Here is a 112,068-nt window from a genome sequence, read left to right as displayed (position 1 = left end):
ACCCCGACGAAGCCGACTTCGGCGGACGCGGCGAAAAACCAGAGCGTGCTCGGTTCGCCGCTGGATTCGCGTTATACGTTCGATTCCTTCGTCGAGGGTCCGCCGAACCGCGTCGCCTTCGCCGCGGCCCGTACCGTGGCCGAGAGCCCGAGCGCGTCGCTGCGCTTCAACCCGCTCTTCGTCCACGCCTCCGTCGGGCTGGGCAAGACCCACCTCCTGCAGGCGATCGCCGCGGAGGCCTTGAAGCGCAATCCGCAGATGCGCGTGGTCTACCTGACCGCGGAATACTTCATGTGGCGCTTCGCAACCGCAATCCGCGACAACAACGCACTGACGCTGAAGGAGCAGTTGCGCGACATCGACCTGCTGATCATCGACGACATGCAGTTCCTGCAGGGCAAGTCGATCCAGCACGAGTTCTGCCATCTCATCAACATGCTGCTCGACAGCGCGCGCCAGGTTGTCGTCGCGGCCGACCGGCCAGCCGCCGAGCTTGAATCGCTGGAGCCCCGGGTGCGCTCGCGCCTGCATGGCGGCGTGTCGCTGGAAATGTCGTCGCCCGACATGGATATGCGGCTGCGCATGCTGCAGCAGCGGCTGGCATCGGCGCGCGTGGAAGACCAGTCGCTCGACATTCCGGCAAATGTCCTGGAGCATGTCGCGCGGGCGGTCACCGGCAGCGGGCGCGAACTCGAGGGCGCGTTCAACCAGCTGCTGTTCCGCCGTTCCTTCGAGCCGCAGCTGAGCATCGAGCGCATCGATGAACTGCTCGGCCACATGTTCCGGCCCGGCGACCCGAAGCGGGTGCGCATCGAGGACATCCAGAGGATCGTCGCACGGCACTACAACGTGTCGAAGACCGAGCTTCTGTCGAACCGGCGCACGCGCACGATCGTCAAGCCGCGCCAGGTGGCCATGTATCTGTCCAAGATCATGACGCCGCGCTCGCTGCCCGAAATCGGCCGCCGCTTCGGCGGTCGCGATCATACGACGGTGCTTCACGCGGTGCGCAAGATCGAGGAACTGTCGGGCGCCGACCAGACGCTGGCGCAGGAACTGGAACTGCTGCGCAGGCTGATCAGCGACCAGGCCTGATCTGCCCGCCGCGGCGCCGCCGCACGCGCCGCAGCTTATCCCCTGCCAATGCCCGCACGGCGCGCGCCAAAGCGCCGCGCGGGCTTGCCTTCGCGGGGCTTTTCCTGTCATTTTGGCTTGATTCCGGCCCGTCTCGGGCCGTTCTTTTCTCTGCTTCCCGGGCGAAGCTCTCCTCGGTACGAGACCATCGATGCGCGTTACACTTGAACGTTCGAATCTCCTGAAGTCGCTCAATCACGTGCACCGCGTCGTCGAGCGCCGCAACACGATTCCGATCCTGTCGAACGTCCTGCTCAAGGCCGACGGCGCCGTGCTCGAAATGAAGGCGACCGACCTCGACATCGAGGTGACCGAGGCGACGGCGGCGCAAGTGGAACAGGGTGGCGCAACGACGGTGCCGGCGCATCTGCTCTACGACATCGTGCGCAAATTGCCCGAGGGAGCGGAAGTGATGCTGAAGACCGACGAGGACGGACGGTCGATGTCGGTGATCGCCGGGCGCTCCAACTTCCGCCTGCAATGCCTGCCGCAATCGGACTTCCCCGAACTTTCGGCCGGCAGCTTCTCGCACATCTTCAGGATCGAATCGACGGCGCTCAAGGGGCTGATCGACAAGACGCAGTTTGCGATCTCGACCGAGGAGACGCGTTACTACCTCAACGGCATCTACCTGCACACGCTGGAAAGCGGCAGCGCGCTGGTGTTGCGCGCGGTCGCTACCGACGGCCACCGCCTGGCCCGGGCCGAGATCGAGGCGCCGGCCGGCTCCGAAGGCATGCCGGGCATCATCGTTCCGCGCAAGACCGTGAGCGAGTTGCAGAAGCTGGTCGACGCGCCGGACGTCAAGGTCGCCGTGGAACTGTCGGACACCAAGATCCGCTTCACCATCGGCAGCGTGATCCTGACCTCCAAGCTGATCGACGGCACGTTTCCGGATTACCAGCGCGTCATCCCGTCCGGCAACAACAAGAAGCTGGTCATCGACCGGCAGAGTTTCGCCCAGGCGGTGGACCGCGTCTCGACGATCTCCTCCGAGCGCGGCCGCGCGGTGAAGCTCGCCATCGCCGATGGTCAGGTTACGCTTACCGTGAACAATCCCGACTCCGGCAGCGCGGTCGAGGAGATACCGGCGGATTACGACGCCGACCCGATCGAGATCGGCTTCAACGCGCGCTACCTGCTCGACGTGGCCGGGCAGCTGACCGGCAGCGAGGCGAAATTCATGCTCGCCGACGCCGGCTCGCCCACGCTGATTCACGACATGGCCGACGAGCAGGCGCTTTACGTGCTGATGCCGATGCGTGTCTGATCCGGGCGGCGCGCCGCGACAGGACGCCACCGTGGCCCAGAAGCCGCCAAGGGTTTCGATAGGTAAGCTCAAGCTTACAGATTTCCGCAGCTACCGCGAGCTTTCGGTAAGCTTCGATGGCGGCGCGGTGGTGCTGACCGGCGAGAACGGGGCCGGCAAGACCAACCTCCTCGAAGCGATTTCGTTGCTGACGCCCGGGCGCGGGCTGCGGCGGGCCGCCTATGCCGACGCGGTGCGCGAAGGTGCGGGGGGTGGCTTTGCCGTCCATGCCTCCATCGACGGCCCCGACGGCGCGGTCGAGATCGGCACCGGAGCGGGCGGACCGCCAAATGGCGAAAGCGAGGGCGGCCGCAAGGTGCGTATCAACGGCGCGCCGGCGCGCTCGGCCGACGAGATGCTCGAATGGCTGCGGGTGATGTGGCTGACGCCGGCGATGGACGGGCTCTTCACCGGGCCGGCCTCGGACCGGCGGCGCTTCCTCGACCGGCTTGTCCTGACGATCGACCCGGCGCACGGCCAGCGCGCGCTCGACTACGAGAAGGCGATGCGGGGCCGCAACCGGCTGCTGGCCGACAACCAGCGCGACGAGACCTGGTTCGCGGCGATCGAGGCGCAGATGGCGGAGACGGGAGCGGCGATCGCCGCCGCGCGGGTCGAGATGGTGCGCCTGCTGGCGGCAATGGTTGAAAAGACCCCGGAGGACGGCGCCTTTCCGCGCGCCGACCTGGCGATCGAAGGTTATCTCGAAGGCATCCTCGCCGAGCGCCCTGCGGTGGAGGCCGAGGAGAGTTTCCGCGAAAGGCTGGAGCGCGAGCGCGAGCGCGACCGCAGCGCCGGCCGCACGCTCGACGGGCCGCACCGCTCCGACCTGATCGTGCGCCACAGGCCGAAGGCGATGCCGGCCGCACTCTCCTCGACTGGGGAGCAGAAGGCACTGCTGGTCGGCATCGTGCTTTCGCATGCACGGCTGACCGGGGAACTGGCCGGCATGGCGCCGATCCTGCTGCTCGACGAAATCGCCGCGCATTTCGACCATCTCAGGCGGGCCGCACTTTTCGACATTCTCGACGACCTCAACGGCCAGGTGTTCATGACCGGCACGGAGGCCGACCTGTTTGCCGCGATCGACAACCGCGCCCAGTTCCTGACCGTCGCCGATGGCGCCGTGCGCGCGACCGGCTGAAGCGGAAGCACAGCACGGGCAGGTGGGCCGCTGACAAGCGTCGCGGCCGTCCCTATGATCCCGCGGCATGGATCACCAAACGACGCCTCCGCTCTCCGACGCCGAACTCGAACGTTATGCGCGCCACATCGTGCTGCCGGAAATCGGCGGCGCGGGGCAGCAGAAGCTGAAGCGCGCGCGCGTGCTGGTCGTCGGCGCCGGCGGGCTGGGAGCGCCGGCGCTTTGCTACCTCGCCGCCGCCGGGATCGGCACGCTCGGCATCGTCGACGACGACACGGTGTCGCTGTCGAACCTGCAGCGGCAGGTGATCCACGACACGGCGTCCGTCGGCGAGGCGAAGGTCGACAGCGCCGCCGATACGATCGCCGGGATCAACCCGCATGTCGTCGTGGAAAGGCACCGGCTGCGGCTGACCGAGGCCAATGTGCGCGAACTGGTCGACGGCTATGACATCGTCGTCGACGGATCGGACAATTTCGGCACGCGCTACCTGGTTGCCGACAGCTGCGCGGCGGCGGGAAAGCCGCTCGTCACCGGGGCGGTCGGCCGTTTCGACGGGTCGCTGACCGTGCTGAAGCCGTTCGACACGGACGCCGACGGCAAACCGCTGCCCGGCTACCGCGACCTCTTCCCGGAAGCGCCGCCGCCGGGCCTCGTGCCCTCCTGTGCCGAGGCCGGCATCCTCGGCGCGCTGCCCGGCGTCATCGGCACTCTGCAGGCGATGGAGGTGATCAAGCTCGTCACCGGCGTCGGCGAGCCGCTGGTCGGGCGGCTGTTGCTCTATGACGGGCTGGGCGCGCGCTTCGACGTCATGCGCTATCGCAGGGCCGAAGGGTGACGCTGACACTGAGCGAGGACGAGCGGCGGATCGCGGCGGGCAGCGACGGCGCGGCGATGGCGATGCGCATCGTCGCCGAGAGCGGACGCCTGCTCGGCGCGGAGCGGCTGATCCCGATCGCGTCGGCGCATATCGACGGCGCGCTCTATCATGGCGATTCCGGCACGCTGTTCGCCGAACGGCTGGTCGAAGGAAGTGCCAAGGTCGCAGTGCGCGCCACGCTCAATGTGGGCGCGCTCGACCTGACCGGCTCCTGCCGGGTGCGGCTCGCCGAGCACGAGCGCGCCATGGCACGCCGCATGATGCGCGCCTACCGGGCGCTTGGCTGCGAGCCGACCTGGACCTGCGCGCCCTACCAGGCCGGCCACAGGCCGCGAGAGGGCGAGGATGTGGCGTGGGGGGAGTCGAACGCGGTCGCGTTCTGCAACTCGGTCTTGGGCGCGCGCACCAACCGTTATGGTGACTTCCTCGACATCGCCTGCGCGATTGCCGGCAGGGCGCCGGATTGCGGGCTGCACCGCACCGAGAACCGCCGCGCGCGCATCATCGTCGACGTCTCCGCCCTGCCAGCCTCGTTCCTGAACTCGGAAATCGCCTGGCCGGTGCTCGGCAGCCTTTACGGACGTCTTGCAGGCGATGCGGTCGGTGCCGTCACCGGCATCGAACGCCACCCGGGCGAAGACGCGCTCAAGGCCTTCGGCGCGGCCGCCGCCTCCTCCGGCGCGGTCGGGCTGTTCCATATCGTCGGCGTGACGCCGGAAGCGCCGGACATCGCGACGGCGACCGGCGGCATGGCGCCGGCCGAGACGATCGCGGCCACGGCGGAAATGGTCGCGGACAGCCTGCGGCGGCTGTCGACAGCCGAAGGCAGCGACAGGCTCGACGCGGTGGCGCTCGGCAGCCCGCATTTCTCGCTCGACGAATTCGCGGCGCTGGAAAGACATCTGGCCGGCCGCGGCCTGAAGGTTCCCCTCTATGCCTGCACCGGCCGCCATGTGCTCGATGTTCTGGAGAAAAGCGGCAAGCGGCAAGCGCTCGAAAATGCCGGCGTCACCATCGTTGCCGATACCTGCGTCGTGGTGACGCCGGTCATGGCCGAGCTTGCCGGCGGCGTGCTGATGACGAATTCCGGCAAGTTCGCCCATTACGCGCCCGGCAACACCGGCTACCGCGTGCTTTATGCCTCGCTCGCCGACTGCGTGGCGAGCGCTGTCGCCGGCCGGCCGATCATCCGGGACACGGTGTCGTGAGCGGCACGCTCGAGGGAGAGATCCTCGTCGGCGGCCGCGCCGGCGACGGGCCGGCACTGGTTCTCGACGCGCCGATCAGCTTCTGGGGCGGGGTCGACCCGAAAACGGGCCGCATCGTCGACGTCCGCCACCCGCAACACGGCGCCTCGGTGGCGGGAACCGTGCTGTTCCTGCCCGGCACGATCGGCTCGTCGTCGGCGTCTTCGGTACTGCTGGAACTCGTCCGGGGCGGCCACGCGCCATCGGCGATGGTGCTGCACGAGCCCGACGCGATCCTGCTACTCGGGCTGGTGGTGGCGAAGGAGATGGGATGGGCGACACCGGTGGCGGTGCGCCTCGTGCGGGACAACCACGAACATTTTCGCGGCCGCCAGATCACGGTCTCGCAGGACGGTACGGTCGCTATCGTTGCGTGAGGCGGAAGACGGCGCGCCCAGCGCCCGCGTCTTCAGGCCCGCGCCGGCAACACGCGGTCGGGCGGCCGATGGCCGTCGAACAGGGTGCGGATGTTGATGATCACCTTGTCGCCCATGTCGATGCGGCCTTCGATGGTGGCCGAACCCATATGCGGCAGCAACACCACCTTGCCCTTTTCGGCAAGCTTCACCAGCTTGGGATTCACCGCCGGCTCGTGTTCGAAAACGTCGAGCCCGGCGCCGGCGAGCCGGCCTTCGCGGATCATCTCGATCAGGGCGGCCTCGTCGATGATCTCGCCGCGAGCGGTGTTGACGATGTAGGAGGCGGGCTGCATCAGCGCCAGCCGGCGCGCCGAAAGCAGGTGGAAGGTCGCTGGCGTCGACGGGCAGTTGACCGAGATGATGTCCATGCGGGCCAGCATCTGGTCGAGACTTTCCCAATAGGTCGCCTCAAGCTCGTCCTCGATGGCGGGCGCCACGCGGTGGCGGTTGTGATAGTGGATCGACAGGCCGAAGGCCTTGGCGCGGCGCGCCACCGCGGTGCCGATGCGGCCCATGCCGACAATGCCGAGACGCTTGCCCCAGATGCGGTGGCCGAGCATCCAGGTCGGCGACCAGCCTTCCCATTTGCCGTCGCCCTTGAGCACGCCGGCCCCTTCGACCAGCCGCCGCGGCACGGTGAGGATCAGCCCCATGGTCATGTCGGCGGTGTCTTCGGTCAGGACATTCGGCGTGTTGGTGACCGTGACCTGGCGCCGCGCCGCCGCTTCGACATCGATGTGGTCGACGCCATTGCCGAAATTGGCGATCAGCTTGAGATTGTCGCCGGCCTGCGCAATCAGCGCCGCGTCGATGCGGTCTGTGATGGTGGGCACGAGCACGTCGGCCTCGCGGACGGCGGCCACCAGTTCGGGCTGCGTCATCGGCCGGTCCTCGACGTTCAGCCGCGCGTCGAAGAGTTCCCGCATGCGCGTCTCCACCGGGTCCGGCAGCTTGCGCGTGATCACCACGAGAGGTTTCTTCCTGCCCGCCATCGCTTCCTCGTTCCGGGTCCTGTTGAGACCTCTTTAACCAAGACGGGCGATACTCCAAAGCGCTATCGGCCGCTGGTTCTGTGTAACATCGGACCTGCCGAAGACAAAGAAAATCCAAGGAAGCCCGGCCGCCCGCCGGCGGTCGCTTTCAGTGCAAGTCAGGGATTTGTCCGTGTCGCGTTTGGTGTCGCTTCGCCTGGCCTTCAGTGCCGTCTTCCTCGCCAGCTCGCTCCTTGCCACCAACATCATGTACGCCGCGCCAGACGGCGGCGGCGCCCAGTCGGTGGCGCGCGGCCCGAGCGGCCTGCCGCTGCCACGTTTCGTCAGCCTCAAGGCGAGCCGCGTCAATTTGCGCATCGGCCCAGGACGCACCTACGCGGTCGACTGGCTCTATCTGCGCGACGGGCTGCCGATGGAGATCATCCAGGAATATGACAACTGGCGCCGGGTGCGCGATTCGGAAGGCGTGGAGGGCTGGATCAACGGCTCGCTCTTGTCGGGCCGCCGCACCGGGATCGCCGCCCCGTGGCAGCGTGGCAAGGCGGCTGAGATCGCGCTGCGTACCGAGCCCTACGAGGATGCGCGCGCCGTGGCGCTGATCGAGCCCGGCGCGCTGGGCGAGATCAACCTTTGCAATGGCGACTGGTGCCGGATGACGTTCAGCGGCCACCGCGGCTGGATCAGCCAGCAGCAGGTATGGGGCGTCTATCCCGGCGAAACGATCGAGGACTGAAACGGATCACCTCGCGACGGCGCTGACTAGGCCAAGCACGCCGGCCGAGCCTGCATCGGGATTGATTGCCTGGAGCCGTTCATCGTTCACTCGAACAGCTCCAACCGCTTGTTTCTCGGCAATTCCGGACGGACAACCGGTTTCGACTTTCCCTGGAATTGCTCTAGGACGTCGCGGCGAGATGCTCGTCGGTCGTCATGACCCGGCCATAACTCATAGCCAAAGGCGCCATGATGGCGGCGTGAACGAGCGGCGCCGACACGGTCTGCCCGGCAAAGCTTTGCTCCTTCGCGCCACAGGCGTCCTCGATAACCGTCACGGCAAAGCCGAAATCGGCGGCGGCGCGCGCCGTGGCGTCGATGCACATCTGGGTCATCGCTCCGCAAACCACGACGTCGGTGATGCCGGCGGCCTCGAGTTCCTCGCGCAGCCGGGTTCCCTGGAAGCTGTTCGGGCGACGCTTGGCGATCACCTTCTCGTCGGCGGCAGGCGCCACCGAGGCATGAATCTCGGCACCGAAGCTGCCGGGACGGAAGAACGGCGCGCTGTCGGACGGCATCTCGTGCCGGACATGGACGACCAGATCCCCGGCCTGCCGCGCATGCGCCAGGAGGCGGGCGGCATTGGCCGCGGCTTCTTCCATCCGGTCGACGGGCCAGCGGCCATCCGCGAAATAGTCGTTCTGAATGTCCACCAGAACCAGAGCCTTGGCTGCCATTTGCCTCTCCTTTTCGTTGCTTCCGTTCTGGCAGCGCGGCGTGGCAGGCCCGAGTGGCGCAAATGACATTCTTTGTGCCATAAACGCCAAACAATGACACAAGAGCGCGCCATCAGCATCGCCATCGTCGCCTATCCCGGCGCCCTGGAATCAGCCGTCCTGGGGCTGGGCGACCTGTTTTCCGTGGCCAGCAGCACGAGCACGGCACAGGGCGGGCGGCGGCTGGACGCGACCGCCTTGCGGGCGGTTCCGTCCGAGCGCGGTCCGGAAGAGGTCTTCGACGCCGTCGTCCTGCCGCCCAGCCTTTCGGGCTCGCGCGGAACCGAGAGCAGGCCACTTCTCGCCTGGCTAGCGGCGCAGCATGCCGCCGGGGCGACCATGTGTTCCGTCTGCGCAGGTGCGTTCTGGCTGGCGAACGCGGGGCTTCTCGACGGGCGGCCGGCGACCACGCACTGGGCGCTCGAAGCCGAGTTCCGGACGCAGTTTCCCGCCGTCAGGCTCGATGCCGGTGAAATGCTGATCGACGACAACGACGTCGTTACCGCCGGCGGCGTGATGGCCTGGCTCGACATGGGGCTGTTCGTGGTCGAGCGCTGGCTCGGCGCCGGCGTCATGTCGCTAACGGCACGGCATCTGCTGATCGACACCGCCGGCCGCGAGCAGCGGACCTACCGCAGCTTCCGCCCCCATATGCAGCATGGCGACCGGGCGATCGCTGCGCTCCAGCACTGGCTGGAGGCCAACGCGGAAAATGCGGTCTCGGTGGCGACGATGGCGGAGAAGGCGATGATATCTCCCAGAACGCTGTTGCGCCGCTTCCGGCAGGCGACCGGCCTCACGCCCAACGATTACGTGCAAAACCTGCGCGTGGAGAAGGCGCGCGGCCTGCTGGAAAGGACGCTGATGCCGGTCGGTGAAATCGGCTGGAGCGTCGGCTACCGGGACGCGTCGGCATTCGGCCGCGTCTTCCGCGAGGCAACAGGCGTTTCACCGGGAGAATACAGGAACCGCTTCGGTCTCGTTCGCCGTTTCGAACGAGCCTAGTCATCCCATTGGTCAGCGATGCAGCGGAGAGCGTCAGCGGCGCTTCGGGCGCAGCCTCACCACGATGTCGACATTGGCGATCTCCATGCCTTCCGGCGGTTCGGGAAGGTTATGGACGGTCACCGGTCCCGACGGAATGTCGACGACGGTGTTTTCACCCTCGATGAAATAGTGGTGATGATCCGACGTGTTGGTGTCGAAATAGGTCTTGGACCCCTCAACGGCGAGGATGCGGAGCATTCCCGCCTCGGTGAACTGATGCAGCGTGTTGTAGACGGTTGCGAGCGACACCGGCACGCCGGCGTCGACCGCCTCCTCGTGCAGTTCCTCGGCGGACAGGTGCCTGTCGCCCTTGGCGAACAGCAGGCCAGCCAAGGCCACGCGCTGTCGCGTCGGGCGCAGCCCCGCGGCGCGGACCTTGCGTGTCGCCTGTGAAGCAGTGTCCTGCATCAATCCTCATGAACGGGATGCGGCAATCGGAAAGTGCCTAGCCCGAGCTTGTTCCGCTGGCCCGTCGCGGGCCGATATCACCTTTCAGCATATAACTTTTCGCAATTTGGAGATCAATAGCGGCACATTGACCCGTGCCCCGCATCGCGATAAGCGCAGGCGTATCAAATCGCGGCAGGCCGGACGGGCCACGCCAGCGAGTGGTCGGCGCAGAAGCGTCACCTAGCAGCGGGAAGGTCATATGGCGGAGAGGAAGTCCAGCTACGGCTACGAGGATCTGCTGGCCTGCGCCAGGGGCGAACTGTTCGGCCCCGGCAATGCGCAGTTGCCGGCGCCGCCGATGCTGATGTTCGACCGGATCACGGAGATCAGCGAAGACGGCGGCGAGTTCGGCAAGGGTTATGTCCGCGCGGAACTGGACCTGCGGCCCGACCTCTGGTTTTTCCCGTGCCACTTCATCGGCAACCCGGTCATGCCCGGCTGTCTCGGCCTCGACGCCATGTGGCAGATGACCGGCTTCTTTCTCGGCTGGCTCGGCGAGCCCGGCAAGGGCATGGCACTCTCCACCGGCGAGGTGAAGTTCAAGGGCATGGTGCGCCCCGAAAACAAGAAGGTCGAGTACGGCGTCGATTTCAAGCGCGTGATGCGCGGGCGGCTGGTGCTCGGGATCGCCGATGGCTGGCTCAAGGCCGATGGCGAGCCTATCTACAAGGCGACCGACCTGAGGGTCGGGCTGGCCAAGCAGGACGCGTGACGCCGGGCGGCAAGGCCCGCAAGCGCCAACCCCCAGGGAGAGCCAAATGAGACGCGTAGTCGTTACCGGCCTCGGGATCGTTTCGTCGATCGGCAACAATGCCGGCGAGGTAGAAGCCTCCCTGCGCGAGGCGAAATCCGGGATCAGCTTTTCTGAGGAGTTCGCGGAGCACGGGTTCCGCTGCCAGGTGTGGGGCGCGCCGACGCTCGATCCGACCGATCTGGTCGACCGCCGCGCCATGCGCTTCCTGTCGAAGGGCGGGGCCTGGAACCATGTCGCGATGCAACAGGCGATCGCCGATTCCGGGCTGGAAGACGGCGACGTCACCAATGAGCGCACCGGCATCATCATGGGTTCGGGCGGGCCCTCGACACGCACGATCGTCGAGGCCGCGGCAATCACCGAAAAGAACGCGAGCCCGAAGCGCATCGGCCCGTTCGCCGTGCCGAAGGCGATGTCGTCGACCGCGTCGGCGACGCTTGCCACCTGGTTCAAGATCCACGGTGTGAACTACTCGATCTCGTCGGCCTGCTCGACCTCGGCGCATTGCATCGGCAACGCCTACGAACTGATCCAGCTCGGCAAGCAGGACATCATCTTCGCCGGCGGCCATGAGGACCTCGACTGGACGATGTCGAACCTTTTCGACGCCATGGGCGCCATGTCGACCAAGTTCAACGACAAGGCATCGTCGGCCTCGCGCGCCTACGACGTCGACCGAGACGGCTTCGTGATCGCCGGCGGCGCCGGCGTACTGGTGCTGGAAGAACTCGAACACGCCAAGGCGCGCGGCGCCAAGATCTATGCCGAGATCACCGGCTACGGCGCCACCTCGGACGGCTACGACATGGTCGCCCCGTCCGGCGAGGGCGCGGTGCGCTGCATGCGCCAGGCCCTCGCCACGGTTGACGGCAGCGTCGACTACATCAACACGCACGGCACCTCGACGCCGGTGGGCGATTCGCGCGAGATCGGCGCGATCCGCGAGGTGTTTGGCAACAAGATCCCACACATCGCGTCGACCAAGTCGCTGACCGGGCATTCGCTCGGCGCCGCCGGCGTCCAGGAATCGATCTACTCGATCCTGATGATGCAGGCCGGCTTCATCGGCGAAAGCGCCCATATCGGCACGCTCGATCCGGAATTCGAGGGTGCGCCGATCGTGCGCAAGCGCATCGACGACGCCAAGATCGACACCGTGCTTTCGAATTCCTTCGGCTTCGGCGGCACCAACTCCACACTCGTTTTCCAGCGTCACTCAGCATAGGGCCGGCCCGCAGATGGAAGGTTTGATGAAGGGCAAGCGCGGCCTCGTGATGGGCGTCGCCAACGATCATTCGATCGCCTGGGGCATCGCCAAGAAAGCCTACGAACACGGCGCCGAGATGGCCTTCACCTACCAGGGCGAGGCGTTCGGCCGGCGCGTCAAGCCGCTCGCCGAGCAGGCCGGGGTCAAGCTGGTGCTGCCGTGCGACGTCGAGGACGAAGCCTCCGTCGACGGTGTGTTCGAGAGCCTGAAGTCGGAATGGGGCAGCCTCGACTTCATCGTCCACGCCATCGGATTTTCGGACAAGAGCGAACTCAAGGGTCTTTACGCCGACACGACGCGGGCGAATTTCGTGCGGACCATGGTCATCTCCTGCTTTTCCTTCACCGAGATCGCGCGGCGCGCGGCGGCGATGATGGAAGGAGCCGGCTCGATGCTGACGCTGACCTATGCCGGCTCCACTCGGGTGATGCCGAACTACAACGTGATGGGCGTGGCCAAGGCCGGACTCGAGGCCAGCGTGCGCTATCTCGCCAACGATTTCGGCCCGCGCGGCATCCGCGTCAACGCACTTTCGGCCGGGCCGGTGCGCACGCTCGCCGGCGCCGGCATCTCCGACGCACGGCACATGTTCTCGTTCCAGCAGCGCAACGCACCGCTGCGGCGCACCGTCAACATCGACGAGATCGGCGGCTCGGCGCTCTATATGCTCTCGGACCTCTCTTCCGGCGTCACCGGCGAAGTCCACTATGTCGATTCCGGCTATCATGTGGTGTCGATGCCGACCCTGGACGAGCTCAAGAGAACCGATACGGCCGGCTGACGGCGCGAAACCGGCGATCGTTAAAATTCGAACGATGCGGCCCAGCAAACCTTAATGCGCATGTGCTTTGGTTGGCTCAGCGAGGGGCCTTGTCCATGCACGACGCATCCAACCCGAACAGGTCGCCAGTCTTCCGGCTGATCACGATTGCCAGCTCCGGGCTCGGCAGCTTCATTCTCGGCCTGTGGGCGCTGAAATACGGCATAGGCGAAAGCCTTGGCGGCCTGCCACCGTCGGTCGTCGGTGCGGTCGTCGCGGCGCTTTGCGCTCTCGCGGCCGCCGGCTCGGCATTGTCCTTCTTCGCAGGCGTCGACGAATCGGCGGGCTACGTCTTCCGCGAGACGCAGATCGACAAGCTGTCCGGCTTCCTGTCGCGCAACGCGCTGATCGGCAAGACCGCCGAGGCGGTGGCGGCCAGCACACGCACCGGCGAGCCGGTGTTCCTGGTCGACATCGACATCGACCGCTTCAAGCAGATCAACGACGCCATCGGCTACAGCCAGGGCGACCAGCTTATTCGCGCCATCGCGCAGCGGCTGAAGAAGGCGCTGCCGAAGGGCGCCGAGATCGGCCGCATCGGCGCCGGCGAGTTCGCCGTTTTGTTGCCCGACCGCCTGGTCGACGGCCGGATCGACCTTTACGTGGAAGGGCTGATCGACAAGCTGGTCGAGCCCTACCAGTTGCCCTCCCACCTCCAGACCGTGAGCCTGTCGGTCGGCATGGTTGCGGTACCCAAGGATGGCGACGATCCGATCGTGCTTCTGCGCCGTTCCAACCTGGCGCTGCAGCATGCCCGCGCCAGCGGGCTCGGCAGCTGGGCGGTGTTTCAGCCCAATATGGGCGAGGTCGCCGACTACCGGCAATGGATCGAGGCCGAGCTCAGCACCGCCTTCGAGCGCGGCGATTTCGACCTGCACTACCAGCCGCAGTTCGACCATCTGAAGAACCGCGTCGTCGGTTACGAGGCGCTGATCCGGTGGAAACACCCGGTGCGCGGCATGATCTCCCCGGCGGAATTCATCCCCATCGCCGAGGAAACCGGCATGATCGCGCCGATCGGCGAATGGGTGCTGCGCAAGGCCTGCACCGACGCCCACGCGCTGCCGGACGACTGCTTCGTGGCGGTCAACATCTCGCCGGTCCAGTTCATGACCAAGGATTTCGTCAATCTGGTCCGCAACGTGTTGTCCGACACCGACCTCAAGCCGGCGCGGCTCGAGCTGGAGGTCACGGAGACGGCGATGATGCAGGACCGTGCGCGCGCCGCCGAGATCCTGAGAGATCTGGCCGGGCTCGGACTGTCGGTGGCCGTGGACGATTTCGGCACCGGCTACTCCAACCTTTCCTACCTGATCGACTTCCCGTTCCAGAAGCTCAAGATCGACCGCTCCTTCGTGTCGCGTATCGACCGCGACAATGGCGGCGCGGTGGTGTCGACCATCGTCGGCCTGTCGCGGGCGCTGGGCGTCCACACGATCGCCGAGGGCGTCGAGACCGAGGACCAGGCGACGCTGTTGCGCGCCGCCGGCTGCGAGGTCTTCCAGGGCTATCTGTTCGGCAAGCCGGCGCCGCTGGTGGTGCGTGGCGGCGAAGCGGTCGAGGTCGAACTCAGCCACGCCGTGCATTGAGGCAGCAGGGCTGTCGGGTCAGCGTCGCGCCCACAGCACCTTGAAGCGGGCGTCGCGGCACGTCTCGCCGGAAGCAGCAAAACCCGCCTCCAGCACCTTATCATAGGGCAGGCCACGATTGGCGACGAGGTAGAGCCGGCCCCCGGGCTTCAGCGCCTGCGACGCCGCACGCACGAAATCGGCGCCGATCGCCGGCTCGGCCGCCCTGCCTTCGTGGAATGGCGGGTTCATGACGACGGCATCGTGGCGCCGGGGCACCGGCTCCGAGCGCAAATCCCGCCAGTGGAAGGCGAGCGGAACCCCGCCCGCCCATGCGGAAAGGTTCTGCTTCGCCGCCTCGAGCGAAGGGAAATCGGCCTCGTAGAGATCAAGCGCGGCCAACTCGTCGCCGCGCCGCAAGAGCTCCGCCGACAGATACCCCCAGCCGGCGCCGAAATCGGCGACATGGCCCTTCAGTTTCGGCAGGTTATCGACCAGCAGCCGTGAGCCCGCGTCGATGCGGTCATGGGAGAACATGCCGGGAGCGGTCGCAAAACGCCCGTCCACCAGCGACGGCGCCGGCGGGTCTGCAAGGCCGCTGACGGCGAGCCCGGTGTCATCCGGCCGTTGGAGCCAGAAGGCGACACCATGATATTTCGACAGGCTGCCGGCGAGCGGAAGCGCCTTGGCGACCTTGCGGCGGAAACTGTCGACGCCGTCGGCCTTGCCGCCCGCCACGAGCACAAGACCGCCCGCGCGGGTTGCACGAAGGGCACCAGCGAGACGGCGAAAGTTCTCGCCCTTGTGGCGGCCGAGAAGCACCAAGGAGAGATCGTAGCCGCTGTCCTCGATGGTCGGCGTGGCGGGGATGCCGCGCCGCTGCAGGCCGAGAAAATGCGGACGGTAACCCTGGACCGCTGCCAGTTCGGCCGCAAAACCTTCCGGCAGACGGAAATCAGGAACCGCCCCTAGGAAGAGCGCACGCGCGCCGCTTGCCGGCGGCGCGATGTCGCCGGTCTCGAAGGGGTGGAACAATGTACGGTGGGCGCTGTCGTTCATCACCGGGGATTACCGCACTTGGCGGTCCAAACCTAAGAAAACGGGCGCGCTTCCCCCGAAGCGCGCCCGCCCGTCCCGTCGAAAGGCTCCGCCGTCAGGCGTCGGTGCCTTCCGCCTCTTCCTTCTTCCTTTCCCTGGCGATTTCCTTGCCGGTCTCCTGATCGACGACCTTCATGGAAAGCCGGACCTTGCCGCGCTCGTCGAAGCCCATCAGCTTGACGTAGACCTTGTCGCCTTCCTTGACCACGTCGGTGGTCTTGGCGACGCGCTCCGCCGCCAGCTGCGAGATGTGGACGAGGCCGTCCTTGGGACCGAAGAAATTGACGAAGGCCCCGAAATCGGCGGTCTTGACGACCGTGCCCTCGTAGATCTCGCCAACCTCGGGCTCGGCCACGATGGTGTGGATCCACTTCTTGGCCGCCTCGATTTCCTTGGCGTTGGAAGAGGCGATCTTGACGGTACCGTCGTCCTCGATGTTGATCTTGGCGCCGGTCTTCTCGACGATCTCGCGAATGACCTTGCCGCCGGAGCCGATAACGTCGCGGATCTTGTCGGTCGGGATGGTCATGACCTCGATGCGCGGGGCGAACTCGCCGAGTTCCGAACGGCCCTCGGAAATCGCCTTGGCCATCTCGCCGAGAATGTGCTCGCGGCCGCCCTTGGCCTGCTCGAGCGCGACCTTCATGATCTCCTCGGTGATGCCGGCGATCTTGATGTCCATCTGCAGCGAGGTGATGCCGGCGCTGGTGCCGGCGACCTTGAAGTCCATGTCGCCGAGATGATCCTCGTCACCGAGGATATCGGACAGCACCGCGTAGCGATCACCCTCGAGGATGAGACCCATGGCGATGCCGGCGACCGGCGCGGCCAGCGGCACACCGGCATCCATCAACGCCAGCGAGGTGCCGCAGACGGTCGCCATCGAGGACGAGCCGTTGGACTCGGTGATCTCGGAGACCACGCGCAGCGTGTAGGGGAACTGCTCGGCGCCCGGCAGCATCGGGTGGATGGCGCGCCAGGCGAGCTTGCCGTGGCCGATTTCGCGCCGTCCCGGCGAACCCATGCGGCCCGTCTCGCCCACCGAATAGGGCGGGAAGTTGTAGTGCAGCATGAAGGTTTCCTTGTAGGTGCCGGTGAGGGCATCCACGAACTGCTCATCCTCGCCGGTGCCGAGCGTGGCGACCACGACGGCCTGGGTCTCGCCACGGGTGAAGACGGCCGAGCCGTGGGTGCGCGGCAGGACGCCGACTTCCGACACGATCGGGCGAACCGTCTTCAGGTCGCGGCCGTCAATGCGCAGGCCGGTGTCGAGGATGTTCCAGCGGACGATCTTGGCCTGCAGTTCCTTGAACACCGCGTTGACCTGCTCGGACGACCACACGGTCTCTTCAGCGCCCTCGGGCAGAAGCGTCGCCTTGACCTTGGCCTTGGCGGCGTCGACGGCGGCGTAACGGTCCTGCTTGTCGGTGATCTTGTAGGCGGCGCGCAACTCGTCCTCGACGAGGCCGAGCATGGTCGATTCGAGCTCGGACAGGTCAGCGGTCTGGTGATCGCGCGGTTCGCTGGCGGCCACTTCGGCCAGCTTGATGATCGCGTCGATCACCGGCTGGAAGCCCTTGTGGCCGAACATGACGGCGCCGAGCATGACCTCCTCGGAAAGCTCATGCGCTTCCGATTCGACCATCATAACGGCATCGCCGGTACCGGCGACGACGAGGTCGAGCTTGGATTCCGGCATCTCGTCGACATGCGGGTTGAGCACGTATTCGCCGTTGATGTAGCCGACACGAGCGGCGCCGATCGGGCCCATGAAGGGCACGCCGGACAGCGTCAGCGCGGCGGAAGCGCCGACCATGGCGACGATGTCGGGATCGTTTTCGAGGTCATGCTGCAGCACGGTCAGCACGACCTGGGTGTCGTTCTTGTAGCCTTCGGCGAAGAGCGGACGGATCGGCCGGTCGATGAGACGCGAGGTTAGCGTCTCCTTTTCGCTCGGACGGCCTTCACGCTTGAAGAAGCCGCCGGGGATCTTGCCGGCCGCGAAGGTCTTTTCCTGGTAGTTGACGGTCAGCGGGAAGAAGTCGAAGCCCGGCTTGGGCTGTTTTTCCGAAACGACAGTGGCGAGCACGACGGTCTCGCCATAGGTGGCGATGACGGCGCCGTCGGCCTGGCGCGCGACCTTGCCGGTTTCGAGGATGAGCGGACGACCGCCCCATTCGATTTCCACTTTGTGGTGATTGAACATGTCTTGTCTCTCATATGCGGAGGCACCAAGCCCGGCGCGTTGCGCGCGGGCCGCCTCCGACTGGCTTCGTTGCGGACGAGCCATGGGCAAGACAGCGGGAGGTCCGGAATGTCGGCGTCTGGCGCGCCGTCCGGGCGTCCTGCAATCCTGCCCCATGACCTGTCCATGGGCGGCTTCCGTCTCGTTCCTTTCCAGCGGAAGCCGGGCGGGCCGGAAAGTCCCGGCCCAATATCCGAACGGCGGATCCCTTTCGGGATCCGCCGGCCGAACATCAGCGACGCAGACCGAGTTTCTCGATCAAGGTCTGGTAGCGGCTCTCGTCCTTCCTCTTCAGGTAGTCGAGGAGCGAGCGGCGCTGCGAGACCAGCTTGAGCAGGCCGCGCCGGGAATGATTGTCCTTGGCGTGGCTCTTGAAATGCTCGGTCAGGTTCTTGATACGCTCGGTGAGGATCGCGACCTGGACTTCCGGAGAACCGGTGTCGCCCTTCTCGGTTGCGAATTCGGCGAGCAATTCCTGCTTGCGCACGGCGGTAACCGACATCGATCATCCCTTTCTGTTCTTGTGAAGGAAAAGTCGCCCACGGCCGGGATGTCGTCCAGCGGGGGCCATTTGCACGCGCCCAGCGCAATGCTGCGGCGCATATAGGGGAAAACCGCGCGAATTGCCAGCGCTAATTCGCGTCGCACCGCTTCATGCAGGGCTGCCTTGCGGAAAAGTTCAGGTCAGCAGGCGTCCTTGACATAGGCGTCCGGCACGGCCTCGGTCCAGGCGATACTGCCGGCCTCTCCGCTCGACCCGTAGGGGCCGTCGGCAACGCAGAAATAGCCGTCGCGGAAGTTTGGATAATCGTCGGTGTGGACCACGTTCAGCCCGGCGCCGCCGCCGGCATAGGGACCGCCGAGTTCGTCACGCAGGGCGACAGCGTCGGCATGTCTGGTCGAGCAGCCGAGGATGACGTACCAGCCGCAGCCCTGAACGGAGATCACGGGCAGGCCTGGCGCCTGCGCCGCCCTGTCCGGCAGGCGGCCGGCGGCCGCGGGCGCGCTGATCGTCGCGAGCGCCATGGCAGCGGCCAGCGCGACAGTCACGTTGTTGCGTTTCATCTCAAGAACCTCCCGACAAGCGGCACCGCCGCCACGGTCCGCGCCTCCCCGAGGCGGAAAGGTCGGCCTGCACCGTGCAAGAGTCAAGCAATGCCGATGACGAGACCTCAGTGGGCCTCGTCCTCCTCGCATTTCAGGTAGGGATCGTAGACCCAGCCGATGGCGTTGTCCTCGGCCAGACGTTCCACCGCGTACCAGAGCTTGCCGTTGTGCGTCCTTTCCTCGTAGGGGCGCACGCGCACGCCATTGTCCCAGGTGCCGAGGATCGGACCGTTGGGCTCCCCGCGGACGTTGAGCGGCGTGCCCGTCGGGTCGGCCACGGTACAGATGCGGCCCATGGCATCTTCGCCGGAGCAGACAAGATAGGCGCCGAAAACCCAGCCCCAAGCCTCGGCATAGCTGCCGACCAGCGCCCAGCGGCTGCCTTCATGTTCGCGGTGTTCGACGATCTCGACCAAAGCGCCGCGCTTGAGGCTGGTCAGGATCGGCCCGTTCGGTCCCTCGCGCACATTGAGCGGTGTGCCGGTGGGATCGACGACAGTGCAGACAGGCGGCCCGCCGCAAGCAAGCGCGGCGGCGGGGGACATCAACAAGGGGACGAGAAGGCAGGCGAATTTCGTGCGCATGCGGTTCCTCCAGAACGTCGGGGCGGCACCCTCGCCGACGGCAAGACATGTCAGAGCCAGCGCTTGCGGCGGAACAGGTAGAGCAGCCCGACCGCGATCAGCACCATGAAGGTCAGCGCCACCGGATAGCCATAGCGCCATCTGAGCTCGGGCATGTTCCACGACGAATCCGGCGCGAAGTTCATTCCCCAGATGCCGGCCAGGAAGGACAGCGGGATGAATATGGTCGAGATGATGGTCAGCACCTTCATCACCTCGTTCATCCTGGTCGAGACGCTGGAGAGGTAGAGGTCGAGCAGGCCGGTGGCGAGTTCGCGATATGTCTCGACGATGTCGATCAGCTGGATCGCGTGGTCATAGGTGTCGCGCAGGAAATAGCCGACATCGCGCGGGATCAGGCCGAGTTCCTCGCGGCTCATCGCCGACAGCATCTCGCGCGACGGCCACAGCGCGCGCTTGATCACAAGCAGTTCGCGTTTCAGTTCGTGCAGGCGGCCGACATCCTCGGGATGCGGGTCCTTGGTGATCTTGTCCTCCAGCTCCTCGAGCTCGTCACCGATGACTTCCAGCATCGGGAAATAGGCATCGAGGATGGTGTCGAGGATTGCATAGACGAGGTAGGGCGCGCCGCGCTTGCGGATGCGCCCTTGCGGCTGCTGCAGGCGCTTGCGGACCGGGTCGAGGCAGTCGCCCGGCCGCTCCTGGAAAGTGACCACGTGCTGGCCGTCGAACAGGATCGAGAACTGCTCTTTCGATTCCACACCCTTGCCGTCGAACATGTGAACGACGATCAGCGCGTGGGTCTCGTAGGTATCGACCTTGGGGCGCTGGTTGGTGTTGGCGATGTCCTCCAGCGCCAGTTCCTGGATCGAGAACAGCGACCCGACGCGCCCAAGCAGTTCGAGATCGGCAAGCCCGGTGACGTCGACCCAGAGCCGCCTGCCCGCCTGCATCTCCTTCTCGACCAGCGAGAGCGGGGCGTTGGCGATCTCCTCGACATGATCGTCAGCGATGATGGTCAGCCGGATGCCGGTCGGCGAGGCGCGATCGTCGGGAATGAGCGTGCCGGGCGGCGCGCCGACGGGCGCCCGGTGCCGGGAAACGAACTTCGGCTTGGCCCTGTGCTTTCCGCTCATGGCCGGGAGTAGGCGAAAAAATCGCCGGCGCCGCAAGGGGAAATCGGCTGCCGGCGTGAAAGCCGCCCGGCAGGTGTCAGCCGGCGAAGACGCGCTTGGGCTTGAACATGCCGGCCTCGACGGCGCCGATGGCGACCAGGCGGCCGCGCGCCGTGGCATAGGCCTCCGGGGCCTCGACCGGCGCGTCGCGGCCGCGGACGATGACCGGGTTGCCGAGCCGGATGCGCTGCGCCGCGTCGTCGCTGACGGGGATGGCGGGCAGGCAATCGAGCGCGGCACCGGTGTCGATCAGCAGCGCGTCGAGCGCGGCGAAACGCTCCTTGTCTGGACGCGGATCGACGATGCGGCCTTCGGCGTCGGCCTCGCCGCGCGGCGCGGCCTCGGCCGCCGCCTGTTCCAGCGCGGCCAGCGTGACCAGATCGTCGGCGGTGAAGGGATCGACCTCGACGCGGCGAAGATCGGCGATGTGGCCGTAGCAGCCGATGTCGCGGCCCATGTCGCGGGCGAGCGAGCGCACATAGGTGCCCTTGCCGCATTCGATCTCGAAGACCGCGCTGGCGTCATCCGGCCGCCCGACCAGTTCCAGCCGTCCGATCTCGACCTCGCGCGGCGGGATGACCACCGCCTCGCCGTCGCGGGCGATGTCGTAGGCGCGCTCGCCGGCGATCTTGACCGCGGAGAATTGCGGCGGCACCTGCATGATGATGCCGGTATAGCGCGGCAGCAGCGCGCGTATCTCGGCCTCGGTCGGCCGCTTGTCGGAGGTGGCGGTCACCTCGCCCTCGAGATCGTCGGTGGTGCGTTCGGCACCCCAGGCAACCGTGAAGCGATAGACCTTGGCGCCGTCCATGACGTAGGGCACCGTCTTGGTCGCCTCGCCGAGCGCGATCGGCAGCATGCCGGAGGCGAGCGGGTCGAGCGTTCCGGCATGGCCGGCCTTGTCGGCCTTGAACAACCACTTGACCTTGGAGACGGCCTCGGTCGAGCCCATGCCGACCGGCTTGTCGAGCACCAGCCAGCCGGAGACCGGACGGCCCTTCTTCTTGCCGCGGCGCGCCATCAGCGGAGCCGGCCCTTGGAGACGCCCCTCCACCATGCTTCGCATGGTCCCCCTCCCCCGTGAACGTGGGAGGATCAAGGCGGCGGCCGGTCGCGACGCCAATTCTCCCCTGCGACGCGGGGGACGCGGACCGCCAGAGGCGGTGAAGAGAACGCAAACCGCTCATTCGCTTTCCCCCTCGTCCCCGTCGAGGTCGCGGGCCACCTCGGGCGAGCGCAGGAGTTCGTCGATGCGCGACATGTTGTCGAAGCTGGTGTCAGGCCGGAAGCGGAATTCGGGCATGTATTTGAGCTGGCGCAGCGCACCCGAGACGCGGCCGCGGATGAACTTGGCGTTGCGCGCCAGCGCCTTGACCACCGCATCCTCGTCCGCGGCGCCGAGCGGGGCGACGAAAGCGGTGGCGATCTTGAGGTCGGGCGACATGCGGACCTCGGAGATCGAGATGACGGTGTTCTCGATCAGCTCGTCGCGCACCTCGCCGCGCTGCAGGACGTCGGAGAGCGCGTGACGCACCTGCTCGCCGACGCGAAGCTGGCGCTGGGAGGGGCCTGAGTTCGGTGATCTGGACATCGTTCGTACCAATGGGCTCAGCGGGATCGGACCGCGGCCGTCCAATGTGCGGACCGCCGACGGTTCAAACGAACCGCCGACGGCAAAGCGCGTGCGACGGCGGCGCCTTAGAGCGTCCGCGTCACCATCTCGACGCGGAAGGCCTCGATGACGTCGCCGGCACGGATGTCCTCGTAGTTGGCAAAGGCCATGCCGCATTCCTGACCGGCCGGCACCTCCGAGACCTCGTCCTTGAAGCGCTTCAGCGTCTTCAAGGTGCCTTCGTGGATGACGACGTCGTCGCGGATCAGACGCACGCCGGCGCCACGCTCGACCTTGCCTTCGCTGACACGGCAGCCGGCGACCTTGCCGACCTTGGTGATGTTGAAGACCTCGAGGATCTCCGCATTGCCGAGGAAGGTCTCGCGACGCTCCGGCGACAGCAGGCCCGACATCGCCGCCTTCACGTCATCCACGAGGTTGTAGATGATGTTGTAGTAGCGGATCTCGATGCCGGCCTGTTCGGCCGCGTCGCGCGCCTGCTTGTTGGCGCGCACGTTGAAGCCGATGATCGCCGCTTCCGATGTCTCGGCGAGCGAGACGTCGCTTTCGGTGATGCCGCCGGCACCCGAATGCACGATGCGGGCGCGCACCTCGTCGGTGCCGAGCTTGTCGAGCGCGGCCACGATGGCCTCGATCGAACCCTGCACGTCGCCCTTGATGACCAGCGGGAACTCCTTGACGCCGCTTTCCTGGAGCTGCGTCATCATCTGCTCGAGCGAACCGCGCTGGCCGGCATGCTTGGCGACGGCCATCTCGCGCGCCTTGCGCTGGCGGTATTCGCTGATCTCGCGGGCGCGGGCCTCATTCTCCACGGTGGCGAAGCGGTCACCCGCCTGCGGCGTGCCCTGCAGACCGAGAACCTCGACCGGCATGGACGGACCCGCCTCGGCAACCTGCTCGCCGCGGTCGTCGACCAGCGCGCGGACCTTGCCCCACTCGTTGCCGGCGACGATGATGTCGCCCGGCAGGAGCTTGCCGGTCTGCACCAGCACGGTAGCGACGGGGCCGCGGCCCTTGTCGAGCTTGGCCTCGATGATGACGCCCTCGGAAGTACGCTCCGGGTCGGCCTTCAGGTCGAGCAGTTCGGCCTGCAGCAGGATCGCCTCGAGCAGCTTGTCGAGATTGGTGCCCTTGACCGCGGAAACCTCGACGTCGAGCACCTCGCCGCCCATCGATTCCACGAACACCTCGTGCTGCAGGAGCTCGGTGCGCACCTTCTGCGCGTCGGCTTCCGGCTTGTCGATCTTGTTGATCGCCACGATGATCGGCACACCTGCCGCCTTGGCGTGATTGATGGATTCCACCGTCTGCGGCATGACGCTGTCATCGGCCGCCACCACGAGGATGGCGATGTCGGTCGCCTGGGCGCCACGGGCGCGCATGGCGGTGAAGGCGGCGTGGCCGGGCGTGTCGATGAAGGTGATCTTCTGACCGTCCTGCTCAACCTGATAGGCGCCGATATGCTGAGTGATGCCGCCGGCCTCGCCCGACACGACATTGGCGTGGCGGATCGCGTCGAGCAGCGACGTCTTGCCGTGGTCGACGTGGCCCATGATGGTGACGACCGGCGGGCGCGAGAGCTGGTTCTCGGGCTTGTCGGGAATGTTGAAGAGGCCTTCCTCGACATCCGACTCCGAGACGCGCTTGACGGTGTGGCCGAACTCGGAAGCGACCAGTTCGGCCGTGTCGGCGTCGATGACATCGCCCGGCTTCAGGATCTGGCCCTGCTTCATGAAGAACTTGATCACGTCGACGGCACGCTCGGCCATGCGGCCGGCGAGTTCCTGGATGGTGATCGTCTCGGGCAGGGTCACCTCGCGCGCGATCTTCTCGCGCGGCTCCTGGTGCATGGCGCGCTTGAACTTCTCCTGGCGACGGCGCATCGACGACAGCGAACGTGAGCGACCCTCCTCGCCGGAGAGCGCGCTGTTGAGCGTCAGCTTGCCGCGACGGCGGTCATCACCGCCGCGCGGGCGCGCCGGACGGGCCGGCTCCGGCGTGGCAATGCGCTTGGGCGGCAGGCCGGGCTTGGCCTTGCGCTTGGCGTCGCGGTCCTCTTCCTCGGCTTCCGGCTCAGGCTGCGGAGCGCGGCGCCGCGCTTCTTCCTCGGAGCGGCGGCGAGCCTCGGCCTCGGCGGCCAGACGCGCTTCCTCGTCCGCCTGGCGGCGGGCCGACTCCTCGCGTTCGAGGCGGCGGCGCTCATCCTCCTCGGCGCGGCGCTTGGCGTCCTCCTGGGCGCGCTTGCGCTCCTCGACCTCGCGAACCTTGGAGTCCTGAAGCGCGCGCCGGCGCGCCTCCATCTCCTCGGTCGAGAGTTCGTTGAGGACGAGGCCTGAACGCTCGGACGAACTGCCGGGCGCCGGCTTCGGCTGCTCCTTCGCGACCACCGGCTTGGGCGCCGGCTGCGGGCGCGGGGCGAGCGTGACCGGGGCGGCAGTCTCGTGCTTGTCGCCCGGCATGGTGAACTTGCGCTTCTTGGTCTCGACGACGACGGACTTGCTGCGCCCGTGCGAGAAATTCTGACGCACTGTGCCCTGCTCGACGCCCGGCCGCTTCAGGCTCAGGGTCTTCTTGCCGGTCATGCTCAGCGTCTTGTCGTCGCCAGATTTGGTATCCGTCATTCCGTATCCTTGTTCGGCGCCGTCCGCGAGGACGCGCCGTCGATCATGTTGCGGCGGCCGGGGAACCGCCCCGGTACCGGTCAAGCGCAACCATGCGCCTATAGGCTGCCTTGCCCGCATCCGCATCGAGCAGGGCAGCATGTATCACATTTGCGCCCCCGAATGCCAAACTCATTTCGGCTTCCGAAAAGAGTTCGTATGCGGGGATGTCGGGGCCGCCCACCAGCAGCGTCGCGCGACGCGCCTGGGTCAGCTTGCGGACGCCGTCCTCGGCGGCCTCGCGGGCGTGAAGCACGGCCAGCGCACGCCCGCCACGGATGGCGGCATCAACCTTGGCCGATCCCAATGCCACGGCGGAAGCCTTGCGCGCAAGCCCGAGCGCACCAAGCACGGACCTGGAAAGCAAGGCGTCGACCTGGGCGCCGAGTTCCGGCGCCACGGTCACCGGCGCCTTCAGCGCCTTGCGGAAGATGTTGCGGCGCGCCGCCTCGTCGACATGGACGCGGTCAGCGCTGACCCAGCAGCCGCGGCCCGGGAGATTGCGCTTCAGGTCGGGCACGACCGTCATGTCGGGGCCTGCCACGAAGCGGATCAGTTCGTCCGGTTCCGCAGCGCGCCGCGTCACGATGCATGTGCGCTCGCCCATTGCGTCCAACAGTCTCTCCCGCGCGCTCCGGCCTCATCGGTCGGCTCAGGCGCCGGCCGTTTCGGCTTCGCCGGCTTCCTCGTCTTCGGCTGCGGGAAGCAGGTCCTCTTCAGTGATCCAGCCCATCTTCATGCGAGCGGCGACCACCATCTGCTCGGCGTCGGCGCGCGAGACGTCGAAATCGGAGAACACGCCGGCAAACATCTGCGTCTCGCCGTCCTTGCGCTCCTTCCAGCCGACAAGGTCGTCGACGGCGTAGCCGGCGAAGTCCTCGATCGTCTTGACGTCGTCCTCGCCCAGCTTGACCATCATTGCGGTGGTGATGCCGGGAATCTCGCGAAGCTCGTCCTCGACGCCGAGCGCACGGCGCTGCTCGTCGTTCTCCGCCTCGATGCGGTCGAGATATTCGCGGGCGCGGGCCTGGATCTCGGTCGCGGTGTCCTCGTCAAAACCGTCGATCGAGGAAATCTCGTCCTGATCGACATAGGCCACTTCCTCGACCGAGGTGAAGCCTTCCGAAGCCAGCACCTGGCCGACCATCTCGTCGACGTTGAGCGCATCCATGAACAGGCTGGAACGCTCGACGAATTCCTTCTGGCGGCGGGCAGACTCCTCTTCCTCGGTGAGGATGTCGATGTCCCAGCCGGTCAATTGCGAGGCGAGGCGGACGTTCTGGCCGCGACGGCCGATCGCCAGCGACAGCTGCTCGTCGGGCACCACCACCTCGATGCGCTCGGCATCCTCGTCGAGCACCACCTTGGCGACCTCGGCCGGCTGCAGCGCGTTGACGATGAAGGATGCGGCGTCGGGCGACCACGGGATGATGTCGATCTTCTCGCCCTGCAACTCGCCGACGACCGCCTGGACGCGGCTGCCGCGCATGCCGACGCAGGCGCCGACGGGATCGATGGAGGAGTCGCGGCTGATCACGGCGATCTTGGCGCGCGAGCCCGGGTCGCGGGCCACCGACTTGATCTCGATAATGCCGTCATAAATCTCCGGGACTTCCATGGTGAACAGCTTGGCCATGAACTGCGGGTGGGTGCGCGACAGGAAAATCTGCGGTCCGCGCTGCTCGCGGCGCACGTCGTAGACATAGGCGCGCACGCGGTCGCCATATTTGAACATCTCGCGCGGGATCATCTCGTCGCGGCGGATGATCGCCTCGCCGCGGCCGAGATCGACAATGACGTTGCCGTATTCGACCCGCTTCACCGAGCCGTTGACGATCTCGCCGATGCGGTCCTTGTATTCGTCGTACTGGCGGTCGCGCTCGGCCTCGCGCACCTTCTGCACGATGACCTGCTTGGCCGACTGGGCGGCGATGCGCCCGAAATCCATCGGCGGCAGCTGCTCGGCGATGAAATCGCCGGGCTGGGCGTCGGGATTGCGTTCGCGGGCCTCGGCGAGCGCGATCTCGCGTGCCGGCTCCTCGACCTGCTCGACCACCTCCATCAGGCGCTGCAACTTCATCTCGCCGGTCTGGGCATTGATGTCGGCGCGGATGTTGGTCTCCTGGCCATAGCGCGAGCGCGCCGCCTTCTGGATGGCGTCGGCCATCGCGTGGAGCACGATGTCCTTTTCGATCGACTTCTCGCGTGCGACCGCATCGGCGATCTGCAGCAGTTCGAGCCGGTTTGCACTGACAGCCATTTCTGTCTCCCTTGAGTCGGACCGGCGCACGGCGCCGGTCACCGGTCATTCCCTTGGTTGTGATCCGTCTTCGCCGCCGGCATCGCCGCCGCGGCGCTTTTTTGCTTGCTGGCGCGCCTTCTTGTCCTGCCTGATCGCGTCGCGCACGAGATCGTCGGTGAGCACGAGCCTGGCATCGGCGATCGCGTCGAACGGAATGCGCACCGTCGGCTCGTCGCCGTAGCTCGCCTGGTCGCGCTCGAGAAGGATACCCTCCTCGTCACTCTCCACGATGCGGCCGCGAAAGCGTTTGCGCTCGGCCACCATGACCGAGGTGTCGACCTTGGCGAGGTGACCGGCCCACTGTGCGAAATCCGACTTGCGCACCAGCGGCCTGTCGATACCGGGGGACGACACTTCCAGGTGGTAGGCCCTGTCGATGACGTCCTCGACGTCGAGCGCCGGCGAAACCGCGCGGCTCAACTCCTCGCAATCCTCGACGGTCATGGTGCCGTCCTCGCGCTCGGCCATGATCTGCAGCGTCAGGCCGTTCTGGCCCGAAAGCCGCACCCGCACCAGGCGGAAACCCATGGAGCGCAAGAGCGGCTGGATCAGCGTCGCCACGCGCGCGTCGACGCCGCTTTCGCGGATCAGGCGATCATCGCTTGCCGTTGCGCTGGCGAATTCCGTCATGAAGTCTCCGACCGGGCCGCGGCTAACAAAAAAGAGCGGGACCGGTGGGACCCACTCTTCGTCGTCACGACCAAGAATTTGACGCCGATATAGCGCCGGACGGGCGATATTGCAAGGGTGGAACGCGCGCTCCCGTCCCTGATCCGGCGATTATGCCGGCTGCGGTTCGGCGCGCATCAGCATGCCGAAGAGGTCGCGCGGATCGTCGGGGTCGGCGAGAAGGTCGAGTTGGTCGTAATAAGGCAGCTTGCCGATCAGGGCGCGCATGTAGCGAAGGGCGGAAAAGTCCTCCACCGCGAAGCCGACCGAATCGAACAGCGTGATCTGGTCGCGGCCGGTCCGGCCTGGCCCCTGGCCGGTAAAGACCTGCCACAGCTCGGTGACGGGATGGTCGGCCGCAAGCTGCTGGATCTCGCCCTCGATGCGCGTCTGCGGCGGGTATTCGACGAAGATCGACGAACGCAGCAGGATGTCGCGGTGGAGCTCGGTCTTGCCCGGGCAGTCGCCGCCGACCGCGTTGATGTGGATGCCGGGGCCGACCATGTTGTCGGTGAGGATGGTCGCATATTGCTTGTCGGCGGTGACGGTGGTGACGATGTCGGCACCCTCGACCGCCTCCTCCGGCGAGCCGCAAACCACGATGTCGAAGCCGCGGCCGGCGAGGTTGCGCCGGCAACGCTCGCTGGCGGAACGGTCGATATCATAAAGCCGCAGCCGGTCGATGCCGACCAGCGAACGGAAGGCGAGCGCCTGGAACTCGGACTGGGCGCCGTTGCCGATAACGGCCATGGTCCTCGAGCCTTCGGGGGCGAGATAGCGCGCCGCGAGCGCCGACATCGCAGCGGTGCGCAGCGCGGTGAGGATGGTCATCTCGGTGATCAGCACCGGATAGCCGGTGTCGACCTCGGCCATGACGCCAAAGGCGGTGACGGTCTGGCGGCCCTCCTTGGTGTTCTTGGGATGGCCGTTGACATATTTGAAGCCGTAAGCCTCGCCGTCGCTGGTCGGCATCAGTTCGATCACGCCCTCGCGCGAATGCGAGGCGACGCGCGGCGTCTTGTCGAACAGCTGCCAGCGGCGAAAGTCCTGCTCGATGTAGTCGGCGAGTTCGGCCAGAAACCGCTCGATGCCGGTGGCATGCACGACGCGCATCATGTTCTCGACGCTGATGAAGGGCACAAGTGCCAGCGCGGAAGGGGCGTAGCCCATGATCAGAAACTCCTCGTGGGGCGGTCCATGATGCGGCGGCCCATCAGGCTCGCGACGAGATCGACGAGGAGCGTCGCGGTGCGGCCGCGCTCGTCGAGGAAGGGGTTCAACTCGACAAGATCGAGGCTCGACACCAGGCCGCTGTCGGAGAGCATCTCCATGACCAGATGCGCCTCACGGAAGGTCGCGCCGCCGGGGACCGTCGTGCCGACGGCGGGCGCGATCGCCGGATCGAGGAAGTCGACATCGAGGCTGACATGCAAGAGCCCGCCCTCGGCCGCGACGCGGGCGATGAAGTCCCGCATCAGCGGCGCGGCGCCATGCTCGTCGATGACGCGCATGTCGTGGACGGTGACGCCTGCCGCCGTCAGCGCGCGGCGCTCGGCGGGGTCGACGCTGCGCAGGCCGAAGGCGCAGACGCGGCGCGGGTCGACGCGGACCGGCAGGTCGGGGAAAAGGCCGTCAAAGCCCGGCTGGCCGCTGGCATAGGCGAGCGGCACGCCGTGCAAATTGCCGCTGGTGGTGCTGTCGAGGGTGTGGAAATCCGGATGGGCGTCGAGCCACAGCACGAACAGCGGACGACCAAGCTCGGCCGCACGGCGCGCAATGCCCGACAGGGTGCCGGCCGAGATGGAATGATCGCCGCCGAGAAAGATCGGCATGGCGTCGGCGCTGGCCCGGTAGGCGGCATCGGTCAGTGCCTCGGTCCAGGCGACGATCTCGGGCAGCGCCTTGAGGGCGAGATTGCCGTGCACCGCCGGCCGCACCATGGCGCGCTCGACCGTGCCCATGTCGACGACCTCGTGGCCGAGTTCGGCGATGGCGCCGACGAGGCCGGCGGTGCGCAACGCACTCGGCCCCATCTCGCACCCCATGCGGCCGGCGCCGTCCTGAACCGGTGCTCCCACGATCCTGCAACGCATGGCCGTCCAACGCCCCCATGATGGTCTCGCCAAAAAAATGACGTCCGACGATGGCGAAGTGAATAAGGTAATTTGGCAAAATCATTGAAATCGGTTTTCAGTTTGCGCGTATTACTTTATCAAAATGGTCACCATGGACGATTTCGACCGCAAACTCGTCACCCTGCTGCGCCATGACGCGCGGCGCAGCGTTTCCGATCTGGCACAGGAACTGGGCGCCTCGCGCGCCACGGTGCGGGCGCGCATGGAGCGCCTCGAACGCGCCGGCGACATCATCGGCTATACGGTCATACTGCGCGCCGACGCGGTCGAGCAGCGGGTGCGCGGCATCATGATGATCGAGATCGAGGGTCACGCCGCGGACAGGGTGATCCGCGCGCTGGGCGGCTTCGCCGAGGTGGCGACGATCCACACCACCAACGGCCGCTGGGATCTGGTGGTGGAACTCAGCACCGGTTCACTGACCGAGTTCGACGCGGTCTTGCGTCAGATCCGGCTGATTCCAGGCATCACCGGCAGCGAGACGAGCCTGCTGCTGGCGACGCCACGCAGCACCAGCGCGCGTTTGTGACGCCGACCTGCATCATTTACCGCCCTTCGACGACACGGCGCCAGGCGATCGAGAAGCGGCGCTCGCCGAGATGACCGAAGCGGCGCACCGGCCCGCCGATATCCGCCCGGGCATCGACCTCGGCGTAGGATTCAGAGGGATCGACAATATAGCCCAGGCTGTGCAGGTAGCGCGCCGCCGTGCCGGTGAGCACATAGGAGGAATGGCGCGGGATCGGCATGTCGAACTCGCGGTTGACAACGGCAGCCAGTTCGCTGGTGCAGTTGTTTTCGAGTGTGTCGTAATATTCCGGCGAGGCCGCGATCTCATTGGTCCTGCGAAGGAAGCCCCGCAGGATGATGCGCGCCTGGTCGGGCGTGACGTTCACCTTGTAGGCACGAACCTCATGACCGAGGCGGATGATGGTATCTGTAAGGATGTCCTTTTCCGTCGACCAAACGAAGATCAACTCGTACGCGGAAAACAACCCGCGAACAGGCGAATAGGTCTCGCCCACCTCCTTGCGCGCCTCCACCGAGACGGTGAGGAACTCGCGCCGCGCACCACGCCCCAGTTCGAACGTGATGAATGTGTGAGCCAGGGAACGGCCGTAGGGGAACGGCTCCACGAAGAACCAGATCGCCCGCGTGTCGCGGAGGTCATAGCGCCTCTGGTGCCAGCGCCGGCGGGTCGCACCATCCTCGCCCCACTGCCAGTCGCGGATATTGGACATCGCGAAGACGTCGTCGGAGATCCAGCGAACCGTCGGGAGTCGCGAGACCGACGGTTCCCACTCGCGCTCGTGGCTCGGCGGAATCACGGCTGCGGTCACGCAGGCGGAAACCAGAAACGCGATCAGCAAGAAAGCGAGGTTGCGTGCGACGGTTCGCATGGCCCCGGCCCTCCCCATGCCCAACGGCAGTATCGCACCAGCGAGCGGAGTTGCAAAGCGGCAGCCCGATCCCAAAAGCGCTTGGGCCCTGGTTCGGCTAGGTTCTGAGAAAGGTCAGATAGGCCGGTGTCCGGCCCTCGCGCATCGCCTTGGCCTCGTAGCGGGTGCCGGGCCAGCCTTCGTAGGGGGTGCGCCAGTCGGCGGCGGTTTCGGCCTGCCACTCGAAGCGCGGATGACGGCGGCACGCATGCAGGGTCCAGTTGACATAGCTGTCGATGTCGGAGGCGAAGCGGAAGCGGCCGCCGGGCTGCAGAACGCGGGCGAAGCGGTCGAGATTGGCATCGTTGACGAAACGCCGCTTCCAGTGCCGCTTCTTGGGCCAGGGGTCGGGGTAGAGAAGATCGATGCTGGCGATGCTGGCGGATGGCAGCCAGTCGAGCAGCCGCGTGGCATCGTCGTCGTAAAGGCGGATGTTCGAGCGCGGGTCCTCGTCGAACGCGGCCAGGAACTTGGCCATGCCGTTGACGAAAGGCTCGACGCCGATGAAGCCGACCGCCGGATGGCGGCCGCTTTCATGGAGAAAGTGCTCGCCGCCGCCGAACCCGATCTCCAGCCTGACCTCGGCCACCTGGGGGCCGAAGAGGTTGCCAAGCGGCGGCGGCGGGGCGTCGAGATCGATCAGCAGCGCCGGCAGCAGGCGGTCGAGGAGCGCGGCCTGGCGCGGCCTGATGGTCTTGCCCTTGCGCCGGCCGAAAAACGCTTCGGTCGACCGGCGCCCCCGCTCCCCCTCCATCGTTGATGCTGCTCAGGCGGCCAGACGCGCCTTGGCTTCCTCGTTGCCGACGGCTTCCTTGAGCGCCTTGACGAGGTCGGTCTTCTCCCAGGAGAAGGAACCGTCACGGCCGGGCTTGCGGCCGAAGTGGCCATAGGCCGCGGTCTTGGCGTAGATCGGCTTGTTCAGGTCGAGATGGCGGCGGATGCCGCCCGGCGACAGGTCCATGACCTCGCGGATCGCCTTTTCCACCACTTCCTCGGCCACCTTGCCGGTGCCATGCATGTCGACATAGACCGACAGCGGCTGCGCGACGCCGATCGCGTAGGAAAGCTGGATCGAGCAGCGCTCGGCAAGCTTCGCGGCGACCACGTTCTTTGCCAGGTAGCGCGCCGCGTAGGCGGCCGAGCGGTCGACCTTGGTGGTGTCCTTGCCCGAAAAGGCGCCGCCGCCATGGGCGGCCGCGCCGCCATAGGTGTCGACGATGATCTTGCGGCCGGTGAGGCCGGCATCACCGTCGGGACCGCCGATGACGAACTTGCCGGTCGGGTTGATGTACCAGTTGCAGTCGTCGGAGATGGTGATGCCGCCGGTCGAGAGCGCCTCGCGAATATAGGGCTCGACGACCGAGCGGACCTTCTTGTTGTCCCAGGAGGCGTCGAGGTGCTGGGTCGAGAGCACGATCTGCGTCACCTCGGCCGGCCGGCCGTCGATGTAACGCACGGTGACCTGGCTCTTGGCGTCCGGGCCAAGCTTGGCGGCGTCGCCCTCGCCCGACTTGCGCGCCTCGGCGAGCAGTTCGAGGATCTTATGCGAGTAGTAGATCGGCGCGGGCATGAGGTCCGGCGTCTCGCGGCAGGCATAACCGAACATGATGCCCTGGTCGCCCGCGCCTTCCTCGCCCTGCCTATCGGAAGAATTGTCGACACCCTGACCGATGTCGGGCGACTGGCCGTGCAGGAGCACGTCGATCTTGGCCGTCTTCCAGTGGAAACCGTCCTGTTCGTAGCCGATCGAGCGGATGGCCTTGCGGGCGGCCGACCGGAACTTCGACGGGTTGACAAGCGGATTGCCGAAGGAGTCCTGCATGACCTTGCCGGTCTTGTCCTTCTTGATCAGGCTTTCCGGCACGCGGACCTCGCCAGCAATGACCACGCGGTTGGTCGTGGCGAGCGTCTCGCAGGCGACACGCACCTTCCAGGGGTCCATTCCGGCTTTCCTGGCTTCCTTGTAGACGAGATCGACGATTTCGTCGGAGATGCGGTCACACACCTTGTCGGGATGACCTTCCGAAACGGATTCACTGGTAAAAAGGTAGTTCTTACGTGCCACGGGTTTACCCCTCAAGAATGAAAAGAAGGCGGCGGGATTGCCGCGATGCGGGGTTCTGTTAGCGAAGTCCCGCAACCATCGTCAAGGATGCGCAAGGGGCAAAAGGGGGCAAATCCGGCCTCGAAAACACCTCCAGGCCGGACAAACCAACGCTTTGAGGAAAATCCCCGCGGGCTTCAGCTTTCTTCGTCGGCCGCCAGCGCCTTGACGAGGTCGATGACCCTTCTGCGGACGCGCGAGTCGGCGATCTTTACGAAGGCCCGGTTGAGCTGCAGGCCCTCGGTGCTGCCGAGGAAATCGACGACATAGTTCGTCGAGCGGTCCTCCGCAAAACCCTTGGCACCGGGAGCCGATTCGACCGGCGCGTCCTCGAAGAAGAACGACACCGGGACGTTGAGGATCGTCGCGATGGCCTGCAGCCGGCTGGCGCCGACGCGGTTGGTTCCCTTTTCGTATTTCTGGATCTGCTGAAAGGTCACCCCGAGACTTTCGCCAAGCTTTTCCTGGCTCATCCCGAGCATGTTCCTGCGCAAGCGGACCCTGCTCCCGACGTGTATGTCGATCGGGTTTGGTTTTTTCTTGTTGTCAGGCATAGGTACCTCGCCGTTTGGCACGGGCTTGTCTCTTGGCTCCAACTGTTCCCCAAGCGCCCGAAGCCCCATTTCGGGCAGGGGAAAAGACGGCGATTTGGCAATGTATGCCTGCCTTTAGCGGCTTTCACCCTCTCAAGTTGACCGTAGCCTCTGGGTCAGATTCATACCACAAGCCATGGTTGCAAAGAACAATATTATCAAGAACCCATTAAACGCCGGTGGCCAGTCAGGGGTGCCGGAACGCGCCGGAACGGCCAGTTCGACGTCGAGAATGCCGACAGCGTCCAGCGCGAAGGCGTCAAGGACCCGTCCCTTGTCGTCGAGAACCGCCGAAATGCCGTTGTTGGCCGAGCGAATCAGCGGCAGCCCGGCCTCGACCGCCCGCACCTGCGCCTGACGGAAATGCTGATAGGGGCCCGGCGTGTCGCCGAACCAGGCATCGTTGGTCACGTTGACGATGATGTCGGCCACCGCGGCACCGTCATCGAGCAGATCGGGGAAGATGATCTCGTAGCAGATCAGCGGCAGGGCAACGACACCGCCCGGCACCTCGAGGGTGCGGCGCGCGGAGCCGGCGGAGAAACCGCCAACCGTCTCGGCGACGGTGCTGAGACCGGCCAGCTTCAGCGTCGCTTCGAATGGCAGATATTCGCCGAAGGGAACCAAGTGTACCTTGTCGGCGGCATCGACGATCTCGCCACTGCCGTCGATCGCGACCACCGCGTTGTAGTAGCGGGGTTCCTCTCCACCGGTCGCAGCTGCCTCCGAGCGCACCGCACCCAAAAACAGGGTCTGGCCGGCATCGAGCGCCTCGCCGATGGCGGCGAGCGCCTCGGGACGTTCGGTAATGACGAAGGGTACGGCGGTTTCGGGCCAGACGACCAGTTCGGGCTTCGGCCGGCCTTGCGATGGCGGCCGCCGGGTCAGCGACAGGAGCGTCTCCATGATGCGGGTCCGTTCGCCGACATCCCACTTGCCGGCCTGCGACACTGACGGCTGGACGATGCGCACCGGAAGGCTCTTCGCCTCTGCCGGGTCGGGCACGGCGGCAAGCCGGAGGTAGCCATAGCCGGCATGGGCGGCGGCAAGAAGCAGGCACGCCGCCAGGCCGATGCGGAGATGCTGGCGCCCGGCCAGCAAGGAAGGCGCGGCGAAGATGAAGACGGCCAGCACGTTCATGCCGGCCAGTCCGACGAGCTGGACCGACTGCATCAGCAGCGGCAGCGGCATGGCGGCATAGCCGATCGCATTCCAGGGAAATCCGGTCAGAACGAAGGTTCGCAGCCATTCGGCGATACCGAAGCCGGCGGCGAGCGCCGCGACACGGCCCAGGCCCTCGCTCCAGGCGAGCCTGGCAAGCAGGGTGGCGACACCATAGAACAGGGCCAGCACCGCCGGCAGGCCGAGCACGGCGAGCGGAAGCGCCCATGCGAATTGGTCGGCATCGACCAGCAGAGCCTGGCCGACCCACCACAGCCCGGCCAGGAAATAGCCGAACCCGAACCACCATCCCACCGCGAAGGACGCCCTCCAGCGAGCGGCTAATCCGCCGCCCTCTTCGGGCGCGACGCCGTCGAGCAGCCAGACCAGCACCGTGAAGGAAACGAAACAGGCGGGAAAGAAGTCGTACGGCGCCTGGCCGAGCACGGCGATCGCCCCGGCGAGGAAGGCAACCAGCGCCCGCCGCCATCCCCACAGCAAGATCAGGCGCGCGGCAAGGTCTTCCATCAAGGCGTCCAGTAAGCGAATCAGCTGCCCGAGGTGTAGCAACCGCGCCGAAAGCTGCCAAACGTGGATTGCGCGGAGCCGGACGGGACGTGGCCCACAACGCGAATTCCGACGCCCGGTCAGACCTTCACATATTTGCGCCAGTCGTGCTGTTCCCGGAAGCCCAGGACTTCGCGAATCTTGCGGTTGGAATAGAGCGCTTCGTGTTCGCCCATTTCGCGCGTGACCGGCACGCCGGGAAAGAAGCGCTCGGCGAGTTCGGCGGTCGGGATGTTCATGCCGTTGGTGTCGTTGCCGGCGTTGAACAGCTGGAACCCCAGACCGTCCTTTTGCAGGCAGAGATCGACGATCTGGCCGAGATCGCGGGCGTCGATATAGCAGAACGCGTTGCGCCGGCGCATCGCGGGATTGGCGAAATAGGCCGGAAACAGTTCGGCATATTCATGCGGCTCGACGACATTGCCGATGCGCAGCGCGTAGATGTCGAAGCCGGAGCGACGGGCGAAGGCGCGGGCCGTCTTTTCGTTGACGACCTTGGACAGCGCATAGGAATCCTGCGGACTAACGTCGTAGTCCTCCTCGAGCGGGAGCGAATCCGGGTCGGCCAGCCCGTCGGCGAAGCAGATGCCGTAGGTGGTCTCGGAGGAGGCGATGACGATCTTGCGGATGCCGAGCTTAACCGCCGCCTCGATGACGTTGTAGGTGCCGACCGCGTTGACGCGGAAGGTCTCGTTGTCGGGGTGGATCAGAATGCGCGGAATGGCGGCGAAATGCACCACCGCGTCGAAGGCGGGAACGCCCGTTCCGGGTTCGAGCTCGTCGAAATTGGCGTAGGACGTCATCGCGTTGAACATCTGCCCTGAATCGGTGATGTCCGCGGTCAGGTTGTCGACGCCCGGATGGTCAAGCGGCGTGAGATCGATATTGACGACGCGGTGGCCACGATCGAGCAGGTAGGGGACGACATGCCGGCCGGCCTTGCCCGACCCGCCGGTGAAAAATATCCGCTTGCGTGTCGGCATGAGCTACCCCGTCCTCGTCGTTGTTCCCTGCCAAGCGGCAGCGCGACATCCGGCGCCGCGAGCGGCGCCGATGGTCACCCGCTTTCCACCGGCGTTTCCTTGGCCGCGCGCCCGCGCCTGACCGGAGATCGTCCCTGGACGATCCTCACGCGCTTGACCCGGCGCGGGTCGGCGTCGAGTACATGAAACTCGAAACCGGGAATGGCCTGCACCACCTCGCCGCGCGCCGGGACGCGGCCGAGCGCGTTGAAGATGATGCCGCCGATCGTGTCGACATCCTCGCTGTGTTCGCCAGCGGCGAAACCTTCGCCGATCGCCTCGGCGACATCGTCGATCTCGGCGCGGGCATCGACCACGAAGACCCCGTCACCGGCCTTGGTGATCAGCGGTTCCTCGTCATCATGCTCGTCCTCGATATCGCCGACGACCATCTCGACGATGTCCTCCAGCGAGACCAGCCCGTCGGTGCCGCCATACTCGTCGATGACCAGCGCCATCTGCGTGCGCGCGGCCTGCATGCGGTTCATCAGGTCGGATGCCAGCATCGACGGCGGCACGAACAGCACGGGGCGGATGAGGTTCAGTTCGCCGATTGTGCGCGAGAGGTCGACATTGCCGAGGTCGAGGCCGGTGGTCTTGTCCACGGCCTTCCTGGCGCCGCGCGTCTTTTTCGCCCGCGCCGTCCTGGTCAAATGCGCGACGACGTCTCGGATGTGAACCATGCCACGCGGATCGTCGAGCGATTCGGCGTAGACCGGCATGCGCGAATGGCCCGATTCCTCGAACATGCGCAAAAGGTCGCCGAGCGAGGTCGACAGTTCGGCCGATTCGATATCGGCCCGCGGCACCATGACGTCCTCGACCCGGACCTCGCGCAGCCGCAGGATGTTGTGCAGCATGGCGCGTTCGGCTGGCGAGAAGGTGGCGCCATGCGCCTCGCCTTCGGCCAGCGCGTCGGCGATATCCTCGCGCAAGGTCGAGCCGTTGCGGGACCGGAAAAGGTTCAGGAAACGCTGGAAAGCGGAGAGGCCGCCATTCGACCGCTCCTCCCCGCCGGTACTGGGAACGTCTTCGGCCGGTCCGGAAGGCTGTGCATCGCCGCCGCCCTCGGGCACGGCCTGTTCACGCTGGTTCATCGTCGTACTGTCAATCGCTCGGATCAGTTAGCGCATAGGGGTCGGCAATGGCAAGCACCGCGAGGATGCGCCGCTCGGCCGCTTCCATCACCTCCGCCTCGGCGTCGGTCTCGTGATCATAGCCCAGGAGATGCAACAGACCATGAACCACGAGGTGGCTGAGATGGTGATCGAGCGGCTTGCCTTCCAGGGCGGCCTCGCAGCTGACCGTTTCGGCGGCAATCACGATGTCGCCGAGCAGGGGCGGAACGCCGGCGGCCGAAAAATTGGCGAAGGCCGGGAACGACAGGACGTTGGTCGCCTTGTCCTTGCCGCGCCATTGGGCGTTCAATTGCCGGATCGCTTCGTCGTCGGTAAAGGTGACGCCCAGTTCCGTCGCTTGCAAACCGGTCAGGCCGAAACTCGGAGTGAGGTCCCCGACCGTCGCGTCGACCGCGCGCCGGACCAGGGGCTCCAGCCGTTCGACCGGAGCCCAGTCGCCAGCCTCGACCGTGACCGCGATGTCGATGTCGATACCACCGCGAGCCGAGCTTTCGCCGGCGGCGCCGTTCAAACGTTCCCCTCGCCCTGCCCGCGCACGACACCGTGGCGGTCATAGGCACGCACGATCTCGGCCACCAGCGGATGGCGAACGACGTCCTTGTCCTCGAAGCGCACGGTGACGATGCCCGGCACATCCTCCAGCACATGCAGGGCCTCGACCAGGCCGGACCTGGCGTTGTGCGGCAGGTCGATCTGCGTCGGGTCGCCGGTGACGATCATGCGTCCGCCCTCGCCAAGCCGGGTCAGGAACATCTTCATCTGCATGGTGGTCGTGTTCTGCGCCTCGTCGAGGATGATCGCCGAGTGGGCCAGCGTGCGGCCGCGCATGAAGGCCAGCGGCGCGATCTCGATGACCCCGGCGGCGAGAGCGCGCTCGACCTTGTCGGCCGGCATCATGTCGTAGAGCGCGTCATAAAGCGGCCTGAGATAGGGATCGACCTTCTCCTTCATGTCGCCCGGCAGGAATCCCAGCCGTTCCCCGGCCTCGACCGCGGGACGCGACAGCACGACGCGTTCGACCAGGCCACGCTCGAGCAGCATGGCGGCATGGGCAACGGCGAGATAGGTCTTTCCGGTGCCGGCCGGGCCGATGCCGAACACCAGCTCGGCGCGGTCGAGCGCGCGCATATAGGCGTCCTGGTTGGGCGTGCGGGCGTGGATCGTGCGCTTTCGGGTGGTGATCTGCGCGGTCGCCATGCGGCCTTTCTTCTCGAGCGTCGGCAGGCTCAGCTGGTCGTCGGCGGCGATCGCCATGCGGACCGCACCGTCGACCTCGGACCCGGAGAGATCCATGCCTTTCTGGGCCAGTTCGTAGAGATAGTCGAGCGCGCGCCGGGCCTGCTCGGCCGCGCTCGCCTCGCCCTGGATGGAGAGCTGGTTGCCCTTCGACCTGATGTCCACGGACAGCTGCTGCTCGATGCGGGCGAGGTTCTGGTCGAACTGACCGTAGAGGGCGCTCGCATGCTTGTTGTTGTCGAAGGTCAGGACGATGTGAGCCTTGTCCGATGCCCCGGACGGGCTGAACTTGAGATTGGTGCCGGCGCTCAAACAGGTCTCCCGGGCTTGCCCCGCAACAGCGTTCAGACGGCTTGCGCGAACAGGCTGTTGGCCGCCGCGCGGTTGATTCGAACATCGACAATGTCGCCGATTTCGCCGGCCTTTTCATCAAGAATAACCGGCATCAGCCATGGCGAACGCCCGACCCACTGGCCCGGCGAACGGCCGGGCTTTTCGATCAGGACGTCCGTCTTTCGGCCGACCAGCGCGTCGGCGAATTCACGCTGCTGGCGGGCCAAAAGGGCCTGCAGGCGCTGCAGGCGCTCGTCCTTCACGCTTTCGTCGACCTGAGCGTCCATGTCGGCGCCCGGCGTGCCGGGCCGTGGCGAATATTTGAACGAAAAGGCCTGCACGAATGTGACATCGCGCACGATCTGCATCGTCGCCTCGAAATCGGCATCCGTCTCGCCCGGAAAGCCGACGATGAAATCGCCGGAAAGCGCGATATCGGGCCTGGCAGCGCGGATACGGTCGATCAGGCGCAGATAGTCATCCGCCGTGTGGCGGCGGTTCATGGCCTTGAGAATGCGGTCGGACCCGGCCTGCACCGGCAAATGCAGGTAGGGCATCAGCCTGTCGAGGTCGCGATGGGCGGCGATCAGGGCGTCATCCATGTCGCGCGGATGGCTGGTCGTGTAACGCAGCCGGCCGATGCCGGCGATTTCGGCGAGCCGGAACAGCAGTTCGCCCAGCCCCCATTGGCGACCGTCTGGCCCCTCGCCGTGCCAGGCATTGACGTTCTGGCCGAGCAGGGTGATCTCGCGCACGCCGGCGGCGGCCAGCTGCTCGGCCTCGCGCACGATCTGCGCGACCGGCCGCGAAACTTCGGAGCCGCGCGTATAGGGCACCACGCAGAAGGTGCAGAACTTGTCGCACCCTTCCTGCACGGTCAGGAAGGCGGTGACGCCGCGGCGGCGCAGTTCGGCCCTTCGCGGCGCGGGCAGGCGTTCGAACTTGTCCTCGATGGCGTAGTCGGTCTCGACGACCTTGCCGCCGTCCCTGGCCTTCCTCACAGCGTCCGGCAGGCGATGGTAGGTCTGCGGGCCGATGACGATATCGACCACCGGGGCGCGGCGCACGATCTCCTCGCCCTCGGCCTGCGCCACGCAGCCGGCGACCCCGATCACGGTGTCGCGTCCAAGGCTGGCGCGCTCGGCCTTCAGCTTGCGGATACGGCCGAGCTCGGAATAGACCTTCTCGGCCGCCTTCTCGCGGATATGGCAAGTGTTGAGCAGGACAAGATCGGCCTCCTCCATGACCTCGGTCGCGGCATAACCGTCCGCCGCCAGCGCATCGGCCATGCGCTGGGAATCGTAGACATTCATCTGGCAGCCATAGGTCTTGACGAAGACCTTCTTCGTCGCGCCCGTGCCGGGATTGCTGGCCGGAAGACCGGCTTGCATGGTCGTGGTCTCGCTCATGGCCGGGCTTCTAACGGTTTTCGCAGGAATTGGACAGGGGGTGCGGCTCACCGCGCCTCCCCGGTGCCGTTCCTCAAAAACGAAACCGCGCCCCGGAGGGCGCGGCTTGCAATTCAACGTGACCGGGTTCGCTGCCCCGCCTCAGAACTCTTCCCATCCGTCGGCGTCTGCGGCGGGTTCGGGCTTGCGGGCGTCGACGGTCTTGAGCTGGGCGACGGGCTGCCGCGGCCTGGCGGGCGCGGCATTGGCGTTGGCCGGCCTGGCACCGCCGACCTTGAAGCGCGCGATCAGGCCTGCCAGCGCGTCCGCCTCCCTGGCCAGCGAATGGCTCGCCGCCGTCGATTCCTCGACCATCGCCGCGTTCTGCTGCGTCACCTGGTCCATCTGGTTGACCGCGACATTGACCTGGCCCAGCCCGGTCGACTGCTCCTGCGCCGATTCCGCGATCCGGTTCACCAGGTCCGACATCTCCGTCACCTGGCCCACGATCAGTTCCAGAACCTCGCCGGTCTGGCCGACAAGGCCGACACCCTGATTAACCTGCTCGGTCGAGGTCGAGATCAGCTCCTTGATCTCCTTGGCCGCCTCGGCCGAACGCTGCGCCAGCGCCCGCACCTCCTGGGCGACCACCGCAAAGCCCTTGCCGGCCTCGCCGGCGCGCGCCGCCTCGACACCGGCATTGAGCGCCAGCAGGTTGGTCTGGAAGGCGATCTCGTCGATCACCCCGATGATCTGGCCGATCTGCTCCGAAGACTTCTCGATCTGCGCCATGGCGCCGACCGCCTCGCGAACCACCGCGCCGGACTTCTCCGCGCCGCCGCGCGCCTCGCCCGACACCTGCGCCGCCTGGCGCGCGCCTTCCGCCGTCTGCTTGACCGTGCGGGTGATCTCGTCGAGTGCCGCCGCCGTCTCCTCAAGGCTCGCAGCCTGCTGCTCGGTGCGCCGCGACAGATCGTCGGCGGCCTGGCTGATCTCGCCGGTGCCCGTCTTCATCGTGTCGATGGCGCCGGTGATCTGGCCCATCGTCTCCTGAAGCTGCGCCATGGCGGCGTTGAAGTCGTCCTTCAGCTTCTGCGTCTTGGGTGCGAACTCCGCCTCGATGCGGTGCGTCAGGTCGCCCCGCGCAAGGCTGGCAAGGCCCTCGGCCAGCGCGCTCACCGCGACATGGTCCTCGGCCGCCTCGCGCGCCTTCTCCGCCTCGGTGCGGCTGCGCTCGGCCTCCGCACCCTGGCGAAGCTCCACAGCCTGCGCCTCGACCCTCACCTTCTCGATCGCGGCGTCCTTGAACACCTGCACCGCCTGCGCCATGCGGCCGATCTCGTCACGGCGATCCGTCGCTGGAACATCAACATCGTTCTCACCAGACGCCAAACGACCCATAACATGGGTCAGGGCGCCGACCGGCTTGACGATGGAACGCACGATGGCGAAGGCTGCCAGCGACACCAGCAGCACGCCGACCAGCAGCGCCGCGCCGAACATGGCGGCGTTGCGGCGGAACATGGCCGCGAGGTCGTCGGCATAGACGCCGGTCCCGACCAGCCAGCCCCATGGCGCGAAGCCATGCACGTGGCTGTACTTCTGGACAGGCTCCTCGAAACCGGGCTTGGGCCACATGTAGTCGACGAAGCCCTTGCCCTCGGCTTTCACCAGCGCGACCATTTCCTGGAACAGGAACTTGCCGGTCGGGTCCTTGAGGGCCGACTGGTCGGTTCCGTTCATCTCCGGCTTGATCGGATGCATGATCATCATCTGGTTCAGGTCGTTGATCCAGAAATAGCCGGAATCCTGGTAGCGCATCGCCTCGACGGCCGCGATGGCGCGGGCCTGCGCTTCCTCGCGTGTCACGGTACCGGCCTTCTCAAGCTCGTGATAGGCCGCGAAGACGCTGACCGCGTTTTCGTTCATCGCCGCGAGCATCGCCTTTCGTTCGGCGACGAGCTTGTTGTTTTCCTGAACCGCCGCGAAGACGACGATGGCGATCATGATCGACAGCGCCAGCCCGACAAGCAGGTAGAGGCGGGTCGAGATGCGAAGTGAATTCATGTTGGCCCCCAAGTGAATTCAGCGATGGTTTGCGACCGGAAAGGTCTCGAAGACTCGAATGCGTACGCGCCCGCGGCGCAGTCTTTTCGTGGCCAGCGAGGCGGCCGGCACGACGCGATATCGATCGGCACCTCTCATGCCCCGCCTCAGAACTCTTCCCATCCGTCGGCGTCTGCGGAGGGTTCGGGCTTGCGGGCGTCGACGGTCTTGAGCTGGGCGACGGGCTGCCGCGGCCTGGCGGGCGCGGCATTGGCGTTGGCCGGCCTGGCACCGCCGACCTTGAAGCGCGCGATCAGGCCTGCCAGCGCGTCCGCCTCCCTGGCCAGCGAATGGCTCGCCGCCGTCGATTCCTCGACCATCGCCGCGTTCTGCTGCGTCACCTGGTCCATCTGGTTGACCGCGACATTGACCTGGCCCAGCCCGGTCGACTGCTCCTGCGCCGATTCCGCGATCCGGTTCACCAGGTCCGACATCTCCGTCACCTGGCCCACGATCAGTTCCAGAACCTCGCCGGTCTGGCCGACAAGGCCGACACCCTGATTAACCTGCTCGGTCGAGGTCGAGATCAGCTCCTTGATCTCCTTGGCCGCCTCGGCCGAACGCTGCGCCAGCGCCCGCACCTCCTGGGCGACCACCGCAAAGCCCTTGCCGGCCTCGCCGGCGCGCGCCGCCTCGACACCGGCGTTGAGCGCCAGAAGGTTGGTCTGGAAGGCGATCTCGTCGATCACCCCGATGATCTGACCGATCTGCTCCGAAGACTTCTCGATCTGCGCCATGGCGCCGACCGCCTCGCGAACCACCGCGCCGGACTTCTCCGCGCCGCCGCGCGCCTCGCCCGACACCTGCGCCGCCTGGCGCGCGCCTTCCGCCGTCTGCTTGACCGTGCGGGTGATCTCGTCGAGTGCCGCCGCCGTCTCCTCAAGGCTCGCAGCCTGCTGCTCGGTGCGCCGCGACAGATCGTCGGCGGCCTGGCTGATCTCGCCGGTGCCCGTCTTCATCGTGTCGATGGCGCCGGTGATCTGGCCCATTGTCTCCTGAAGCTGCGCCATGGCGGCGTTGAAGTCGTCCTTCAGCTTCTGCGTCTTGGGTGCGAACTCGGCCTCGATACGGTGCGTCAGGTCGCCCCGCGCAAGGCTGGCAAGGCCCTCGGCCAGCGCGCTCACCGCGACATGGTCCTCGGCCGCCTCGCGCGCCTTCTCCGCCTCGGTGCGGCTGCGCTCGGCCTCCGCACCCTGGCGAAGCTCCACAGCCTGCGCCTCGACCCTCACCTTCTCGATCGCGGCGTCCTTGAACACCTGTACCGCCTGCGCCATGCGGCCGATCTCGTCACGGCGATCCGTCGCTGGAACATCAACATCGTTCTCACCAGACGCCAAACGACCCATAACATGGGTCAGCGTGCGGATCGGCGTTGCCGTCAGCCGACTCAGCGCATAACCGAGCGCGATGGCGAGCAGGACCGAAACGGCAAGTCCGACATAAAGTGCGATCTCGGCGTCCGACACCGCTTTTTCGAGCGCGGCACTCAGGCGCGCATTGGCTTCGACTTCCTCCGCAATGAAGCCGTCGATGCCCGCCTCGATCGGCTCGATCAACGTATCGGCCAATCCCTTGGGGCCAACCATCTCGATCGCCTTGAAGCGGAAGATCGGATCGGCTGCCAGCTTCTTGCCGGCTTCGATGACGTCGCTGCGATACGTGTCCAAAGCCGCCACGATGGCGTCCAATCGCTCACCGGCCTCGGGCGTTCCGCCTTCGAGCGCTTTCAATTCGGCGAGCTTCTCGCGCAGGCCGGCCTCATGGCTGTCGACACGCTCAAGATAGAATTTGTCCTGCGAGAGCAGGAAGCCGCGATATGAGCCCTCGATTCGCGCAAGCGCCATGCGGGCATTCATGGCCGCCCCCGCGGCAGCCTTGGAGCGCTGCGCCGAGATGTCAGCCTGCTTTATTGTCGCCAGGTTCCAAAGCGTGACTCCACTCATCGCCACGATGATGGCCACGACGGCCAAGAAGGCCGCCGCCAGCTTGGTTGATATTCTTGCGTTCTTCATTCGTCGGTCATCCCCGCCTGCGATATCAGTCCTGCTGCCAGCCTCTCGGGCGATCTGCGGCTTGCGGCGATGGATACCGGTAATCGTCGCCACTCCGCGTCCCCATCGCGGCGTCGGACCCGGCTCACTTCGGCAGCTTCCCTGGCATCATCAGCGCTAGCGGGAGTTCCGTGAAATTACGGTTAACAGCTGCCTTCGAAGACGCGGGAAATGCGAACCAAAGCAGGTTGCTGGCCGCTTTTGAGCAATTCATCCCAAGATTTGGGGAGTGGCCGGTAGAGATTGATTCAACTTCTCGCCCTAGCCTCCGGCCAAGCAGACGGCCTGCACTGACAGGTCCGCCGGACGGGGACGACATGCGGGGGCGCATGGCATCAGGATCAGGGACCGCAGCCCGGTCGCGTATCGCCAGCAACGGAGAGGCCAGGGACATGGCCGCGTGGGCTTCGTGAGCGTATCGGCCGGCATAGCCACCGCGCTGCGGGACGGCGCACCGCTGTCACTCGGCGGGCTCGGCCTTTCGTCCGAGCGTGTTGCAACCGCGCTTTCGCACATCGTGACGCATCACGCGGCACCACGCCGGGCGGGCAGCGTTTCGGCGCCCGAGCAGCCCGACGAGGTCGCCGTGCGCGCGATGCTCGACTTGTTGCCGACGCCTGTCTACGCCACCGACATCACCGGCCGCATCACCTACTTCAACAAGGCCGCCGTCACCTTCGCCGGCCGGGAGCCGAAGCTCGGCGTCGACCGCTGGTGCATCACGAAGCAGCTCTATCGTTCAGACGGCGCGCCGCTGGCGCATGAGGACTGCCCTATGGCGCAGGCCATCCGGGAAGAGCGGCCGGTGCGCGGCGCCGAGGCGATCGCCGAGCGCCCGGACGGCACGCGGGTGCCATTCGCACCGTTCCCGACACCGATCCACGACAGCTCCGGCCGACTGATCGGCGCAGTGAACGTGCTACTCGACATCTCGGCGCGCAAACAGGCCGAACGCGAAGCGGCGCGTCTGGCCCGACACGACCCCCTGACGGACCTGCCCAACCGTGCCGCCTTCTCGGATTTTCTCTCGAACCTCCTGACCGAACGCGAAGGGTCACGCCGCCCCTTCGCCGTCATGAAGGTCGACCTGGTCGGTCACGGCCACATCACCGACATGTTCGGGCATGCAGCCGGCGATGAAGCCATGAAGGCAATCGCGGCGCGGCTTCGCGAGGCTGGTGGAAACGCCACGCTCTTTCACATCGCGGCGGACACCTTCGCCTTCGTCATCCGCACGCCGCGCGGACGCAAGGAACTGCGCCGTTTTGCAGAAAAACTGTGTACTGCGGCCGCAGCGGGAACCCGCAAGCCTGGCGATCGCCGGCAAAGCATAGCAGTCGGCTGCGCGGTGTTTCCGGCCGACGGCGCGGATGGGGCCACGCTGCTCGCGAACGCCAGTTCGGCCCTTGCGCGGGCCAGGCGCCACGCCGGCGAACCAATCGTGTTCTTCGACGCCGACGCCGAGATGGCCGCGCGCGACAAACATACGCTGAAAAACGAACTGAGTGACGCCCTCCGGACGGACGCGCTGACCCTTCACTACCAGCCGCAGTATGGCCGCGACGGCGCGGTGGCGGCGTTCGAAGCGCTGGTGCGCTGGAACCACCCGAGCCGCGGCCTGATTGCGCCGGCGAGCTTCATTCCGCTTGCCGAGGAAGACAACACGATCGTCGAGATGTCGGAATGGATCCTGCGCAGCGCCTGCCGCGAGGCGGCGAGCTGGGTCAACCCGCTGCGCATCGCGGTGAACATCTCGCCGGTCCACTTCCGCAGCGACACGCTGGCCGTGCGCGTCGCCACGATCCTGGACGAGTGCGGACTGCCGCCGGAACGGCTGGAGCTGGAGATCACCGAAGGCGTGATGGTGCACGATTTCGAGCAGGCAATGTCGGTGCTGCACGAATTGCGGGCGATCGGGGTGAGGATCGCGCTCGACGATTTCGGCACCGGCTATTCGTCGCTCTCCTACCTGCAGGCGTTTCCGCTTTCGACGCTGAAGATCGACCGTTCCTTCACGGCGAACCTCGGACGAATGAAGCACTCGGCGGCGATCATCCGCTCCATCGTCGGGCTCGGTCACGCGCTCGAGCTCGAGGTCGCGGCCGAGGGGGTCGAAAGCCAGGCACAGCTCGACTTCCTGCGCGCCGAGGGCTGCGACCTGATCCAGGGCTACTTCACCGGCAGGCCAGGCGACATCGACACATACCGAGCGCTCACGGAAGCCTGCGGCGATCAGCCCCGCGAGGACGGGCGCGGGTTGCGCAGCGCCTGAGTCAGCCGTTCCCTTATCTCGGCCTCGATCTGGCGCGTGACCTTCTTGCGGTCGCTCTCGCGCGTCACCTCGACCGGCTCGCCGAAATGAACCTCGACATCCATGCCGCCCTCGCGGATCAGCTGGCCGACATGCGGGATGAGGTCGGCGTCGCCGATCCATGAGGCATGGCGGCGGTGGTAACGTCCCATCGGCATGCCGTGCAGGCGCGTATAGGCGATGGTCACCGGCTGGACGCGAACCGAGGCCGGGCCGCCTTTCTTTTCCTGAACCTGGGCGAGTGCGGCCTGCGCGGCGCCGATGAGTGTGCTCTTGAAGGGCGACAGTGTGTTGCCGTCCGACGTCGTGCCCTCGGCAAAAAGCACCATGACATCCCCTTCGGCGAGGCGCTCCCCCAATTCCCTGGTCTGGGCGGCGGAGGTGCGGATGCGGTCGCGCTCGACGAAGATGCTGCGCTGCAGCTTGGCGAGAAAGCCGAAGATCGGCCAGCCGGCCATGTCGGCGCGGGCGACGAAGCCGAGCGACATCAGCGCACCGAGCACGGGTATGTCTGTCCAGGAGACGTGATTGGCGACGATCAGCAGCGGCCGGTCGGTTGCGGGTTCGCCGCTGAGATGCAAGCGGATGCCGACGAGACGCAGCGCCATGCGGTGCCAGAGCATCGGCATCAGGCCGCGGTCGGGAAAGCCGGTGGCGAGCGCGACCATCTGCACGCCGGCGGCGAGGAGCGTTGCCGGGATCAGCACCACAAGCACAAGTCCGGCGCGGACCATCCCCATCATCGTTGTGCTGTCCCCTGAATTTTCTGCGAAAGGCGCCGCAGCCGCCGGCGGAGCGCTAGCGAAGATCGCGGCGCATGACAAGCGCGCCGCTGCGTCCGGCGCCCGGGTTTTCGTAATAGCCGGGCCGGTTGCCGACCTGGATGAAGCCGAGGCGGCGGTAGAGCGCGATGGCACCGTGATTGGTCTCGTCGACCTCGAGGAACAGGCTTTCGGCGCGCTGGGCGTGAAGCTCGCGCAGGACGGCATCCATCAGCGACCAGCCGATGCCGGAGCGGCGGACGGCGCGGGCGACGGTGATCATCAGGATCTCCGCTTCCCCGGCGGCGAGGCGGGCGAGCACGAAGCCCGACGGCGGCGCCTTGGGACGGCCGACCTCGCGGGCGGCGAAACCGAAGACCGGCTCCTGCTCGAGCAGGGCGGCGAACTCGCCGTCGCTCCAGGGACGCGCAAAGCCGTCCTGATGGAGGTTGGCAAGGGCGGTAGCATCCACGGGGCGCAGCGGCTCCATGGCGTATTCGCGCTTGCGGCCGGGAAAGAAGGTGGTGCGCATCAGGCCCCCTTGCGCGGCAGGGCGAAGCCGGATTGCGGACGGGCGTCGGCGCCACGCAGATAGACCGGCTTGGGCTTGTTGCCGGAAAAGCCGGCGGCGATGGCGCAGGCGGCATAGGCGGAAATGTCGGCGGTGCGGGTCTCGGCGGCGATCGCGAAGGGAGGTGCGCCGGGAACGGCGGCGACGAGGGCAGCGCCGGAGCCGGCGAGCACGGCGTCGGCGTCGCGGGCAAGGGCGGCGGCCTCGGCGGCATGGGTGATGAAGGGCGGGGCGGTCTCGGAGCCTTCGGCGTCGAAGAGGGCGGCGTAGAGCTCGTCGCGCTTGGCGTCGATGACGGCGAGGACGGCGCGGCCGGGATAGGCGCGGCGGGCCTCATGGGCGATGGCGGCGAGCGTGGTGACGCCGGTCGCGGGAATCCCGAGCGCAAGGGCAAGGCCGCGGGCTGCGGCGACGCCGATCCTGACGCCGGTGAAGGAGCCCGGTCCGACGGCGACCGCGACGGCGCCGAGGCCGTCATACGCCGTGCCGGCTTCGGAGAGCGCTTCGGCGATCACCGGCATCAAAACCTCGGCATGGCCCTTGCCGATGTCGCGGACGGAGCGGCCGAGTTCGACGCCGGCGGCGGCGTCGAAGACGCAGGCCGCGCAGAGCTCGGCGGCGGTGTCGATGGCAAGCACCTTCATCGCACCCGCATAGGCAAAAGCCGCCCGGCAAACAAGCGCGACGATGGTGCGAGGGGCCGCCTGGCGTGCCGGTGGAGGGGACCCCACCCGGCCGGGCCCTGCCCGTCCACCCTCCCCTCAAGGGGGAGGGAGCGGCGCCTCCTCTCAGCCGGCGGCGCGCTGCGCCTTCAGCTCCAGCCGGCGGCGATGCAGCACCGGCTCGGTGTAGCCGCTCGGCTGCTCGCGGCCCTTGAACACGAGGTCGCAGGCGGCCTGGAAGGCGATGGAGCCCTCGAAATCGGGCGCCATCGGCCGGTAGTTCGGGTCGGCCTCGTTCTGGCGGTCGACGACCGCGGCCATCTCCTTCATCACCGCCATCACCTCGTCCTTGGAGACGACGCCGTGATGCAGCCAGTTGGCCATGTGCTGGGAGGAGATGCGCAAGGTGGCGCGGTCCTCCATCAGGCCGACATCGTTGATGTCGGGCACCTTGGAGCAGCCGACGCCCTGGTCGATCCAGCGCACGACATAGCCGAGAATGCCCTGCGCGTTGTTCCTGAGTTCCTGGCGCTTGTCCTCCTCCGACCAGTTGGGCCGGGTGGCGACCGGCACCGACAGGATGTCGTCGAGGCTGGCGCGCGGGCGCTCCTTGAGCTCTTCCTGCACGGCGGCGACGTCGACCTTGTGGTAATGGGTGGCGTGCAGCGTGGCGGCGGTCGGCGACGGCACCCAGGCGGTGTTGGCGCCGGCCTTCGGATGGCCGATCTTCTGTTCGAGCATGGCGGCCATCAGGTCCGGCATCGCCCACATGCCCTTGCCGATCTGGGCGTGGCCGGCGAGCCCGCATTCGAGCCCGATATCGACGTTCCAGGCCTCGTAGGCGGCAATCCAGGCGGCCTGCTTCATGTCGCCCTTGCGGATCATCGGCCCGGCCTCCATCGAGGTGTGGATCTCGTCGCCGGTGCGGTCGAGAAAGCCGGTGTTGATGAAGACGACACGCTCGGCGGCCGCGCGGATCGCCTCCTTGAGGTTGACCGTGGTGCGGCGCTCCTCGTCCATGATGCCCATCTTGATGGTGTTTCTGGCCATGCCGAGCGCAGCCTCGACGCGGCCGAACAGCTCGACGGCGAAGGCCACCTCCTCCGGCCCGTGCATCTTGGGCTTGACGACATAGACCGAGCCGGCGCGCGAATTGGCGCGGCGGCCGCGCGGGCCGACATCGTGTAGCGCGATCATGCCGGTCATCATGGCGTCCATGATGCCTTCCGGCACCTCGGCGCCGTCGCGGTCGAGGATCGCCGGATTGGTCATCAGGTGGCCGACATTGCGCACCAGCATCAGCGAGCGGCCGGGCAGCGTCGCCTTCGAGCCGTCGGGCGCGGAAAGCTCGCGGTCGGGCCTCAGCCGGCGCACGAAGGTCTTGTCCTTGGTGACCTCCTCGGCAAGGTCGCCGCGCATCAGGCCGAGCCAGTTGCGGTAGGCGACGACCTTGTCCTCGGCATCGACGGCGGCGACCGAATCCTCGCAGTCCATGATCGTGGTGACGGCGGCCTCCAGCACGACGTCGGCGATGCCGGCCGGGTCGTTGGCGCCGATCGGGTGGCTGCGGTCGATGACGACCTGGATGTGGAGGCCGTTCTTTCTCAGGTAGACGCTGCTCGGGGCCTCGGTCGCGCCGGTGTAGCCGGCAAACTGCGCCGGGTCGGCGAGGCCGGCGGAGGCGGCCGGGAAGTCGAGCACGAGGCGGCCGTTCTCGACCCTGAGGCCGCGGATCGCGGCCCAGCCATAATCTCCGGCCCCGGTCGGGCAGGCGTCGTCGAGGAAGGCGCGCGCCCAGGCGATGACGCGGTTGCCGCGGCGCGGATTGTAGGCCTCGCCCTTTTCGGCGCCGTCGGATTCGGGAATGGCGTCGGTGCCGTAAAGCGCGTCGTAGAGCGAGCCCCAGCGTGCATTGGCGGCGTTGAGCGCGTAGCGCGCATTCATCACCGGCACCACCAGCTGCGGGCCGGCGATGCCGGCGATCTCGGGATCGACATGGGCGGTGGTGACGGAGAAGGCCGGCCCCTCGGGCTTCAGATAGCCGATGTCGGTCAGGAACGCCTTGTAGGCGGCAAGGTCGGACGGGGCGCCATTGTCGCGGTGCCAGCGGTCGATCTTTTCCTGCAGCTCGTCGCGCCTTTTCAGGAGCGCGCGGTTCTTCGGCGTCAGCTCATGCACGATGCGCGACAGCTCGGCCCAGAATTTTGGCGGCTCGACGCCGGTGCCCGGCAGGGCCTCGCCGACCACGAAATCAAAAAGCACCCGGTCGACCTTCAGGCCCTCGATCTCGATCCGCTCGCTCATCCCGCCTCGCTTTCCGGGCCGGCCCGCAACGCCAGCATTGCCTGACATGAAAGTGAACGCGTTCAACACAAGGCAGCGGAAGGCGTCAATTCGTAAAAGGTATCAAGGACTTTTTCCCCGGTGGAAAAGGTGTTTTGAAGGGGGTGGCGGCGAGGGTGGCCGACGCCGGCGATGCGGGTGCCAATCCTCCCCTGCGAAGCGGGGGGCGAGCAGCCGGTTCGCGACGCGAATCCGTCGTGCCGGTGGCACGACGGAAGGCCGGCGAGCGCCGGGACGCTGCGAAAGCAGCGGGGACCCGGCCAACGCCGGAGATGCGGGCGCCGATCCTCCCCTGCGAAGCGGGGGGCGAGCAGCCGGTTCGCGAAGCGAATCCGTCGTGCCGGTGGCACGACGGAAGGCCGGCGAGCGCCGGGACGCTGCGAAGGCAGCGGGGACCCGGCCAACGCCGGAGATGCGGGCGCCGATCCTCCCCTGCGAAGCGGGGGAGGATTCGCGGAGAGGCCGGTGCCCCTTCGCGCCCCCCTCTGTCCTGCCGGACATCTCCCCCACGGGTGGGGAGATTGGCCGGCCGCGCTCGTTTCGCCATTCCTGTGCACACGCTTTTCTCCTTTCGCTCACGGCCGTGCGCTCGCCTTTCGGCTCGCTGGCCTCCGCGGGGGCGCGCCATGAGGCGCGACGGCCCGTCGGCCTTGCGGCATGCGCCGTCGCGACCACGCCCGCGAAACGCGTCTGGCCATTGAAAGGGGAAGACGGGCGGCCGTCCGGTCGCTCATCTAAGTGTAACGTGCGACCTCGCGGCCGCCCGCCCGGCGTGCTTGCCCGGATGTGCAGGTGCGCGTTGCCGCACGTTCGCCTCAGAACACACGGCACTCGCAAAGCCGGTGGCCTCGCGACCGGAACCCTGTCGGCCCCGCACCTCACCCTGGGGCCCGGACCTGGGGAGTCATCCTCCAGTGATGCCACCGTAGCACCACCGGTCCGGCGCCGGACGCCGCCCGGAGGCTCGGTGCGCATCCGTTTCCCGCGCGGCGATCGAGGGGGATGATACGAGAGGGTGGGAAGGGCGTGGATAAAGTTCTTCGGTGTGCAAGATTTTCCGGAAATTTCCGCCTTCACATTCGAACGCAAAACGGAAGGCGTAGCTCCCCCGGATACGCATTTGTTCGTTCTCCGCGGAGCGAGCCTACCTTGAGCGCGCCAGAACACGAGGCTATCATGCGGACCGAAGAACGGAGGCGAATAGTGAGTTGGTGCGATAAATTATTCTCGGTGCCAAGCGCTGGATTTGGACTAGAACCGCACTTTGCATCAGGCAGTTCTCTACTTGATAGTTTATCTCCCCTATTAAACAAGATAGCGGCAGATACACCAACAAATATAACGGTCGAAAAGAATGAACCTTTTGCCTTTGAGTTTTCCGGAGACGACGGTTTTAAGTACGGGATCGATTTTCACCGCGTTTTTGTCAATTTTCAACATAAGATGCGCTTCAGATCGGTAAGCGGGGGGCTCCCCGTGGGCGAGTTACTGTCGTCCGCACAACCCTACACGACGCTCCTCCCAACCATCCTAGACCGCCTCGTGGAGGCGACATTATGCCTGCCGCGCAGCAAGGAACGACACATCACAAGAACTGGCATAGTTAGCACTACAGATGTTGATGAGAAGGACTTGCCACCTGGCCTGACACGATTGATTACCTATTTTCGGCGGCCATGGATAGACGTAACAGGAGGATTCTCCGTTAACATAACTGGCATAGTTGATAATAATGATGAGCACACTGATAGATGCATCCATCAAATTAAAAAAAGTGACGACCAAGAAAATACTATGCTTTCCGTCAAACTTGATTGGCAACGAAATTACAGAAAAATAAAACCGATAACGAAAGACGTATTGAAGGAAGAATTGGAACGAGCTAGGCGTTCAGCGCTTGCATACTTCGAAGATGTGGGTGAAGGGAACCGATTTGATGAAGAGATCCTCCGATCGACAACTAACTCTTGACATTGATCCACTTGATTCCGAAGGTTCTACTTCTCCGTTTAGATCAGGGGAAGCAAGCTGGGTCGGAGACGATTCCCCCGAGCCAGAGGCACTTGAATTCAGGGGGACTAGCGTCGAACGACTCGCCAGAGCCGCCAGCGCTCGCGCCGCTGGTCGAATAAATGCTTCGAAAATATCTGAATCTGAACGAAACAATCTTCTTGAAGAAAGACATCAGCTTGTACAGAAAAAATTTGAAACCGGACTTAGCCGGCAAGAACAAAACAGACTAACCTATGTCGATTGGTCGCTAGACCGGATAGAGGACGCAAGACATGGACTTCACTTAGATGCAATTGAATCTAAGATTGATATGTACGAGCGACTGGGTAAAGAACTATCCGCGCTTCGTTCGGAATTGGAGCGATTTATGAAAAAGGGGAAGCGCTAGATGCCGAATGAGGTCGTAGAAAAAGGCGCTGATGTTGTACGCTCCCAAGCTCCAACCGGAATGAAATATCAAGATTACAAACCATTACTTCGACGAGACTTCTTTTTTTCCTGTGCATATTGCACAATGTCGGAATCTGAAGCAACAGCTATTCGCTTTACCATAGATCATTACGAATCCCAAAAACATCGCCCTGACCTGATAAACGAATACGAAAACTTGCTTTACTGTTGTGATGAGTGCAATACACGAAAAGGTGCGCGATTGCTTTCCGAAAAGATCAAGAATTTGGGATATCGTATATTTAGACCGGACTGGGACCAGCGCGAGAGGCATTTTTCGGTCTCCGAGCTGCGGGTCGAGGGGAAGACGGCCATAGGTGAGTTCACAATTGACGCGGTCGCTCTGAATAGGAGCTCGCTGCGACGTCTTAGAGACCTACGAAGGCGACTTACTGAGTGCGAAGAATACGTCGCCGGCGGCGTACATAGCTTAAGAAAATTTCCTATGGATGGCTTGCCCAAAGAGATCAAGGCCCGAGCATTTAGAGCCGTAAAGGACGCTTCATCGGCCGTCCAAGGTGCGGCTGAGGAGATCGACGAGTTGCTGCGGATGGCGTCTAAGTCCCCGCTTGACGGCGGCGATTCAGGCGTCAATGACATTAAGGAAGACAAAGAGCGCCTTAAACGGCTTAAGGCAATCAGCGCTCTGCATCCCGAAGTTTGGCGACGGGGTTAGCATAGGATGAGCTGGTGTACGCCCGCGCCAGCGAGACTGTCGCTACCGGAAGAGTGACATCGCAGCGCCGTGCTACGCACCGTCCCGGCGCTCGCCGGCCTTCCATCGGCCACCGGCACGACGGATTCGCTTCGCGAACCGGCAGCTCGCCCCCCCCTCAACGAGGAAGGAAGTCATCGCGTGTCATAGACGCCCGGGGTGGGACCCGCTGCCTCCGGCAGCTCCCACCCGGATTTTCGCTCGCATAGACTCACTGGGTCTATGCGTCGGGCCTGCGGCCCGACCGCTCAATCCCCCATCTTCAAGGCTTCGATAAACGCCGCCTGCGGGATCTCGACCTTGCCGAACTGGCGCATGCGCTTCTTGCCCTCCTTCTGCTTTTCCAGAAGCTTGCGCTTGCGCGTGACGTCGCCGCCGTAGCACTTGGCGGTGACGTCCTTCCTGAGCGCCGAGATGGTCTCGCGGGCAATGACGCGGCCGCCGATGGCGGCCTGGATCGGGATCTTGAACATGTGCTTGGGGATCAGGTCCTTGAGCTTCTCGCACATGGCACGGCCGCGCTTTTCGGCCGCCGAGCGGTGGACCAGCATGGAGAGCGCGTCGACCGGCTCCTCGTTGACCAGGATCGACATCTTGACGAGGTCGCCCTCGCGATAGTCGGTGAGCTGGTAGTCGAAGGAGGCGTAGCCGCGTGAGATCGACTTCAGCCGGTCGTAGAAATCGAACACGACCTCGTTGAGCGGCAGGTCGTAGGTGAGCATGGCGCGGGCGCCGACATAGGAGAGGTCGGCCTGGATGCCGCGCCGCTCCTGGCAGAGCTTCAGGATGGCGCCGAGATAGTCGTCGGGGGTGAGGATGGTGGCGCGGATCCACGGCTCCTCGATGGCGGCGATGGCGACGGGATCGGGCATGTCGGCCGGGTTGTGGAGCTCGCGCAGCTCGCCGTCGGTCAGATGCAGGCGGTAGACGACGGAGGGCGCGGTGGCGATCAGGTCGAGGTCGAACTCGCGCTCCAGCCGCTCCTGGATGATCTCGAGATGGAGCAGGCCGAGGAAGCCGCAGCGGAAGCCGAAGCCGAGCGCGGCCGAGGTCTCCATCTCGAAGGAGAAGCTGGCGTCGTTGAGGCGCAGCTTGCCCATGGCGGCGCGCAGGGCCTCGAAATCGGCGGCGTCGACCGGGAAGAGGCCGCAGAACACCACCGGCTGGGCCGGCTTGAAGCCCGGCAGGGCGGTGGCGGTGGGGCGCTTTTCCTCGGTGATGGTGTCGCCGACGCGGGTGTCGGCGACCTCCTTGATGGACGCGGTGATGAAGCCGAGCTCGCCGGGGCCGAGACCGTCGACCATGACCATCTTGGGGGTGATGACGCCGACGCGGTCGACCTGGTATTTCGCACCCGTGCCCATCATGCGGATCTGCTGGCCCTTCCTGAGCACGCCGTCATGGATGCGGACCAGAACGATGACGCCGAGATAGGCGTCGTACCACGAATCGACCAGCATCGCCTTGAGCGGCGCGGTCTCGTCGCCATGGCTTGGCGGCGGCAGGCGTTTCACGATCGCCTCCAGCACGTCGGCGACGCCCTTGCCGGTCTTGGCGGAAATCTCGACGGCCTCGGACGCGTCGAGCCCGATCACCTCCTCGATCTGGGCCTTGATGCGCTCGGGCTCGGCGGCGGGCAGGTCGATCTTGTTGAGGACGGTGACGATCTCGTGGTCGGCGTCGATCGCCTGGTAGACGTTGGCGAGCGTCTGCGCCTCGACGCCCTGCGAGGCGTCGACGACCAGAAGCGAGCCCTCGCAGGCGCGCAAGCTGCGCGAGACTTCGTAGGCGAAATCGACATGGCCGGGCGTGTCGATGAGGTTCAAAACGTAATGCTCGCCGTCGGCGGCGTCATATTCGAGGCGCACCGTGTTGGCCTTGATGGTGATGCCGCGCTCGCGCTCGATGTCCATGGCGTCGAGCACCTGCTCCTTCATCTCGCGCTCCTCGAGCGAGCCGGTCATCTGGATCAGCCGGTCGGCGAGCGTCGACTTGCCATGGTCGATATGGGCGACGATGGAGAAATTGCGGATGCGGGAAAGGGGCGTTCTCATGAGGCGCGCATCTAGCAGGCGCAGCGCGGAAGGCAAAGCCGGAAAAAGAAAGCGCGACAGCGGCGGCAACAGGCGCTTGCTTTCGCCGGCGGCCGCGGCAATCTGCGAAAGCCGCGCCGTGTGGCGCGGTTCTTTCCAGGAAAGGTGGATCGGGATGTCGCTCAGGATCATGCTGGCCGCGGGGCTCGCCGCGGCGGTTGCCGGCATTGCGCCGGCACTGGCGCAGAAATGCGAGCCGAGCCAGGACCCCTCGCCGGCCAGCAACGCGGCGACCGGGATCAGCTTCTACAACGATACCCAATATGCCTTCTACGTCTACTGGGCGGGATTCGACGGCCTGCTGCAGGAATACGCGCTGGTGCAGCCGTTCGAGGAGATCGGCTTCGGCACCTATGAAGGGCACCGCTGGTTCGTGGAACTGGTGACCCCGGACGGCGAGCAGTGCTTCGGGCCGATATGGGCCGACACGGCGGAAAGCTGCAATGCGCGGGTCCTGTTCGACGAGGTGATCGGGATCGACGCCGGCGGCTGCGACTTCGACTAGCGCCGTCGAGGCCAGGGGTGCGGGGGCGGGGCGGTGGCGCGCGTCAGTCGACGACGCGCCAGGCCGAGGCGGTGTCGTAGAAGAACTGCTCTGCGGCGATACGGTCGCCGCGCCAGCGCTGCAGGGCGACCTCGACCAGGCGGCGGGTGACGCCGTCGCGGCCGGTGGCGTCGAAGACCCAGTTGATGGCGACAAGGTCGCCGTCGACCAGCACGGCCAGCGGGGCGTGGGTGTGCATCCTTTCGAGCCGGTCGAGCGCGCGCTTTTCATGCGCCATCAGAAGCTCGCGGCCGCGGCGCGGCTCGGCGAGGTTTTCCTGCATGGTGGCGTCGTCGTGGTAGAAGTCGGCGATGGCGCGGACATGGTCGCCGGAAACCACGCTGGCGATGAAGGCGTCGACACGTTCGCGGCTCGGCATCTTTTTCTCCCGTGGCGGGCGCCATTGGCCCGGCGGCGACGCGGCCCTGCCCGTGGTTGTCACCCGCCGAGATAATTCAAGATTGAACAGTTTTTCGCAATGGGCCAGAGCCGCGCCGGCATGCGGGACAAGGGCGTCGCCGCCTGAAACGGCGACGCCAGCGGAGCAGTCGGCGCAACGAGGTCAGCGCGGCGGGGCGGCACGGATGATGGCGGCGATCTCGGCATAGCCACGCGCCTCGGCATGGCGAAGCGGGGTGACGCCGTCGCGGTCGGCGATCCCGGTATCGGCCCCGGCCCCGACCAGCACGCGGACGGTAGCGACATGGTCGGGACCGCCGTCGCCGAGCACGACGGCTTCCATCAGCGCCGTCCAGCCGAGGTTGTTGACATGGTCGAGCGGCGCGCCGCCGGCGACGAGGCGGCGGACGACCTCGTGATGGCCGAGATGGGCGGCCGCGATCAGCGCCGTGCCGTCATAGATGCTGGTGACGAGGTCGGCGCGGTTGCCGAGTTCGATCGCCAGCGAGACCATTTCGGGATCGTCGGCGACGGCGGCGATGGTGACCACGTCATAGACGCCGTTCTCGAGCGCGTTCATGTCGGCGCCGGCCGCGGCGAGCGCAATGAGCGCGTCGTCGCTGGAGGCGAAGGCGGCGACATGGGCCGGGGTACGGCCCGAGCCGTCGCGGGCGTCGGGATCGGCGCCCGCCGCGACGAGCCGCGCGACGGCCTCGGCGTCGTCCTCATGCGCGGCGCGGTGCAGCCCGTCATAGGCAGCGATTTCAGCCGGCGACGGCGGAACCTGGGCGTGTGCGGCGCCGGCGAAGGCCGTGGCGACCCAAACCAGGAAAAGGCAAGCGAAGATACGGTGCATGGTGGCGAGCTCCTGGTGGCAAGAACCGGTGACGACGCGGAAATGACCGCGGAGGCGATGACGGCAGCGACACGTGCGCGGCCGGGATTTCTTCTCCCGCGGCCGGGAACCATCGGCCGGCGCTGGCCGCGGCCTATCGCCGCCGAAATAGTCCAATGTTGAGCTGCTTTTCGCAATGACGAGCCGCGAGCGTCTGGGACATGGCTGGTCCGGAACAGAGCTTGAGGCGTCACCGCCGAACTCGACCGGCCCGGCAACGGGAGCATGCAATCGCTGCTCGGTACCGCTTGCGTTGATGCGGCGGAACCGGCCTTTCGAACGTCTTGCCCTTACGCAATACCGTACGGCAACCGGTTTCCACTCCCGGGCACCGCCTCAGGCGAGTTCCTTGAGCCGGCGCATCAGGTCGGCCGGGTCATACGGCTTGGCCAGGCGGGGGAAATGGCGAAAGTCCTCGGGAATGCTTTCGCCGCCGTAGCCGCTGACGAACAGGAACGGGATGCCGCGCCGCAGCAGCTGCTCGGCGACCGGATAAGACAGCTCGCCGTTGAGGTTGATGTCGAGGATGCCAGCGTCGATCGTCTCCTCCGACGCGGCGCGGCGCGCATCGGCGAGGGTGCGGTAGGGGCCGACGGTCTGATAGCCGGCGTCCTGCAGATCCTGCTCAAGGCCCAGGGCCAGCAGCGCCTCGTCCTCGACGATGAGAATGCTCTTGCCCGCGAGAACGCCCTTTTCCACGCACTTCATCCGGCCCGTGCCCCGTCCTGAACGCCCTCATTCGGGCCGCCCGCGCTCACGCCCGGCACCGTGATCGAACATCTGACGCCTTCGGGAGCATAGCTTATCTCTACGTTTCCGCTGAGATCATGTGCAAGCACCTTTTCCAGCAGCGTGCGACCGAAGCCGACCCTCGCAGGCGGTGCGACCCGGGGCCCGCCGCGCTCGGCCCATTCGAAATGCAGACGATCGCCCCTGAGTTCCCATTCGGCCTCGACGCGCCCGGTGTCACTGCTGAAGGGGCCGTACTTCGCGGCGTTGGTCGCCAGTTCGTGAATCGCCAGCCCGAGGGCAAGCGCCTGCTTGGGCGGCAGGGAGACGCTTGGCCCGTCAAGGCGGACATTGCCGACCTCGTCGTTGCGGTAGGGCGCGAGTTCGTCTTCCAGCATGGTGCGCAGCGAGACGCCGGACCATTGCGCCTCCGCCAGCCGGCCATGGGTCTGCGCCAGTGCCCGTATCCTCGCCTCGAAGGAATGGTAGGCGCGGCGCGGATCGTCTTCCCGGACGATCGACTGCCGGGCGATGGAGAGAACGGTGGCGAGCGTGTTCTTCACCCGATGGCTGAGTTCGGCAATCAGGGTCTCGCGCTGGCTCTCTTCCTCCTTGCGCCGGGTGATGTCCATGCAGATGCCGATCAGCTTCTTCAGCGAGCCATCCGCGTCTTCGACGCACTGGCCGAAGGCTTCGAGCCAGCGCATGGAACCGTCCGGAAGCACGGCCCGGTAGACCACGTGGTAGGGCGTCCTGTCGCGCAGGGTGGCCTCGATGGCGGCCGCAACCTGTGCGGCATCGTCAGGGTGTATCTCCCGCTTCACATCGTCGAGCGTGCCGCCGAACGAGCCCGGCTCAAGCCCGTGAATGACCTCCAGCGAGGGCGACCAGATCACGCTGCCCGAGACCAGGTCCCATTCCCAGGCGCCCATGCCGCCCGCCTCGAGCGCCATCTGCAGACGCTGCTCGCTGTCGCGCAGACCGATCTCGGCCTCCCGCCGCTCGGTGATGTCGACGAAAGCCGCGACCGCCCCGGTCGGCGTGCCGTCGTCGTCGGTGAGCGGTGTCGCATTGCCGATCAGGAAACGCGAACGGCCGTCGGCATATCTGATTTCCTCCTCGAAGCCCCGTATTTCCTCGCCGCGCGCAGCGCGCTGGACCGGCAGTTCGTCGACCGTGAGCGTGCGGCCATTGACCCTGACCTCGAAGTGATCCGGCCGCTCGCCCTCCGGCGCGGAGAGCGAGGAATTGACCGAGGGAGGCAGACCGAGCAGTTCGTAGGAGGTGCGATTGCCGTCGATCATGCGGCCATCCGGATCGCGGGCGATCCAGATCGCCGCGGGAACCGACTCCATGATTGCCTGCAATTCCGCCGCGCGTTTGCGTTCGCGTTCCTGATTGTCCCGGAGTTCGGCCTCGGCCCGGCGTCGGGCCTCATCGGCGCGGACGCGCTGCACGGTGAAGCCGAGCTGGCGCGCGATGGTGACGGCGACGGCGTCCTCTTCCTCACTGAAGAGATGCGGCTCGTCGTAGTAGGCCATGAACTTGCCGACGACACGGCCGCCGCTGAAAAGCGGAATGAAGGCCAGCGCATGGATGTTCTCGGCTTCGATCACCGCCCGCAGGCCGGCATCGAGGTCACCCTCATCAAGGCTCGAAAGGTAGATCGGCTCTGCGTCGCTGGCTTCGGCAGTCCACGGAGAGTGGCCGTCGACGGCGTGCCGATACTCTTCGGACAGGCCACGCCAGGCCACGAAACGCATGACGTCGGCCTTGTCGAACAGCAGGATGGCCGCCCGCGAACATCCAAGCGCGCCAGTGATCGCATCAAGTCCGGCATCGAACGCGTCTTCCAGGCTGGCGCGGTGATAGAGACGGTCGGTGAGGCAGTAGAGCGCCGCCTGCTCCGCCATGCGCCGCGCCAGCGCCTGCTCGGCGCGCTTGCGTTCGGAAACGTCGCGGGCGATCTTGGACGCCCCGACGATGCGGCCTTCGGCGTCCTTGACCGGCGAGATGGTCAAAGAGATGTCGATCCGCCGGCCGTCCTTTGCCTGCCGTACCGTCTCGTAATGCTCGATCCGCTCGCCGCGGCGGATGCGGTCGAGAATGCCGGTCTCCTCGTCGAGCAGTTCCTCCGGGAACAGCGTCGTCACCGGCTTGCCGATGATCTCGTCGGCCGTGTAGCCGAACAGGCGTTCCGCACCCTGGTTCCAGCTGGTGACGATACCCTGAAGGTTCTTGCTGACGATCGCGTCCTGCGACGATTCGACGATCGACGCGAGCTGCTGCGCGGAAAGCTCGGCGCGCTGGCGCTGTTCCAGCTGATCCTGGGCCGTGCGCAGCAGGCGGGCATTGTCGATCGCCATCGCGGCGTGGGCGGCGATACCGGCGATTGTTGCCTCCGTTTCGGCGGAAAAGACGCCTGCTTCCTGGTGACCGAAAAACAGGCCGCCATGGACTTCGCCACTACGCGAGACCACTGGCACCGCCATATAGCTGACGACCGGCAGGTGCCCTTCCGGCATGCCGCGATGCGGAGCGTTGCGGCCGTAGCGCGGGTCCTGGCGGATGTCGTCGGAACGCACGATCCCGGTGCCGTGAAAGGTCGGTTCGAAAATGGCGGTGTTCCTTGGCATTCCAAAGCGGTCGAAGGCCTCGCGCTGGGCGCCCGACAGCGCGTACAGCATGAACTTTTCGCCGCTGCTGTCGGTCACGTTGTAGAAAAACGCGCCGAACTGGGCGCCCGACAGCTTGGTGGCGCTGTCGGTGACGGCCTGGACCACGTGCTCCAGATCGAGGTTGCTCGACACGGTGTGGGCGACGCTGTTGAGGACCTCGAACCGGCGCTGGGCCGCTTTCTGCCGGGAAATGTCGAGGATGCTGACCAGCGCGTGTTCATAGTTCTCGCCTTCCCAGGCGATGGTCAGTTGCACGTCCATGCGACGGCCGCCGCGGGTTCGCAAGGGCGCCTCGCCTTCGAACCGCCGGCGCCCTTCCCACAGCGCGACGATCTCTTCGATGAACACGTCGTCCGTCTCGGGCAGGATGATGCCGCCAAAATCACCAGCGAGCAGGTCGGCCTTTTCGGCGATCTCGAACATTTCCAGCGTGTAGTCGTTGACGTCGCGCACGCGGATCAGCCGGATCGCCGCGGCGAGCGCTTCTGGATTGGATTTGAAATAGCCGCGAATGTCGTCGACCCCTTCCGCCCGCAACTCCTGCAGCCGGGCGACAAGCCTCGAGAAATCCTGATCCCATATGGAGACGTGGGCGCCGTTGAAAATCCGCTGGTAGCGCGCCTCGGTTTCGTCGAGCTTCCTGCGTGCTTCCTGCTGGTCGGACATGTCGACGAGCATGTTGATGCCGCCGGTCAACCTGCCAGCGGCGTCGAAAAGCGGGGTGGGATAGGGCTGGAACGGGACAAGCGTGCCGTCCGGGCGCTCGGCCATCAACTCGCCTCCGCGCACCGGCTTGCGCTCCCTGAGCGCAACCGCCATCGGGCATTCGTCGTGCGGAATTTCGGAACCGTCCTTGTCGCGCAGGCGCCAGCTGACGCACCATCTGTCCTTCCCGAGCTCCGGCTCGCGACCCGCGACATCAGCAGCAGCACGGTTGAAGTAGGTCACATACCCGTCGGCGTCGGTGGTGTAGATCGCGGCCGGGATGCTATCGAGGACTGCCTGCTGACGCTGCTCCAGCCGTTGCAGCAAATCTCCGGCCTGCCTCGCCATGGTGACATCCCGAAAACAGTTGACCGCCCCGAGAATGCGACCCCGCTCATCCCGCAGCGGGCGAATGTCGACAAGTACCGTAATGCGCGAACCATCCGGGCGCTCGATGACGAGCTCGCGATCCTGCTGCGGCTCGCCTGTTCTGAGCGCGGTTTCCATCGGCGTGCGGTCATGGGGAAGGAGCCGGCCGGCAAGATCGTAGAGCCGGAACGAGCCGCAAAAGCGCTCGTCGAGACCGCCGGCTTCGGGCGTGCGCATCCAGAGCTGCGTGGCCTGCCGGTTGAAACGCTGGATGATGCCGTCGGCAGAGCACAGGTAGAGAGCTACCGGCAGCGCATCGAGCACCTCCTGGTCGAGCGCGCACAGCGCCTCATAACCCTTGCCCGCAAAGACCGGCGATGCCGTCGGCTCCGCTCTCATGGACGTTCCCCCTTCTGACGCCAACAACAGGCAACGCAGAAGGGGCGAAAAGGTTCCGCCGAAAAATCTCGACACTTTTGTTACTCACGTCCGGCTGAAGGGCGATGGCACAACGCTTCCCGCGAACCCAGCAGCGAGCGGCGGAGGCATGGCCCTCCGCCCCAATCAGGAGGTTTTCACGATGAACGCATCAACCGGAAACGGGACCGCCGGCATGCAGACGCCGCCGGTGGTGTCGAAAGAGCAATGGGAAGCGGCGCGGCAGGAGATGCTGGTCAAGGAAAAGGCCCATATGCGGGCCAGCGACAAGCTGGCGGCGGAGCGCCGGCGCATGCCGTGGCTGGCGGTCGAAAAGAGCTACATGTTCGAGGGGCCGCAGGGACGGGCAAGCCTTGTCGACCTGTTCGAAGGCCGGCGCCAGCTGATCGTCTACCGCGCCTTCTTCGAGCCCGGCGTGTTCGGCTGGCCCGACCATGCCTGCCGCGGCTGCTCGATGGTGGCCGACCAGGTTGCCCATGTGGCGCATCTCAACGCCCGCGACACGACGCTGGTGTTTGCCTCGCGCGCGCCGCAGGCCGACATCGCCCGGCTGAAGCAGCGCATGGGCTGGCGCATGCCGTGGGTGACCATCACCGACGATTTCGATGCCGATTTCGGCGTCGGCGAATGGCACGGCACCAACGTGTTCATCCGCGACGGCGACAAGGTGTTCCGCACCTATTTCGTCGACAATCGCGGCGACGAGCAGATGGGCAACACCTGGAACTACCTCGACATCACGCCGCTCGGGCGCCAGGAGGCGTGGGAGGATTCGCCTCCCGGATACCCGCAGACGCCGCCCTACAAATGGTGGAACTGGCACGACAGCTACGAGCCGGACGCCGCGCCCGACGAGAAGTGGGTCGCGGTGTCGGATGCCGGCGAGGCGGCCATGCGCGAAAAGAGCGCCGGATGACCGGCGCGGTGCGTTTACGGCGGGCGGGGGACGGCACGGTTCCCCGTCAGCCCGCCCTGGCCCGGGCCGCCGACTGGCTGGGCCTGGCGGCGGCGCCGACCTTCGCAGCGATGGCGGCAGCCAGCGCCGTCGCCGAGAGCGATCCGGCCATGGTGATGTGCGGCGGCTCGCCGCTCACCGGCATGGCGGCGATGTATCTCCTGATGAGCGCCTTCCACCTCGGCCCATGGCTGAGGCGGATGCGGAAAGCGTGAGCCGGCGGCGCGTCGATGCGCGCAAACGCGCGGGGCGGTCCGATCCCGCACCGCAGGGCCTCGTGTCCGCGTGGATCGACCCACTATTCCGCTTGCGCCGTCGGGGCGCTTTTTCTACGCCTTGCCGTGACAATGCGGCCGTGCTTGGCCGCGACGTGGCGAGCCGGAGGAAGACCATGCGTGCGCTGATCCAACGTGTTGCCTCCGCCTCGGTGATGGTCGACGGCGGGACCGTCGGCGAGATCGGCCCCGGGTTGCTGGTGCTGGTCTGTGCCATGCGCGGCGACGGCGAGGCGCAGTCGGAATGGCTGGCAGGCAAGATCGCCAGACTACGCATCTTCCGCGACAAGGACGGCCGCATGAACCGCTCGGTCCTCGACACCGGAGGGGCGGCGCTGGTGGTCAGCCAGTTCACGCTTGCAGCCGAGACCAAGGGCAACCGGCCGGGCTTTTCGACCGCCGCCGCGCCCGAGGACGGCAAACGGCTCTACGAGCATTTTTCCGCTCAATTGCGCGGGCTCGGGATCTCGGTAGAGAACGGGGTGTTCGGCGCCGAAATGCAGGTGGCGCTCGTCAATGACGGCCCGGTGACGATCTGGCTCGACAGCGAGGCACGGTAGCCTTTTCTTACGCCGGTTTCACATGTTCTCGCCGGGCAGGCGGCTGGCCTGCAGGACCCAGTCGGCGAAAAGCGTTTCGTCGAATTCGTCGTCCTCGTGGATATGGAGATAACGCACCTCCTTGTGCTTCGAGCCGACCGGCGGCACGGGATCGAGCCGGGCGCCGCGGAAGAAGGCGACCTTGACGTAACGGGTGAAACAATGGAGGCCGAGGAACCAGCCCTCGCCCTTCATCCCATACATGGGCGAGTTCCATTTCACCGCCTTTTCGACGCCGGGCACGGTGCGTTCGATGATCGTGTCGAGACGGGCGCCGACGGCGCTTTTCCAGCCCGGCATGGCGGCGATATAGGCCTGGACCGGGGCGTCGCCATAACCCTTGGCGATCTGCGGGTTGCCGCCGGAAAGCAGCACCACCTCACCCGACGACCGCGCGCCGGACTTGCCCGGCTTCATAGCCTTGCTGCCGTCGGGGGCGCGGGTGGCCACGGCGCTACTCCTGTTCGAGCGGGCGTCGCCGCCCAATGTAAGGCCGCGCGAACATATAGAGCCCGGTCGGCAGGAGCACGAAAAGCGGGAAGAGAGGCAGGTAATAGACCCACTCGACCGGCTCGCGGCCCAGCCCGAGCGTGGCGAAGATGCCGGCGACGATCAGGGTGAATAGGATCGAGGTCCAGCGGTGGACCTGGCGGATGGCGCTGCTCCAGCTCATTTCGGCCTCCCCTTGCGCGAAGGGTGGCGGGCGGCGGCCTTGGCGGCGTTCAGTGCGGCGGCGGCGCGGATGAGGGCGGTAAAGGCGTCCTCGTCGACGGTGTCACCCTCGGAGAAATCGATGGCGCGGCGGACGTTGCCGTCGAGGCTTGAGTTGAACAAGCCTTGCGGATCGGCGAGCGCGGCGCCGTTGGCGAAGGTCAGCTTGACCTTGTCCTTGTAGGTCTCGCCGGTGCAGATGATGCCGTCATGCTCCCAGACCGGCACGCCAAGCATGCCGTTGGAGGGCTTCTTCCACTTCACTTCCTCGACCATTTCGGGATCGGCTTTGTGGATCAGGGCGCGCAGGCGGGCGAGCATGGCGCCGCGCCAGTCGGAGAGCTGTTCGATGCGGGCGTCGATCAGCCGGGAGGGATGGTCCTGTGCGTCGTCTGCAGTCATGTCCTTGCCTTATTGAATTGGTGTCGCGGGCGACGCCGATCGTCGCGGGCACCGCTCGGCGCGCCGGTTGATCCATTGCCCTGCCGGGACGTCAGTCCATACGCGCCAGAACGTTTTCGAGCGCGGCGAGGAAGCGTTGCCAGCCCGCCGTCGCGCCGCGGAAATAGGGCTCCTGGTCATGGCGGAAGCCGGTCTGCTCCATGCGCAGGCGCGTGCCTTGGGCCGTCGGCGTCAGGGTCCAGGTGACAACGCTGCGCAAATCCTTGGTGTTCCATGAGTAGGACAGCTTCGCGGGCGGCTCGATGGTGCGCACCTCGGCCTCGACGCCGCCCCAGTCGGCGGTGAGGCTGAAGCGGTGGCCCCGCTCGGGTTTGAAATCGTTCTTCATCAGCCATTCCTCGATCAGATGGGGCTGGGTGAGCGCGCGCCAGATCTTCTCGGGCGAATGGGGAATCTCGCGCTCGACGACGATGGAGCGCGTTTCGGTCTCGGCTTCGGTCAATTGTCCATCCTCTTGAGCAGGTCCTCGAGGTCGTCGAAGCGGTCGTTCCAGAACGCGCCGTAGCTGCCGATCCAGTCGACCAGCGGCGCCAGGCCGCGCGGGTCGGCGCTGTAGTGGGCGTTGCGGCCGGCGGCGCGGTGGCGCACCAGCCCGGCCCGTTTGAGCACGCCAAGATGCTTGGAAACCGCCGGCTGCGAAACCCCGGCCGCGGCCGTCAGCACCGCCACCGTCTGCTCGCCGTGGCGGCACAGGCGCTCGAAGATGGCGCGCCGGGTCGGGTCGGCGAGCGTGGCAAAAAGCCGGTCCTGGGTGCTGGGCATTTCGCAATCAATAACCCCGTGGCTATGGATTTGACCCATAACCGGTGGGATATGCGTGAGTCAAGCGGGATGTGAGGGATCGATGGAGGCCTGGCTGGAAAAGTCTCCTGACATGCGTAGAAGCCCCCTCACCCGGCCGCTCCGCGGCCACCCTCTCCCCGAGGGGAGAGGAGGCCGTCACTTCCGTCGCGATTGGCAGCAGGCGAAAAGACCCACCATCACGCGATGGCGGGTCTCGGATAGGGGCCGGACCGGCGGCGCGGCCGGTCCGGGCGAAGGTGCTGGCGGCGGCTAGTTGAGCACGACCTGATAGACCTTGCCGCGGCTGCAGGTGGCGTAGCCCGAATAGCCCCGCTGCTTCTTGCCCCAATTGCCGAAGCCCTTCGACTTGGGCAGGCGGTATTCGACGCGCAGCCGGGTGCGCTCCGCATTGACCCGCTCGAGGCGGCGCGTCTCCTGCCAGACCTGGCCGTTGGGGATGACCTCGTTCTTGGTCGGCTCGGAGCGCCATTTGTTGGAGCTCGGATCCCAGTAGTCGAGGTCGATGACCTTGATCTCGGAGCCGGTGCGGTTGACCACCTTGAGGTAGACCTTCTTGCAGTGCTCCGAGGCGAAAGCCGGCGCGGCCGGAAGCGCGGTGCCGGCAAGCGCGGCGGCGAGGGCGATGGCGGTTCCGGCGAGTTTGGTGCTGATGGTCGACATGGTGTTTCTCCTTCGATTGCAGTTCGCAGTCTTCGTCCCAACCTCGGTGCGGCGCGGCTGCGCACACTGGCGCGGCGCCGGAAATTCGTGCGGCCCGCAGGCCGTTGCTGACGTGGGGGAAGCTAGTCGGAGAAGCGGGCGGGCAATATCAGGTGATCACCCCAATTTGCCTCGGTGCCGTTTCGCGGCAAGAATGAACGCATGGCGCGAAACGCCGTGCGCGGCGGGGATCAGACGTCGATCAGGCCGTTGCGCATCGCCATGACAAGGAGGGTCGCGGTGCTGTGAACGCCCATCTTGCGCATCAGGCTGGTGCGGTGGCTGTCCACGGTCTTGGGGCTGACGCTGAGGCCGTCGGCGATCTGGCCGTTGGAATGCCCGCGGGCAATGCCCTGCAACACCTCGAACTCGCGCGCGGTGAGGCTTTCGGCGCGCGACATGCCGTCGAGCGCGGCGCGGGCGTCGTCGGAATAGACCGTCTCGCCGGCCAGGATGCGGCGCAACCCGGCGCAAATCTCGTCGGGCTCCATGTTCTTGAGGAAGATGCCGGCGATGCCTGCATCGACCAGTTCGCGAAAGCGCGCCGGCACCGAGAGGCCGGTGATGACGGCAAAGCGGGTCTGCGGCGACCAGCGCCGCGCCTCGACGAAGACCTCGTGGCCGTTGGCGCCGGGCATGGAAAAGTCGAGCAAAGCGGCGTCGGGCCGGAACTTCTTGACCAGCGCGATCGCCTCGATGCCGTTGGCGGCGGTGCCGACCACGTCTATCTCGGCCATGGCCTCGATCGCAGCGCGCATGCCGTCGACGGTGACGGCGTGATCGTCGGCGATGACGACGGTCTTCGGCATGTCTTTCCCCCATTCGGCCGCCTATTTGACCGGGTTCTGAAAGCTTTGCCAATGCTTGCGACAATGCTGTTGGTGCTCGCTGCCGCGGTGCAAGGCGCCGCCGCGCAATCTGGGCCGGTGGAGCTGGACGGGCGCGTGACCCAACAGCAGCTCGAAGGCCGCATCGACTATTACCTCGACGCCGACTGGGACCGCAGCGTGGAGGGAATGCTGGCCGCCGATGCCGGGCTGTTCCGGCCGGTGACGACGAAGACACCGGATTTCGGCTACACCAAGTCGCGCGTCTGGCTGCGGGTGGCGATCCGCAACGAACTGGCCGAGGAGAACCGCTGGCGCATCTATTTCGCCGAGAATTTCATGCAGATGATCGACGTGTTCGTGGCGCGCGACGACGGCACGATCGAGAACGTGCTGAGCCAAGACCCGACAAGCGGTTTTGCCACACGGCCGATTCCCTATCCGGAACTGGTGGCGCCGTTCGAAATCGGTCCGGACGAAACGGCCACGATCCTGGTGCGCTACTGGTCGGGCGGCTCATCGGAATTGTCGTTCAGCTTCGAGACCGCCGACAGCTTCGCCGCGATCTCAACCAATCGCACCGCCAGAAACTTCGTCTTCTACGGCATGACCATGCTGCTGGTCATCATCGCCCTGATCGCGATGCTGATCTTCCGCCACGTGGTGTTCCTCGCCTATGTGGCGCAAGCCGGCTGCACGCTTTTGTTCCTGATGCACGCCGACGGCGTAGCGTTCCAGTACATCTGGCCGGGGCTGCCGACCTTCAACGCCTTCGCCTCGATCGCCACCGGATCGGGCTTCATCATCTTCGGCGGCATTTTCGCGCGCATCTTCCTGCAGACGCGGCGCTACCATCCGCGGGTCGACAAGCTGCTGCTGGCGATGATCCTGGCGACGGTCGCCATGGACCTGTCGGCCTTCTTCCTCGACCACCAGATGATCAAGAAGGTGCTGATCCTGATGGCGCTGGCCGCAATCGCGCTCAACACGGCGGCCGGTCTTGTCGCGGCCCGGACGCGGTTCAAGGAAGTGCGGTTCTTCGTCGTTGCCTGGACCGGCGCGGCCATCTCGGTCGTCATCATGACGCTGCGCCACTGGCTCGGCATCGAGATTCCGCAGCAGTTCGAGTATGATTCCATGCGCGTTGTGATGGTGTTCGACGCCACCATGATGGGGCTCGCGATTGCCGACCGCTACAACCAGCTGCGCCAGTCGCGGCAGCGGGCGCTCAAGGCGAGCCTCGTCGAAGCCCAGCGCAACCTGGTGCTGAACGAGCGCATGCGCGAACTGGAAGAGCAATATGCGCTCGCCGAATCGATGGCGAAAAGCCGCGACGAGCAGCTTTACAACACCGTGCACGACCTGCGCCAGCCGCTGCATGCGCTTCGCCTCAATGTACGCAAGCTGATCGCCGGCAAGGGAGATGCCAGCGACAGCGAGGAGACCATCAAGGCCAGCTTCGCCTATCTGGAAGGGCTGGTGGCGCAGCAGCTGGAGCGCTCGCAGGAAGCGCATGCACACGACGAGATCGCCTCGCATGGGCGTGACGGCGGCGAGGATGCCGGGCTGGGGCTGCAGGCAGTGCTGGCCAGCATCCACGAGATGTTTCTGCCCGACGCGCGCGAAAAGGGTCTCGACTTCGTTTTCGTGCCCGGTTCGGGCGAGGTCGAGATCGAGCCGCTGGTTCTGATGCGCTGCGTGTCGAACATCGTCTCCAACGCGATCAAATATACGACAAACGGGCGCATCCTGATGGGGACGCGGCGCGCCGGCGACACGGTGCGTATCGAAGTTCACGATACCGGTACCGGCATGAGCGCGGCGGAGTTCGAGCAGGCCCGCAAACGACACGCGCGGCTGGAACACAACCGCGACACCGCCGACGGCCATGGCTACGGGCTGGCGATCGCCAGCGAGCTTGCCGCCAAGCACGGCATGCGACTGAAGCTGGCGCGCGGTCGCCGCCACGGCAGCGGCGTCACCATCGAGATCCCGCTTTCGCGCAGGGCGAGCGCGGCGGCCTGACATCACGAAGCGCGGACGAAGCGCGCAGCGCCGGTGGCGGCAAAGGCCTGACCGCCTATATGATGGGGCATGATCAGCAACACCCCGAAGTCGAACTCCGCGCGAACCGCCGGCGTCAAGACGATGGCGGCGTTCGCGCTTGCCGCGGCGGCGGCGATTGCGAGCGGGCCGGCGGCGGCGCTTGATGACGCCAAGGCCGATATCGAGCGGCTGCGGGCGCGGCAGATCCAGAACCAGGTCGAGCTGAAAATCCTGGAGGCCGAGCAGAAACGCCGCATCCACGACGCCGAGCGGCGGCAGTTCAACGCCGAGCAGCGCCGCCGGGCGCTGACGCCACCGCCACGGCTGGAGGTGCCGATCTTCAAGGCCAACTGACCGCAGCCCGCCCCGTCACCTCGCGACCAATCGTCGGGCAAAAAAAGAGCCCCGGCGGCGTCACAGAAACCGGAGCTGCCTCGTCATGACACGCAGGAGGTACCTGCCATGCGTGTCCTGCTTTACGTACTTTTCGTCTATCACGGGGCCAACGGCCTCATCATGCTCGCCGATCCCGGCCTCTGGTATGCCAACGTGCCCGACGTCGAGCATACCGGCCCGCTCAACGTTCATTTCGTGCGCGATATCGGTTTCGGCTTCATCGCCGCGGCGCTGGCGCTGTTCCTGGCGGCGCGGCGCGAGGCGGGCGACGCCGTCATCTGGCCGGCGGCCGCCTTTCTCGGCGGCCATGCCGGGCTGCACCTGGCCGAGATGGCGCTGCACGGCATCGCGCCGCTGGCGGCGGTCCGCGACTTCCTGATCATCGTCGTGCCGGGGCTGGCGCCGCTGGCGATCGCGCTGGCACCGCGCAATGTGACGAAGGAGGCGCGGACATGATGAAGGCGCTTCTCAAGCGAATGATCGCGAGGTTCGAACGGCAATACGGCTACGACGCAACCTATATGCGCGAGCTAGTCGACGAGGACACCGCCGGCGGCTTCAAGCTGATGCTGGCAACGCTGTTCCTGAGCCACGATTTCGGCGCGCCGAAGGCGCTCTACTACGCGGCCAAGGTCAGGAGCACGATGCGGGCCGATTGCGGCCCGTGCCTGCGGCTGGCGATCGCCATGGCCGAGGAAGCCGGCATATCGCGCGAGCGGCTGTTGCCGGTGGTCGGCTACGGCCGGCCGGACCCGGACATGGCGCTGGCGATAAAGCTTGCCGACGCGGTCGCCGAAAACGCACCGGAACTGACCGAGATCAGCGCCGAGGCGAAGGCGCGCTTCGGCGCGCGCGCGGCGGCGGGTCTTGCGGCGGCCACGCTCGCCGGCCAATTCTACCCGCTCCTGAAGCGCGGCATGGGGCATGCGGCGACCTGCGAACCGGTGGTGCAGGCGCTGGTTGCGGCCGCGGCGGCGGAAGAACGCCGAAAAGAGGAGATGGAGGCGGGATGAGCGACGCCGAAGCGGGCACGGAGCGGCTTGTCGCCTTCATGGCCGCCAAGACGCGGCTGTTGCGGCTCGCCTACCGGCATCTCGGCTCGGTCGCCGATGCCGAGGACGTGGTGCAGGAAGCGTGGCTGCGCTTCGAGGGCGCCGGCGAGGTCCGCGACGCGCCGCGACTGTTGTCGACCATCGTCACACGGCTCTGCCTCGACCGCATGAAATCGGCGGCGGCGCGGCGCGAGATCTATGTCGGGCCCTGGTTGCCCGAGCCGCTGGCCGGCACCGGCCAGGAGCCGAGCGAGGACGCCGCGCTCGACATCTCGTTCGCGGTGATGCGCGCGCTGGAGCGACTGTCGCCCGCCGAACGGGCGGCCTTCTTCCTGCACGATCTGTGGGAGCTTTCCTATGAGGAGATCGCCCAGACGCTGGCACGTTCGCCGCAGACCTGCCGCAAGCTCGTCTCGCGGGCGCGCGGCGCGCTCGGCGAGGCGCGGCAGCGCTATCGCCCGAGCCGCGAGGAGGTCGAGCGGCTGGTGACGGTGTTCCGTGCCTCGGTCGAGGATGGCGACCCGGCGCGGCTGAAGGCGCTGCTGGCGGAGGATGCCGAACTGATCGGCGATGGCGGCGGCAAGGTGCTGGCGGCGCTCAACCCGATCCTGGGCGCCGACGCGGTCAGCCGCTTCCTGGTCGGCATCGCCGGCAAGCTGCCGGCGGGGACCGAGACGAGCGCCGAGCCGACAACCATCAACGACCAGCCGGCGCTGCTGATCCGCATCAATGGCGCGCTCGACCACACGCTGGCCTTCGACGTCGACGCGGATCGCAGGATCCGCACCATCTATATCGTGCGCAATCCCGACAAGCTGGCGCGGTTGCAGGCCTGAGCACCGCCGGCAAGTATGGTCAGCGCGCGTCCGCTGATCGCTCGGCGATCGCCTCGGCCGGCGGCGGCTCGATCCAGCCGCGGCGGGCGGCGCGGCGGCGCTGCCAGGCGCGAAAGAACGGAAGATTGTGCGGGAAGGTCGCCTGCGCCCGCGTGAAGCCGTTGGAGCGTCGGCGGCGGCGGAAAACCTCCTCCTGCATGAGGCGGCGGGCGTAACGCACCGCCCATTTGTGGTTGGCGACCAACGCGAAGCGAAACAGGCGCACGAACCGCCGGACATAGGGGTGCATGACCCGGACCCGCCAGCGCAGGCGCGCATCGCAGATGCCATCCGGACCGGGCACGACCGACATCTCGCCGCGGCCTTCGAAATCGCCCACGACGGCGATGGTCATCGACCGGTGCGGCACCAGGTCGACGATGCGCGCGACGAAGAAGAAGGAATGCGGCAGGAAGCCCTTGGTGTAGAGCCTGATCGTCATGCCGAGCCCGTCGGCGCCGCCGCGCTCGACCAGTTCGGAATCGAGGAACACGCTCGGGCACCAGAGATGGATGAGGTCGGGGTCGAGCACGATTGCGGTGAGTTCCTCGGGCTCTGCCTCGAGGCGCCATGTGGTGACGACGTCAAAATCCGGCTTTTCAGTGGTGCCGGCGATCATGTCGCGGCCTTCCGCGTGCGACCGCTGCGCGCCGCGCGCCGGGTGAGCCAGCGGCGCACCGGCGGCAGATTGTGCGGAAAAGTCGGACGGGCGGGTTCGCCGACAGCACCGCCGCGCCGGCGGTCGACCTCGGCCTGCAGCAGGCGGCAGGCCCGCTCCACCGACCAGCGATGGTTCCAGGCGAAGACGGGACGCAGCAGGCGAACGAAAAAGCGCACATAGGGATGGCGGACCTCCACCTGCCAGCGCAAGGTTACCCTGCAGCGGGCGAAGTCCACGGGCTCGGCCCACATTTCACTGACACCTTCAAAATCGCCGGCGACAGCGATCTTCATGTAGCGGTGCTCGACGAGGTCTACGATGCGGCCGATAAAAAAGAAGGAGTGCGGCAAAAACCCCTTGGCGAAGACCCGAATGGTCATGCCAAGGCCGTCCGGCCTGCCGCGGGAAAGCGTTTCGCTCTCCATGTAGACGGCGCCGCACCAGCGATGGAGCGTCTCCGGCGACAGGATGATCGCGGTGAGTTCCTCCGGCCGCGCGTCGAGCAGCCATTCGCCGCCAAGGTCGAAATCGGGCGCCTGCCCGGCTGCTCGACCGGTCTCGTTCTCCTGCGCGCGAAACATCCGGGGCGGGAACCCGTGCACTTTTCGGCCGAGAACAGCCATGTCAGCGGCCTCTCCTGACCGGCAGCGACGCCGCATGCCCGGTGCCCTCGCCGGCGCTGAAGGCGCGGCGGACGAACAGGGCGCCGAGCAGCGCCAGCGGCAGCATCGAGGTCGCGGCGAGAACCGCGACCTCGGCATAGATATCGCCGACCGGCAATTCGATGCCTTCGACCATTGCGACGCGGCCGGATTCTTCGAAGAGCAGGGGATTGAGGACATATTCGACGGCGAAGGCGGCATAGATGACCGGGACGGACAGCCAGTAGCGGCGGACCTCGCGGGCCGGAAGGCGCGTGGCGGCGGGCGAGCCCGGCGCGATGAACAGGGCAAAGGCCTGGAACATGATCCACGTGACCAGCGCCCAGCCGAAATAGTTCTCCATCGGAACACCGAAATGCGGGCCGCCGTCGAGCCAGACCCAGCGCTGTTCGACGGTCGCGCGCAGCGGGTCCATGGAAAGGTCCCACACCACCATCAGCAAGGCGGCGACGGCGGGCGCGGCGAAGCGCAGCACCGCGTCGGCCTCGCCGTGCATGCGGTTGAGGAGAATTCGCGCCATCGACCATGACGCATAACCCATGACGCAATAGGCCGGCATGACCGACACCGGCACATGGCCGAGGAACGGCGCCATCAGTTCGGTGTAGTGGTAGTTGCCGAACGGAAAGCCAGTCAGGACCGACAGTGTCTCGAAGAACCAGCCGACGAGAAAGACGATCACGGCGAAACCGAGCAGCTGGGCGCCCGAATAGCGCTGGCGGCCATGGATGACGAGATAGGCGATCATGGCGCCGGCGACGATGGCCGGCGACCAGTATTTGAGCGGCCCGTCAAGCGTCCCCCAGGCGTAAAGGGCATTGCCGGCCCAGGCGGTCAAGGCCAGCAGCATGCAGACGGTCGAACGGGACAGGGACGGGATCATTGCGGCTTTGCCTCGCGCCGGTATCGCATGTCGAAGAAGGTCTGGCGTTCGCCGTCGGCGGCGCGCGTCGCGGTTTCAACCATGGCGAACGCATCGGCGCCGTTGAAGGCAAAGACGACGCGAGAAGACCAGGCCTCGCCGTCAATTTCGAGCGGCGCGACCGCGCGGAAGTCGATGCGGTTGCCGGAGGCGGTGCCGGAATAGGCGACGTCGCCGGGAAGGACCGGCGAGGAGGCGTGCGCGTCAACGCGACCGCCGGACCGTTTTTCAAGCGTGATGGCGAAGCGCGCGGTGCCGCCGGCAGTGCCGCAGCGGCCGGTCACCTCGATGCGGGCGGCACCGGCGGCGCGCGCCGTCATGCGGCAGGCGGCGCGCTCGAGCGGCGCGCCCGGGCGTTCCCGGGTCAGCCCCTTGCCGCGCCATTCGCCGACGAGCCCGTCGACGAGCGAGGCGGCCTGAGCCGGCGCGGCGGCAAAGGCCGCAAGCGCGAGGAGTGCGATGGCCAGGTTCATGCGAACCGCCTCCCCGGCGCGGTGCGTTCGCTCGGCCCCATCAGACGCAGCCAGGCCGGCAGGACGAGGAGATCGGCGACGACCGCGAGCCAGAGCACCAGGATCGACAGCGCGCCGAAATAGGCGGCGGTGGGCACGGTGGACAGGAAATCGGCGGTCAATCCGACCGAAAGCACCGCCGTGGTGACGACCAGAACCGGCGTCACCTCGGCCATGGCGCGCCGCAGCGCGGCGGGATCGAACGGTTCGCCTGGCGGCGCGTTGAGCCGCAGCCGGTTCAGAACATGGACGGTATCGTCGACGGCGATCCCGAAGGCGATGGTGAGCGCCACGCCCGAGGAGAACTGCAGACCGCGGCCTGAAAGCGCCAGCCCGGCCCCGACAAGCGCGATCGGCAAGACGTTGGGCATCAGCGCGACGAGCCCGTAGCGCAGATTGCGCGACCACAAAAGGATCAGCAGGCCCGAGGCGGCGACGGCGATGAGGAAGCAATAGTTGAGGTCGGTGATCATGCGGGCGCTGACGAAGGACGACATCACCAGAAAGCCGGTCGGCCGCGCGACGACATCGCGATCGGCAAAACCGGCTGCCGCCAGCGCGGCGTCAAGGCGCCCGACAAGATCGCGGGTGGCGCGCGCGCCCTCATCGGCAACGTGAAGGCGTACCAGCGCCCAGTCGCCGTCGGACGACACGAACCGGCCCTGCCGCGACGCCTGCATGCGGGCCAGAAGCGCGTCGACACGGGCCGCCTGTTCGCCGGCACCGACATCGGCCAGCCCTGCCGCCAGCGAGACGAGCGAGCGCGCCGAGCCGTCAGGCGCGGTGGCCTGGGCAATGTCGTGAACCTGCCGCGCGCGCCCGAAGGCGGCCGCATCGAGCCGGCCGTCGATGCGCACGGGGATATGGATGGCGTTGACCGGCGCGAGTTCCCGGTCGATGCGGTCGAGCGCGACAATGACGGAGCGATCGTCGTAGATGTTTTCGCGCAGCGAATGGACCGGCTCGATGGACGGGTAGATGGCGACCGCAGCGGCAAGCAGGAGGCCGGCGCCTGCCGCCACCGGCAGGGGGCTGGCGAGCGCAAGCGCCGGCAGGGCGCGCCAGTCGAAGAAAGCGGGCGCGATGCCCTTTTTGCCGGCGAACAGGCGATCGAGGCCGCGCCAATGGGCCGCGGTGGCAAACACCAGCGGATGGACGAACAAGACCGCGACCAGCGACACGATGCCGGCGAGCAGGCCGGCGACGCCCAGTTCGCGGATCAGGGTGGAGCCGGAGACCATCAGCCCGCCAAAGGCGATCGCGGTGGTGAGCGAGGCCAGCGCGCAGGCCGGCCCGACGCGGCGCAGCGCCTCGAACTCGGCCTGTGGCGAGGCGCGTCCGGCACGCGCCTGGCGCGCCAGTTCGAATGTCAGGTGCACGCTGTCGGCGAAGGAGATGACCAGGATCAGCACCGGCAGCGCCACGGTGAGCACGGAAATGCGGAAACCGAGAGCCCCGAAGACGCCCAGGACCAGAATGAGCGCCGTCGCCGACGGCAGCGTGCCGAGCAGGGCCAGCAGCGGGGAGCGCATGGCGACGGTGCAGACAACGAAGCCAAACGCCACACCGGCGATGACGAGGACCACGAGGTCCTGGTAAAGGCCGTCGACGATGGCCGCCCGCAGCATCGCGACCCCGGTCAGCGAATAGGAGATGCCGGAGCCGGCGAGAGCCGTATCGGCGAGGCCGGCCAGCGCGGCGGCGACCGGGCGGGCCGTCTTCAGGCTGCGCCCGCCATCGGCAAGCGTGACGACGACGGCGGTGAGACGCCGGTCGTGCGACAGCAGCGCGCCCGCCGCCGGTGCGGTGATGCGCATCTCGTCGAGGAGGGTCGCGAGACCGTCGCGGTCGGGCAGCACTGCCGGCAGGATCGGATCGGCCATACCGCCCGGTCCGGGCGGCCGGCGCAGGGTGAATATCGACGTGGTGTCGGCGACACCCTCGATGAAGCCCGCTTCGAGAACGAAGTCGGATATCCGCTCCAACGCTTCCGGCGCGGCAAAATCGGGCGCCTCGAACAGGACGACCAGGTCGCCGTCGGGGCCGGTGAAGAGCCGGTCGAAACGCTGGTGGTCGCGGAACCAGTCGTCGTCGGAGACGAAGGCATCCTGCAGGCCGTCGTCGAAGCGCAGCCGGGCGATGCCGAGGCCGGCGGCCAGGTCGACAGCGAGCAGGACCAGCCAGCAAAAGGCCAGCGTGCCGGCGATCGCCCTGCCTTCACCTTTCCCCATTCAACCCGACACGATAGCCGGCCTAGCCGGGAATCGTGGCCCTGTTCTTCGCCCACCGGAAGTTTAAGAGGCCGCATGTGACCGGATCAAGGAGAGGGGCGGAAAAAGGCAGCGGCGGACGGCCTTGCGCAAAGCCGGAAACGAACCCCTAGTCGTAACTGAGGTCGGTCGCCTTGCCGCCGAAGACCCGGTAGGCGTAGGCGGTGTAGAACAGTATGACCGGCAGCACCACCAGCGTGCCGGCGAGGATGACGGCGAGGCTTTCCGGCGCGGAGGCGGCCTGCCAGATGGTCAGCCGGTCGGGCACCACATAGGGGTAGAAGGAGTAGGCGAGCCCGGCGAAACCGAGCGCGAAGATGACCGCCAGCGCGAGGAAAGGCCGCAAGGAATGCCGGTCGTCGGGCCGCGGAAGGGCGAAGCTCAGCCGCCAGAGATAAAGGAACAGCGCCCCGGTGACGATCGGCAGCGGAGCCAGCCAGGCCATCTCCGGCAGCACGAACCATTTGTCAAAGATGCGCGGACTGGCAAGCGGGGTGGCAAGCGAGACGGCGACCATGCCGAGCGTGGTCAGAACGAGGGCTGCGCGCAGCCAGGCGACCGCCTTTTCCTGCAGCGCGCCCTCGCTCTTGTAGATCAGCCAGGCCGCGCCCATGGCCGTATAGGCGGCGGCGAGGCAGGCGGCGACCAGGAGGCCGAAGGCGATCGCGCCGAGGCCGGCGCGCAGGCCAAGCACATAGACGCCAAGCATGTAGCCCTGGGACAACGCGGCGAGCAGCGAGCCGGCAAAAAACAGGAAGTTCCAGCGGCCCTTGCGGTGGACCGGCACCTTGGCACGGAAGTCGAAGGCGACGCCGCGCAGGATCAGGCCGACAAGCAGCGCAAAGACCGGGAGGTAGAGCGCGGTAAGGATGATGCCGTGGGCGGCCGGAAAGGCGACGAGCAGCAGGCCGACGGCGAGCACCAGCCAGGTCTCGTTGGCGTCCCAGAACGGGCCGATGGCGTTGATCATCATGTCCTTCTCGTGATCGCCGGCGACCGCGAACAGGATGCCGATGCCAAGGTCGAAGCCGTCGAGAACGACATAAATCAGGATCGACAGGCCCATCAGCGCGGCGAAGATCAGCGGCAGCAGTGTCGGCCAGTCATAGGTCATGGCGTGTCAGCGTCCTGTTCGAGCGTGGGATGGAAGCTTGCGCCCCCTGCGCCGCCTCCGGAAACGGGAGATGGTTCGCGCCCCCTCCACCACGTCGTGGCCCCCCTCCCCCGCTCCGGAGGGGAGGATCGGACGGCAGCGACGTGGCACCCTTCCGCATTCAGGGTTGGAGGCCGGCCACCAACTTCACGCTCCCCGGACGCGGGATGGCGAGGACTTGCACCCATCGCAGTCATTCCGTCGCCCTCGCCGGTTGCGACAGGGCGCGGTCGGCGGCAGCCGGCGCCGGTTCGGGGTCGCCCTCCTTCGCCGCCTTGCGGGCGAGGTGGACGAGCACGCCGAGATAGACCACCAGCAGCACGGCATAAAGCGCCAGATAGATGGCGAGCGTGAAGGCGACTTGCGGGCCGGGCACCGGGCCGACCGCGTCGACCGTCCTCAGGACGCCGGTGACCAGCCAGGGCTGGCGGCCGATCTCGGTGGTGTACCAGCCGGCAAGCGTGGCGACCCAGCCGGAAAGGCCCATCGGCACCATGAGCCAGAGCAGCGGCTTCGGCAGCTCGCGCCGGCGCCACAGATACCAGGCACCGGCCCAGGAGACCGCGAGCATCAGAAGCCCGGTGCCGACCATGATGCGGAAGGCGAAAAACACCGGCAGGACCGGCGGGTGGTCGCCGACATAGTCGTTGAGTCCGGGAACAACGCCGTCGGCGCTGTGGCGCAGGATCAGGCTGGCGCCGTCGGGAATGCTGATCTCGAACCGGTTCTCACGCGCCGCCTCGTCGGGAATGGCGAAGAGCACAAGCGGGACATTGGGCCGCGTTTCCCAGTTGGCCTCCATGGCCGCGACCTTCTGCGGCTGGTGTTCGAGCGTGTTGAGGCCATGCTGGTCGCCGACAAAAATCTGCACCGGGATCAACACCGCGCCGAGCACGATCCCGGTGGCGAGCGCCTTGCGCAGAGAGGCCGAGCGGTCACCCCAGAGGTGGCGCAGGGCGGAAAGCCCGGCGATCAGGAAGGCGACGGTGAGGCCCGAGGCGATCAGCATGTGGACGAGGCGCCAGGGGAAGGACGGGTTGAAGACGACCGCCCACCAGTCGGTGGCGTGCGCAACGCCGTCTCGCATCTCGAAGCCGGCGGGTGTCTGCATCCAGGAATTCAAGGCCAGAATCCAGAAAGCCGACATGGTGGTGCCAAAGGCGACGAGCAGGGTCGCCAAAGTATGCATGCGGTTGGAGACGCGGCGGAAGCCGAACAGCATGATGCCGAGGAACACGGCTTCCAGGAAGAAGGCGGTGAGCACCTCGTAGGCGAGCAGCGGCCCGGCGATGTTGCCGACCGTTTCCATGTAGCCCGGCCAGTTGGTGCCGAACTGGAAACTCATGGTGACGCCGGAGACGACGCCGAGCGCGAAGGTGAGCGCGAAGACCTTCACCCAGGTGAAATAGGCGTGGATCCAGGCGTCGTTGCCGGTGCGGTTCCAGGCGAGCTTGAAGAACAGCAGCACCCAGCCGAGCGCGATGGTGATCGTCGGGAACAGGATGTGGAAGGAGATGTTGGCGCCGAACTGGATGCGTGAGAGAAGCAGGGGGTCCATGGCGGGCCTCGGCTCTGACGTTCAGCAGGAAGATAGAGCCGCGGCACGCCCGGTCAAAGTGGCGGATTCGCGCATGGGGCAGGGTGTCGCGTGCGGCGCGATGCCGCCGACGGCGTCTCAGATCGCCCAGCCGCGGGCGGCGAGCACCACGAGCAGGCCGAGCAGCGACAGCGAAACAGCGACAAAGATGGCGTCGCGCGCGGCGAGGCGCGGGCAGTCGATGATGGTGCGCGCGCGGTTCGGGGCCAGCCCGCGCGCCTCCATGGCGATCGCGGCCCGGCCGGCGCGGCGGATGGCGAAGGCGAGCAGCGGCACGACCAGCGAGGCGGCCTCGCCAGGGCCCGGCAGGCGGCGTGGCGGGCGACCGCGGCGCATGGCGCGGGCAAGCCGCATCTCGTTGGCGGCGCCGGCGAGATCGGGCACCAGTTCGAAGGCGGAAAAGAGCGCATAGCCGACGCGTGGCGGCAGGCGCCAGCCGGCCATCAGCGCACGCACGAGGCGGCCCGGATCGGTGGTCAGCGCGAAGGCCATCGACACCATGCCGCAGGCGACCGCGCGGAAGAACAAAATGAGGCCGGCGGAGAAGCCCTTCGAACGGACCAGCGTGTCCTCGGCGACATGGAGCGCGAAATCGGCCTCCTGGCGGAAGACAAGGCTGGTGGTCAGAAAGCCGAAGCCGAACAGCATGAAGGGGATGGTGAGCAAGAGCACCTTCAGCGGCGACACACGGTCCAGCAGGATCAGCGCCAGCGCGGCGGTGAACGCCAGCGCGATCTGGAACCAAAGATCGAAGACGAGGATCGCGGTGGCAAGCCAGACCAAGGCTACGACGAGCTTGGGCAGCGGGTGGAGGCCGGACATGATCAGCCGGCCCGCTCGAGCCAGTCGAGCGCCGGCAGGATACGCGGCGGCGCAAGGCCGGCGGCGGCGAGAAGACCCTCGTCACGCAGAAGGCTGGCGGCCGGCCCGTCGGCCAGGATGCGGCCATCGCCGAGGAGGACGGCGCGCCGGCAGGTCGAGAAGGCGAAATCCATGTCGTGGGTGACGACGACGACCGCCCTGCCCTCGGCGCGAAAGGCTTCGATCGCAGCGGCGACGATGGCGGCGCCACGTCGGTCGAGACCGGCCAGCGGCTCGTCGAGGACGACGAGGCGCGCACGCCGGTCGGCCGCGACCATGGCAAGCGCCAGGCGGCGCTTTTCGCCCTGCGAAAGCTCGAAGGGATGGCGCGCGGCGAGCGCCGAAAGCCCCCATTCGGCGAGAATCGCGGCGGGGATGGCGTCGCCTCCGCCGGCGGCGGCGCGCTCGACCTCCTCGGCGACCGTTCCGGCGGTGAACTGGACCTCGGGGTTCTGGAACGAAACGACGCCGGTGGCGCCGGACCGGCGGCCGGCCTTCGGCCGCAACAGGCCGGCAAGCACGAAGCCGAGCGTCGACTTGCCGGCGCCATTGGCGCCAAGCAGCCCGACCACCTCGCCGGCGCGGATGGTCAGGTCGACACGCTCGAGCACGACCGGCCCGAGGAAGGGCGCGCAGGACGCGCCATCGAGCGCGGCGACGATGTCACCTTCGCCTTCCCCGACGGCTGGCGGCTGATGACGCGTGACGAAGGCGGCGACAGCCTCGCGGGCCCGTGCAAGCTTTTCGGGGGCGAGCAGGGCGGGATCGAGCGGCGTCAGCGCCTCTTCCAGCGACAGGGGCGCGACCTCGGGCGCCAAGCCCTGGCGGGTGAGTTCTGCGTCGAGCCCGGAGGCGAGCGGCGACCAGATGCCGAGCCGTTCGAGCGTGGCGTGATGGTCGCGAAAGAGCGAACGCGGCTCGCCCTCGGCGATCACGCGGCCCTCGTCTAGGACGATCACGCGGTCGATCGCCTCGACAAGGCCGTCGAGGCGATGGTCGACGACGAGCACGGTGCGGTCCGGCCGGCGCCGGCCGAGAAGCGCATGCAGACGCGACGCCGCGGCGGGCGAAAGACTGGCGGCGGGCTCGTCGCAGACGATGAGCGGCGCGTCGGGCATCAGCGTGGCGGCGAGTGCGACGAGTTGCTTCTCGCCGCCGGACAGGGTGGCAGAGCGGCGGTTGCGAAAGGATGCGGGAAGGCCGACCGCGGCCATGGCGCGATCGACGGCAGCGTGGATCGCCGTTTCGGGCCAGGCGAGGTTTTCGGCGGCAAAGGCGATCTCGTCGACGACACGCATGCCGCAGAGCGTCTGGTCGGCATCCTGGAAGAACTGCGCGACACGCCCGGCCCCGTCGGATGGGCGGCTGCCGGCCACATCCACACCGAAAAGCTCGACCCGGCCCTCGACCGTGGCCGGGATCGAGGCCGGCACCAGCCCGGTGAGGCCAAGCAGCAGCGTCGACTTGCCGGAACCCGAAGCGCCGAGCAGCAGCACATGCTCGCCCGGCCTGAGGGCGAGATCGACCGGGCCGACCGCACGCGCCCCGGCATAAGGGTAACGCACCGCGAAGTCCTCGAAGCGCGCGACCTCGCAGTCCGCAGCCGGCGCGGCCGGAGGAGCCGCGGGCTCAGGCTGCCGGAGCACGCCGGTCATGCTCGATGCGCAGGCCGGCAAGCACACCGGTACGGTAGAGCGCTTCCACGACATAATGGCCGAGGAGACCGCCAAGCAGCGCGCCGCTCAGGCAGCGCAGCGCGAACATGGCGACCAGCAGGCCCGGTTCGAGCGCACCATAGTCGAAGCGCACCCAGGTGTAGATGAAGGAGGCGATCGCGGCGCCGACGCCGGAAAACATCAGCACCGGCAGCGAATAGTTGCGCCAGCGGGTGGCGGCGAAGACGGCCTCGGCGCCGGCGCCCTGGATGGCGCCGGAGACGACGAGCAGCAGGCCGGCCGGGCTGCCGAGCAGCACCTCGATGGCGGCGGCCAGAACCTCGGCCAGGAAGGCGGCGCCGGGCTTGCGGATGATGGCGGCGGCGATGATGGAGGCGATGAACCAGAAGCCCATCACGACGTCCATGGTGACGGCGCCGAAAATCGCCTGGGCAACCAGCCAGACCTGCACCCAGCCGAGATAAAGCACGGCGAAGACGGCGCCGATGACGGCGAGGATGAGGATTTCGCGCAGGGTCCAGCTGTGGGAAGTCATGGTCTTGGTCCTTGGTTGAGAAGGGCAAGCGCCGCAGCGGCGCGGCGCGGAACAGGCGCGGTCAGGCCGCGCTCGGGCTGTTGGCCGAGACCGTGACGTCGAGCGCCACGTGACCGTCCGGCGCGCCGAAGCGCAGGAAAGCTTCGGCCAGGGTGGCGAAGACCGGACCGGCGTCGCCGCGCAGCTTGGTGCAAAAGTTCTTCGAACGGTCGAAGACGCCGGATGCCTTGAGGAAATCGATGCAGCCGTAGATCTCGTCCATGTGGTGTGCGCCGCCGAGCGGGTAGAGCGAGAACTGCGCGGCGACGGGACGGCCGGTGATGGCGGAATTGGCGACCGCCTCGCGCGCGCCGACAATACGCTCGGCGAGCGGCCGGTCGTTGCCGACCCCTTCGGACGGGGTGCAGGCGGGATCGTCGGGCTCGCCGGGACAGCCGCGCGAGACGGCAGCGGAGAGCACGCAATGGATGCCGCCGCCGCTTGCCGCCACGAACAGGTCGCGCATCGCCGGGAACAGTTGTTCGGGCGGGCCGACGATCAGCGTCGAGATGTCGTCGGTCTCGATGCGCAGGTGGTCGCGGTAGGGATCGAGCGTGGAAAGCGCGCCGAGGATGATGCCGACGAAATTGTCGGACATCGGATAGATGGACAGCTGTGCGCCGGAAAACATGGCCTTCTCGCTCCGCTGGCATTACCCAGATCAGCTTTGAGGGTCAGAAGGCTTGGCGCCCTCGATCTCAGCCCCGGCACTACGGAGCACCCCTGTCGATGGCGGATTGGTAGCACCGGGCAGGCACGAGATGCAACAGGGCTTTTTGAACGACAGCAGCAGGCTGGACGCGCGCCGCGGCAGGCACTAAGTCGGAGCCGATGGTCGAGGAACATGCCGAGAAGGCCGAGGAACCGGGGGGGCTTCAAAACCTGCGCCTCACCCTGAGGCGGCTCTATCACGGCCATACGACGACCGCGCTGCGTTTCCAGCTGGCGGTGATCATGCTCGATCTCGCCGTCATCGCCTTCTTCGTGATCTCGCCGGTGCTGCGCGAGGGACCGGCTTTCCTGTGGGTCGACTACACGATCGCCGCTTTCCTGGCCGCCGACACGCTGGCCCGCGCTCTGGCCTCGTCGAACGTGGCGCGCTGGGCGCGGCAGCCGACGGTCTGGGTCGACGTCTTCATCCTGGTGACGCTGCTCTTTCCCTACACCTTCGCCAATCTCGGCTTCCTGCGCATCCTGCGATTGTGGTCGCTGTCGCGCAGCGGCTTCATCTGGCGCCCGCTCGACCGGCGCGGGCTCGGCGAATGGCGCGACGCCATGCGCGCGATCGTCAACCTCGTCACCTTCCTGTTCGTGGTGACCGGCTTCGTCTATACGAGCTTCTTCCGCAACGGCGCCGGCTTCGAAGGCTATGTCGACGCGCTCTATTTCACTGTCGCCACGGTAACAACGACCGGCTTCGGCGACATCGTGCTGCCGGGCATGTGGGGCAAGCTGACGGCGATCGTCACCATGATCATCGGCATCTCGCTGTTCGTGAAGCTGGCGCAGTCGATCTTCCGACCGTCGAAGGTCTTCCACCCCTGCCCCGAATGCGCGCTGCAGCGCCACGACCCCGACGCCGTGTTCTGCAAGGCATGCGGACACAAGCTCCAGATCCCCGAGGAAGCATAGGAACGATCATGACCAACCAAGCCAGGAAGCCGGGACGCGGCCGCGTCTACAATTCGATCACCGAGACGATCGGCGACACGCCGCTGGTGCGGCTGGAAAAGTTCGCGCGCGAGAAGGGGATCGTCGCCGACCTTCTGGTCAAGCTCGAGTTCTTCAACCCGCTGGCGAGCGTCAAGGACCGCATCGGCGTGGCGATGATCGAGGCGATGGAGGCCGACGGCCGCATCACCCCCGGCAAGACGACGCTGGTCGAGCCGACTTCGGGCAATACCGGCATCGCGCTCGCCTTCGCGGCGGCGGCCAAGGGCTACCGGCTGATCCTGACCATGCCGGAGACGATGTCGCTGGAACGGCGGCGCATGCTGGCCTTTCTCGGCGCGGAGCTGGTGCTGACGGAAGGCGCCAAGGGCATGAAGGGCGCGATCGCCAAGGCCGAGGAACTGGTCGCGACGCTGGAGGACGCCGCGATCCCGCAGCAGTTCGAGAACCCGGCCAACCCGCAGATCCACCGCGAGACGACGGCCGAGGAGATCTGGAACGACACCGACGGCGGCATCGACATCTTCGTGTCCGGCATCGGCACCGGCGGCACCATCACAGGGGTCGGCCAGGTGATCAAGCAGCGCAAGCCGTCGCTCAAGGTGATCGCGGTCGAGCCGGAGGCCTCCCCGGTGCTTTCGGGCGGCCAGCCCGGGCCGCACAAGATCCAGGGCATCGGCGCCGGCTTCGCGCCGGCGATCCTCGACACCAAAATCTATGACGAGGTGGTGACCGTCTCCAACGATGACGCCTTCGCCAATGCGCGGCTGGCCGGACGGCTCGAAGGCCTGCCGGTCGGCATCTCGTCGGGCGCGGCGTTACAGGCGGCGATCGTCGTCGGCTCGCGACCGGAAAATGCCGGCAAGACGATGGTGGTGGTGATCCCGTCCTTCGCCGAGCGCTATCTGTCGACGGCGCTGTTCGACGGGCTCGGCGGCTAGCGCGGACTGCGGGCTGCGTCGCGGCAAGGCCTGCTTCAGGGCAGCGATTGTCATTGCGGGCCGGCGGCGGCACTATGCGCGACCCGCCGCAAGGCGGACGGGAGGAGCATGAAGAAGCCACCGCCGCTCGGGCGCATCACGATACTGGCCGCGATTGCCTTGGCGATCGCCGCCGCGACGCTTTCGGCGTGGCTGGCCGCGTCCGAGACCGGGCGTCGTGGACTTCAGACTACGCTCGATGACGAGTTGCAGGTGCTGGCGCGCTCGGTCGAAAGCGAGATCGAGCGTTTCCGCTACCTGCCGGCGGTCGTCGGCCGCGACGGGCGCATCGTTGCCGCGCTGACCGGAGGCACGGGTGCCGCGGCCGGCGCCAACCGCTACCTGGCAGAGGTGCGCGACGACACCCGCGCCGACGAACTTTATGTGATGACCCCCGACGGGCTGACCGTGGCGGCAAGCAACCACGACGAGGAGACCAGCTTCGTTGGCCGCAACTACCGCTTCCGGCCCTATTTCCAGGATGCACTCGCCAAAGGCGAGGGCCGCTACTATGCGGTCGGCGTCACCACCCGCAAGCCGGGCTATTTCCTGTCCTCGGCGGTGCGCCAGAACGGCAGCGTGATCGGCGTCGCCGTGGTCAAGGTCGACATGGCCGGCATCGAGGCGGCCTGGCGCAATTCCTCGATCTTCGCGGTGCTTGCCGACAGCGACGGCGTGGTGTTCCTGACCGGCCACGCACCGTGGAAATACCGGCCGCTGCATGCGCTGAGCGACACCGCGCTCGACGACATCGCGCGCACCCGCAAATATGACGGGGTGGACCTGGCGACGGCCACGCCGATCTTCGGCGATGGCACGGGTCTGCCGGCCGACACCGCGATCGGCGCCGACGCGCAGAGCCACATCCTGCGCTCGATCGCGATCCCGGCGGATGGCTGGCGGCTGATCGGTGCGCGCAGCCTGGCGCCGATCCAGACCAGCGCGCTGCTGGTGGCCGGCATGGCGGCGCTCGCCGGGATGCTGGCCTGCTCGATCGGCTTCTACCTGCGCCAGCGCCGCCAGCTGGTGCGCGCCAAGCTCAACGAGCATGACCGGCTCGAGCGCCGGGTTGAGGAGCGCACGGCCGAATTGCATCGAGAGGTCGAGGACCGGCGCCGTGCCGAGGAGGAATTGCGCGCGACCCAGGCGACGCTGATCCAGACCGCCAAGCTGGCCGCGCTGGGGCGCATGTCGGCGGCGATCGTGCATGAGGTGAGCCAGCCGCTTTCGGCGCTGGAAAACACGCTCGCCACTGCCGGCGTGCTGGCCGAGCGTGGCGAGGCGGGCGCGGCGGGCGGCAAGATGCAGGCAGCGCGCGAGATGGCGCGGCGCATCCAGCGCACCGTCAAGCTGTTGCGCTCCTTTGCGCGCAAGGAGCCGGGCGCGCGCGAACCGGTCTCGGTGGAGCGCAGCATTGCCGAGGCGGTCGAGCTTGCCCGCCACCGCGCCGACCAGGACGGGGTCGGCATCGTGATCGAACCTGTGCCGGCGCTGACCGTCATGGCCAACGCGGTCAGGCTGGAGCAGGTGGTGCTGAACCTGCTGGTCAACGCGCTCGACGCGGTGAGCGGAACCGAGGACCCGGCAATCCAGATCTCGGCGGCGGAACGCGACGGCATGGTGGAAATCCGGGTGCACGACAACGGTCCCGGCATCCCGGCGGAACTGCGCGAGCGCATCGCCGAACCCTTCTTCACCACCAAGCAGACCGGCGAAGGGCTCGGGCTCGGGCTTTCGATCTCGCGCGCCATCGTCGGCGAGTTCGGCGGCGCGCTGACCTTCGAGAGCGAGGAGGGCCAGGGCTCGACCTTCGTCGTTTCGCTGCCGGCCGCCGCTGCCGTGCGGGAGGCAGCCGAATGAGCCGCGGCACGGTGCTTTTCGTCGACGACGAGAAGGAATTGCGCGAATCCGCGCGTGAATGGCTGGCCGTGGTCGGCTTTTCCGCCTCCGCCGCCGCCAATGGCGAGGAGGCGCTGGCGCGGCTTGGCGAAAGCCCGGTCGACGTGCTCGTCACCGATGTGCGCATGCCGGGCATGGATGGGCTCGAGCTGCTTGCCGCGGCGAGCATTCGCGATCCCCTGATGCCGGTGGTGCTGCTGACCGGGCATGGCGACGTCGCGCTTTCGGTCGAGGCGATGCGGCGCGGCGCCCACGACTTCCTCGAAAAGCCCTATGACGCCGACCATCTGGTGGCGGTGCTCGACCGGGCGGTGCGCGAACGCCGGCGCAGCCGGGAACTGGAACGGCTGCGCGGGGCGGCCGGCGGCGACATGGAATCGCGACTGGTCGGCACGGCGCCGGCCATGGCGGCGCTGCGCGAGCGCATCCGGCAACTGGCCGATGTCGACGTCGACGTGCTGATCGTCGGCGAGACCGGCGCCGGCAAGGAGGTCGTGGCGCGGGCGCTGCACGATTTCGGCAAGCGGCGCGAGCGGCCGTTCGTGGCGCTGAACTGCGCTGCGATCCCGGAGAGCGTGTTCGAAAGCGAAATCTTCGGCCACGAGCGCGGCGCCTTCACCGGAGCGGTGCAGAAGCGGGTCGGGCGCATCGAGTTCGCGCGCGGCGGGACGGTGCTGCTCGACGAGATCGAATCGATGCCGCTGGCGCTGCAGGCCAAGCTGCTGCGCGTGATCCAGGAGCGTGTCGTCGAGCCGGTCGGTTCCAACCGGCAGACGCCGGTCGACGTGCGCTTCCTCGCCGCGACCAAGGTCGACCTGAAGGCGGAAAGCGAGGCCGGCCGTTTCCGCTCCGATCTCTATTACCGGCTGGCGACAGTTGCCCTGACCATTCCCGCGCTCGGCGAACGGCCCGGCGACGTGGCGCTGCTTTTCCGGCATTTCTGCGCCGGCGCCGCCGAGCGCCACGGGGTGGCGCTGCCGCCGACACCGCCGGCGCTGCTCGACGCGCTCGGCGCGCGGCGCTGGCAAGGCAATGTCCGCGAACTGAAGGCAGCAGCCGAGCGCCATGTGCTGGGACTGCCGGCGGTGGCCGAGTTCGAGATGCGCGGCGACGCGCCCGAGAGAGGCGGCGGCACGCTGCCGGAGCGGGTCGCGGCCTTCGAGGCCGAGCTCATCCGCCAGGCGCTCGACGGACATGACGGCAACGCTCAGGCGGCCAGCCAGGCGCTCGGCATCCCGCGACGAACGCTGAGCGAAAAGATGGCCCGCTACGGGCTGAGGCGCGGCGACCTCGACGCCACCGGCTGACCGGGCGACCGGCGGAAAATTGCCGGCGGTCGCCTCCCTGCGGCGGAAAACCGCCGAGAACCCCGGCCGCAACGCCCCCTGTTGCCGCGAAAAGCCCCGGAACACAGCGGTTTCGCTGCCACCCACGGAACTGGCACGTAGCATGCTTGGGTTTCCCAAGCTGTCGCCCCGGCCGGGCGGCAGGGAGGAAACCAGGGAGGTCTCTCATGAAATTCGTATCGGCCAGACTGCTCGCCGCCGGCGCCGTGGCGCTTTCGCTCGGAACGGTGCCCGCTTCCGCGCAGGAATTCATCAACGTGCTGACGGGCGGCACCTCCGGCGTCTACTATCCGCTCGGCGTGGCGCTGTCGAAAATCTACGGCGAAAACATCGAGGGCGTGAGCACGCAGGTGCAGTCGACCAAGGCGTCGGTGGAAAATCTCAACCTCTTGCAGCAGGGACGCGGCGAGATCGCGTTTGCGCTCGGCGATTCGGTGAAATCGGCCTGGGAAGGCGATGCCGAGGCCGGGTTCCCGGCGAAGCTCGAAAAGCTGCGCGGCATCGCCGCCATCTATCCGAACTACATCCAGATCGTCGCCTCGCAGGAATCCGGCATCGCCAAGTTCGAGGACCTGAAGGGCAAGAGCCTTTCGGTCGGCGCGCCGAAATCGGGCACCGAACTCAACGCCCGGCGCATCTTCGAGGCGATGGGCATGAGCTATGACGACCTCGGCAAGACCGAATACCTGCCCTTCGGCGAGTCGGTGGAACTGATCAAGAACCGCCAGCTCGACGCCACCTTGCAGTCGGCCGGTCTCGGCGTCGCCTCGATCAAGGATCTGGCGGTGTCGCTGCCGATCACCATGGTGGCGGTGCCGGAGACGGTCGCCGCGACGCTGGGCGCGCCGTTCCTCGCCGCGACGATCCCGGCCGGCACTTATGAAGGCCAGGCCGAGGACGTGCCGACGCTGGCGATCACCAACATCCTGGTGACGCATGCCGACGTCTCGGAGGAGACCGCCTACCAGATGACCAAGCAGCTGTTCGAGAATCTCGACGAAATGGTGGCCGCGCACGCCGCCGCCAAGGCGATCACGCTCGAATCCGGCCCGCAGGGCGTGCCGGTGCCGCTGCATCCGGGCGCCGAGCGCTACTACAAGGAAAAGGGCCTGATGTAAGGCCCGGGCCATGCATCCGGCCGCCACGCGCGGCCGGATGCGGGCTCTACACCCGCGCACTCGCGTTGCGGCCACCGGCACGACCGGCGGGCCCGTCTCGGGGTGACGCGATCCGGCCACCGCCATGCCTGCGAGAGCCCGCGACCAGCCCCCGCGCGAAGCGCTTTTTCGCGATCGCCGGCGCCGTCCCCGTGATATTGGTTAGATCGCCATGACGAACGAAACCCGCGCCGCGAAGGAAGCGGAAGTGGATGCCGCCATCCACGATCCGACCCATGGCGGTTTCCAGCCGACGGTCGAGGGTCGCATCCTGTTCTGGATCGCGGTCGCCTTCTCGCTCTACCAGATCGCCGTCGCCGCGCATGTGGTGACGCTGGCGAGCCAGGTGGTGCGCGCCTTCCACGTCGGCTTCCTGATCCTGCTCGCCTTCCCGCTGGTGGCTGCCGCCCGCGGCTGGAGCCGGCCGATGCGCGCCGTGGCGTGGGGTTTTGCGCTCGCCGGCGTCGCGGTGGCGCTCTACCAGTATGTCGAATACGAGCCGCTGATCCTGCGCGCCGGCTTCCCGCTGACACGCGACATCGTGTTCGGGGTCGTCGCGCTCGCCACCGTCTTCGCCGCCGCGTGGATCATCATGGGCCCCGCGCTGCCGATCATTTCGGGACTGTTCCTCGGCTATTGCCTGTTCGGCCAGTACCTGCCGCGGCCGTTCAACCATCGCGGCTACGGCTTCGACCAGGTGATCGACCATATGGCCTACGGCACGGAGGGCATCTACGGCATCCCGGTCTATGTGTCGGCGACCTACATCTTCCTGTTCATCCTGTTCGGGTCGTTCCTCGAGCGCGCCGGCATGATCAAGCTGTTCACCGACGTGTCGCTGGGGCTGGTCGGCCATGCGCGCGGCGGCGCGGCCAAGGTGTCGGTGATCTCGTCCGGGCTGATGGGCACGATCTCGGGCTCGGGCGTTGCCAACGTCGTCACCACAGGCCAGTTCACGATCCCGCTGATGAAGCGCTTCGGCTACCGCGCCGCCTTCGCCGGCGGGGTCGAGGCGACGTCGTCGATGGGCGGCCAGATCATGCCGCCGGTGATGGGCGCCGTCGCCTTCATCATGGCCGAGACGCTTGGCATCGAATATCACGAGGTGGTGACGGCGGCGATCGTGCCGGCGCTGCTCTATTTCGCCTCCGCCTTCTGGATCGTGCATCTGGAGGCCGGCAAGCGCGGGCTGCTGGGCCTGCCGAAAGCCGAGCTGCCCTCCCCCGGCAACGCGGTGCGCAAGGGCTGGTATCTGCTGTTGCCGCTCGGCGCCCTCGTCTATCTGCTTTTCTCCGGCTACACGCCGCTCTTTGCCGGGACGGTCGGCCTGTCGCTGACGGTGCTTTTGATCCTCGGCGGCACGGTGGCGCTCGGCCTGCCCGGACAGGTGTTGCGCATCGTGTTCTGGGTCGGGCTCGGCCTGATCGCGGCGAGCTTCTTCCGCTATGGGATCAACGCCATCCTGGTGGCGGCGGCACTCCTGATCCTGGCCAACATCTTCGTGGCCGGCGGCCGCGACACGCTGGCGGCGTGCCGCGATTCGCTGGCCGAGGGCGCCAAGACGGCGCTGCCGGTGGGTGTCGCCTGCGCGGTGGTCGGCGTCATTATCGGCACCATGACGCTCACCGGCGTGGCCAACACCTTCGGCCAGTACATCGTCTCGGTCGGCGAGACCTCGCTGTTCCTGTCGCTGGTGCTGACGATGATCACCTGCCTGATCCTCGGCATGGGCATTCCGACCATCCCCAACTACATCATCACCTCGACCATCGCCGGCCCGGCGCTGCTGGCACTCGGCGTGCCGCTGCTGGTGAGCCACATGTTCGTGTTCTATTTCGGCATCCTCGCCGACCTGACGCCGCCGGTGGCGCTGGCCTGTTTCGCGGCGGCGCCGATCGCGCGCGAAAACGGGCTGAAGATCGCCGGCGAGGCGATCAAGGTCGCGGCGGCCGGCTTCGTGATCCCGTTCATGGCGGTCTACACGCCGGCGCTGATGCTCCAGGACGGCGGCCCGCTGGCCGAAGCGATCGGCTACGTGCCGGCTGTCGCCTACATCATCTTCAAGGCCGGGCTTTCGATCGTGCTCTGGGGGGCGGCGGTGATCGGCTTCCTGCGGGCGCCGATGCTGGTCTGGGAGCGCGTGATCGCCGCGGCGGCGGCCTTCACCCTGATCGCGGCGCTGCCACTGACCGACGAGATCGGCTTCGCGCTTGCCGCGCTGGCGCTCGGCCTGCACTGGTACCGTACCCGCGGCCTGACCGCTGCCGCGCCGAGGGCCACGGAACCGGCGGACGAAAGCCCGGCGGAATGAGCCTCTGCCTGATCGCCGGCGCCAAGGCCACGGCGATTGCAGCGACGGCTTTCACCCTGTCATGGACGCATTCGGTCGAACGGACGAGCTGGCGCGAGGACTGGCGCGTGACGCCGCAGGGGCTGGTGCTGGAAGAGGCACGGGTCCAGGGCTCGGGCGCCGGCATGGAGCCGCCGGAAGGCGCGGTGCTTGCGGACGGCTGGTGGGTCTACCGGCCGGCTCTGCCGCCGCTGCCCGCGCTCGTGCTCGCCGCTTCGGGCGCCACGGCCGGCGGCTGGCGGCTTTGCGCCGGCGGCGAATGCCGGACGCTGGGCAGCGCTTCCGGCGCGCCCATCACGCTGCGTCCATGTGTTGATGAGCAGTCGGCCAACATGCCGGCCAACTGAGCGGACTCAGCCAAGCAGCAGGCGCGGCAGCCACAGCACGATGCCGGGGAAGGCGATCAGCACGCCGACGGTGACCACGTCGGCAATGAAGAAGGGCGAGGCGCCGCGGAAGACATCCTGGACGGAGATGTCGTGGCGCTCGGAGGCGACGCCGGCGACGACGTAGCAGTTGAGCCCGATCGGCGGCGTGATCAGGCAGAGCTCGCACATCTTGACCACGATGATGCCGAACCAGATCGCGGCTTCGGTCGAATTCATGCCGAGCGCGGAGGCTGCGGCGGTGACGTTGTCGCCGCCATTGAGGGCGATCACGGCGGGAAAGGCGATCGGCAAAGTGAGGATCAGCATGCCGATCGCGTCCATGAACATGCCGAGCACGACATAGGCGCAAAGGATCAGCAGCAGGGTGATCATCGGCGACTGCTCGAGCCCGCCGATCCAGTCGGCGAAGGTGCCGGGCAGGTCGGCAAAGCCGAGATAACGCACATAGATCAGCACGCCCCAGATCATCGTGAAGATCATCGCCGTGAGCTTGGCCGATTCCAGCAGCGCGCCCTTGAGCTGCTGCCAGCGCATGCCGCGCCACAGCGCCATGACCAGCACCACGAAGGCGCCGAGCGCGCCGGCCTCGGTCGGCGTGCCCCAGCCGCCATAGATGCAGAAGATGATGATGAAGACGACGAACAGGATTGGGAATGCGCCGGGCAGCGTGGCGAAACGCTGGCCCCAGGAAAAGCCGCGCACCGGTGGACCGAGATCCGGCCGGGCCTTGGCAAGGCCGATGACGAGGACGCCATAGATGAGGGCGGAGACCATGCCGGGCAGGAAGCCGGCCAGAAGCAGCGCGCCTACCGAGCTTTCGGTGATTATGGCGTAGATGACGAGGATCGCGGAAGGCGGGATCAGCGAGGCGAGCGTGCCGCCGGCGGCAACCACGCCGGCAGCGAAGCGCTTGTCGTAGCCGAGCTTCAGCATCTCGGGAATGGCGATGCGGGCGAAAACGGCCGAGGTGGCGACCGAGGCGCCGGAGACGGCGGCGAAGCCGGCGGTGGCGAAGACGGTCGAGACGCCGAGCCCGCCCGGCAGCCAGCCGACCCAGCGCTTGGCGGCCTCGAACAGCGCACGCGTCAACCCGGCGTAATAGGCCAGATAGCCGATCAGGATGAAGGTCGGGATCAGCGACAGGACATGGCTCGACATCTTCGAATGCGGCACCTGGCCGGCGATCTTGAGCGCGGTGACGAAGCCGCGCTCGACGCCCTGGCCCTTGTCGAAGGCGAAGATCAGGAACAGGCCGAGAAGCCCGATCAGCGCGGTGGCGAAGGCGACGCGCACGCCGATGACGACCATCACCACCAGCAGGCAGGAGAGGAGGATGGAGACCTCGATGGGGGTCAAGTCCTGTTCCTCCCGTCGGCCTCGTCAGCGCCATTGTCGTCGGAAAGCCCCGACACGGTGCCGGCCTCGCGTTCGGCCTGCTGGGCCGGGGTCTCGATCAGCGGCACGGCAACCGGCACCTCGGCCTCTTCACGCCAGGCGCGGCCATAGGCCCAGAGCTGAAGTCCGAGCCTGACGGCGAGCAGGAACAGCATGACCGGCACGACGAGCTTGACCGGCCAGGTCGGTAGCGAAAGGTCGATGGTGGAATCGCGGCTCCAAAGCGGCGCGCCGAAATCGAAGCTTCGCGCGAAATGGAGCCACGAGCCCCAGATCAGCGTGACCGAAAGTGCCAGCAGCAAGAGCACGCCGAACCATTCGGCGGCGTAGAGCAGGCGTCCGCGCAACTGGCCGATCAGGATGTCCATGCGGATATGGCCGCCGAGGCGCTGGCAATAGACGATGCCGAGGAAGGCGATGATCGGCACCGACTGTTCCATCCAGTCGACGAAGCCGGGCACGGGGATGTTGAAGAGCTTGCGGCCGAGGATGTTGGCGACCGAGATCAGCATGACGAACAGGATCGTCACGCCCGCCAGCAGCGCCAGAAGCTTTTCGAGCCGGAACAGGGCCTGGTCGAGGCGCGACAGGGCCGAGCCGTCCTCCGGCACCATCTGTGCGGACATGATTTCCCCTCAGGCGCAAGCGGCCCCGCGCATGGGCTGCGCGGGGCGGTTGGCAGGCGCGGTCAGTTGGTGCCGCGCATGTCCTTCAGGGTTTTCTGCACCGTGTCATAGAGCTCCTGGCCGGGGATGCCCTGGGCCTCCATGTCCTTGATCCACTGTTCGCGGGTGCCCTTGGCGGCCTTGTCCTCGAACTTGGCGATCTCTTCCGGCGAGAAGGAGACCTTCTCGACTTCCTTTTCGGCGAGGATGCCTTCCCATTTGTCGAGCAGCTTGCCGTAATTGGCGAGGTAATATTCGATTGCCTCGTCGACCGAGCTGTCGAGGGCGGCGCGATGCTCTTCCGACAGGCCCTCATAGGCGTCGGTGTTGACCACGATCGGGCAATTCACGGTGCCGGGATTGAGGTTCGCCGTCCACCAGTCGGCAAGGTCGATGGTGCGGAAGGCCAGATGCGCGTGCTGTGCGAAGGCGACCGAATCGACCACACCCGATTCCATGGCGTTGTAGGCTTCCGTCGCGGTGACCGAGGTCGGTGTGGCGCCGACGGTCTCGAACGCCTTGCCGAGGCCGCCGGTGGCGCGGATGCGCTTGCCTTCGAAATCCTCCAGCTTTGACGGCGCCGGGCCGGTGCCAACGACATTGTATTGCGGCATCGGCGAGGTCATCAGAAGCTTGGCGTTCCAGCGCCCGAGATCTTTCTGCGCCGCGGGGTGATCGTAAATCGCATGCGAGACAGCAACTTCCTCCTCAAGCGTGTTGACGCCAAGGAACGGCAGTTCGAGCACGGTGATGGTCGGGTTCTTGTCGGGGTGATAGCCGGCGCAGAACTGCGCCATCTCGAAGGCGCCGATGGAGATGCCGTCGAGGTTCTCGCGGTTCTTGGACAGGCCACCATAGGAAATGTTCATGGTGAACTCGCCGCCGGTCTTTTCCTCGACCAGTTCGGCGATCTTGTGCAGATGTTCGGTGAAGGCGCGGCGCTTGCCCCAGGTCGAGACGTTCCACTCGGTCGCGGCGAACGCGTCGCCGGCCACGAAGGTCAATGCGATCGCCGGCAAGATGGCGAGCTTGAGGGTTTTGCCCATGTCGTTTCTCCCATTGATTTGTCGTTATGGGAGAAAACTAACGACTGAGGCCGATTAGGCAACCCGTCAATGGTGAGCGAGGTCACCGCCGAGGTGCAAACGCCGCGCGCAAGCCGGGCCGGGCCCGCGCATGTAATGCCGCTCCGGCCGGTAACTCGGCACGAGAAACTCGCGAACAGCGTGCGCGCAACGCAGCATCGTGCTCCAGACCGCCATTTTTCCTTCGACTCCCGTCCGCTCGGAATGTCCCTTCCGAATGGTCGTCAAGAATAGCGCCGAGTCGTGAATTCCCGGTGAACGGCGCCGTCAAGACATGCGGAGAAAAGGCGGCGAAAGGGCCCGCAAACGGGCGGAATCGCGTCAAAAAAGCGGTTTCGCGCCGCGATCATGTGGAAGCGGTACGTTTCGCCGGACAGTGATGCCGACGGGCAACACCATCCGGCGCAAAGCCTATTCGACGAGATCGATCTCCTCGGTCATGCCGCCGGTGCAGGTGTAGCAGCAATCGTTACATTCCTGCCCGTTGCCGGGGCCGGTGCCCCAATAGGTGCCCTCGTCGCCCGACACCCAGGCGCCGTAGCAGATCAGTTCGCCTTCCTCGCAGGCGAGCGACATCTGCTTGGCCTCGCCGTCGTCGAGATAATAGACCTGACCGCCACCCGGCCAGACATGGTTGCGGTCCTGGCTGTAAAGCTCGACCTCGACGGCGAAGGGATGCGAGTTGCGCATGAGGAAGGTGACGTCGGCGGCGATCGCCGGCAGCGCCAAGGCGCCAAGGGCGGACGAGAAAAAGCATGCTGCAAGCGCGGCGCGCGCAGAAGAAAGGCTGGACATCTTCGGTGTTCCCCCAGAACGGCCATACCGGCCGCGATGCGAGATTGGCACATCGCGCGGACCGCGCCTACGGCATTTTTCGATCCGAGGGAGCGCGGCGCGGGAACGTCTTCAGGCGGTGAAGCCGATCTTCTTGTGAGTGCCGTCACACCAGGGCTTGCTGGACGAATGGCCGCAGCGGCACAAGAAGGCGCGCCGGGTGCGCTCGACCATGTGGCCGCCGCCCGAGACGATCTCGATATTGCCTTCCAGACGCAGGCAGCCATCGGGCTGCGGCGTCACCGTGACCGGCCCGTCGCGGACTTCGAGCGGGCCGCTCTCCCTGGCCGGAGGTTCGCCGGTCGCCTTGAAGCCGATCTCGGAATGGCTGCCGTCGCAGAACGGCTTGTTCCTTGACGCGCCGCAGCGGCACAGCACGGCGCGGAAGAAGGTCTCGTCGCCAAGCCGGACGTCGGCATGGATGGCAAGCGGGCCATCCTCGCGCACCCTCAGCGTGTTGACCGCCGGCGGCGCCTCGGCCGCGCCGCCATCCTTGCGGACATAGGCGAGCGCGCCCGACGGGCAGCTTTCCACCACCTGCACGATGCGTTCGGTCGAGGCCCTGTCGGGGAAGATCCAGCCGCCCGGCGTGCCGGGCACGAAGACCTCGGGCCGACCGAGCACGCAGTTGCGGGCATGAATACAGCGCCTGGCGTCGAAGCTGACGTCGACTGCCTGGCCTTCGGTCGTCCTGCGCGGCATCGCCCTGCTCCTGCCTGGGGCCGAACAGTCCGGCCCGTGGGTTGGTGGTGTCAGGATAGACGCGGCGCGCCGGGCCGGCAATCGGGCGGGATCAGGGACAGGTTCCAGGGAACCTGGCAGCAGGAGCGCTTCCGCGCAAAATCCCGCTCGACATCTGGCACGAACAGGCCGTACGCACCGTCTCACCCCGACAACGGCAAGGAGAGACGGTCGATGACAGCGTCCAGCGAAGCGGGCCCGCGCCAGTTCTATCATGGTACCCGCGCCGACCTGCGGCCCGGCGACCTGATCGTTGCCGGCCACGCCTCCAACTATGGCGCGCGCAAGCAGGCGTCATGGGTCTATCTCACCGGCACGCTGGATGCGGCGATCTGGGGCGCCGAACTGGCCGCAGGCGAGGGCCGGGAGCGTATCTACATCGTCGAGCCAACCGGGCCGATCGTCGACGATCCGAACCTGACCGACAAGAAGTTTCCGGGCAATCCGACACAGTCCTACCGCTCGCCAGAGCCGCTCAGGGTCACCGGCGAAGTCAGCGACTGGCGGGGCCACCCGCCGGAGCGCCTGAAGGAGATGAAGGACCATCTGGCGCGGCTGAAAGCGCAAGGGATCGAGGCCATCGACTGAGCACCGTTTCCGGTCATGCGCGCGACGATCAGCGTGGCGGCAAAAGCAGCTTCTCGAAGGCCTGTCGGCCGGGCGGGGTGAAGCGCACGGCGCGACTGCCGGCCTGGCGGCGCGCCCATTTCTCGGCGAAGATATGGTCGAGGATGGCGGCTCCCAACGAGCCCGCCAGATGCGAGCGGCGTACGCTCCAGTCGAGACAGGAGCGGCAGACAGGGCGGCGCCTGCCGGCAAGTGCGGCGGTGTCGATGCCGAACCCGGCAAAGAAGGCCGGACCGGCCGGGCCGAGCACGATCGCCTCTCCGCTTTCGGACAGGATGTCGCGTGACAGGAAGCCTTCCAGCATGGCGACAGCATGTTCGCCGGCGAGATGGTCGTAACACAGGCGCGCCTCGCGCATGTCGGCGTCGCGCGGGCCAGGCCTGGCGCGCTGCGGGCCGACGCTCGAGGCGACACCCATGATCGATTCCAGCATCGCCGCGACCCGCGGCCCCGACAGGCTGTAGTAGCGGTGGCGGCCCTGGCTGGCGAGCCTGAGCAGGCCGCCGTCCATGAGCCGCGACAGGTGCGAACTCGCCGTCGGCAGGCCGACACCGGCCTCCAGCGCCAGTTCGCTCGCCGTCAGCGCACCGCCGTCCATCAGCGCCATCAGCATGTTGGCGCGCGCCGGATCACCGACGAGGCTGCCGACGCGGGCTATGTCGAGTCCGTCATGCATAGTTCGATCCTAATCGAAGCATCTTCGTTCGGCAAGCGGCTAGTCTCCGAACATCGAGAAGGAGATAGCCATGACCGCCCGCATCGACACCCCTGCCCTCTTCCAGCTGCACCAGCCTGCCACCGGCTTCGTGCGTCGTCTCGGCGCGGTCGGCCTGCGGCTCTGGCAGGGCTATGAACGCCATCTGCAACGCCTCGACCTGGCCGAACTCGACGCGCGCATGCTCGCCGATATCGGGCTGAGCGAGGCCGACCGCCGCCGCGAATGCCGGCCGCTCTGGCTTCACCGCGGCTGACCCGGCGATTGTCGCACGAATTTCCGGCTGACGTTTCGATCAGGATCGAAGCGGCACCGTCATCAACAACCAGGATCGACCATGACCATCACCTGCTTCATCCGCTACCAGATCGACCCCTGCCGCAAGGACGCCTTCGTCGAATACGCCCGCAACTGGGGCCAGGCGATCCCGCGCTGCGGCGCCGACCTGATCGGCTATTTCGCCCCGCATGAAGGCTCGGCGACGACCGCCTACGGCGTCTACAACATCGACAGCCTCGCTGCCTACGAGGCCTATCGGGCGCGGCTCGCCGCCGACCCGCTGGGCCGCGAGAACTATCTGTTCGCCCAGAAGGAACGTTTCATCCTCAAGGAGGACCGCATCTTCCTGAAGCTCGCGTCCGGGCCGCACGCCGAAAGGACCGCGCCATGATCGCAGTCATCTTCGAGGTGGAGCCTGCAGCAGGGAAACGCGACGTCTATCTCGACATCGCGGCGCGGCTGCGGCCATTGCTCGACGAGATCGACGGCTTCATGTCGATCGAACGCTTCCAGAGCCTTTCGGACCCGAACCGCGTGCTTTCGCTCTCGTTCTGGCGCGACGAGGACGCCGTGAAGGCGTGGCGCAACACACAAGAGCATCGACAGGCTCAGGCGGCCGGGCGCGGCGGCATCTTTGCCGGCTACCGGCTGAGGATCGCGCATGTGGCGCGCGACTACGGCCTCGACGAGCGGGCGCAGGCACCCGGGGACAGCCGGGCCGCGCATGGCTGAGCGGAGCATGGCGGTGCCGGCTCCTGCCGACCCGCCACGCGCGGTCATGCATTGCCGATCAGCATGCCGGCGGCGAAGACGAGCGCGCCGCCGAGCACGACCTGGAAGGAGGCGCGCCAGAACGGCGTCTCCATGAAGCGGTTCTGGATCCAGGCGATCGCCCACAGCTCCACGAAAACAATGGCGATGGCGACCGCGGTGGCGGTCGAGAAATGCGGGATCAGATAGGGCAGCGCGTGACCGAGACCGCCGACCGTCGTCATGATGCCGGTGGCGAGACCGCGCTTGATCGGCGAGCCGCGGCCGGAGAGGCGGCCGTCGTCGGAGGCGACTTCGGTGAACCCCATCGAGATGCCGGCACCGACCGAGGCGGCGAGCCCGACCAGGAAGGTCTGCCAGGTGTCGTGGGTTGCAAAGGCGGCGGCGAAGATCGGCGCCAGTGTCGAGACCGAGCCATCCATCAGCCCGGCCAGGCCCGGCTGCACGTAGGTCAGCACGAACTGACGCTTTTCGGTGCGGCGCTCGTCCTGGCGCACATCGTCAGGGGTGTGCTCAAGCCCGAGCCGGTGGGCGAGACTTTCATGCGACTGTTCCGCAGCGGCGAGGTCGCCGAGCAGCTTGCGGGTCGCCGCGTCCGAGGCGCGCCTGGCGGCTTCGACATAAAAGCGCCGCGCCTGGCGCTCCATCTCCCCGGCCATGTTGCGCACGTGATCGATGCCGAGCGGGCGCACCAGCCAGTCCGGCTTGCGCTCGTAATATCCGCGCACATGTTCGCGGCGGATCAGCGGAATGCGCTCGCCGAAGCGGGCGCGATGCAGCTCGATGAGCGCGGCGCGATGGCCGTCCTCCTCCTCGGCCATTTCGTCGAAAATCCTGGCCGATTGCGGGAACTCCTCGCGCAGCCCGTCGGCATAGGCGCGATAGATGCGCCCGTCGTCCTCTTCCGAGGAGATGGCAAGCGCCAGAATCTCCCGCTCCGAGAGCGAATCGAAGCTGCGGCGGCCGAAACCGAAAACCCGGGAAAGCATGAGCGAACTCATCTAATTTAGAACTATTCTAAACTATGCCTTGCAGCGAGACATTTCAATCGGCAATTGCCGCCGAGACAAAATGGCGCTGGCATCTGCCGCGCGCGTGGCGGAGGATCGCGACAACAACTCGGTGGAGACGGCCATGAACCCGCGTGAACAGATGCTGCCGGTGTTCGGCGATGTCGAGGCGGCGGCCGAGAGGTTGCGCGGCGTCACCGTCATGACACCGCTGCTGGAATCGGCGGCGCTCAATGCGCGCCATGATGCGCGACTGCTGTTCAAGGCCGAGCCGCTGCAAGTCACCGGCTCGTTCAAGATGCGCGGCGCCTACAACCGCATCTCGCAATTGTCCGATGACGAGAAGGCGCGCGGCGTGGTCGCGTTTTCGTCCGGCAACCATGCCCAGGGCGTGGCCGCGGCGGCACGGCTTTTCGGTGTCCGGGCGGTGATCGCGATGCCGGCCGACACGCCGGCGATCAAGCTCGACGCGGTCAAGGCGATGGGCGCCGAGGTGATCGCCTTCGACCGCTTCAGGGACGACCGCATGGCCGTGGTGCGGCCGCAGACGGAAGCCGGCATGGTGCTGGTGCCGCCCTTCGACGACCCGGCGATCATCGCCGGACAGGGCACGGTCGGGCTGGAACTTCTGGCGCAGGCGCGGACCATCGACGCGGTGCCCGACATCGTGCTGGTGCCGTGCGGCGGCGGCGGGCTCACTGCCGGCGTCGCGCTGGCGGCCGGGGCACTGGCGCCCGAAGCAGAGGTATGGGCCGTCGAGCCGGAAGGTTTCGACGACACCAGACGCTCGCTCGCAGCCGGCCACATCGTCGCCAACGACCCCGATGCGCGCTCGCTCTGCGACGCCATCCTGACGCCGTCGCCCGGCGCCATCACCTTCGCCATCAACCGCGTGCGGCTGGCCGGCGTGGTGACTGTTTCGGACGCCGACGCGCTGGCCGCGATGCGGGAAATCGCCCGTCACCTGAAGCTTATCACCGAGCCCGGCGGCGCCGTCGCCTGCGCCGCGCTGGCGGCCCCCGAACTCGACGTTCGCGGCAAAACCGTCGCGGTGGTGCTGTCGGGCGGCAATGTCGACCCGGCGCTGCTTGCGCGGACGCTTGCCACCAACGCTTGAAAAATCCGCGGCCAGCGTATCCACTTCGCCGAAATCCCCGGCGGAGTTCATCGAATGGCGATCGACACGGCTGGCGCGTCACCGCGCCCTTCCATCTTCGGCTGGTTCAGGCGCATGCGCGAGGAAGAGGCGGAGCGGGCGCGCACCAATCCGTTCCTAGTGCGCGCGCTGGAGGAGGAAAAGCGCGAGGGCCAGTGGATCGCGACCGTGGCGCGCACGATCGCGCTGGTGCTGATCGCGCTGCTGCTGCCGTTCCTCAATCCCACCGTCAGCGTCTTCTACTACGAGGCATTCATGATCGCCTTCATCGCGATCGGCTGGCTGCAGCTCAGGGTGGCGCAGGTCGGCCAGTCGCGCGCCGAACTCGGGCTGATCATGCTCGACCTGACGCTACTCACCTTCGTCTGCGTCGTGCCAAGCCCGCTGGTGCTGGACGACATCCCGACGGCGATGAACTACCGCTTCGACGCCTTCATCTATTTCTTCGTCATCCTGGCGGTCGGAACACTGGCCTATTCGTGGCGCACGATCCTGTCGATGGGGAGCTGGATGGCGCTTTTATGGCTTGCCGGGCTGATCGGCGTGATGCTGTTCGGTTATCGCAACGAGGTCCTGGGCGAAGCGGCCCTGGCGGCTTTCGGCGGCTATCCGGAAATCCTCTCGGAGATCGACCCCAACAGCGTCCAGCCCTCGGTCCGCGTGCAGGAGATCGTGGTCGCGCTGATCGTCGCCGGCATCCTGGCGCTGAAGGGCCTGCGCTCCAACCGGCTGCTGATGAAACAGGCCGACATCGCGGCCGAACGCGCCAACCTGTCGCGCTACTTTTCGCCCAACATGGTCGACGTGCTGGCCTCGGCCCGGCGCGATGTCGGGGCAGTGCGCAACCAGGACGTTGCGGTGATGTTCGTCGACATCGTCGGCTTCACCCGCATCGCCGAGAGCGGCTCGGCACAGGACGTTATGCGGCTCTTGCGACGCTATCACGCGGTGATCGAGGCTGCGGTTTTCGACAATGGCGGCACGCTCGACAAATATCTGGGCGACGGGGTAATGGCGACCTTCGGTACGCCGGAAGCCGGGCCGGACGACGCCGCCAACGCGCTCAAGGCGGCGCATGCCATCATCGCGGCGATGGAACCCTTCAACCGTGAAAGCACGAAGGCGGGTGCGCCGGCACTGACCGTTTCGATCGGGCTGCATTACGGCCCGGTGATCCTCGGCGACATCGGCCCGTCGCGCCGGCTGGAATTCGCCGTGCTCGGCGATACCGTCAATGTCGCAAGCCGGCTCGAGGCGGCCAGCCGCGAGCTTGGCTGCCGGGTGGTGGCCAGCGACGCGCTGGTCAAGGCAGCGCGTCCGAATGACGGCGACGGCACCGCCGAGGTCGCCGGCTTCAGCGCCGCCGGCGCCGTGGCGCTGCGCGGGCGCAGCGCGGCGATGGAGGTGTGGACCCTGTGAGAACCGAAGCCTTCGGCCTCTCAGGCGGAGGGCTTGGCCGCGACGGGCAGGCTGGCAACGCCTTCGCTCGGCCGCAGGAGCGGTGGCCAGACGCGGTTGCGACCGGCGCGCTTGGCGGCGTAGAGCGCGGCATCCGCCGCCTCGATCAGTTCCTGCGGCCGCGCGGCCGCCACCGATGCGGCGGCAACGCCGAAGCTGGCCGTGACAACCTGACCCGAGGCGATGCCGCGATGCGGGATGGCAAGCGCCTCGATCGCGCGCCGCATGCGCTCGGCGAGCCGGATCGCGTCGGCCGCCTCGGTGCGCGGCAACAGCACCAGCAATTCCTCGCCGCCATAACGCACCGCGAGGTCGTCGGTGCCGCGCAGTTCGGCGCGTATGCTTGCCGCGATCCGCTCAAGGCAGGTGTCGCCGACCACATGGCCGTAGTGGTCGTTGAAGGGCTTGAAATGGTCGATGTCGAGCATGATGACGGCGACCGGCGAGACGGCGTCGCCTGATTGCCAGAACGCCGCCAGGCGCTCTTCCAGATAGCGCCGGTTGGCGAGCCCGGTGAGCACGTCGTGACGCGAGGCGGCCTCGGCCTCGGCATGGCGCAGCCTGTCGCGCAGGCCGTGCAGATAGGTGCGGCGCCGGTCGCGCTCGAGATAGAAGCTGCTGACCAGCGTCAGGTAAGCGGATGCGAGAATGATCGACAAGGCGACAAAAGCCACCGGCGTCGTCATGTGGCCACTTGTGAGTACCGCCGCTGTGTAACAAAGCAGGATGATCACCGAGACCGCGGTTGCCATGCGAAAGGGCGGCCGCTGGGCGGTGTTGGTGAACAGGATCACCGGCAGCACGAAATACTGGTAGTGCGCGGCGTCAGGTGCATTGGTGAAATGGAAGCCGACCAGGATCTGCAGCACGATCAGCACCGGAACCGAGGCCGCCAGCCCCTCGCGCCAATGGCGCGGCGTTGTTTCCCGGATCAACCCCCGCACGACGAACATCCACGGCGTGACGATGACAAGGTGCAGGAAAACCGACAGGTAGAAGACGTCACGGGCGAGAAGCCAGTCGGGAATCAGGAACAGGTTGTAGACCAGCGCGAGACTCGGAATGCCTGCCCGCAAGGCGGCAGCCCGGCGGCGGCGCGTGTCGAATTCGTAGCGGTTTTCGATTTCTTCGGGAAAATCGAGTCCCTTGCGGCGCTCCGCAAGGAAGCGCTCGACTTGCTCGAGAGTTGCAGGCGCTGCGTCCATCGTCCGTCTGCCCCGGAATGACCGGCAATGATGGGCGTCAAATCCCTGAAGCTCCGTTAAGCCCCGGGCAGATCGCGCGGTCCGGTTAACGGACGGTAACCCGACCGCGTCCCGCACCGGGACGCATCGCTTCACGCGTAGCGTTCAGCGGCCGGCGATCCAGGCCGACAGCCGCCCGGCGGCCTCCTCGACCTGCTCGAGACGACGGTGGAAGCAGAGCCGGAAGAAGCCCTCGCCGCCGGCGCCGAACGCCGAACCGGGCGCCAGGCCGACATTGGCGCGGTCGATGATCTCGATGGCGGCGCGGCGCGAATCGGAAACCCCGTCGATGCCAAAGAACAGGTAGAAGGCGCCGGGGGGCGTTGCCAGCCGCGCGCGGCCGGTGGCAGCAAGCGCCCGGCAGACGATGTCGCGCGCCTTGCGCGCCCGAGCCACCTGCTCGAAAATGAAACCGTCGCCCTGGTCGAGGGCGGCGACGGCGCCGCGCTGCAGGAATTGCGGCACGCCCGAGTTCGAATATTGCACGAGGTTTTCGAAGACCAGTTGCAGTTCCGGATGGATGCGCAGCCAGCCGACGCGCCAGCCGGTCATCGCCCAGTTCTTGGAGAAGCTGTTGACGAAGATGATGCGGTCGTCGGGTTCGGCGATGTCGAGCAGCGACGGCGCCCGCCCCTCCCCGTAATGGAACAGCGCATAGATCTCGTCGGCGAGCAGCCACAGCCCGCGGCGACGCGAGAGGTCCAGGATGTGGCGCAAAGTCTCTTCGCTGGCGGTCCAGCCGGTCGGGTTCGAGGGCGAATTGATGAACAGCGCCTTCGTCTTCGGCGTGATCGCGCGCTCGAGGCGTTCGAAGTCTAGCGACCAGCCGTTCGGCGAAAAGTCGAGCGTCACCGGCACGGCGCGGGCGCCGGCGATTTCAGCCGCAGCGGCGAGATTGGGCCAGGCGGGCGACAGATAGGCAACCTCGTCGCCGTCGCCAGCCGTCGCCTGCAACGCCATCAGGATGGCGTGCATGCCGCCGCCGGTGACGATGAATTCCTCCGGTGCGAAGCGGCGACCGAAATGGCGCTGGTAATAGGCGGCAAGGCTCTGGCGCAGTTCCGGCAAGCCACGCTGCCATGTGTAGAAGGTCTCGCCGTCGCGCAGGCCGGCCGCCGCGGCATCCGAGATGAAGGCCGGCGTCGGCAGATCGCCTTCGCCGACCCAGAGCGGGATCAGGCCGTCGCGGCCGCGGCCATGGCCGATCACCGAGGTGATGCCGCTTTCCGGCGCGAGCGCGGCGGCGCGACGGAGGTGGTCTGCGATCATCATGGAAAGGTCCGAAGGAGCGCTATGGCCGGCGCGGGCGTGCCACGTCCGGGAGGTCGACGCCCGCGCAAGCGTGCGGGCGTCTTCGCTTCGCAGAGTTACTTGCCCTTGGCAAGCAGGTCGCGGATTTCCGTCAGCAAGGCAACGTCGGCCGGCGGAGCGGGCGGCGGCGCCGCTTCCTTTTCCTTCTCCATGCGGCGGCGCATGTTGTTTACCGCCTTCACCATGAGGAAGATGATCCAGGCCAGGATGAGGAAGTTCAGCACGACGGTGAGGAAGTTGCCATAGGCGAACACGGCACCCTGTTCGCGGGCGGCCTCGAGCGTCGACGCGGTGACGTTGGACGACAGCGCCACGAAATAGTCGGAGAAGTCGAAACCGCCGAAAATGGCGCCGACGATCGGCATGATGATGTCGTCGGTCAGCGACTTGACGATCAGCGCGAAGGCGCCGCCGATGATGACGCCGACCGCAAGGTCCATCACGTTGCCCTTGGCAACGAACTCCTGAAATTCCTTCAGCATGCATGGTCTCCTGTCGCTGTCCGGCGGTCATGCCGCCTGAGCGGACTATAGCCACGCGATACGAAAAATGAACGCAAAACGCGAAGTCCGGATGGCAATTGCTGCCCCGGGTGCGGCGAGCGCCGCCCGCTCGCGCCGAAAGCATGAATTGCAATTTGGCGGCGATGGTGGAAACGTCGACGCGGGAGGATCGAAAGCGTGAGCGGCTGGGTCGTCGTCATCATCGCGATTGCCTATGTGACGCTGCTGTTCGCCATCGCCAGCATCGGCGACCGGCGGGCCGCGCGCAGCGACCCCGGCCGTTCGCGGCCGATCATCTATGCGCTCAGCCTCGCCATCTATTGCACGTCATGGACGTTCTTCGGATCGGTCGGCCTTGCCAGCGAACGCGGGTTCGAGTTCATCGCCATCTATATCGGGCCGACGCTGGTGTTCCTGTTCGGCTTCCCGCTGCTGAGGCGCATCATCCGCCTGTCGAAGGCGGAGAAGATCACCTCGATCGCCGACTTCCTGTCGGCCCGCTACGGCAAGAGCTTCGCGGTCGCGGCGATCGCCACGCTTATCGCCACGGTCGGGGCCATCCCCTACATCGCGCTGCAGCTGAAGGCGGTGTCGGGTTCGGTCAGCCTGATGGTCGAGCACTACAATGGCGCGCCGCCATCAATCGACTTCTTCATCGGTGACATCTCGCTGCTGATCGCCCTGCTATTGGCGCTGTTTTCAGTGCTGTTCGGCACCCGGCACTCCGACGCCACGGAACACCAGGACGGGCTCGTGCTGGCAGTGGCGGTGGAATCGGTGGTCAAGCTCGCCGCCTTCCTGGCGGTCGGCGCCTTCGTCGCCTTCATCTTCTTCGGCGGGGCCGGCGACCTGATCGCCGCCGTCGGCGCCAGCCCGGAGGTCGAGGCAGCACTTACCTATCCGACCTCGCTCGGCACCTGGTTCGTGCTGACCGGGCTGAGCGCCTTCGCCATCATCATGCTGCCGCGGCAGTTCTACGTAATGATCGTGGAGAACCGCAGCGAGAGCGAGCTGCGCAAGGCGAGCTGGGTGTTTCCCGGCTATCTGGTGCTGATCAACCTGTTCGTGCTGCCGATCGCCTTTGCCGGGCTGGTGGCCGTCGGCGATCGCACCAGCGCCGATCTCTACGTGCTGTCGCTGCCTCTGCTGAACGGCCACGACATCCTGGCCATGATCGCCTTCATCGGCGGGCTGTCGGCGGCGACCGCGATGGTGATCGTCGCCAGCGTGGCGCTGTCGATCATGATCTCCAACGATCTGGTGATCCCGCTGATGTTCCGGCGGCTTCTGACGCTCGGGCGCCGCGACCACGAGGACTGGGCCAGCGTCATCCTCAACGTGCGTCGCGCGGCGATCTTCTGCATCCTGTTCGCGGCCTTCCTCTACTATCGCGAATCGACCCACAATGCCCGCCTCGCCTCGATCGGGCTGATGTCGTTCGCGGCCATCGCGCAGTTCGCGCCGTCCTTCTTCGGCGGGTTGATCTGGCGCGGCGCCAATGCGCGCGGCGCCGTCATCGGCATGACGGCGGGCATCGTGATGTGGTTCTACACGCTGCTGTTGCCTTCGCTCGCGCCGGCGGGCACCGACATCATCGTCAACGGCCTGTTCGGGCTCGATGCGCTGCGGCCGCAGGCGCTGTTCGGCGTCGAGGCCGAACCGCTCAACCACGGTGTGTTCTGGAGCCTGCTCGTCAACACGATCGGCTTCGTGTTCGGATCGCTGTCGCGGCCGGCGATCCCGCTCGAACGCATCCAGGCATCGATCTTCGTGCCACGCGACGTCAACCCGATGCCGAGCCTGCGCCGCTTCCGAACGGCGGTCACCGTCAACGATCTCAAAGACACGATCTCGCGCTATCTGGGTGTCGAACGCACGGAGCGTTCCTTCGAGACCTTCGCCCGCAACGAAGGCCGCAAGATCGCCGGCAACGAACAGGCCGACATGGAACTGATCCGCTTCTCCGAGCAATTACTGGCAAGCGCGGTCGGCTCGTCCTCGGCGCGGCTGGTGCTGTCGCTGCTGTTCCAGCGCAACGACCCCTCGGCCAAGGACGCCTACCGGCTGCTCGACGACGCCTCGGAGGCACTGCAGCACAATCGCGACCTGCTGCAGATCGCGCTCGACCAGATGGAGGAAGGCATCACGGTCTTTGACCGCGACTTCAGGCTGACGTGCTGGAACCGGCAGTTCCGCATCCTCTTCGACCTGCCTGACGAACTCGGCCAGGTCGGCATATCGCTCGGCCAGGTGGTCGATCACCTGGCCACACGCGGCGACATTCGCCACGGCTCGGAAGCGACCACGATCGACCGGCTGACGCGGTTCGGCAAGCCATGGAACATCGAGCTGATGACCAGTGGCCGCATCATCGAGGTGCGCACGAACCCGATGCCGGACGGCGGCCTGGTCGCCACCTACGCCGACATCACCCAGCGCGTGCGCGCCGACCTGGCGCTGAAAGCTGCCAACGAGACGCTGGAGCAGCGGGTGGCCAGCCGCACCGCCGAACTGGTCCGCGTCAACGAGGAACTGGCGCAGGCGCAGATGCTTGCCGAGGAAGCAAACCTCGGCAAGACGCGGTTCCTGGCGGCCGCCGGCCACGACATCCTGCAGCCGCTCAACGCGGCGCGGCTCTACTGCTCCTCGCTGATCGAGCAGTCGAAGGGCGAACCGGCGACCGCAGCCGCGTCGGCGATCGAATCCTCGCTCGAATCGGTCGAATTCATCCTCGGCGCCGTCCTCGACATCTCGCGGCTCGACGCCGGCGCGATGAAGCCGAGCGTCGGCGCCTTCCGGCTCGATGCGCTGCTGCGGCAGATCGGAACCGACTTCCGGCCCTTCGCGCAGGAAAAGGGGCTCGAACTCAGGATCGTGCCGTCGTCGATCACGGTGGCGACGGACCGCAACCTGATGCGGCGTTTGTTGCAGAACCTGGTCTCGAACGCGATCAAATACACCCGCAAGGGCACGGTGCTGGTGGGCGCGCGACGGCGCGGCGAACTGGTCGAGATCCAGGTGCTCGACAGCGGTATCGGTATTCCGGGCGACCAGCTCAACACGGTGTTTCGCGAGTTTCACCGGCTCGACGCCGGCGCGCGCGAGGCGCAAGGGCTGGGGCTTGGGCTTTCGATCGTCGACCGCATCGCGCGCGTGCTGCGGCTGGAAATCCGGATCCAGTCGTTCGAAAACCGCGGTACGCGGTTCTCGGTGATCCTGCCGGTGGCGCCGCCGGTGAAAATCACCGCGCCGGCTGAAAACATCCAGCCACCGGTGCCGGCGATGTCGCTCGACGGGCTGCGGGTGCTGTGCATCGACAACGAAACGCGCATCCTCGACGGCATGCGGCTGCTGCTCGAAGGATGGGGCTGCAGCGTGACGACGGCAACGGGCATGGCCGGTCTCGGCGACGCCGGGGCCGAGCCGCCCGACGTCATCCTGGCCGACTACCACCTCGACGGCGACAACGGGGTCGACCTTGTCGGCAAGCTGCGGCAGCGGCATGGCGACATGATACCGGCGGTGCTTCTGACCGCCGACCGTTCAGGCGACGTGCGCGAGCGAGCCGCCGAAATCGACGTGCCGGTGCTGAACAAGCCGATCAAGCCGGCGCAGTTGCGCAGCCTGCTGACGCGCTGGCAGCGACTGCGCCCGGCGGCCGAATAGGTCTTTCCGAAGCATAGTCGACCTGGCGTCCGGCATTGCGCCGGAAGAGCCGCTCAGGCCTGGGACGGGTGGAGCGTGTCGGCGCCGATCTTGGCGAGCTGGATCACCGCCTGGGTGCGGCTGTCGACATTGAGTTTCTGCAGCACCGCCGAAACATGCGCCTTGATGGTTGCCTCGGAGACGTTGAGCTCATAGGCGATCTGCTTGTTGAGGAGGCCGTCGGCGAGCATGTTGAGCACCCTTGCCTGCTGCGGGGTCAGCGTGCGCAGGCGCTGGATCAGCT

Annotated in this window: 106 protein-coding genes and 2 pseudogenes (2 of these 108 only partly in view); 40 read left to right on the top strand and 68 right to left on the bottom strand. The window is 66.8% G+C overall.

The features are described from left to right. From dnaA to FQ775_RS22585, 6 genes are all read left to right on the top strand, one after another. Nucleotides 1–1,095: the 3' portion of a chromosomal replication initiator protein DnaA gene (dnaA, locus tag FQ775_RS22610; protein ID WP_146299901.1), read on the top strand. 438 nt of this gene lie to the left of the window's left edge; only the last 1,095 of its 1,533 coding nucleotides appear in the window; its start codon lies beyond the left edge, outside the window; its stop codon occupies nt 1,093–1,095. A gap of 190 nt (nt 1,096–1,285) precedes the next feature. Further along, entirely contained in the window at nt 1,286–2,404 is a 1,119-nt protein-coding gene (dnaN, locus tag FQ775_RS22605; protein ID WP_146299902.1) for a DNA polymerase III subunit beta, read from the top strand. Nucleotides 2,405–2,435: 31 nt separating this feature from the next. Further along, entirely contained in the window at nt 2,436–3,587 is a 1,152-nt protein-coding gene (recF, locus tag FQ775_RS22600; RefSeq protein ID WP_146299903.1) for a DNA replication/repair protein RecF, read from the top strand. 67 nt (nt 3,588–3,654) lie between these two features. Then, nucleotides 3,655–4,425 (top strand): molybdopterin-synthase adenylyltransferase MoeB, encoded by a 771-nt coding sequence (locus FQ775_RS22595; RefSeq protein WP_146299904.1) that lies wholly within the window; start codon nt 3,655–3,657, stop codon nt 4,423–4,425. Next, a complete protein-coding gene (locus tag FQ775_RS22590) occupies nt 4,422–5,675 on the top strand; it encodes an aconitase X (protein ID WP_146299905.1) in 1,254 nt (417 codons plus the stop codon). The genes FQ775_RS22595 and FQ775_RS22590 overlap by 4 nt, the downstream gene beginning before the upstream one ends. Continuing rightward, nucleotides 5,672–6,091: an aconitase X swivel domain-containing protein gene (locus FQ775_RS22585; protein ID WP_146299906.1), complete on the top strand. Its 420-nt coding sequence runs from the start codon at nt 5,672–5,674 to the stop codon at nt 6,089–6,091. The genes FQ775_RS22590 and FQ775_RS22585 overlap by 4 nt, the downstream gene beginning before the upstream one ends. Before the next feature lie 32 nt (nt 6,092–6,123). Here FQ775_RS22585 and FQ775_RS22580 read toward each other — a convergent pair whose 3' ends face one another. Next, the gene (locus FQ775_RS22580; protein WP_146299907.1) at nt 6,124–7,125 is read right to left on the bottom strand and encodes a 2-hydroxyacid dehydrogenase; all 1,002 of its coding nucleotides are present in this window, start codon (nt 7,123–7,125) and stop codon (nt 6,124–6,126) included. A gap of 172 nt (nt 7,126–7,297) precedes the next feature. Here FQ775_RS22580 and FQ775_RS22575 point away from each other — a divergent pair, with 172 nt between their 5' ends. Beyond that, a complete protein-coding gene (locus FQ775_RS22575) occupies nt 7,298–7,858 on the top strand; it encodes an SH3 domain-containing protein (protein WP_167813122.1) in 561 nt (186 codons plus the stop codon). 163 nt (nt 7,859–8,021) lie between these two features. Here the strand turns inward: FQ775_RS22575 and FQ775_RS22570 are convergent, their stop codons facing one another. Further along, nucleotides 8,022–8,576, bottom strand: coding sequence for a cysteine hydrolase family protein (locus FQ775_RS22570; RefSeq protein WP_146299908.1), 555 nt, complete (start codon nt 8,574–8,576; stop codon nt 8,022–8,024). Between the two features lie 93 nt (nt 8,577–8,669). On the opposite strand from FQ775_RS22570, the gene FQ775_RS22565 reads away from it, so the two are divergent. Further along, nucleotides 8,670–9,620: a GlxA family transcriptional regulator gene (locus tag FQ775_RS22565; protein WP_146299909.1), complete on the top strand. Its 951-nt coding sequence runs from the start codon at nt 8,670–8,672 to the stop codon at nt 9,618–9,620. A gap of 33 nt (nt 9,621–9,653) precedes the next feature. Here the strand turns inward: FQ775_RS22565 and irrA are convergent, their stop codons facing one another. After that, nucleotides 9,654–10,070: an iron response transcriptional regulator IrrA gene (irrA, locus tag FQ775_RS22560; protein WP_146299910.1), complete on the bottom strand. Its 417-nt coding sequence runs from the start codon at nt 10,068–10,070 to the stop codon at nt 9,654–9,656. 241 nt (nt 10,071–10,311) lie between these two features. Here irrA and fabA point away from each other — a divergent pair, with 241 nt between their 5' ends. From fabA to FQ775_RS22540, 4 genes are all read left to right on the top strand, one after another. Beyond that, a complete protein-coding gene (gene fabA, locus FQ775_RS22555) occupies nt 10,312–10,824 on the top strand; it encodes a 3-hydroxyacyl-[acyl-carrier-protein] dehydratase FabA (protein WP_146299911.1) in 513 nt (170 codons plus the stop codon). A 46-nt stretch (nt 10,825–10,870) separates the two neighbouring features. Then, a complete protein-coding gene (gene fabB / locus FQ775_RS22550; protein ID WP_146299912.1) occupies nt 10,871–12,091 on the top strand; it encodes a beta-ketoacyl-ACP synthase I in 1,221 nt (406 codons plus the stop codon). A 13-nt stretch (nt 12,092–12,104) separates the two neighbouring features. Continuing rightward, the gene (gene fabI, locus FQ775_RS22545) at nt 12,105–12,914 is read left to right on the top strand and encodes an enoyl-ACP reductase FabI (RefSeq protein WP_146299913.1); all 810 of its coding nucleotides are present in this window, start codon (nt 12,105–12,107) and stop codon (nt 12,912–12,914) included. A gap of 95 nt (nt 12,915–13,009) precedes the next feature. Then, nucleotides 13,010–14,542 carry a putative bifunctional diguanylate cyclase/phosphodiesterase gene (locus tag FQ775_RS22540; RefSeq protein ID WP_146299914.1) on the top strand — a complete coding sequence of 511 codons (1,533 nt, stop codon included), beginning with the start codon at nt 13,010–13,012 and terminating at the stop codon, nt 14,540–14,542. Nucleotides 14,543–14,560: 18 nt separating this feature from the next. Here FQ775_RS22540 and FQ775_RS22535 read toward each other — a convergent pair whose 3' ends face one another. The 15 genes and pseudogenes from FQ775_RS22535 to rocF all read right to left on the bottom strand — a co-directional run bounded on the left by FQ775_RS22535 (nt 14,561) and on the right by rocF (nt 30,087). Continuing rightward, the gene (locus FQ775_RS22535; RefSeq protein WP_146299915.1) at nt 14,561–15,580 is read right to left on the bottom strand and encodes a class I SAM-dependent methyltransferase; all 1,020 of its coding nucleotides are present in this window, start codon (nt 15,578–15,580) and stop codon (nt 14,561–14,563) included. 94 nt (nt 15,581–15,674) lie between these two features. After that, nucleotides 15,675–17,825, bottom strand: a complete 2,151-nt coding sequence (pnp, locus tag FQ775_RS22530; protein ID WP_146299916.1) for a polyribonucleotide nucleotidyltransferase — start codon at nt 17,823–17,825, stop codon at nt 15,675–15,677. A 271-nt stretch (nt 17,826–18,096) separates the two neighbouring features. Next, nucleotides 18,097–18,366, bottom strand: coding sequence for a 30S ribosomal protein S15 (gene rpsO / locus FQ775_RS22525; protein ID WP_146299917.1), 270 nt, complete (start codon nt 18,364–18,366; stop codon nt 18,097–18,099). A gap of 182 nt (nt 18,367–18,548) precedes the next feature. Then, nucleotides 18,549–18,929 (bottom strand): hypothetical protein, encoded by a 381-nt coding sequence (locus FQ775_RS22520; protein ID WP_146299918.1) that lies wholly within the window; start codon nt 18,927–18,929, stop codon nt 18,549–18,551. A 107-nt stretch (nt 18,930–19,036) separates the two neighbouring features. Beyond that, complete coding sequence (locus FQ775_RS23825; protein ID WP_206064797.1) at nt 19,037–19,555, bottom strand: SH3 domain-containing protein; 519 nt, start codon at nt 19,553–19,555, stop codon at nt 19,037–19,039. A gap of 50 nt (nt 19,556–19,605) precedes the next feature. After that, nucleotides 19,606–20,691 carry a magnesium/cobalt transporter CorA gene (corA, locus tag FQ775_RS22510; protein ID WP_167813120.1) on the bottom strand — a complete coding sequence of 362 codons (1,086 nt, stop codon included), beginning with the start codon at nt 20,689–20,691 and terminating at the stop codon, nt 19,606–19,608. Between the two features lie 76 nt (nt 20,692–20,767). Further along, nucleotides 20,768–21,004: pseudogene (truB, locus tag FQ775_RS24215) on the bottom strand (tRNA pseudouridine(55) synthase TruB); the annotation flags it as partial. An 80-nt stretch (nt 21,005–21,084) separates the two neighbouring features. Beyond that, nucleotides 21,085–21,751: pseudogene (truB, locus tag FQ775_RS22505) on the bottom strand (tRNA pseudouridine(55) synthase TruB); the annotation flags it as partial. Between the two features lie 162 nt (nt 21,752–21,913). Continuing rightward, nucleotides 21,914–22,321: a 30S ribosome-binding factor RbfA gene (gene rbfA / locus FQ775_RS22500; protein ID WP_146299921.1), complete on the bottom strand. Its 408-nt coding sequence runs from the start codon at nt 22,319–22,321 to the stop codon at nt 21,914–21,916. Nucleotides 22,322–22,428: 107 nt separating this feature from the next. Further along, a complete protein-coding gene (gene infB / locus FQ775_RS22495) occupies nt 22,429–24,984 on the bottom strand; it encodes a translation initiation factor IF-2 (protein ID WP_146299922.1) in 2,556 nt (851 codons plus the stop codon). Between the two features lie 43 nt (nt 24,985–25,027). After that, entirely contained in the window at nt 25,028–25,630 is a 603-nt protein-coding gene (locus FQ775_RS22490; RefSeq protein ID WP_146301961.1) for an RNA-binding protein, read from the bottom strand. A gap of 45 nt (nt 25,631–25,675) precedes the next feature. Next, nucleotides 25,676–27,283: a transcription termination factor NusA gene (nusA, locus tag FQ775_RS22485; RefSeq protein ID WP_146299923.1), complete on the bottom strand. Its 1,608-nt coding sequence runs from the start codon at nt 27,281–27,283 to the stop codon at nt 25,676–25,678. A gap of 45 nt (nt 27,284–27,328) precedes the next feature. Next, complete coding sequence (gene rimP, locus FQ775_RS22480) at nt 27,329–27,955, bottom strand: ribosome maturation factor RimP (protein WP_146299924.1); 627 nt, start codon at nt 27,953–27,955, stop codon at nt 27,329–27,331. A gap of 150 nt (nt 27,956–28,105) precedes the next feature. Continuing rightward, nucleotides 28,106–29,164, bottom strand: coding sequence for an ornithine cyclodeaminase (ocd, locus tag FQ775_RS22475; protein ID WP_146299925.1), 1,059 nt, complete (start codon nt 29,162–29,164; stop codon nt 28,106–28,108). Nucleotides 29,165–29,166: 2 nt separating this feature from the next. Then, nucleotides 29,167–30,087 (bottom strand): arginase, encoded by a 921-nt coding sequence (gene rocF / locus FQ775_RS22470; protein ID WP_146299926.1) that lies wholly within the window; start codon nt 30,085–30,087, stop codon nt 29,167–29,169. 133 nt (nt 30,088–30,220) lie between these two features. On the opposite strand from rocF, the gene FQ775_RS22465 reads away from it, so the two are divergent. Further along, entirely contained in the window at nt 30,221–30,658 is a 438-nt protein-coding gene (locus FQ775_RS22465; RefSeq protein ID WP_146299927.1) for an Lrp/AsnC family transcriptional regulator, read from the top strand. Nucleotides 30,659–30,674: 16 nt separating this feature from the next. Here the strand turns inward: FQ775_RS22465 and FQ775_RS22460 are convergent, their stop codons facing one another. The 12 genes from FQ775_RS22460 to FQ775_RS22405 form a co-directional block, all read right to left on the bottom strand. Then, entirely contained in the window at nt 30,675–31,529 is an 855-nt protein-coding gene (locus FQ775_RS22460) for a lipoprotein N-acyltransferase Lnb domain-containing protein (protein WP_167813118.1), read from the bottom strand. A 97-nt stretch (nt 31,530–31,626) separates the two neighbouring features. Next, nucleotides 31,627–32,322 carry a tRNA (guanine(46)-N(7))-methyltransferase TrmB gene (gene trmB / locus FQ775_RS22455; RefSeq protein ID WP_146299929.1) on the bottom strand — a complete coding sequence of 232 codons (696 nt, stop codon included), beginning with the start codon at nt 32,320–32,322 and terminating at the stop codon, nt 31,627–31,629. Between the two features lie 12 nt (nt 32,323–32,334). Continuing rightward, nucleotides 32,335–33,633: a methionine adenosyltransferase gene (metK, locus tag FQ775_RS22450; RefSeq protein ID WP_146299930.1), complete on the bottom strand. Its 1,299-nt coding sequence runs from the start codon at nt 33,631–33,633 to the stop codon at nt 32,335–32,337. Nucleotides 33,634–33,809: 176 nt separating this feature from the next. Next, nucleotides 33,810–34,226 (bottom strand): helix-turn-helix domain-containing protein, encoded by a 417-nt coding sequence (locus tag FQ775_RS22445; protein WP_146299931.1) that lies wholly within the window; start codon nt 34,224–34,226, stop codon nt 33,810–33,812. Nucleotides 34,227–34,358: 132 nt separating this feature from the next. Further along, entirely contained in the window at nt 34,359–35,954 is a 1,596-nt protein-coding gene (gene lnt, locus FQ775_RS22440) for an apolipoprotein N-acyltransferase (protein WP_146299932.1), read from the bottom strand. Between the two features lie 119 nt (nt 35,955–36,073). Further along, on the bottom strand, nt 36,074–36,976 hold the full coding sequence (locus tag FQ775_RS22435) for an NAD-dependent epimerase/dehydratase family protein (protein WP_146299933.1): 903 nt from the start codon (nt 36,974–36,976) through the stop codon (nt 36,074–36,076). A gap of 74 nt (nt 36,977–37,050) precedes the next feature. After that, nucleotides 37,051–38,112, bottom strand: coding sequence for a hemolysin family protein (locus FQ775_RS22430; RefSeq protein ID WP_146299934.1), 1,062 nt, complete (start codon nt 38,110–38,112; stop codon nt 37,051–37,053). A 10-nt stretch (nt 38,113–38,122) separates the two neighbouring features. Further along, nucleotides 38,123–38,665 (bottom strand): rRNA maturation RNase YbeY, encoded by a 543-nt coding sequence (ybeY, locus tag FQ775_RS22425; RefSeq protein WP_146299935.1) that lies wholly within the window; start codon nt 38,663–38,665, stop codon nt 38,123–38,125. After that, a complete protein-coding gene (locus FQ775_RS22420) occupies nt 38,662–39,702 on the bottom strand; it encodes a PhoH family protein (RefSeq protein WP_146299936.1) in 1,041 nt (346 codons plus the stop codon). Before FQ775_RS22420 ends, ybeY begins: the two co-directional genes overlap by 4 nt. Before the next feature lie 32 nt (nt 39,703–39,734). Beyond that, nucleotides 39,735–41,114 (bottom strand): tRNA (N6-isopentenyl adenosine(37)-C2)-methylthiotransferase MiaB, encoded by a 1,380-nt coding sequence (gene miaB / locus FQ775_RS22415; RefSeq protein WP_246730407.1) that lies wholly within the window; start codon nt 41,112–41,114, stop codon nt 39,735–39,737. 159 nt (nt 41,115–41,273) lie between these two features. Next, nucleotides 41,274–43,178 carry a methyl-accepting chemotaxis protein gene (locus FQ775_RS22410; protein ID WP_167813117.1) on the bottom strand — a complete coding sequence of 635 codons (1,905 nt, stop codon included), beginning with the start codon at nt 43,176–43,178 and terminating at the stop codon, nt 41,274–41,276. A gap of 146 nt (nt 43,179–43,324) precedes the next feature. Further along, entirely contained in the window at nt 43,325–45,229 is a 1,905-nt protein-coding gene (locus FQ775_RS22405) for a methyl-accepting chemotaxis protein (RefSeq protein WP_167813115.1), read from the bottom strand. A gap of 439 nt (nt 45,230–45,668) precedes the next feature. On the opposite strand from FQ775_RS22405, the gene FQ775_RS22400 reads away from it, so the two are divergent. Continuing rightward, a complete protein-coding gene (locus FQ775_RS22400; protein ID WP_146298894.1) occupies nt 45,669–47,540 on the top strand; it encodes a putative bifunctional diguanylate cyclase/phosphodiesterase in 1,872 nt (623 codons plus the stop codon). Here the strand turns inward: FQ775_RS22400 and olsA are convergent. From olsA to FQ775_RS22380, 4 genes are all read right to left on the bottom strand, one after another. Beyond that, nucleotides 47,501–48,322, bottom strand: coding sequence for a lyso-ornithine lipid O-acyltransferase (gene olsA, locus FQ775_RS22395; RefSeq protein ID WP_146298895.1), 822 nt, complete (start codon nt 48,320–48,322; stop codon nt 47,501–47,503). The genes FQ775_RS22400 and olsA overlap by 40 nt on opposite strands. Nucleotides 48,323–48,377: 55 nt before the next feature. Then, complete coding sequence (locus FQ775_RS22390; RefSeq protein ID WP_146298896.1) at nt 48,378–48,872, bottom strand: GNAT family N-acetyltransferase; 495 nt, start codon at nt 48,870–48,872, stop codon at nt 48,378–48,380. Then, the gene (gene tsaB / locus FQ775_RS22385) at nt 48,872–49,555 is read right to left on the bottom strand and encodes a tRNA (adenosine(37)-N6)-threonylcarbamoyltransferase complex dimerization subunit type 1 TsaB (RefSeq protein ID WP_146298897.1); all 684 of its coding nucleotides are present in this window, start codon (nt 49,553–49,555) and stop codon (nt 48,872–48,874) included. Before tsaB ends, FQ775_RS22390 begins: the two co-directional genes overlap by 1 nt. 144 nt (nt 49,556–49,699) lie before the next feature. Further along, nucleotides 49,700–51,877 carry a malate synthase G gene (locus FQ775_RS22380; RefSeq protein WP_146298898.1) on the bottom strand — a complete coding sequence of 726 codons (2,178 nt, stop codon included), beginning with the start codon at nt 51,875–51,877 and terminating at the stop codon, nt 49,700–49,702. Between the two features lie 1,215 nt (nt 51,878–53,092). On the opposite strand from FQ775_RS22380, the gene FQ775_RS22375 reads away from it, so the two are divergent. From FQ775_RS22375 to FQ775_RS22365, 3 genes are read left to right on the top strand one after another with little or no spacing between them, the layout of a single operon-like run. Beyond that, complete coding sequence (locus FQ775_RS22375) at nt 53,093–53,887, top strand: hypothetical protein (protein WP_146300750.1); 795 nt, start codon at nt 53,093–53,095, stop codon at nt 53,885–53,887. Then, entirely contained in the window at nt 53,853–54,317 is a 465-nt protein-coding gene (locus tag FQ775_RS22370) for a hypothetical protein (protein WP_146300751.1), read from the top strand. Before FQ775_RS22375 ends, FQ775_RS22370 begins: the two co-directional genes overlap by 35 nt. Further along, nucleotides 54,318–55,055, top strand: a complete 738-nt coding sequence (locus FQ775_RS22365; RefSeq protein ID WP_146300752.1) for an HNH endonuclease — start codon at nt 54,318–54,320, stop codon at nt 55,053–55,055. Between the two features lie 287 nt (nt 55,056–55,342). Here FQ775_RS22365 and lepA read toward each other — a convergent pair whose 3' ends face one another. Then, the gene (gene lepA, locus FQ775_RS22360; RefSeq protein ID WP_146300753.1) at nt 55,343–57,148 is read right to left on the bottom strand and encodes a translation elongation factor 4; all 1,806 of its coding nucleotides are present in this window, start codon (nt 57,146–57,148) and stop codon (nt 55,343–55,345) included. 154 nt (nt 57,149–57,302) lie between these two features. On the opposite strand from lepA, the gene FQ775_RS22355 reads away from it, so the two are divergent. Further along, nucleotides 57,303–57,692 carry a hypothetical protein gene (locus FQ775_RS22355; RefSeq protein WP_167813111.1) on the top strand — a complete coding sequence of 130 codons (390 nt, stop codon included), beginning with the start codon at nt 57,303–57,305 and terminating at the stop codon, nt 57,690–57,692. Between the two features lie 43 nt (nt 57,693–57,735). Here FQ775_RS22355 and FQ775_RS22350 read toward each other — a convergent pair whose 3' ends face one another. The 4 genes from FQ775_RS22350 to FQ775_RS24075 form a co-directional block, all read right to left on the bottom strand. Continuing rightward, on the bottom strand, nt 57,736–58,110 hold the full coding sequence (locus FQ775_RS22350) for a nuclear transport factor 2 family protein (protein ID WP_146300755.1): 375 nt from the start codon (nt 58,108–58,110) through the stop codon (nt 57,736–57,738). Nucleotides 58,111–58,293: 183 nt separating this feature from the next. Continuing rightward, nucleotides 58,294–58,986: an ankyrin repeat domain-containing protein gene (locus FQ775_RS22345; RefSeq protein WP_146300756.1), complete on the bottom strand. Its 693-nt coding sequence runs from the start codon at nt 58,984–58,986 to the stop codon at nt 58,294–58,296. A 375-nt stretch (nt 58,987–59,361) separates the two neighbouring features. Beyond that, nucleotides 59,362–59,724, bottom strand: a complete 363-nt coding sequence (locus FQ775_RS22340; RefSeq protein WP_167813110.1) for a response regulator — start codon at nt 59,722–59,724, stop codon at nt 59,362–59,364. A 5-nt stretch (nt 59,725–59,729) separates the two neighbouring features. After that, the gene (locus tag FQ775_RS24075; RefSeq protein ID WP_146300758.1) at nt 59,730–63,905 is read right to left on the bottom strand and encodes a PAS domain S-box protein; all 4,176 of its coding nucleotides are present in this window, start codon (nt 63,903–63,905) and stop codon (nt 59,730–59,732) included. 181 nt (nt 63,906–64,086) lie between these two features. Between FQ775_RS24075 and FQ775_RS22330 the strand changes: the two genes are divergently transcribed. The 3 genes from FQ775_RS22330 (at nt 64,087) to dtd (ending at nt 65,734) form a co-directional block, all read left to right on the top strand. Further along, complete coding sequence (locus tag FQ775_RS22330) at nt 64,087–64,860, top strand: DUF899 domain-containing protein (RefSeq protein WP_146300759.1); 774 nt, start codon at nt 64,087–64,089, stop codon at nt 64,858–64,860. Next, nucleotides 64,857–65,114, top strand: a complete 258-nt coding sequence (locus FQ775_RS22325) for a hypothetical protein (protein ID WP_167813109.1) — start codon at nt 64,857–64,859, stop codon at nt 65,112–65,114. The genes FQ775_RS22330 and FQ775_RS22325 overlap by 4 nt, the downstream gene beginning before the upstream one ends. Before the next feature lie 176 nt (nt 65,115–65,290). Then, a complete protein-coding gene (dtd, locus tag FQ775_RS22320) occupies nt 65,291–65,734 on the top strand; it encodes a D-aminoacyl-tRNA deacylase (RefSeq protein WP_146300760.1) in 444 nt (147 codons plus the stop codon). 18 nt (nt 65,735–65,752) lie between these two features. On the opposite strand, the gene FQ775_RS22315 is transcribed toward dtd, so the two are convergent. The 7 genes from FQ775_RS22315 to FQ775_RS22285 all read right to left on the bottom strand — a co-directional run bounded on the left by FQ775_RS22315 (nt 65,753) and on the right by FQ775_RS22285 (nt 69,258). Further along, a complete protein-coding gene (locus FQ775_RS22315; RefSeq protein ID WP_146302033.1) occupies nt 65,753–66,190 on the bottom strand; it encodes a DUF1801 domain-containing protein in 438 nt (145 codons plus the stop codon). 37 nt (nt 66,191–66,227) lie between these two features. Then, entirely contained in the window at nt 66,228–66,446 is a 219-nt protein-coding gene (locus tag FQ775_RS22310) for a hypothetical protein (RefSeq protein WP_146300761.1), read from the bottom strand. Further along, nucleotides 66,443–66,886, bottom strand: a complete 444-nt coding sequence (locus FQ775_RS22305) for a DUF1801 domain-containing protein (protein ID WP_146300762.1) — start codon at nt 66,884–66,886, stop codon at nt 66,443–66,445. Before FQ775_RS22305 ends, FQ775_RS22310 begins: the two co-directional genes overlap by 4 nt. 91 nt (nt 66,887–66,977) lie before the next feature. After that, on the bottom strand, nt 66,978–67,388 hold the full coding sequence (locus tag FQ775_RS22300) for an SRPBCC family protein (RefSeq protein WP_146300763.1): 411 nt from the start codon (nt 67,386–67,388) through the stop codon (nt 66,978–66,980). Further along, nucleotides 67,385–67,708, bottom strand: coding sequence for an ArsR/SmtB family transcription factor (locus FQ775_RS22295; protein ID WP_146300764.1), 324 nt, complete (start codon nt 67,706–67,708; stop codon nt 67,385–67,387). Before FQ775_RS22295 ends, FQ775_RS22300 begins: the two co-directional genes overlap by 4 nt. A gap of 291 nt (nt 67,709–67,999) precedes the next feature. Beyond that, nucleotides 68,000–68,410 (bottom strand): hypothetical protein, encoded by a 411-nt coding sequence (locus FQ775_RS22290; protein ID WP_146300765.1) that lies wholly within the window; start codon nt 68,408–68,410, stop codon nt 68,000–68,002. Between the two features lie 230 nt (nt 68,411–68,640). Beyond that, complete coding sequence (locus tag FQ775_RS22285) at nt 68,641–69,258, bottom strand: LuxR C-terminal-related transcriptional regulator (RefSeq protein ID WP_146300766.1); 618 nt, start codon at nt 69,256–69,258, stop codon at nt 68,641–68,643. Between the two features lie 135 nt (nt 69,259–69,393). Here FQ775_RS22285 and FQ775_RS22280 point away from each other — a divergent pair, with 135 nt between their 5' ends. The 5 genes from FQ775_RS22280 to sigJ all read left to right on the top strand — a co-directional run bounded on the left by FQ775_RS22280 (nt 69,394) and on the right by sigJ (nt 73,606). After that, nucleotides 69,394–71,301: a sensor histidine kinase gene (locus FQ775_RS22280; protein WP_167813108.1), complete on the top strand. Its 1,908-nt coding sequence runs from the start codon at nt 69,394–69,396 to the stop codon at nt 71,299–71,301. 69 nt (nt 71,302–71,370) lie between these two features. After that, entirely contained in the window at nt 71,371–71,676 is a 306-nt protein-coding gene (locus tag FQ775_RS22275) for a hypothetical protein (protein ID WP_146300768.1), read from the top strand. Between the two features lie 108 nt (nt 71,677–71,784). Next, complete coding sequence (locus FQ775_RS22270; RefSeq protein WP_146300769.1) at nt 71,785–72,174, top strand: hypothetical protein; 390 nt, start codon at nt 71,785–71,787, stop codon at nt 72,172–72,174. Next, on the top strand, nt 72,171–72,731 hold the full coding sequence (locus FQ775_RS22265; RefSeq protein WP_146300770.1) for a hypothetical protein: 561 nt from the start codon (nt 72,171–72,173) through the stop codon (nt 72,729–72,731). Before FQ775_RS22270 ends, FQ775_RS22265 begins: the two co-directional genes overlap by 4 nt. Then, nucleotides 72,728–73,606: an RNA polymerase sigma factor SigJ gene (gene sigJ, locus FQ775_RS22260; protein ID WP_146300771.1), complete on the top strand. Its 879-nt coding sequence runs from the start codon at nt 72,728–72,730 to the stop codon at nt 73,604–73,606. Before FQ775_RS22265 ends, sigJ begins: the two co-directional genes overlap by 4 nt. Nucleotides 73,607–73,625: 19 nt before the next feature. On the opposite strand, the gene FQ775_RS22255 is transcribed toward sigJ, so the two are convergent. From FQ775_RS22255 to FQ775_RS22205, 11 genes are all read right to left on the bottom strand, one after another. Continuing rightward, a complete protein-coding gene (locus tag FQ775_RS22255; RefSeq protein WP_146300772.1) occupies nt 73,626–74,264 on the bottom strand; it encodes an SRPBCC family protein in 639 nt (212 codons plus the stop codon). After that, nucleotides 74,261–74,929 carry an SRPBCC family protein gene (locus tag FQ775_RS22250; RefSeq protein ID WP_146300773.1) on the bottom strand — a complete coding sequence of 223 codons (669 nt, stop codon included), beginning with the start codon at nt 74,927–74,929 and terminating at the stop codon, nt 74,261–74,263. The genes FQ775_RS22255 and FQ775_RS22250 overlap by 4 nt, the downstream gene beginning before the upstream one ends. Nucleotide 74,930: 1 nt before the next feature. Further along, nucleotides 74,931–75,851, bottom strand: coding sequence for a carotenoid biosynthesis protein (locus FQ775_RS22245; protein ID WP_146300774.1), 921 nt, complete (start codon nt 75,849–75,851; stop codon nt 74,931–74,933). Next, the gene (locus FQ775_RS22240; protein ID WP_167813107.1) at nt 75,848–76,363 is read right to left on the bottom strand and encodes a DUF1579 family protein; all 516 of its coding nucleotides are present in this window, start codon (nt 76,361–76,363) and stop codon (nt 75,848–75,850) included. Before FQ775_RS22240 ends, FQ775_RS22245 begins: the two co-directional genes overlap by 4 nt. Next, nucleotides 76,360–78,633 (bottom strand): efflux RND transporter permease subunit, encoded by a 2,274-nt coding sequence (locus FQ775_RS22235; RefSeq protein ID WP_146299302.1) that lies wholly within the window; start codon nt 78,631–78,633, stop codon nt 76,360–76,362. The genes FQ775_RS22240 and FQ775_RS22235 overlap by 4 nt, the downstream gene beginning before the upstream one ends. A gap of 148 nt (nt 78,634–78,781) precedes the next feature. Further along, nucleotides 78,782–79,786, bottom strand: coding sequence for a cytochrome d ubiquinol oxidase subunit II (locus tag FQ775_RS22230; protein WP_146299303.1), 1,005 nt, complete (start codon nt 79,784–79,786; stop codon nt 78,782–78,784). A 232-nt stretch (nt 79,787–80,018) separates the two neighbouring features. Continuing rightward, complete coding sequence (locus tag FQ775_RS22225) at nt 80,019–81,383, bottom strand: cytochrome ubiquinol oxidase subunit I (protein ID WP_146299304.1); 1,365 nt, start codon at nt 81,381–81,383, stop codon at nt 80,019–80,021. Nucleotides 81,384–81,500: 117 nt separating this feature from the next. Further along, a complete protein-coding gene (locus FQ775_RS22220) occupies nt 81,501–82,244 on the bottom strand; it encodes an energy-coupling factor transporter transmembrane component T family protein (protein ID WP_246730212.1) in 744 nt (247 codons plus the stop codon). A 2-nt stretch (nt 82,245–82,246) separates the two neighbouring features. Then, the gene (locus tag FQ775_RS22215) at nt 82,247–83,938 is read right to left on the bottom strand and encodes an ABC transporter ATP-binding protein (protein WP_167813106.1); all 1,692 of its coding nucleotides are present in this window, start codon (nt 83,936–83,938) and stop codon (nt 82,247–82,249) included. Continuing rightward, nucleotides 83,913–84,494, bottom strand: a complete 582-nt coding sequence (locus FQ775_RS22210; protein ID WP_146299307.1) for an ECF transporter S component — start codon at nt 84,492–84,494, stop codon at nt 83,913–83,915. Before FQ775_RS22210 ends, FQ775_RS22215 begins: the two co-directional genes overlap by 26 nt. Nucleotides 84,495–84,555: 61 nt before the next feature. Further along, a complete protein-coding gene (locus FQ775_RS22205) occupies nt 84,556–85,164 on the bottom strand; it encodes a YkoF family thiamine/hydroxymethylpyrimidine-binding protein (protein ID WP_146299308.1) in 609 nt (202 codons plus the stop codon). Nucleotides 85,165–85,364: 200 nt separating this feature from the next. Between FQ775_RS22205 and FQ775_RS22200 the strand changes: the two genes are divergently transcribed. The 7 genes from FQ775_RS22200 to FQ775_RS22170 all read left to right on the top strand — a co-directional run bounded on the left by FQ775_RS22200 (nt 85,365) and on the right by FQ775_RS22170 (nt 94,283). Further along, entirely contained in the window at nt 85,365–86,165 is an 801-nt protein-coding gene (locus FQ775_RS22200) for a potassium channel family protein (protein WP_146299309.1), read from the top strand. Nucleotides 86,166–86,173: 8 nt separating this feature from the next. Next, on the top strand, nt 86,174–87,145 hold the full coding sequence (gene cysK / locus FQ775_RS22195; protein ID WP_146299310.1) for a cysteine synthase A: 972 nt from the start codon (nt 86,174–86,176) through the stop codon (nt 87,143–87,145). A 108-nt stretch (nt 87,146–87,253) separates the two neighbouring features. Then, nucleotides 87,254–89,044, top strand: coding sequence for a sensor histidine kinase (locus tag FQ775_RS22190; protein ID WP_146299311.1), 1,791 nt, complete (start codon nt 87,254–87,256; stop codon nt 89,042–89,044). Further along, nucleotides 89,041–90,390 (top strand): sigma-54-dependent transcriptional regulator, encoded by a 1,350-nt coding sequence (locus FQ775_RS22185; protein WP_146299312.1) that lies wholly within the window; start codon nt 89,041–89,043, stop codon nt 90,388–90,390. The genes FQ775_RS22190 and FQ775_RS22185 overlap by 4 nt, the downstream gene beginning before the upstream one ends. Before the next feature lie 206 nt (nt 90,391–90,596). Continuing rightward, nucleotides 90,597–91,547 (top strand): TAXI family TRAP transporter solute-binding subunit, encoded by a 951-nt coding sequence (locus FQ775_RS22180; protein WP_146299313.1) that lies wholly within the window; start codon nt 90,597–90,599, stop codon nt 91,545–91,547. A 211-nt stretch (nt 91,548–91,758) separates the two neighbouring features. Further along, nucleotides 91,759–93,897: a TRAP transporter permease gene (locus FQ775_RS22175; protein WP_146299314.1), complete on the top strand. Its 2,139-nt coding sequence runs from the start codon at nt 91,759–91,761 to the stop codon at nt 93,895–93,897. After that, nucleotides 93,894–94,283 carry a DUF1850 domain-containing protein gene (locus tag FQ775_RS22170; protein ID WP_146299315.1) on the top strand — a complete coding sequence of 130 codons (390 nt, stop codon included), beginning with the start codon at nt 93,894–93,896 and terminating at the stop codon, nt 94,281–94,283. Before FQ775_RS22175 ends, FQ775_RS22170 begins: the two co-directional genes overlap by 4 nt. A gap of 6 nt (nt 94,284–94,289) precedes the next feature. Here FQ775_RS22170 and FQ775_RS22165 read toward each other — a convergent pair whose 3' ends face one another. The 5 genes from FQ775_RS22165 to FQ775_RS22145 all read right to left on the bottom strand — a co-directional run bounded on the left by FQ775_RS22165 (nt 94,290) and on the right by FQ775_RS22145 (nt 99,006). After that, nucleotides 94,290–95,681, bottom strand: a complete 1,392-nt coding sequence (locus tag FQ775_RS22165; protein WP_146299316.1) for a TRAP transporter large permease — start codon at nt 95,679–95,681, stop codon at nt 94,290–94,292. Beyond that, nucleotides 95,678–96,346 (bottom strand): TRAP transporter small permease subunit, encoded by a 669-nt coding sequence (locus tag FQ775_RS22160; RefSeq protein ID WP_146299317.1) that lies wholly within the window; start codon nt 96,344–96,346, stop codon nt 95,678–95,680. The genes FQ775_RS22165 and FQ775_RS22160 overlap by 4 nt, the downstream gene beginning before the upstream one ends. Before the next feature lie 62 nt (nt 96,347–96,408). Then, nucleotides 96,409–97,431, bottom strand: a complete 1,023-nt coding sequence (locus FQ775_RS22155; RefSeq protein ID WP_146299318.1) for a C4-dicarboxylate TRAP transporter substrate-binding protein — start codon at nt 97,429–97,431, stop codon at nt 96,409–96,411. 450 nt (nt 97,432–97,881) lie between these two features. Beyond that, nucleotides 97,882–98,265, bottom strand: a complete 384-nt coding sequence (locus FQ775_RS22150) for a hypothetical protein (RefSeq protein WP_146299319.1) — start codon at nt 98,263–98,265, stop codon at nt 97,882–97,884. A 111-nt stretch (nt 98,266–98,376) separates the two neighbouring features. Next, entirely contained in the window at nt 98,377–99,006 is a 630-nt protein-coding gene (locus FQ775_RS22145) for a CDGSH iron-sulfur domain-containing protein (protein ID WP_146299320.1), read from the bottom strand. Between the two features lie 213 nt (nt 99,007–99,219). Between FQ775_RS22145 and arr the strand changes: the two genes are divergently transcribed. Beyond that, complete coding sequence (gene arr / locus FQ775_RS22140; protein WP_146299321.1) at nt 99,220–99,633, top strand: NAD(+)--rifampin ADP-ribosyltransferase; 414 nt, start codon at nt 99,220–99,222, stop codon at nt 99,631–99,633. Between the two features lie 28 nt (nt 99,634–99,661). On the opposite strand, the gene FQ775_RS22135 is transcribed toward arr, so the two are convergent. Then, nucleotides 99,662–100,348 (bottom strand): ArsR/SmtB family transcription factor, encoded by a 687-nt coding sequence (locus FQ775_RS22135; protein WP_146299322.1) that lies wholly within the window; start codon nt 100,346–100,348, stop codon nt 99,662–99,664. 70 nt (nt 100,349–100,418) lie between these two features. Here FQ775_RS22135 and FQ775_RS22130 point away from each other — a divergent pair, with 70 nt between their 5' ends. The 3 genes from FQ775_RS22130 (at nt 100,419) to FQ775_RS22120 (ending at nt 101,398) form a co-directional block, all read left to right on the top strand. After that, the gene (locus FQ775_RS22130) at nt 100,419–100,643 is read left to right on the top strand and encodes a DUF1127 domain-containing protein (protein WP_146299323.1); all 225 of its coding nucleotides are present in this window, start codon (nt 100,419–100,421) and stop codon (nt 100,641–100,643) included. Nucleotides 100,644–100,724: 81 nt separating this feature from the next. Further along, nucleotides 100,725–101,057, top strand: a complete 333-nt coding sequence (locus FQ775_RS22125) for an NIPSNAP family protein (protein ID WP_146299324.1) — start codon at nt 100,725–100,727, stop codon at nt 101,055–101,057. Further along, nucleotides 101,054–101,398 carry an antibiotic biosynthesis monooxygenase family protein gene (locus tag FQ775_RS22120; RefSeq protein WP_146299325.1) on the top strand — a complete coding sequence of 115 codons (345 nt, stop codon included), beginning with the start codon at nt 101,054–101,056 and terminating at the stop codon, nt 101,396–101,398. The genes FQ775_RS22125 and FQ775_RS22120 overlap by 4 nt, the downstream gene beginning before the upstream one ends. Before the next feature lie 44 nt (nt 101,399–101,442). On the opposite strand, the gene mbfA is transcribed toward FQ775_RS22120, so the two are convergent. Beyond that, complete coding sequence (gene mbfA, locus FQ775_RS22115; RefSeq protein ID WP_146301909.1) at nt 101,443–102,426, bottom strand: iron exporter MbfA; 984 nt, start codon at nt 102,424–102,426, stop codon at nt 101,443–101,445. A 163-nt stretch (nt 102,427–102,589) separates the two neighbouring features. On the opposite strand from mbfA, the gene FQ775_RS22110 reads away from it, so the two are divergent. After that, a complete protein-coding gene (locus tag FQ775_RS22110) occupies nt 102,590–103,564 on the top strand; it encodes a threonine ammonia-lyase (protein ID WP_146301910.1) in 975 nt (324 codons plus the stop codon). A gap of 54 nt (nt 103,565–103,618) precedes the next feature. Beyond that, a complete protein-coding gene (locus FQ775_RS22105) occupies nt 103,619–105,022 on the top strand; it encodes an adenylate/guanylate cyclase domain-containing protein (protein ID WP_146299326.1) in 1,404 nt (467 codons plus the stop codon). Nucleotides 105,023–105,042: 20 nt separating this feature from the next. Here the strand turns inward: FQ775_RS22105 and FQ775_RS22100 are convergent, their stop codons facing one another. The 3 genes from FQ775_RS22100 to mscL all read right to left on the bottom strand — a co-directional run bounded on the left by FQ775_RS22100 (nt 105,043) and on the right by mscL (nt 108,098). Continuing rightward, entirely contained in the window at nt 105,043–106,266 is a 1,224-nt protein-coding gene (locus tag FQ775_RS22100) for a GGDEF domain-containing protein (RefSeq protein WP_146299327.1), read from the bottom strand. 144 nt (nt 106,267–106,410) lie between these two features. Beyond that, entirely contained in the window at nt 106,411–107,577 is a 1,167-nt protein-coding gene (locus FQ775_RS22095) for a pyridoxal phosphate-dependent aminotransferase (protein ID WP_146299328.1), read from the bottom strand. A 95-nt stretch (nt 107,578–107,672) separates the two neighbouring features. Then, a complete protein-coding gene (gene mscL, locus FQ775_RS22090; protein ID WP_146299329.1) occupies nt 107,673–108,098 on the bottom strand; it encodes a large conductance mechanosensitive channel protein MscL in 426 nt (141 codons plus the stop codon). A 198-nt stretch (nt 108,099–108,296) separates the two neighbouring features. On the opposite strand from mscL, the gene FQ775_RS22085 reads away from it, so the two are divergent. After that, a complete protein-coding gene (locus FQ775_RS22085) occupies nt 108,297–111,785 on the top strand; it encodes a hybrid sensor histidine kinase/response regulator (RefSeq protein WP_146299330.1) in 3,489 nt (1,162 codons plus the stop codon). A 53-nt stretch (nt 111,786–111,838) separates the two neighbouring features. Here the strand turns inward: FQ775_RS22085 and FQ775_RS22080 are convergent, their stop codons facing one another. Beyond that, nucleotides 111,839–112,068 carry the final stretch of a response regulator transcription factor gene (locus FQ775_RS22080; RefSeq protein ID WP_146299331.1) on the bottom strand. The gene runs 433 nt beyond the window's last position, so the window shows 230 of its 663 coding nt (coding positions 434–663); its start codon lies beyond the right edge, outside the window; it ends in the stop codon at nt 111,839–111,841.

Origin of the sequence: Nitratireductor mangrovi (assembly GCF_007922615.2) — a bacterium.
Taxonomy (GTDB): Bacteria; Pseudomonadota; Alphaproteobacteria; order Rhizobiales; family Rhizobiaceae; genus Mangrovimarina; species Mangrovimarina mangrovi.
The sequence above is the reverse complement of the archived record's forward strand: the minus strand, read 5'-3'. Positions and strand labels throughout refer to the sequence as shown.

Bases quoted from the DNA above. Each gene is read 5' to 3' on its own strand.
- nusA (WP_146299923.1), bottom strand. From the start codon at position 27,283: ATGGCTGTCAGTGCAAACCGGCTCGAACTGCTGCAGATCGCCGATGCG.
- FQ775_RS22535 (WP_146299915.1), bottom strand. From the start codon at position 15,580: ATGAACGACAGCGCCCACCGTACATTGTTCCACCCCTTCGAGACCGGC.
- mbfA (WP_146301909.1), bottom strand. From the start codon at position 102,426: ATGCTTTCCCGGGTTTTCGGTTTCGGCCGCCGCAGCTTCGATTCGCTC.
- FQ775_RS22430 (WP_146299934.1), bottom strand. From the start codon at position 38,112: ATGAACCAGCGTGAACAGGCCGTGCCCGAGGGCGGCGGCGATGCACAG.
- FQ775_RS22290 (WP_146300765.1), bottom strand. From the start codon at position 68,410: ATGTCGACCATCAGCACCAAACTCGCCGGAACCGCCATCGCCCTCGCC.
- FQ775_RS22565 (WP_146299909.1), top strand. From the start codon at position 8,670: ATGACACAAGAGCGCGCCATCAGCATCGCCATCGTCGCCTATCCCGGC.
- FQ775_RS22315 (WP_146302033.1), bottom strand. From the start codon at position 66,190: ATGAAGCCGGGCAAGTCCGGCGCGCGGTCGTCGGGTGAGGTGGTGCTG.
- FQ775_RS22325 (WP_167813109.1), top strand. From the start codon at position 64,857: ATGACCGGCGCGGTGCGTTTACGGCGGGCGGGGGACGGCACGGTTCCC.
- FQ775_RS22210 (WP_146299307.1), bottom strand. From the start codon at position 84,494: ATGACTTCCCACAGCTGGACCCTGCGCGAAATCCTCATCCTCGCCGTC.
- rpsO (WP_146299917.1), bottom strand. From the start codon at position 18,366: ATGTCGGTTACCGCCGTGCGCAAGCAGGAATTGCTCGCCGAATTCGCA.
- FQ775_RS22390 (WP_146298896.1), bottom strand. From the start codon at position 48,872: ATGCGCACCACCTTCTTTCCCGGCCGCAAGCGCGAATACGCCATGGAG.
- FQ775_RS22240 (WP_167813107.1), bottom strand. From the start codon at position 76,363: ATGAACCTGGCCATCGCACTCCTCGCGCTTGCGGCCTTTGCCGCCGCG.
- FQ775_RS22155 (WP_146299318.1), bottom strand. From the start codon at position 97,431: ATGGGCAAAACCCTCAAGCTCGCCATCTTGCCGGCGATCGCATTGACC.
- FQ775_RS22120 (WP_146299325.1), top strand. From the start codon at position 101,054: ATGATCGCAGTCATCTTCGAGGTGGAGCCTGCAGCAGGGAAACGCGAC.
- FQ775_RS22520 (WP_146299918.1), bottom strand. From the start codon at position 18,929: ATGAAACGCAACAACGTGACTGTCGCGCTGGCCGCTGCCATGGCGCTC.
- FQ775_RS22380 (WP_146298898.1), bottom strand. From the start codon at position 51,877: ATGAGCGAGCGGATCGAGATCGAGGGCCTGAAGGTCGACCGGGTGCTT.
- FQ775_RS22580 (WP_146299907.1), bottom strand. From the start codon at position 7,125: ATGGCGGGCAGGAAGAAACCTCTCGTGGTGATCACGCGCAAGCTGCCG.
- fabB (WP_146299912.1), top strand. From the start codon at position 10,871: ATGAGACGCGTAGTCGTTACCGGCCTCGGGATCGTTTCGTCGATCGGC.
- FQ775_RS22285 (WP_146300766.1), bottom strand. From the start codon at position 69,258: ATGCCGAAGACCGTCGTCATCGCCGACGATCACGCCGTCACCGTCGAC.
- FQ775_RS22435 (WP_146299933.1), bottom strand. From the start codon at position 36,976: ATGCCGACACGCAAGCGGATATTTTTCACCGGCGGGTCGGGCAAGGCC.
- rimP (WP_146299924.1), bottom strand. From the start codon at position 27,955: ATGACGGAATTCGCCAGCGCAACGGCAAGCGATGATCGCCTGATCCGC.
- FQ775_RS22205 (WP_146299308.1), bottom strand. From the start codon at position 85,164: ATGTTTTCCGGCGCACAGCTGTCCATCTATCCGATGTCCGACAATTTC.
- dtd (WP_146300760.1), top strand. From the start codon at position 65,291: ATGCGTGCGCTGATCCAACGTGTTGCCTCCGCCTCGGTGATGGTCGAC.
- infB (WP_146299922.1), bottom strand. From the start codon at position 24,984: ATGACGGATACCAAATCTGGCGACGACAAGACGCTGAGCATGACCGGC.
- FQ775_RS22230 (WP_146299303.1), bottom strand. From the start codon at position 79,786: ATGACCTATGACTGGCCGACACTGCTGCCGCTGATCTTCGCCGCGCTG.
- FQ775_RS22145 (WP_146299320.1), bottom strand. From the start codon at position 99,006: ATGCCGCGCAGGACGACCGAAGGCCAGGCAGTCGACGTCAGCTTCGAC.
- FQ775_RS22265 (WP_146300770.1), top strand. From the start codon at position 72,171: ATGATGAAGGCGCTTCTCAAGCGAATGATCGCGAGGTTCGAACGGCAA.
- FQ775_RS24075 (WP_146300758.1), bottom strand. From the start codon at position 63,905: ATGAGAGCGGAGCCGACGGCATCGCCGGTCTTTGCGGGCAAGGGTTAT.
- FQ775_RS22410 (WP_167813117.1), bottom strand. From the start codon at position 43,178: ATGAATTCACTTCGCATCTCGACCCGCCTCTACCTGCTTGTCGGGCTG.
- FQ775_RS22180 (WP_146299313.1), top strand. From the start codon at position 90,597: ATGAAATTCGTATCGGCCAGACTGCTCGCCGCCGGCGCCGTGGCGCTT.
- corA (WP_167813120.1), bottom strand. From the start codon at position 20,691: ATGAGCGGAAAGCACAGGGCCAAGCCGAAGTTCGTTTCCCGGCACCGG.
- FQ775_RS22225 (WP_146299304.1), bottom strand. From the start codon at position 81,383: ATGGACCCCCTGCTTCTCTCACGCATCCAGTTCGGCGCCAACATCTCC.
- tsaB (WP_146298897.1), bottom strand. From the start codon at position 49,555: ATGAAGGTGCTTGCCATCGACACCGCCGCCGAGCTCTGCGCGGCCTGC.
- cysK (WP_146299310.1), top strand. From the start codon at position 86,174: ATGACCAACCAAGCCAGGAAGCCGGGACGCGGCCGCGTCTACAATTCG.
- FQ775_RS22220 (WP_246730212.1), bottom strand. From the start codon at position 82,244: ATGTCCGGCCTCCACCCGCTGCCCAAGCTCGTCGTAGCCTTGGTCTGG.
- miaB (WP_246730407.1), bottom strand. From the start codon at position 41,114: ATGCAAGCCGGTCTTCCGGCCAGCAATCCCGGCACGGGCGCGACGAAG.
- FQ775_RS22405 (WP_167813115.1), bottom strand. From the start codon at position 45,229: ATGAAGAACGCAAGAATATCAACCAAGCTGGCGGCGGCCTTCTTGGCC.
- FQ775_RS22200 (WP_146299309.1), top strand. From the start codon at position 85,365: ATGGTCGAGGAACATGCCGAGAAGGCCGAGGAACCGGGGGGGCTTCAA.
- lnt (WP_146299932.1), bottom strand. From the start codon at position 35,954: ATGGAAGACCTTGCCGCGCGCCTGATCTTGCTGTGGGGATGGCGGCGG.
- FQ775_RS22310 (WP_146300761.1), bottom strand. From the start codon at position 66,446: ATGAGCTGGAGCAGCGCCATCCGCCAGGTCCACCGCTGGACCTCGATC.
- fabA (WP_146299911.1), top strand. From the start codon at position 10,312: ATGGCGGAGAGGAAGTCCAGCTACGGCTACGAGGATCTGCTGGCCTGC.
- FQ775_RS22110 (WP_146301910.1), top strand. From the start codon at position 102,590: ATGCTGCCGGTGTTCGGCGATGTCGAGGCGGCGGCCGAGAGGTTGCGC.
- rocF (WP_146299926.1), bottom strand. From the start codon at position 30,087: ATGCGTTGCAGGATCGTGGGAGCACCGGTTCAGGACGGCGCCGGCCGC.
- FQ775_RS22570 (WP_146299908.1), bottom strand. From the start codon at position 8,576: ATGGCAGCCAAGGCTCTGGTTCTGGTGGACATTCAGAACGACTATTTC.
- pnp (WP_146299916.1), bottom strand. From the start codon at position 17,825: ATGTTCAATCACCACAAAGTGGAAATCGAATGGGGCGGTCGTCCGCTC.
- arr (WP_146299321.1), top strand. From the start codon at position 99,220: ATGACAGCGTCCAGCGAAGCGGGCCCGCGCCAGTTCTATCATGGTACC.
- FQ775_RS22130 (WP_146299323.1), top strand. From the start codon at position 100,419: ATGACCGCCCGCATCGACACCCCTGCCCTCTTCCAGCTGCACCAGCCT.
- FQ775_RS22445 (WP_146299931.1), bottom strand. From the start codon at position 34,226: ATGCCTGACAACAAGAAAAAACCAAACCCGATCGACATACACGTCGGG.
- FQ775_RS22135 (WP_146299322.1), bottom strand. From the start codon at position 100,348: ATGCATGACGGACTCGACATAGCCCGCGTCGGCAGCCTCGTCGGTGAT.
- fabI (WP_146299913.1), top strand. From the start codon at position 12,105: ATGGAAGGTTTGATGAAGGGCAAGCGCGGCCTCGTGATGGGCGTCGCC.
- FQ775_RS22465 (WP_146299927.1), top strand. From the start codon at position 30,221: ATGGACGATTTCGACCGCAAACTCGTCACCCTGCTGCGCCATGACGCG.
- FQ775_RS22355 (WP_167813111.1), top strand. From the start codon at position 57,303: ATGTCGCTCAGGATCATGCTGGCCGCGGGGCTCGCCGCGGCGGTTGCC.
- FQ775_RS22185 (WP_146299312.1), top strand. From the start codon at position 89,041: ATGAGCCGCGGCACGGTGCTTTTCGTCGACGACGAGAAGGAATTGCGC.
- FQ775_RS22490 (WP_146301961.1), bottom strand. From the start codon at position 25,630: ATGGGCGAGCGCACATGCATCGTGACGCGGCGCGCTGCGGAACCGGAC.
- FQ775_RS22275 (WP_146300768.1), top strand. From the start codon at position 71,371: ATGATCAGCAACACCCCGAAGTCGAACTCCGCGCGAACCGCCGGCGTC.
- FQ775_RS22595 (WP_146299904.1), top strand. From the start codon at position 3,655: ATGGATCACCAAACGACGCCTCCGCTCTCCGACGCCGAACTCGAACGT.
- mscL (WP_146299329.1), bottom strand. From the start codon at position 108,098: ATGCTGAAGGAATTTCAGGAGTTCGTTGCCAAGGGCAACGTGATGGAC.
- FQ775_RS22245 (WP_146300774.1), bottom strand. From the start codon at position 75,851: ATGATCCCGTCCCTGTCCCGTTCGACCGTCTGCATGCTGCTGGCCTTG.
- ocd (WP_146299925.1), bottom strand. From the start codon at position 29,164: ATGGGCTACGCCCCTTCCGCGCTGGCACTTGTGCCCTTCATCAGCGTC.
- FQ775_RS22330 (WP_146300759.1), top strand. From the start codon at position 64,087: ATGAACGCATCAACCGGAAACGGGACCGCCGGCATGCAGACGCCGCCG.
- trmB (WP_146299929.1), bottom strand. From the start codon at position 32,322: ATGGAGGGGGAGCGGGGGCGCCGGTCGACCGAAGCGTTTTTCGGCCGG.
- FQ775_RS22100 (WP_146299327.1), bottom strand. From the start codon at position 106,266: ATGGACGCAGCGCCTGCAACTCTCGAGCAAGTCGAGCGCTTCCTTGCG.
- FQ775_RS22270 (WP_146300769.1), top strand. From the start codon at position 71,785: ATGCGTGTCCTGCTTTACGTACTTTTCGTCTATCACGGGGCCAACGGC.
- FQ775_RS22215 (WP_167813106.1), bottom strand. From the start codon at position 83,938: ATGACCGGCGTGCTCCGGCAGCCTGAGCCCGCGGCTCCTCCGGCCGCG.
- FQ775_RS22125 (WP_146299324.1), top strand. From the start codon at position 100,725: ATGACCATCACCTGCTTCATCCGCTACCAGATCGACCCCTGCCGCAAG.
- FQ775_RS22540 (WP_146299914.1), top strand. From the start codon at position 13,010: ATGCACGACGCATCCAACCCGAACAGGTCGCCAGTCTTCCGGCTGATC.
- olsA (WP_146298895.1), bottom strand. From the start codon at position 48,322: ATGATGGGGATGGTCCGCGCCGGACTTGTGCTTGTGGTGCTGATCCCG.
- FQ775_RS22250 (WP_146300773.1), bottom strand. From the start codon at position 74,929: ATGGCTGTTCTCGGCCGAAAAGTGCACGGGTTCCCGCCCCGGATGTTT.
- FQ775_RS22345 (WP_146300756.1), bottom strand. From the start codon at position 58,986: ATGCACCGTATCTTCGCTTGCCTTTTCCTGGTTTGGGTCGCCACGGCC.
- FQ775_RS22295 (WP_146300764.1), bottom strand. From the start codon at position 67,708: ATGCCCAGCACCCAGGACCGGCTTTTTGCCACGCTCGCCGACCCGACC.
- FQ775_RS22170 (WP_146299315.1), top strand. From the start codon at position 93,894: ATGAGCCTCTGCCTGATCGCCGGCGCCAAGGCCACGGCGATTGCAGCG.
- FQ775_RS22365 (WP_146300752.1), top strand. From the start codon at position 54,318: ATGCCGAATGAGGTCGTAGAAAAAGGCGCTGATGTTGTACGCTCCCAA.
- FQ775_RS22235 (WP_146299302.1), bottom strand. From the start codon at position 78,633: ATGGGGAAAGGTGAAGGCAGGGCGATCGCCGGCACGCTGGCCTTTTGC.
- irrA (WP_146299910.1), bottom strand. From the start codon at position 10,070: ATGCAGGACACTGCTTCACAGGCGACACGCAAGGTCCGCGCCGCGGGG.
- FQ775_RS22105 (WP_146299326.1), top strand. From the start codon at position 103,619: ATGGCGATCGACACGGCTGGCGCGTCACCGCGCCCTTCCATCTTCGGC.
- sigJ (WP_146300771.1), top strand. From the start codon at position 72,728: ATGAGCGACGCCGAAGCGGGCACGGAGCGGCTTGTCGCCTTCATGGCC.
- FQ775_RS22460 (WP_167813118.1), bottom strand. From the start codon at position 31,529: ATGCGAACCGTCGCACGCAACCTCGCTTTCTTGCTGATCGCGTTTCTG.
- FQ775_RS22150 (WP_146299319.1), bottom strand. From the start codon at position 98,265: ATGTCCAGCCTTTCTTCTGCGCGCGCCGCGCTTGCAGCATGCTTTTTC.
- FQ775_RS22370 (WP_146300751.1), top strand. From the start codon at position 53,853: ATGAAGAGATCCTCCGATCGACAACTAACTCTTGACATTGATCCACTT.
- FQ775_RS22160 (WP_146299317.1), bottom strand. From the start codon at position 96,346: ATGTCCGCACAGATGGTGCCGGAGGACGGCTCGGCCCTGTCGCGCCTC.
- FQ775_RS22095 (WP_146299328.1), bottom strand. From the start codon at position 107,577: ATGATGATCGCAGACCACCTCCGTCGCGCCGCCGCGCTCGCGCCGGAA.
- FQ775_RS22255 (WP_146300772.1), bottom strand. From the start codon at position 74,264: ATGATCGCCGGCACCACTGAAAAGCCGGATTTTGACGTCGTCACCACA.
- FQ775_RS22350 (WP_146300755.1), bottom strand. From the start codon at position 58,110: ATGCCGAGCCGCGAACGTGTCGACGCCTTCATCGCCAGCGTGGTTTCC.
- rbfA (WP_146299921.1), bottom strand. From the start codon at position 22,321: ATGTCCAGATCACCGAACTCAGGCCCCTCCCAGCGCCAGCTTCGCGTC.
- FQ775_RS23825 (WP_206064797.1), bottom strand. From the start codon at position 19,555: ATGCGCACGAAATTCGCCTGCCTTCTCGTCCCCTTGTTGATGTCCCCC.
- FQ775_RS22375 (WP_146300750.1), top strand. From the start codon at position 53,093: ATGCGGACCGAAGAACGGAGGCGAATAGTGAGTTGGTGCGATAAATTA.
- FQ775_RS22305 (WP_146300762.1), bottom strand. From the start codon at position 66,886: ATGACTGCAGACGACGCACAGGACCATCCCTCCCGGCTGATCGACGCC.
- dnaN (WP_146299902.1), top strand. From the start codon at position 1,286: ATGCGCGTTACACTTGAACGTTCGAATCTCCTGAAGTCGCTCAATCAC.
- lepA (WP_146300753.1), bottom strand. From the start codon at position 57,148: ATGAGAACGCCCCTTTCCCGCATCCGCAATTTCTCCATCGTCGCCCAT.
- FQ775_RS22190 (WP_146299311.1), top strand. From the start codon at position 87,254: ATGAAGAAGCCACCGCCGCTCGGGCGCATCACGATACTGGCCGCGATT.
- FQ775_RS22175 (WP_146299314.1), top strand. From the start codon at position 91,759: ATGACGAACGAAACCCGCGCCGCGAAGGAAGCGGAAGTGGATGCCGCC.